The 113508-nt window shown below is 59.2% G+C and carries 105 protein-coding genes (1 of these 105 only partly in view); 74 read left to right on the top strand and 31 right to left on the bottom strand.

Annotated features, from left to right (window positions below):
- Window positions 1-35: 35 nt before the first annotated feature.
- The 5 genes from ACTJKT_RS05895 to ACTJKT_RS05915 form a co-directional block, all read right to left on the bottom strand.
- The gene (locus ACTJKT_RS05895) at window positions 36-407 is read right to left on the bottom strand and encodes a glutathione S-transferase N-terminal domain-containing protein (protein WP_009045049.1); all 372 of its coding nucleotides are present in this window, start codon (window positions 405-407) and stop codon (window positions 36-38) included.
- 101 nt (window positions 408-508) lie between these two features.
- Complete coding sequence (folE, locus tag ACTJKT_RS05900; RefSeq protein WP_003204506.1) at window positions 509-1054, bottom strand: GTP cyclohydrolase I FolE; 546 nt, start codon at window positions 1052-1054, stop codon at window positions 509-511.
- 77 nt (window positions 1055-1131) lie between these two features.
- Window positions 1132-1689 carry a Smr/MutS family protein gene (locus tag ACTJKT_RS05905; protein ID WP_440786475.1) on the bottom strand — a complete coding sequence of 186 codons (558 nt, stop codon included), beginning with the start codon at window positions 1687-1689 and terminating at the stop codon, window positions 1132-1134.
- 75 nt (window positions 1690-1764) lie between these two features.
- Complete coding sequence (locus tag ACTJKT_RS05910; protein WP_007932271.1) at window positions 1765-2085, bottom strand: hypothetical protein; 321 nt, start codon at window positions 2083-2085, stop codon at window positions 1765-1767.
- A gap of 130 nt (window positions 2086-2215) precedes the next feature.
- A complete protein-coding gene (locus tag ACTJKT_RS05915) occupies window positions 2216-2806 on the bottom strand; it encodes a cysteine hydrolase family protein (protein WP_101283137.1) in 591 nt (196 codons plus the stop codon).
- Window positions 2807-3043: 237 nt separating this feature from the next.
- On the opposite strand from ACTJKT_RS05915, the gene prmB reads away from it, so the two are divergent.
- Entirely contained in the window at window positions 3044-3952 is a 909-nt protein-coding gene (prmB, locus tag ACTJKT_RS05920; protein WP_009050201.1) for a 50S ribosomal protein L3 N(5)-glutamine methyltransferase, read from the top strand.
- A 126-nt stretch (window positions 3953-4078) separates the two neighbouring features.
- Here the strand turns inward: prmB and ACTJKT_RS05925 are convergent, their stop codons facing one another.
- Both ACTJKT_RS05925 and ACTJKT_RS05930 read right to left on the bottom strand, forming a co-directional pair.
- The gene (locus tag ACTJKT_RS05925) at window positions 4079-4867 is read right to left on the bottom strand and encodes a hypothetical protein (RefSeq protein ID WP_440786476.1); all 789 of its coding nucleotides are present in this window, start codon (window positions 4865-4867) and stop codon (window positions 4079-4081) included.
- 98 nt (window positions 4868-4965) lie between these two features.
- Window positions 4966-5964 carry an alpha/beta hydrolase gene (locus tag ACTJKT_RS05930; RefSeq protein ID WP_169914954.1) on the bottom strand — a complete coding sequence of 333 codons (999 nt, stop codon included), beginning with the start codon at window positions 5962-5964 and terminating at the stop codon, window positions 4966-4968.
- 96 nt (window positions 5965-6060) lie between these two features.
- On the opposite strand from ACTJKT_RS05930, the gene aroC reads away from it, so the two are divergent.
- The 5 genes from aroC to mtnC all read left to right on the top strand — a co-directional run bounded on the left by aroC (window position 6061) and on the right by mtnC (window position 10283).
- Window positions 6061-7152 (top strand): chorismate synthase, encoded by a 1092-nt coding sequence (aroC, locus tag ACTJKT_RS05935; protein ID WP_440786477.1) that lies wholly within the window; start codon window positions 6061-6063, stop codon window positions 7150-7152.
- A gap of 34 nt (window positions 7153-7186) precedes the next feature.
- The gene (locus ACTJKT_RS05940; protein ID WP_440786478.1) at window positions 7187-8335 is read left to right on the top strand and encodes an MFS transporter; all 1149 of its coding nucleotides are present in this window, start codon (window positions 7187-7189) and stop codon (window positions 8333-8335) included.
- Complete coding sequence (locus ACTJKT_RS05945; protein WP_440786479.1) at window positions 8332-8952, top strand: methylthioribulose 1-phosphate dehydratase; 621 nt, start codon at window positions 8332-8334, stop codon at window positions 8950-8952. Before ACTJKT_RS05940 ends, ACTJKT_RS05945 begins: the two co-directional genes overlap by 4 nt.
- Window positions 8953-9049: 97 nt before the next feature.
- Window positions 9050-9595, top strand: a complete 546-nt coding sequence (locus tag ACTJKT_RS05950; protein ID WP_440786480.1) for a 1,2-dihydroxy-3-keto-5-methylthiopentene dioxygenase — start codon at window positions 9050-9052, stop codon at window positions 9593-9595.
- 4 nt (window positions 9596-9599) lie between these two features.
- Window positions 9600-10283 (top strand): acireductone synthase, encoded by a 684-nt coding sequence (mtnC, locus tag ACTJKT_RS05955; RefSeq protein WP_440786481.1) that lies wholly within the window; start codon window positions 9600-9602, stop codon window positions 10281-10283.
- Between the two features lie 113 nt (window positions 10284-10396).
- Here mtnC and ACTJKT_RS05960 read toward each other — a convergent pair whose 3' ends face one another.
- Complete coding sequence (locus ACTJKT_RS05960) at window positions 10397-10675, bottom strand: DUF3509 domain-containing protein (protein WP_025805576.1); 279 nt, start codon at window positions 10673-10675, stop codon at window positions 10397-10399.
- A 658-nt stretch (window positions 10676-11333) separates the two neighbouring features.
- Between ACTJKT_RS05960 and ACTJKT_RS05965 the strand changes: the two genes are divergently transcribed.
- The 5 genes from ACTJKT_RS05965 to ACTJKT_RS05985 all read left to right on the top strand — a co-directional run bounded on the left by ACTJKT_RS05965 (window position 11334) and on the right by ACTJKT_RS05985 (window position 17129).
- Entirely contained in the window at window positions 11334-13166 is a 1833-nt protein-coding gene (locus ACTJKT_RS05965) for a long-chain-acyl-CoA synthetase (protein ID WP_440786482.1), read from the top strand.
- Between the two features lie 97 nt (window positions 13167-13263).
- Entirely contained in the window at window positions 13264-13782 is a 519-nt protein-coding gene (locus ACTJKT_RS05970; RefSeq protein WP_440786483.1) for an ankyrin repeat domain-containing protein, read from the top strand.
- A 110-nt stretch (window positions 13783-13892) separates the two neighbouring features.
- Window positions 13893-14423: a hypothetical protein gene (locus ACTJKT_RS05975; protein ID WP_440786484.1), complete on the top strand. Its 531-nt coding sequence runs from the start codon at window positions 13893-13895 to the stop codon at window positions 14421-14423.
- A 98-nt stretch (window positions 14424-14521) separates the two neighbouring features.
- Window positions 14522-14713: a PLDc N-terminal domain-containing protein gene (locus ACTJKT_RS05980; RefSeq protein WP_009050190.1), complete on the top strand. Its 192-nt coding sequence runs from the start codon at window positions 14522-14524 to the stop codon at window positions 14711-14713.
- A 322-nt stretch (window positions 14714-15035) separates the two neighbouring features.
- Window positions 15036-17129, top strand: a complete 2094-nt coding sequence (locus ACTJKT_RS05985; protein ID WP_440786485.1) for an LTA synthase family protein — start codon at window positions 15036-15038, stop codon at window positions 17127-17129.
- 81 nt (window positions 17130-17210) lie between these two features.
- Here ACTJKT_RS05985 and ACTJKT_RS05990 read toward each other — a convergent pair whose 3' ends face one another.
- Entirely contained in the window at window positions 17211-17363 is a 153-nt protein-coding gene (locus tag ACTJKT_RS05990; RefSeq protein ID WP_440786486.1) for a DUF3309 family protein, read from the bottom strand.
- A gap of 303 nt (window positions 17364-17666) precedes the next feature.
- Between ACTJKT_RS05990 and ACTJKT_RS05995 the strand changes: the two genes are divergently transcribed.
- Window positions 17667-18482 (top strand): SDR family oxidoreductase, encoded by an 816-nt coding sequence (locus ACTJKT_RS05995; protein WP_440786487.1) that lies wholly within the window; start codon window positions 17667-17669, stop codon window positions 18480-18482.
- 137 nt (window positions 18483-18619) lie between these two features.
- Here ACTJKT_RS05995 and ACTJKT_RS06000 read toward each other — a convergent pair whose 3' ends face one another.
- From ACTJKT_RS06000 to mnmC, 5 genes are all read right to left on the bottom strand, one after another.
- Window positions 18620-18847 carry a YheU family protein gene (locus ACTJKT_RS06000; protein WP_007932245.1) on the bottom strand — a complete coding sequence of 76 codons (228 nt, stop codon included), beginning with the start codon at window positions 18845-18847 and terminating at the stop codon, window positions 18620-18622.
- A 101-nt stretch (window positions 18848-18948) separates the two neighbouring features.
- Complete coding sequence (locus ACTJKT_RS06005; RefSeq protein ID WP_440786488.1) at window positions 18949-20133, bottom strand: osmoprotectant NAGGN system M42 family peptidase; 1185 nt, start codon at window positions 20131-20133, stop codon at window positions 18949-18951.
- A 108-nt stretch (window positions 20134-20241) separates the two neighbouring features.
- Complete coding sequence (gene ngg / locus ACTJKT_RS06010; protein WP_440786489.1) at window positions 20242-21987, bottom strand: N-acetylglutaminylglutamine synthetase; 1746 nt, start codon at window positions 21985-21987, stop codon at window positions 20242-20244.
- 3 nt (window positions 21988-21990) lie between these two features.
- Entirely contained in the window at window positions 21991-23763 is a 1773-nt protein-coding gene (locus tag ACTJKT_RS06015; protein WP_440786490.1) for an N-acetylglutaminylglutamine amidotransferase, read from the bottom strand.
- A 251-nt stretch (window positions 23764-24014) separates the two neighbouring features.
- Entirely contained in the window at window positions 24015-26009 is a 1995-nt protein-coding gene (mnmC, locus tag ACTJKT_RS06020) for a bifunctional tRNA (5-methylaminomethyl-2-thiouridine)(34)-methyltransferase MnmD/FAD-dependent 5-carboxymethylaminomethyl-2-thiouridine(34) oxidoreductase MnmC (RefSeq protein ID WP_440786491.1), read from the bottom strand.
- Between the two features lie 141 nt (window positions 26010-26150).
- Here mnmC and pap point away from each other — a divergent pair, with 141 nt between their 5' ends.
- The 3 genes from pap (at window position 26151) to ACTJKT_RS06035 (ending at window position 30143) form a co-directional block, all read left to right on the top strand.
- Entirely contained in the window at window positions 26151-27662 is a 1512-nt protein-coding gene (gene pap / locus ACTJKT_RS06025) for a polyphosphate:AMP phosphotransferase (RefSeq protein ID WP_440786492.1), read from the top strand.
- 143 nt (window positions 27663-27805) lie between these two features.
- Entirely contained in the window at window positions 27806-28990 is a 1185-nt protein-coding gene (locus ACTJKT_RS06030) for a thiolase family protein (RefSeq protein ID WP_097304610.1), read from the top strand.
- 187 nt (window positions 28991-29177) lie between these two features.
- Window positions 29178-30143 (top strand): DMT family transporter, encoded by a 966-nt coding sequence (locus ACTJKT_RS06035; RefSeq protein ID WP_053280369.1) that lies wholly within the window; start codon window positions 29178-29180, stop codon window positions 30141-30143.
- An 87-nt stretch (window positions 30144-30230) separates the two neighbouring features.
- Here ACTJKT_RS06035 and ACTJKT_RS06040 read toward each other — a convergent pair whose 3' ends face one another.
- The gene (locus ACTJKT_RS06040; RefSeq protein ID WP_440786493.1) at window positions 30231-31625 is read right to left on the bottom strand and encodes a class II fumarate hydratase; all 1395 of its coding nucleotides are present in this window, start codon (window positions 31623-31625) and stop codon (window positions 30231-30233) included.
- A 192-nt stretch (window positions 31626-31817) separates the two neighbouring features.
- Here ACTJKT_RS06040 and ACTJKT_RS06045 point away from each other — a divergent pair, with 192 nt between their 5' ends.
- The 7 genes from ACTJKT_RS06045 to ACTJKT_RS06075 all read left to right on the top strand — a co-directional run bounded on the left by ACTJKT_RS06045 (window position 31818) and on the right by ACTJKT_RS06075 (window position 39641).
- A complete protein-coding gene (locus ACTJKT_RS06045; protein WP_009045024.1) occupies window positions 31818-32333 on the top strand; it encodes a DUF2059 domain-containing protein in 516 nt (171 codons plus the stop codon).
- Between the two features lie 12 nt (window positions 32334-32345).
- Window positions 32346-32645 (top strand): BolA family protein, encoded by a 300-nt coding sequence (locus ACTJKT_RS06050; protein WP_007932228.1) that lies wholly within the window; start codon window positions 32346-32348, stop codon window positions 32643-32645.
- Window positions 32646-32746: 101 nt separating this feature from the next.
- Window positions 32747-33688 (top strand): oxygen-dependent tRNA uridine(34) hydroxylase TrhO, encoded by a 942-nt coding sequence (gene trhO / locus ACTJKT_RS06055; RefSeq protein ID WP_440786494.1) that lies wholly within the window; start codon window positions 32747-32749, stop codon window positions 33686-33688.
- A 36-nt stretch (window positions 33689-33724) separates the two neighbouring features.
- The gene (locus ACTJKT_RS06060; protein ID WP_440786590.1) at window positions 33725-34327 is read left to right on the top strand and encodes a DsbA family protein; all 603 of its coding nucleotides are present in this window, start codon (window positions 33725-33727) and stop codon (window positions 34325-34327) included.
- A complete protein-coding gene (locus ACTJKT_RS06065) occupies window positions 34320-36146 on the top strand; it encodes an ABC transporter ATP-binding protein (protein WP_097304608.1) in 1827 nt (608 codons plus the stop codon). Before ACTJKT_RS06060 ends, ACTJKT_RS06065 begins: the two co-directional genes overlap by 8 nt.
- 204 nt (window positions 36147-36350) lie before the next feature.
- On the top strand, window positions 36351-38810 hold the full coding sequence (locus ACTJKT_RS06070; RefSeq protein WP_440786495.1) for an EAL domain-containing protein: 2460 nt from the start codon (window positions 36351-36353) through the stop codon (window positions 38808-38810).
- A gap of 78 nt (window positions 38811-38888) precedes the next feature.
- Window positions 38889-39641 (top strand): TenA family transcriptional regulator, encoded by a 753-nt coding sequence (locus ACTJKT_RS06075; protein WP_219736159.1) that lies wholly within the window; start codon window positions 38889-38891, stop codon window positions 39639-39641.
- Window positions 39642-39678: 37 nt separating this feature from the next.
- On the opposite strand, the gene ACTJKT_RS06080 is transcribed toward ACTJKT_RS06075, so the two are convergent.
- The 5 genes from ACTJKT_RS06080 to ACTJKT_RS06100 form a co-directional block, all read right to left on the bottom strand.
- Window positions 39679-40605, bottom strand: a complete 927-nt coding sequence (locus tag ACTJKT_RS06080) for a GGDEF domain-containing protein (protein WP_274319695.1) — start codon at window positions 40603-40605, stop codon at window positions 39679-39681.
- 368 nt (window positions 40606-40973) lie between these two features.
- On the bottom strand, window positions 40974-41714 hold the full coding sequence (locus ACTJKT_RS06085; RefSeq protein ID WP_169914542.1) for a YciK family oxidoreductase: 741 nt from the start codon (window positions 41712-41714) through the stop codon (window positions 40974-40976).
- A 38-nt stretch (window positions 41715-41752) separates the two neighbouring features.
- A complete protein-coding gene (gene mupP / locus ACTJKT_RS06090; protein ID WP_025805554.1) occupies window positions 41753-42424 on the bottom strand; it encodes an N-acetylmuramic acid 6-phosphate phosphatase MupP in 672 nt (223 codons plus the stop codon).
- 4 nt (window positions 42425-42428) lie between these two features.
- Window positions 42429-43127 carry a bifunctional 2-polyprenyl-6-hydroxyphenol methylase/3-demethylubiquinol 3-O-methyltransferase UbiG gene (gene ubiG / locus ACTJKT_RS06095; RefSeq protein WP_007932212.1) on the bottom strand — a complete coding sequence of 233 codons (699 nt, stop codon included), beginning with the start codon at window positions 43125-43127 and terminating at the stop codon, window positions 42429-42431.
- A gap of 64 nt (window positions 43128-43191) precedes the next feature.
- A complete protein-coding gene (locus tag ACTJKT_RS06100) occupies window positions 43192-44523 on the bottom strand; it encodes a TRZ/ATZ family hydrolase (RefSeq protein WP_440786496.1) in 1332 nt (443 codons plus the stop codon).
- Between the two features lie 108 nt (window positions 44524-44631).
- Here ACTJKT_RS06100 and mtnA point away from each other — a divergent pair, with 108 nt between their 5' ends.
- From mtnA to ACTJKT_RS06180, 16 genes are all read left to right on the top strand, one after another.
- Window positions 44632-45708 carry an S-methyl-5-thioribose-1-phosphate isomerase gene (gene mtnA / locus ACTJKT_RS06105; RefSeq protein ID WP_097304601.1) on the top strand — a complete coding sequence of 359 codons (1077 nt, stop codon included), beginning with the start codon at window positions 44632-44634 and terminating at the stop codon, window positions 45706-45708.
- A 355-nt stretch (window positions 45709-46063) separates the two neighbouring features.
- Window positions 46064-48733, top strand: a complete 2670-nt coding sequence (gene gyrA / locus ACTJKT_RS06110; protein ID WP_009050168.1) for a DNA gyrase subunit A — start codon at window positions 46064-46066, stop codon at window positions 48731-48733.
- Window positions 48734-48797: 64 nt separating this feature from the next.
- Window positions 48798-49883 carry a 3-phosphoserine/phosphohydroxythreonine transaminase gene (gene serC, locus ACTJKT_RS06115; protein WP_440786497.1) on the top strand — a complete coding sequence of 362 codons (1086 nt, stop codon included), beginning with the start codon at window positions 48798-48800 and terminating at the stop codon, window positions 49881-49883.
- Window positions 49883-50977: a prephenate dehydratase gene (gene pheA, locus ACTJKT_RS06120; RefSeq protein ID WP_009045010.1), complete on the top strand. Its 1095-nt coding sequence runs from the start codon at window positions 49883-49885 to the stop codon at window positions 50975-50977. Before serC ends, pheA begins: the two co-directional genes overlap by 1 nt.
- A 10-nt stretch (window positions 50978-50987) precedes the next feature.
- Window positions 50988-52100, top strand: coding sequence for a histidinol-phosphate transaminase (hisC, locus tag ACTJKT_RS06125; RefSeq protein ID WP_440786498.1), 1113 nt, complete (start codon window positions 50988-50990; stop codon window positions 52098-52100).
- 28 nt (window positions 52101-52128) lie between these two features.
- A complete protein-coding gene (locus ACTJKT_RS06130; protein WP_440786591.1) occupies window positions 52129-54336 on the top strand; it encodes a bifunctional prephenate dehydrogenase/3-phosphoshikimate 1-carboxyvinyltransferase in 2208 nt (735 codons plus the stop codon).
- On the top strand, window positions 54333-55022 hold the full coding sequence (gene cmk / locus ACTJKT_RS06135) for a (d)CMP kinase (protein WP_007931317.1): 690 nt from the start codon (window positions 54333-54335) through the stop codon (window positions 55020-55022). The genes ACTJKT_RS06130 and cmk overlap by 4 nt, the downstream gene beginning before the upstream one ends.
- Window positions 55023-55143: 121 nt before the next feature.
- Complete coding sequence (rpsA, locus tag ACTJKT_RS06140) at window positions 55144-56838, top strand: 30S ribosomal protein S1 (protein ID WP_007931318.1); 1695 nt, start codon at window positions 55144-55146, stop codon at window positions 56836-56838.
- Between the two features lie 202 nt (window positions 56839-57040).
- Window positions 57041-57322: a hypothetical protein gene (locus ACTJKT_RS06145; protein ID WP_124300154.1), complete on the top strand. Its 282-nt coding sequence runs from the start codon at window positions 57041-57043 to the stop codon at window positions 57320-57322.
- A gap of 183 nt (window positions 57323-57505) precedes the next feature.
- Window positions 57506-57808, top strand: a complete 303-nt coding sequence (gene ihfB / locus ACTJKT_RS06150; protein ID WP_226303701.1) for an integration host factor subunit beta — start codon at window positions 57506-57508, stop codon at window positions 57806-57808.
- Complete coding sequence (locus ACTJKT_RS06155; protein WP_440786499.1) at window positions 57805-58053, top strand: hypothetical protein; 249 nt, start codon at window positions 57805-57807, stop codon at window positions 58051-58053. The genes ihfB and ACTJKT_RS06155 overlap by 4 nt, the downstream gene beginning before the upstream one ends.
- 227 nt (window positions 58054-58280) lie before the next feature.
- Window positions 58281-59294: an LPS O-antigen chain length determinant protein WzzB gene (locus tag ACTJKT_RS06160; protein ID WP_440786500.1), complete on the top strand. Its 1014-nt coding sequence runs from the start codon at window positions 58281-58283 to the stop codon at window positions 59292-59294.
- A 674-nt stretch (window positions 59295-59968) separates the two neighbouring features.
- Window positions 59969-61282, top strand: a complete 1314-nt coding sequence (wbpA, locus tag ACTJKT_RS06165) for a UDP-N-acetyl-D-glucosamine 6-dehydrogenase (protein ID WP_440786501.1) — start codon at window positions 59969-59971, stop codon at window positions 61280-61282.
- Between the two features lie 79 nt (window positions 61283-61361).
- The gene (gene wbpB, locus ACTJKT_RS06170; RefSeq protein ID WP_440786502.1) at window positions 61362-62312 is read left to right on the top strand and encodes a UDP-N-acetyl-2-amino-2-deoxy-D-glucuronate oxidase; all 951 of its coding nucleotides are present in this window, start codon (window positions 61362-61364) and stop codon (window positions 62310-62312) included.
- A 403-nt stretch (window positions 62313-62715) separates the two neighbouring features.
- The gene (wbpD, locus tag ACTJKT_RS06175) at window positions 62716-63306 is read left to right on the top strand and encodes a UDP-2-acetamido-3-amino-2,3-dideoxy-D-glucuronate N-acetyltransferase (protein ID WP_440786503.1); all 591 of its coding nucleotides are present in this window, start codon (window positions 62716-62718) and stop codon (window positions 63304-63306) included.
- Window positions 63299-64390, top strand: coding sequence for a DegT/DnrJ/EryC1/StrS family aminotransferase (locus ACTJKT_RS06180; protein WP_440786504.1), 1092 nt, complete (start codon window positions 63299-63301; stop codon window positions 64388-64390). Before wbpD ends, ACTJKT_RS06180 begins: the two co-directional genes overlap by 8 nt.
- On the opposite strand, the gene ACTJKT_RS06185 is transcribed toward ACTJKT_RS06180, so the two are convergent.
- The gene (locus ACTJKT_RS06185; protein WP_440786505.1) at window positions 64371-64781 is read right to left on the bottom strand and encodes a hypothetical protein; all 411 of its coding nucleotides are present in this window, start codon (window positions 64779-64781) and stop codon (window positions 64371-64373) included. The genes ACTJKT_RS06180 and ACTJKT_RS06185 overlap by 20 nt on opposite strands.
- A gap of 273 nt (window positions 64782-65054) precedes the next feature.
- Between ACTJKT_RS06185 and ACTJKT_RS06190 the strand changes: the two genes are divergently transcribed.
- From ACTJKT_RS06190 to ACTJKT_RS06275, 18 genes are all read left to right on the top strand, one after another.
- Entirely contained in the window at window positions 65055-66416 is a 1362-nt protein-coding gene (locus ACTJKT_RS06190) for a polysaccharide deacetylase family protein (protein ID WP_440786506.1), read from the top strand.
- Window positions 66417-66423: 7 nt separating this feature from the next.
- Window positions 66424-67800: a hypothetical protein gene (locus tag ACTJKT_RS06195; protein ID WP_440786507.1), complete on the top strand. Its 1377-nt coding sequence runs from the start codon at window positions 66424-66426 to the stop codon at window positions 67798-67800.
- Window positions 67797-68405, top strand: a complete 609-nt coding sequence (locus tag ACTJKT_RS06200; protein WP_440786508.1) for a CatB-related O-acetyltransferase — start codon at window positions 67797-67799, stop codon at window positions 68403-68405. The genes ACTJKT_RS06195 and ACTJKT_RS06200 overlap by 4 nt, the downstream gene beginning before the upstream one ends.
- The gene (locus tag ACTJKT_RS06205; RefSeq protein ID WP_440786509.1) at window positions 68402-69544 is read left to right on the top strand and encodes a glycosyltransferase family 4 protein; all 1143 of its coding nucleotides are present in this window, start codon (window positions 68402-68404) and stop codon (window positions 69542-69544) included. The genes ACTJKT_RS06200 and ACTJKT_RS06205 overlap by 4 nt, the downstream gene beginning before the upstream one ends.
- A 12-nt stretch (window positions 69545-69556) precedes the next feature.
- On the top strand, window positions 69557-70693 hold the full coding sequence (locus ACTJKT_RS06210) for an N-acetyl sugar amidotransferase (protein WP_440786510.1): 1137 nt from the start codon (window positions 69557-69559) through the stop codon (window positions 70691-70693).
- The gene (gene hisH, locus ACTJKT_RS06215; RefSeq protein WP_092300203.1) at window positions 70690-71304 is read left to right on the top strand and encodes an imidazole glycerol phosphate synthase subunit HisH; all 615 of its coding nucleotides are present in this window, start codon (window positions 70690-70692) and stop codon (window positions 71302-71304) included. Before ACTJKT_RS06210 ends, hisH begins: the two co-directional genes overlap by 4 nt.
- 1 nt (window position 71305) lies before the next feature.
- Window positions 71306-72088: an AglZ/HisF2 family acetamidino modification protein gene (locus tag ACTJKT_RS06220; RefSeq protein ID WP_440786511.1), complete on the top strand. Its 783-nt coding sequence runs from the start codon at window positions 71306-71308 to the stop codon at window positions 72086-72088.
- A 30-nt stretch (window positions 72089-72118) separates the two neighbouring features.
- The gene (locus tag ACTJKT_RS06225) at window positions 72119-73153 is read left to right on the top strand and encodes a polysaccharide biosynthesis protein (RefSeq protein WP_226303709.1); all 1035 of its coding nucleotides are present in this window, start codon (window positions 72119-72121) and stop codon (window positions 73151-73153) included.
- 2 nt (window positions 73154-73155) lie between these two features.
- Window positions 73156-74268, top strand: coding sequence for a UDP-2-acetamido-2,6-beta-L-arabino-hexul-4-ose reductase (gene wbjC, locus ACTJKT_RS06230; RefSeq protein ID WP_440786512.1), 1113 nt, complete (start codon window positions 73156-73158; stop codon window positions 74266-74268).
- Window positions 74269-74295: 27 nt separating this feature from the next.
- A complete protein-coding gene (gene wecB / locus ACTJKT_RS06235) occupies window positions 74296-75426 on the top strand; it encodes a non-hydrolyzing UDP-N-acetylglucosamine 2-epimerase (protein WP_440786513.1) in 1131 nt (376 codons plus the stop codon).
- 5 nt (window positions 75427-75431) lie between these two features.
- Window positions 75432-76655, top strand: a complete 1224-nt coding sequence (locus ACTJKT_RS06240) for a glycosyltransferase family 4 protein (RefSeq protein WP_440786514.1) — start codon at window positions 75432-75434, stop codon at window positions 76653-76655.
- Between the two features lie 54 nt (window positions 76656-76709).
- Window positions 76710-77306 carry a sugar transferase gene (locus ACTJKT_RS06245; protein ID WP_440786515.1) on the top strand — a complete coding sequence of 199 codons (597 nt, stop codon included), beginning with the start codon at window positions 76710-76712 and terminating at the stop codon, window positions 77304-77306.
- Entirely contained in the window at window positions 77303-77929 is a 627-nt protein-coding gene (locus tag ACTJKT_RS06250) for an acetyltransferase (protein WP_440786516.1), read from the top strand. Before ACTJKT_RS06245 ends, ACTJKT_RS06250 begins: the two co-directional genes overlap by 4 nt.
- 95 nt (window positions 77930-78024) lie before the next feature.
- Entirely contained in the window at window positions 78025-79203 is a 1179-nt protein-coding gene (locus tag ACTJKT_RS06255; protein WP_440786517.1) for a DegT/DnrJ/EryC1/StrS family aminotransferase, read from the top strand.
- Window positions 79204-79288: 85 nt separating this feature from the next.
- Window positions 79289-81286 carry a polysaccharide biosynthesis protein gene (locus tag ACTJKT_RS06260; protein WP_175540163.1) on the top strand — a complete coding sequence of 666 codons (1998 nt, stop codon included), beginning with the start codon at window positions 79289-79291 and terminating at the stop codon, window positions 81284-81286.
- Window positions 81287-81582: 296 nt separating this feature from the next.
- Window positions 81583-82605 (top strand): MraY family glycosyltransferase, encoded by a 1023-nt coding sequence (locus tag ACTJKT_RS06265; RefSeq protein ID WP_440786592.1) that lies wholly within the window; start codon window positions 81583-81585, stop codon window positions 82603-82605.
- Window positions 82606-82730: 125 nt separating this feature from the next.
- Window positions 82731-83066 (top strand): ComEA family DNA-binding protein, encoded by a 336-nt coding sequence (locus ACTJKT_RS06270; RefSeq protein ID WP_440786518.1) that lies wholly within the window; start codon window positions 82731-82733, stop codon window positions 83064-83066.
- A gap of 225 nt (window positions 83067-83291) precedes the next feature.
- Window positions 83292-84086, top strand: a complete 795-nt coding sequence (locus ACTJKT_RS06275; protein WP_440786593.1) for an SDR family NAD(P)-dependent oxidoreductase — start codon at window positions 83292-83294, stop codon at window positions 84084-84086.
- A 28-nt stretch (window positions 84087-84114) separates the two neighbouring features.
- Here the strand turns inward: ACTJKT_RS06275 and ACTJKT_RS06280 are convergent, their stop codons facing one another.
- Entirely contained in the window at window positions 84115-84681 is a 567-nt protein-coding gene (locus ACTJKT_RS06280; protein WP_440786519.1) for a TetR/AcrR family transcriptional regulator, read from the bottom strand.
- A gap of 196 nt (window positions 84682-84877) precedes the next feature.
- Here ACTJKT_RS06280 and ACTJKT_RS06285 point away from each other — a divergent pair, with 196 nt between their 5' ends.
- Together ACTJKT_RS06285 and ACTJKT_RS06290 are read left to right on the top strand one after the other, a co-directional pair.
- Window positions 84878-85531, top strand: a complete 654-nt coding sequence (locus tag ACTJKT_RS06285; RefSeq protein ID WP_097305423.1) for a GntR family transcriptional regulator — start codon at window positions 84878-84880, stop codon at window positions 85529-85531.
- 15 nt (window positions 85532-85546) lie between these two features.
- A complete protein-coding gene (locus ACTJKT_RS06290; RefSeq protein ID WP_038577125.1) occupies window positions 85547-86398 on the top strand; it encodes an urea carboxylase-associated family protein in 852 nt (283 codons plus the stop codon).
- A 67-nt stretch (window positions 86399-86465) separates the two neighbouring features.
- Here ACTJKT_RS06290 and ACTJKT_RS06295 read toward each other — a convergent pair whose 3' ends face one another.
- Both ACTJKT_RS06295 and eat read right to left on the bottom strand, forming a co-directional pair.
- Entirely contained in the window at window positions 86466-86633 is a 168-nt protein-coding gene (locus ACTJKT_RS06295) for a DUF2897 family protein (protein WP_092300174.1), read from the bottom strand.
- 193 nt (window positions 86634-86826) lie between these two features.
- Window positions 86827-88191 carry an ethanolamine permease gene (eat, locus tag ACTJKT_RS06300; protein WP_440786520.1) on the bottom strand — a complete coding sequence of 455 codons (1365 nt, stop codon included), beginning with the start codon at window positions 88189-88191 and terminating at the stop codon, window positions 86827-86829.
- Between the two features lie 419 nt (window positions 88192-88610).
- Between eat and kdpF the strand changes: the two genes are divergently transcribed.
- The 6 genes from kdpF (at window position 88611) to ACTJKT_RS06330 (ending at window position 96707) form a co-directional block, all read left to right on the top strand.
- A complete protein-coding gene (gene kdpF / locus ACTJKT_RS06305; protein WP_007899818.1) occupies window positions 88611-88700 on the top strand; it encodes a K(+)-transporting ATPase subunit F in 90 nt (29 codons plus the stop codon).
- An 8-nt stretch (window positions 88701-88708) separates the two neighbouring features.
- Window positions 88709-90403: a potassium-transporting ATPase subunit KdpA gene (gene kdpA / locus ACTJKT_RS06310; RefSeq protein WP_440786521.1), complete on the top strand. Its 1695-nt coding sequence runs from the start codon at window positions 88709-88711 to the stop codon at window positions 90401-90403.
- A 10-nt stretch (window positions 90404-90413) separates the two neighbouring features.
- A complete protein-coding gene (kdpB, locus tag ACTJKT_RS06315; RefSeq protein WP_440786522.1) occupies window positions 90414-92513 on the top strand; it encodes a potassium-transporting ATPase subunit KdpB in 2100 nt (699 codons plus the stop codon).
- A gap of 114 nt (window positions 92514-92627) precedes the next feature.
- Complete coding sequence (kdpC, locus tag ACTJKT_RS06320; protein WP_440786523.1) at window positions 92628-93179, top strand: potassium-transporting ATPase subunit KdpC; 552 nt, start codon at window positions 92628-92630, stop codon at window positions 93177-93179.
- 52 nt (window positions 93180-93231) lie between these two features.
- Complete coding sequence (locus ACTJKT_RS06325; RefSeq protein ID WP_440786524.1) at window positions 93232-95883, top strand: DUF4118 domain-containing protein; 2652 nt, start codon at window positions 93232-93234, stop codon at window positions 95881-95883.
- A gap of 113 nt (window positions 95884-95996) precedes the next feature.
- The gene (locus tag ACTJKT_RS06330; protein WP_440786525.1) at window positions 95997-96707 is read left to right on the top strand and encodes a response regulator; all 711 of its coding nucleotides are present in this window, start codon (window positions 95997-95999) and stop codon (window positions 96705-96707) included.
- Between the two features lie 18 nt (window positions 96708-96725).
- Here ACTJKT_RS06330 and ACTJKT_RS06335 read toward each other — a convergent pair whose 3' ends face one another.
- Window positions 96726-97766, bottom strand: coding sequence for a patatin-like phospholipase family protein (locus tag ACTJKT_RS06335; protein WP_097304577.1), 1041 nt, complete (start codon window positions 97764-97766; stop codon window positions 96726-96728).
- A 242-nt stretch (window positions 97767-98008) separates the two neighbouring features.
- Between ACTJKT_RS06335 and ACTJKT_RS06340 the strand changes: the two genes are divergently transcribed.
- The 3 genes from ACTJKT_RS06340 to ACTJKT_RS06350 all read left to right on the top strand — a co-directional run bounded on the left by ACTJKT_RS06340 (window position 98009) and on the right by ACTJKT_RS06350 (window position 100104).
- Window positions 98009-98287 (top strand): hypothetical protein, encoded by a 279-nt coding sequence (locus ACTJKT_RS06340; protein WP_009050148.1) that lies wholly within the window; start codon window positions 98009-98011, stop codon window positions 98285-98287.
- A gap of 144 nt (window positions 98288-98431) precedes the next feature.
- The gene (locus tag ACTJKT_RS06345) at window positions 98432-99199 is read left to right on the top strand and encodes a CHAD domain-containing protein (protein WP_440786526.1); all 768 of its coding nucleotides are present in this window, start codon (window positions 98432-98434) and stop codon (window positions 99197-99199) included.
- Window positions 99200-99306: 107 nt separating this feature from the next.
- Entirely contained in the window at window positions 99307-100104 is a 798-nt protein-coding gene (locus ACTJKT_RS06350; protein ID WP_440786527.1) for an acyl-CoA thioesterase, read from the top strand.
- A gap of 7 nt (window positions 100105-100111) precedes the next feature.
- Here the strand turns inward: ACTJKT_RS06350 and ACTJKT_RS06355 are convergent, their stop codons facing one another.
- The 3 genes from ACTJKT_RS06355 to ACTJKT_RS06365 form a co-directional block, all read right to left on the bottom strand.
- On the bottom strand, window positions 100112-100474 hold the full coding sequence (locus tag ACTJKT_RS06355) for a terminase (RefSeq protein ID WP_440786528.1): 363 nt from the start codon (window positions 100472-100474) through the stop codon (window positions 100112-100114).
- A gap of 149 nt (window positions 100475-100623) precedes the next feature.
- Window positions 100624-102105: a methyl-accepting chemotaxis protein gene (locus ACTJKT_RS06360; RefSeq protein WP_440786529.1), complete on the bottom strand. Its 1482-nt coding sequence runs from the start codon at window positions 102103-102105 to the stop codon at window positions 100624-100626.
- An 85-nt stretch (window positions 102106-102190) separates the two neighbouring features.
- Window positions 102191-102997 carry a TatD family hydrolase gene (locus tag ACTJKT_RS06365; protein ID WP_440786530.1) on the bottom strand — a complete coding sequence of 269 codons (807 nt, stop codon included), beginning with the start codon at window positions 102995-102997 and terminating at the stop codon, window positions 102191-102193.
- A gap of 236 nt (window positions 102998-103233) precedes the next feature.
- On the opposite strand from ACTJKT_RS06365, the gene ACTJKT_RS06370 reads away from it, so the two are divergent.
- From ACTJKT_RS06370 to ACTJKT_RS06380, 3 genes are all read left to right on the top strand, one after another.
- Window positions 103234-104655 (top strand): transglycosylase SLT domain-containing protein, encoded by a 1422-nt coding sequence (locus ACTJKT_RS06370; RefSeq protein WP_440786531.1) that lies wholly within the window; start codon window positions 103234-103236, stop codon window positions 104653-104655.
- A 102-nt stretch (window positions 104656-104757) separates the two neighbouring features.
- A complete protein-coding gene (locus ACTJKT_RS06375) occupies window positions 104758-105192 on the top strand; it encodes a DoxX family protein (RefSeq protein WP_440786532.1) in 435 nt (144 codons plus the stop codon).
- Between the two features lie 258 nt (window positions 105193-105450).
- Window positions 105451-105759 carry a class I SAM-dependent methyltransferase gene (locus tag ACTJKT_RS06380; protein WP_440786594.1) on the top strand — a complete coding sequence of 103 codons (309 nt, stop codon included), beginning with the start codon at window positions 105451-105453 and terminating at the stop codon, window positions 105757-105759.
- A gap of 83 nt (window positions 105760-105842) precedes the next feature.
- On the opposite strand, the gene ACTJKT_RS06385 is transcribed toward ACTJKT_RS06380, so the two are convergent.
- Window positions 105843-106472: a response regulator transcription factor gene (locus ACTJKT_RS06385; RefSeq protein ID WP_025805506.1), complete on the bottom strand. Its 630-nt coding sequence runs from the start codon at window positions 106470-106472 to the stop codon at window positions 105843-105845.
- 147 nt (window positions 106473-106619) lie between these two features.
- On the opposite strand from ACTJKT_RS06385, the gene ACTJKT_RS06390 reads away from it, so the two are divergent.
- The 3 genes from ACTJKT_RS06390 to greB all read left to right on the top strand — a co-directional run bounded on the left by ACTJKT_RS06390 (window position 106620) and on the right by greB (window position 109717).
- Window positions 106620-106910 (top strand): hypothetical protein, encoded by a 291-nt coding sequence (locus tag ACTJKT_RS06390; RefSeq protein ID WP_440786533.1) that lies wholly within the window; start codon window positions 106620-106622, stop codon window positions 106908-106910.
- 215 nt (window positions 106911-107125) lie between these two features.
- Window positions 107126-108868, top strand: coding sequence for a hypothetical protein (locus ACTJKT_RS06395; protein WP_440786534.1), 1743 nt, complete (start codon window positions 107126-107128; stop codon window positions 108866-108868).
- 375 nt (window positions 108869-109243) lie between these two features.
- Window positions 109244-109717, top strand: a complete 474-nt coding sequence (greB, locus tag ACTJKT_RS06400; protein ID WP_440786595.1) for a transcription elongation factor GreB — start codon at window positions 109244-109246, stop codon at window positions 109715-109717.
- 13 nt (window positions 109718-109730) lie between these two features.
- On the opposite strand, the gene ACTJKT_RS06405 is transcribed toward greB, so the two are convergent.
- On the bottom strand, window positions 109731-112235 hold the full coding sequence (locus tag ACTJKT_RS06405) for an ABC transporter permease (protein ID WP_440786535.1): 2505 nt from the start codon (window positions 112233-112235) through the stop codon (window positions 109731-109733).
- The gene (locus ACTJKT_RS06410) at window positions 112235-112918 is read right to left on the bottom strand and encodes an ABC transporter ATP-binding protein (RefSeq protein ID WP_053280317.1); all 684 of its coding nucleotides are present in this window, start codon (window positions 112916-112918) and stop codon (window positions 112235-112237) included. The genes ACTJKT_RS06405 and ACTJKT_RS06410 overlap by 1 nt, the downstream gene beginning before the upstream one ends.
- 10 nt (window positions 112919-112928) lie before the next feature.
- On the opposite strand from ACTJKT_RS06410, the gene ACTJKT_RS06415 reads away from it, so the two are divergent.
- Window positions 112929-113508: the 5' portion of an arylesterase gene (locus ACTJKT_RS06415; RefSeq protein ID WP_025805500.1), read on the top strand. It continues 26 nt past the right edge of the window; the window shows 580 of its 606 coding nt (coding positions 1-580); the start codon lies at window positions 112929-112931; its stop codon lies beyond the right edge, outside the window.

Consider the following 113508-nt stretch of genomic DNA (forward strand, 5'->3'; position numbering starts at 1 on the left):
CCCGCGATGACGCCCTTCAGAACGCCACCCACCATTCAGGCTGCTGCAAAGCGCTTGTCCAGATAATCGATGATCACCTTGGACTCGTACATCCAGGTGGTCTGGCCGTTTTCTTCGATACGCAGGCACGGCACCTTGATCTTGCCGCCTTGCTCCAGCAGGGTCTGGCGGTCCTGCTCGTTGTTTTTCGCGTCGCGCAGGGCCACCGGCACGTTCAGGCGGTGCAGGGTACGGCGGGTTTTCACGCAGAAGGGGCAGGCGTGGAACTGGTACAGGGTCAGGCCCTTGGCGGCCTGTTCGACCTGGGCTTGAGCCGCGGCGGGGCGCTGCTGCTTGCGTGGGCGGGTGATGAAGTCGATGAAGATGATGAGCTGGCCCAGGCCGACTCGAAGCGCTTTGACGATCACGATATTGCCTCTTGCCCATGAAAGAAGGGGCGGCAGCTTACCTGATTTTTGCCAGGCGAAAAAAAACCGGCGATGAACGCCGGTTCTTTCGGGCAGCCCTGTTACTTGATCAGGCTGAGAAACTCGCTGCGGGTCGCTGCGTTTTCGCGGAATTCGCCCAGCATCACCGAGGTGATCATCGACGAGTTCTGCTTCTCCACACCGCGCATCATCATGCACATGTGCTTGGCCTCGATCACCACCGCGACGCCCAGGGCGCCGGTCACTTGCTGGACCGCGTCGGCGATCTGGCGGCTGAGGTTTTCCTGGATCTGCAGACGACGCGCGTACATGTCGACGATGCGCGCGACTTTCGACAGGCCCAGCACCTTGCCGCTCGGAATGTAAGCGACGTGAGCCTTGCCGATGAAAGGCAGCAGGTGGTGCTCGCACAGCGAGTAGAGCTCGATGTCCTTGACCAGCACCATTTCGCTGTTATCGGAGCTGAACAAGGCACCGTTGGTGACTTCTTCCAGCGTTTGTTCATAACCGCGGCAGAGGTACTGCATGGCTTTGGCGGCACGCTTTGGCGTGTCGAGCAGGCCCTCGCGGGAGACGTCTTCGCCCAATTGGCCGAGGATCGCCGTGTAATTCTGTTCCAGGGACATGAAACTACCTGTGGGATTTTACGCAAAGGGCAAGGGTACGGTGGCGGACTCGACGCTGCAAGCGCGACGAAGCGGCTTTACTCGTCGCGGCCTTCCATCATGGTGCGTTTGAGCATCACGTAGACCGCGCCGGCGCCGCCGTGCCTGGCCTGGCACGAGGTGAAGCCGAGCACCTGGGGATGCTGGCGCAGCCAGGTGTTGACGTGGCTCTTGATCATCGGCCGCTTGCCGTCCAGGCGCACGGCCTTGCCGTGGGTGACGCGCACGCAGCGGATCTCGAACTTGGTGGCTTCGGCGAGGAACGCCCAGAGGGTTTCCCGGGCCTTTTCCACGTTCATGCCGTGCAGGTCGAGGCTGCCCTCGAAAGGGATCTGGCCAACCTTGAGCTTGCGCATCTGGCTTTCCTGAACCCCGTCGCGGGCCCACATCAACTCGTCTTCCGGGCCGACGTCGATCACGAACTGATCGGACAGCCCGTCGACGGTGGTGGTCTCGGTACGCACAGTAGCGGACTGGCGCAGCTTGGCGATCTGCGCCCGGTCAGCCTTGGGTTTGCCGGTTTCGGCGCGATCGTGCTTGATCGGCTTGACGCCTTGGATCGCGCTTTTGAATAGGGAAAAATCGTCGTCTTGCATGTCAGCCTCCGCGAAGACCGAGCAGTTTACCCAACTCGACGGGAGAGGGGCGGGACAAAACGTGTGGCCGTCGATTCAGTCATGTTTCTTCATCAGGTGCGGAGCCATGTTCAGGGTTTGCGGCTGGCGCATGCGGCGCCGGCAGCGACGCCACAGCCAGACGCCGACATACAGCAGTAACAGACCGACCGCTAGAATCACCGCAGAACCTGCCGGACTTGCATTCAATTCGCCCAGCGCCGGAGGGCGCCCCAACAGGCTGGCGGCCCCGGCCATCGCCAGCAGCACACCGAAGGTCGCCAGCAACGCGGAAAATCCCGCGCCCAGGCGCAAACGCCAGTTCCGCGGGCCTTTGGGCCGCAGACGACGTGCGTCAAAACCATCGGATATCTTCATTCCGACCTTCCTCAATGGGTATCGGCCCTTCGACCGAAAGATGACCGGGTGGTTCCTGAGGCTAAGGCAATTACGGCAAATGAGAGGCTTTTACGGATGAGCGGCCCGTGGACCGCTCATTGCGGGTCGATCAGATCAGATCTTTGGTCAGGGCGAGGGTGGCGAAGTTGTCCGCCATGATGGCCATTTCGGTCTGTTGCACGTGCTCGGCGCTGAGGATGCCGCCCTTGCAGGGCAGGTCACGGGTGGCGCAGGCGTCTTCCACCAGGGTGCAGCGAAAGCCCAGGTTTTTCGCGGCGCGCACGGTGGTGCTGACACTGGAATGGCTCATGAAGCCGCAGACGATCAGGTCCAGGGAGCCCAGGTCCTGCAGGCGCTTTTCCAGTTCGGTGCCATGGAAGGCGCTCGGCAGCAGCTTGCCGATGATGGTCTCGTCGCCCTGGGGTTCGAGGCCGGGGATGAATTCGCCGCGCTCGCCCTGGGGGTCGAACAGACCGCCGACGGTGCCGAGGTGGCGCACGTGCACGACCGGGCGGCCGGCGGAGCGGGCGGCAGCAACCAGTTGCTTGATGTTGGCGACCGCGGCGTCCATGCCGGACAGGGCCAGCGGACCGCTGAGGTACTCTTTCTGGGCGTCGATGATCACAAGGGTCGCGTGGCTCAAATTAGCCGCTGCATAACCACGACCGCTGAGTTGAAACATCGTCTTTGGAACGGACATTCTGGGGCTCCTGTGAGTGGGGCTTTTGTGACATTGTCCTCTGGCGGAGCGCTTCTGTGAATCGCTACTAACGTAAGGTGCGTGGTTGCTGGCCTACAGCCGTGTCAAGGGGTATGGGGAATCGGGCCGAATGTGGGGAAAAGCGCCTGGACGCCCCGTAGACTCAGATTTTTCATGCGTCGTCCTCAGACGTTTTGGCTGTTAGAATCGCCAGTCGTTTTTTCAGGAGTCTGTCCCGTGATCACTTCCCGCCTGCGCACCCTGCGCGACCACATCCGTTGGGCTGTCAGCCGCTTTCATGGGGAGGATCTGTTTTTCGGCCATGGGACCGACAACGCCTGGGACGAAGCCCGCCAATTGGTACTGGGCGCCTTGCACCTGCCGTGGGAAATCGCCGACAGCTATCTGGACTGCGCGCTGGAAGACGACGAACTGGTCAACCTGCAGCGTCTGCTCAAGCGCCGCATCGAAGAGCGCGTGCCGACCGCCTACCTGTTGGGCGAGGCCTGGTTCTGCGGCCTGTCGTTCATTGTCGACGAGCGCGTATTGATCCCGCGTTCGCCGATCGGCGAGCTGATCGAAAAACGTTTCGAACCCTGGCTGGGTGCCGAGCCTGCGCGGATTCTCGACCTGTGCACCGGTTCCGGCTGCATCGGCATTGCCTGCGCTTATGAGTTCCGCCATGCGGAAGTGGTGCTGGCCGACCTGTCGTTCGAAGCCCTCGAGGTGGCGAACCAGAATATCGAGCGCCATGGCGTCGATGAGCGGGTGTTCACGGTGCAGGGCGACGGTTTCGAGGGTTTGCCGGGCCAGCGTTTCGACCTGATCGTGTCGAACCCGCCCTATGTGGATGCCGAGGACTTCGCCGACATGCCCGAGGAATACCAGCATGAACCGGAGCTGGGCCTGGCCTGTGGCGACGATGGCCTGAACCTGGTGCGGCGCATGCTGGCCGAGGCGGCGGATCATCTGACCGAGAAGGGCCTGTTGATCGTCGAGGTCGGCAACAGCCAGGTTCACGTCGAAGCCCTGTACCCGGAAGTCGACTTCGCCTGGCTGGACTTCGAGCGCGGCGGCCATGGCGTGTTCATGCTCACCGCCGAGCAGTGCCGGCAGCACCAGGCGCTGTTCAGCTCCCGGGTCTGAGCGGCGTTTCTGTAGGAGCGAGCGGGCGGCGATCCGACTTGCCTGCGATCCAGGCACGGGGGTGTGTCTGGACGGACGCTATCGCGAGCAAGCTTCGCTCCTACAGGTATCCGCGCAAGTCTGGAGTCAGCGGTGGGTCGCGATCCAGATCAGCAACCCGGCCTGGAACACCGCAAATGCCACCAGGCAGGTGATGGTAAAGCGCAGTCCGGTGTCTTCGCGCTTGTACTTGGCGACCTTCTCTTCGTGCTTGCGCAGTTTGACTTCCTGTTCTTCGAGGTTCTGCTCGGCCTGCTGCAGCATCTGCGCGGCTTCGAGGATCTCGACGAATTGCAGCTTTTCGGTGTTCCAGTTGACCAGCAGTTCGCCGACCTGCACGTCCTTGACGCTGCCCTTGAGATGCTGGGCATCGGCGTAAACCACATCGAAACCCTGGACCCGCAGGAAATGGTCGCGCCGCAGGCGCGTGGCCTCGTTCAGCGCATCCTTGTTCGCCAGTTCGAAACCGTCCACGCGGTAGTGCGGCCATTTCTTCTGCGCCCAGCTCGCGCCCTGCGCCAGCAGAAAGCGGCCGATGCCACGGTTCGCCGGCTCGATCTGCAGGTTGTCCGGCTCGAAGCGCACCCGACGAGTCGTGTGATCGACCCAGACATCCAGATGATTCTGCTCCTTGCGCACCCGCTGGCCTGGTAGCTGGAGGGTCATGCGCAGCAGGCTGCGTTCCTTGTTGCTGCGCTCGGCGTAACCGAACTCGATAAAGCGCAGGGGCCGTCCGCCGGTGGCGCGATCGGTTTGCAGCGGGGCCAGGCGCAGCATCCGCTGATGCTCGGCATGGACGTCCGCCCACGGCAACGCCACGGCTTCGGGAGCGGGGTTTTCAACCTCGGTTTCGGGAGGGTTCTGGGTATCGGTCATAACGGCGAGATCCTGTCCAAGCGCTGCTTGCCGACGGCAAGTGAACGGCCGGCAAAGGCTTATCGGCCGTTTTTTTCAGGACTGGAGGGGAAAACGCGTCAACGGGCGTGAAGTCCGTCAATAAAACCGATGATGCGGCTGCCGAGTTCCGAGGCCAGGGGCAGCTGCGGATCCTTGTAGGAGGCCAGTTGCCGCTTGACGTCGTTGGGCACGATACGCAGGACATGGTTCATGCCCTCGATCAGCGCCAGTTGGGCGTCCGGCTTGGCGGCCTTGAGCATCTGCGCATCGCCGACACCGACCTGGATATCGTTGCTGCCCTGGACGATCAGCGCCGGCATTTTCAGGCGGGCGAACGCGGCGGCCGGGTCTTGCTTGAACAGAGTGATCAGGTACGGCTGCACGCTGGGGCGGAAGATCACTTCCAGCGGCGGCGGCACGTCGGTGTCGACCCGGCCGGCCTTGAGGCTGTCGAGCAGTTCGTTGCTGCGCAGCATCAGCGGCGCCGGCAGGCGATAGCTCAGTTGCTGGCGCAGTACCTGGTCCACCGGGCGGGCGGTGCCGGAGATGGAAATCACCGCCGCCGCATCGACCTGGGGCGCCGCCAGGGTGGCGATCAGCGCACCTTCGCTGTGGCCGAGCATGATCAACGGGCCCAGGCGCGGGTCGCTCTTGAGTTTTTTGCCCCAGGCCACGGCGTCGGCGACATAGGCGTCGAGGGTCAGGTTGCGTTCGTCCGGGGTGGCGGCAAGGCTGGCGGCCACGCCGCGCTTGTCGTAGCGCACGCTGGCGATGTTGTGTTTGGCCAGCACCCAGGCCAGGCGCTTGAGGCTGTCATTGCGCCCGCCGTCGGGGTTGTTGCCATCGCGGTCGGTGGGGCCGGAGCCGGAGACGATCAGCACCACCGGCACCGGGGCGTCGGACTTGGGCAACAGCAGCGAGCCGTATAACTCGCCGTTGCCAGTGTCCAGGCTGATGGGACGTTGCAACACGGCCGCCTGGACCAGGCCGGTGAACAGGGTAAGGCTCAAGAGAAGAACTCGCAGCATTATCACGCCATCATGAAGAAGGTGCCGGTTGGACTTCCGGGCACGGATAAGGTTCGAGGATGAACTAGTTGGGTAGCCTGCGTATACTGGCGCGCTCAGTAATCCAGATTGAGTTATTTCGGCTGATTTCATGGAGCGTCCTGCATGTCCGGCAATACCTACGGCAAGCTGTTCACTGTCACCACCGCGGGCGAAAGCCATGGACCGGCGTTGGTCGCCATTGTCGACGGCTGCCCACCGGGTCTTGAGCTGTCGCTGGACGATCTGCAGCGCGACCTGGACCGGCGCAAGCCCGGCACCAGCCGCCATACCACCCAGCGCCAGGAAGCCGATGAAGTCGAAATCCTCTCCGGCGTGTTCGAAGGCAAGACCACTGGCTGCTCCATCGGCCTGCTGATCCGCAACACCGACCAGAAGTCCAAGGACTACTCGGCGATCAAGGATCTGTTCCGCCCGGCCCACGCCGATTACACCTACCACCACAAATACGGCATCCGCGATTACCGCGGCGGCGGTCGCAGCTCGGCGCGGGAAACCGCCATGCGCGTGGCGGCCGGGGCCATCGCCAAGAAGTACCTGGCCAGCCAGGGCATCCTGGTGCGTGGCTACATGAGCCAGCTGGGCCCGATCGAAATCCCGTTCAAGACCTGGGATTCGGTGGAAGACAACGCCTTCTTCAGCCCCGACCCGGACAAGGTGCCGGAGCTGGAAGCCTACATGGACCAACTGCGTCGCGATCAGGACTCGGTGGGGGCAAAGATCACCGTGGTCGCCGAGGGCGTGATGCCGGGCCTGGGCGAGCCGATCTTCGACCGCCTGGACGCCGAACTGGCCCACGCGCTGATGAGCATCAACGCGGTCAAGGGCGTGGAGATCGGCGCCGGTTTCGCCAGCGTCGCCCAGCGTGGCACCGAGCATCGCGACGAGCTGACCCCGCAAGGTTTCCTCAGCAACAACGCCGGCGGCATTCTTGGCGGGATTTCCTCCGGCCAGCCGATCGTCGCGCACCTGGCGCTCAAGCCGACCTCCAGCATCACCACTCCGGGCCGCTCGATCGACATCGATGGCAACCCGGTGGACGTCATCACCAAGGGCCGTCACGACCCGTGCGTCGGCATCCGCGCCACGCCGATCGCCGAAGCCATGATGGCCATCGTGCTGATGGATCACCTGCTGCGTCATCGTGGCCAGAACGCCGACGTGCGCGTCAGCACGCCGGTGCTGGGCCAGTTGTAATGGCGTCTCTGCCAGTCGCCACGGTCTGACGGCCGTGGCGGCGCTCCCGTACTGGCGGCTCTCCAGTTTCTATCTGTTCTATTTCGCCTTGCTGGGTTCGACCGCGCCGTTTCTGGCGCTGTACTTCGATCACCTGGGGTTTTCCAGCGCGCGTATCGGCGAGCTGGTGGCGATTCCCATGCTCATGCGCTGCGTGGCGCCGAACATCTGGGGCTGGCTCGGCGACTACACCGGCCGGCGCCTGGCCATTGTGCGTTTTGGCGCGATCTGCACGCTGCTGAGCTTTTCGCTGATTTTCGTCAGCAAGAGCTACGCCTGGCTGGCGATGGTCATGGCCCTGCATGCATTCTTCTGGCATGCGGTACTGCCGCAATTCGAAGTGATCACCCTGGCGCACCTGCAAGGTCAGACCGCTCGCTACAGCCAGATCCGCCTGTGGGGTTCGATCGGCTTCATCCTGACGGTGGTGGCGCTGGGGCGGCTGTTCGAGTGGCTGAGCCTGGACATCTACCCGGCGGCGCTGGTGCTGATCATGGCCGGCATCGTGCTCAGCAGCGCCTGGGTGCCCAATGCCCAGCCTGCGGCCCAGGGCAGTCGCTTGGCCGCCGGGGGCTTTCTTGGCCAGCTGCGCAGCCCCGGTGTCCTGGCCTTCTATGCCTGCGTGGCCTTGATGCAAATGAGCCACGGCCCTTACTACACCTTCCTGACCCTGCACCTGGAACACCTCGGTTACAGCCGCGGCCTGATCGGCCTGCTGTGGGCGCTGGGGGTGGTCGCCGAAGTGCTGATGTTCCTGGCGATGAGCCGGATTCTCTCGCGGTTTTCGGTGCGCCGGGTGCTGCTGGCGAGTTTCCTGCTGGCGGCCCTGCGCTGGCTGCTGCTGGGGGCCTTTGCCGAGCATCTGTGGCTGCTGTTGTTTGCCCAGGTGCTGCATGCCGCGACCTTCGGCAGCTTTCATGCCGCGGCCATTCATTTTGTGCAACGCAGCTTCGGCGACCGCCAGCAGGGCCAGGGCCAGGCCCTGTACGCGGCCCTGGCCGGCACCGGCGGTGCGTTGGGCGCGCTGTATTCCGGCTACAGCTGGAACGCCCTGGGCGCGACATTGACCTTTAGTATTGCAAGCCTCGCAGCGCTGGCGGCAGCGTTTATCATTGCCACACGCATGCAAGAGGAGAGGCCATGAGCCTTAGCCGCGAACAGCTGGCGCAGGAAATCATCGAGGTCGGGCGCTTTCTGTATGCCCGCGGCTGGTCGCCGGCCACCAGCAGCAACTATTCCGCGCGCCTGTCGCCGAGTGAGGTATTGCTCACGGTTTCCGGCAAGCACAAAGGCCAGTTGGGCCTGGATGACGTGCTGGCCGCCGACCTGGCGGGCAACAGCCTGGAACCGGGCAAAAAACCGTCGGCCGAAACCTTGCTGCACACCCAGTTGTACAGCTGGAACCCGCAGATCGGCGCGGTGCTGCATACCCACTCGGTGAATGCCACGGTGCTGTCGCGCCTGACCGCCGAGGACTTTATCGAGTTCGAGGGCTACGAGCTGCAAAAGGCCTTTGCCGGCATTGCCAGCCACGAGTCGCGGCTGCGGGTGCCGATTTTCGACAACGATCAGGACATCGCCCGGCTGGCGGCCAAGGTCCAGCCCTGGCTCGACGCCCATGCCGATTGCGTCGGCTACCTGATTCGCGGTCATGGCCTCTACACCTGGGGCGCGCGCATGAGTGACGCGCAGCGCCAGATCGAGGCCTTCGAGTTCCTGTTCGAGTGCGAGTTGAAGACTCGCGCCCTGTTAAACCGTTAAGGCTGTCTTCGACTGAAGTAGCCACCGCCTGATGACATGCACTGCCTGACCGGCCTGGAAAGCCTGCGGGCACTGCCGATAACGAGGAATTGCCAAGATGAGCAGCCTGTCCGTTTACCACGTATCCAGCCCGGACCTGCCGAACAAGGTGCTGACCCATTTCGACGATATCGCCGCGACCCTGGCCGAGCAGGGCGTGCGTTTCGATCGCTGGCAAGCCGCCACCAGGATCCAGCCGGGCGCCAGCCAGGAAGAAGTGATAAGCGCCTACCAGGAACAGATCGACCGCCTGATGACCGAACGCGGCTACATCACCGTCGATGTGATCAGCCTGAACAGCGATCACCCGCAAAAGGCCGAGCTGCGCGCCAAGTTCCTCGATGAACACCAGCATGCCGAGGACGAGGTGCGCTTTTTCGTCGCCGGTCGCGGCCTGTTCAATCTGCACATCGGCGACTACGTGTACGCCGTGCTCTGCGAGAAGAACGACCTGCTTTCGGTGCCGGCCGGTACCGCGCACTGGTTCGACATGGGCGAGAACCCGTATCTGGTGGCGATCCGCATGTTCAATAACCCAGAAGGTTGGGTCGCCAACTTTACCGGTTCCGATATCGCCAGCCAGTTCCCGCTGCTGGAGGATTGAGCGGATGTCGATCAAGGCCATTCTCACCGACATCGAAGGCACCACCAGCGCGGTGAGTTTTGTCTTCGAGGTGCTGTTTCCCTACGCGGTGCAGCAGCTGCCGGGCTTCGTGCGCAAGCACGCCACCCGGGCCGATGTCGCCGAACAGTTGCAGGCGGTGCGCGAGGCAAGCGGCGAGCCGGCGGCGGATGTCGAGCGGGTGATCGAGATCCTCCTGGGCTGGATCGCGGAAGATCGCAAGTCCACGCCACTCAAGGCGCTGCAAGGCATGGTCTGGGAGCAGGGGTACCGGGCTGGGCAGCTCAAGGGCCATGTCTACCCGGATGCGGTAGAGGCGTTGCAGCACTGGCACCAGGCTGGGTATCGGTTGTACGTCTATTCGTCGGGTTCGATCCAGGCGCAGAAGCTGATTTTCGGTCGCTCCATTGCCGGGGACCTGACGCCGCTGTTCAGCGGTTTTTTCGACACTACTTCGGGGCCGAAGCGGGAGATGCAGTCTTACCGGCGTATTACCCAGGCCATCGGTTGTGCGCCTGAACAGATTCTCTTTCTGTCCGATATCGTCCAGGAGCTGGATGCGGCCCAGTCCGCCGGCCTGGCTACCTGCGGCCTGGTGCGCGAAGGCGGGGAACTGGCGGGGCATGCGAATGTGGCGAGCTTCGCCGAGATCGATCCGCAGCGCTTCTGAAACCAATCAGGCCGTGTCAGCGCAAGGCTGGCACGGCCTGAATGGGGCTATCCATATTGGTGGGGCTATCCGTCATATATCCGTTGTCACCGCGAATCCACAGCGGTGCGGATTTAAACCGAGTGATACGTCGGCAGGGCAAAACGGTTCTGGCTTTGCAGCAGGGAAATCTGCGGCAATTCGCTGGCCTGCTCGGCCAGGTCGCGACGCAACGCACTGATCACCCACGACAGCTGATCGCCCGCATGCAACTGTGCATAAGAGATCGAGCGCTTGAGCTGTTTACCTTCACTGTTACGCAGCGTCAGCAGGATGCCGCCATCGGGACGTGGCTGAGTGGTCACTTCGTAGTTGGAGAACAGAGAAGCGAATTTTTCTTGGATCAGGCTCATGTCTATCAGCTCCATGGTTCTTGAATGGCAAACCTGGAGTGATAGGTGCAGTGATTGTGCCAGCACTGTATTTTTTAAAAATCGTTATAAATCAATTATTTATGATTTTTCGTGATTTGCGGGTCCGTGCAATTTGCATGAATGGCCATCGTGCATCCTGCATTTTGCGAGATCGGCGCCGCGGGCAAGGGCAGGGGCCTAACCCTGTGACTGGCGGTTCACGCAAAAGATTCAGCCGGCAAGCCCGGCCCTCGAGTGCGAGGAAGCCGGCATCACGGGGGAGATACAAAACTTTGCAAAAACTCCGTGTACAGGCCAAGAAGCGCTGACGTATTTTTTCGCCAGCAACAGGCTTTGCCGCGATCCTTTTGCAAAGCCCCAAGCCTCGATGTTCCGGGCTGTACAGGTCAATCAGACGCTTCACCGACATGGACAGTCATGCGTCGTGATCCTCTGGGTCGCAGGCGCCTGATAATAAGAAAATAGGACGTCATCCATGAACGCCATGCTCTGTATTACTGCCAATAACGCACCCCCTGTTCCTCCCCAGTTTGCCGTGGCGGCCCGCCCTCGGCCCCCAGCCGAATAGCCCTATCGACCCTTGTCTGCCTGCCGGCCCGGCCCGTGCAGGATCCTTTTGCGTCGAACAGGAGCCGTCATGAGCACTCATCAGCACGACATGATCACTTGGGGCATGATGCTGCGAAAGCTGCCCTCCATCGCCCGGGCGTTGCCGCGGGTCATCAAGGGCATGCGGATAGCCAACGTCAAGCGTGCCGACCAGCCCTGCGGACTGGGTTGGACCTTCGAGCAGGCCACGCAACGCAACCCCGACGGCCCGGCGCTGCTGTACGGCGACCGGGTGTTGAGTTATGCACAGGCCAACCAGTGGGCCAACCGGATCGCCCATTACCTGGCGAGCCAGGGCATCGGCAAGGGCGACGTGGTGGCGATCTTCGTCGAGAACCGTCCCGAGTTGCTGGTGACTGTGCTGGCGGTGGCCAAGCTCGGCGGCATCTGCGCCATGCTCAATACGGCGCAGACTGGCAGCGTGCTGGTGCACAGCGTGAACCTGGTGAAGCCGGTGGCCATGATCGTCGGCGGCGAATTGCTGGACGCTTATTCGGCGATTCGTGACCAGGTCGCCATCGACGAGGCGCGTACCTGGTTCATCGCCGATCCAGATGCAGCGCCCGGGCCAACGCCCGCCGGTTGCATCGACCTGATGGCCGCCAGCGCCAACAGCGCCTCGACCAATCCCCCGAGTACCGCGCGGATCTACCTCGACGATCCGTGCTTCTATATCTACACCTCGGGCACCACCGGGCTGCCCAAGGCCGGCATTTTCAAGCACGGGCGCTGGATGCGCACCTCGGCCAGCTTCGGCATGATTGCCCTCGATATGCAGCCGGCCGACATCCTCTACTGCACCTTGCCGCTGTATCACGCCACCGGGCTGTGCGTGTGCTGGGGCTCGGCCATCAGCGGAGCCTCGGGCTTCGCCATTCGCCGCAAGTTCAGCGCCAGCCGGTTCTGGGAAGACACCCGCCGGTTCAAGGCCACCACCATCGGCTATGTGGGCGAGCTGTGCCGTTACCTGATCGACCAGCCCGCCAGCGAGCACGACCGTGACAACGGCGTGGTGAAGATGGTCGGCAACGGCCTGCGCCCCGGCGTGTGGGGGCCGTTCAAACAGCGTTTCGGTGTAGAGCATATCTGTGAGCTGTATGCCGCCAGCGACGGCAATATCGGCTTTACCAACGTGCTCAACTTCGACAATACCGTGGGCTTTTCCCTGGCGCCCTGGGCGCTGGTGGAATACGCCCACGACACCTGTGCGCCGATCCGCAACGGCTCGGGCTTCATGCAGAAGGTCGCCCGGGGCGGGCAGGGCCTGCTGCTGGCGAAGATCGACGACAAGGCGCCGCTGGACGGCTATACCGAGCCGGAAAAGAACCTGAAGGTGATCCTCACCGACGTGTTCGAGAAGGGTGACCGTTACTTCAATACCGGTGACCTGCTGCGCGATATCGGTTTCGGCCATGCGCAGTTCATCGATCGCCTGGGCGATACCTATCGCTGGAAGGGCGAAAACGTCTCCACCACCGAAGTGGAGAACATCCTCCTGCAACATCCGCAGGTCGCCGAGGCGGTGGCCTATGGCGTCGAGGTGCACAACACCAACGGTCGCGCCGGGATGGCGGCGATCACCCCGGCCGAGTCCCTGGCGACCCTGGATTTCACCGAACTGTTGCAGTTCGCCCGCGAGCATCTGCCGGGCTACGCGGTACCGCTGTTCCTGCGGGTCAAGGTGAAGATGGAGACCACCGGCACCTTCAAGTACCAGAAGACCCGGCTCAAGGAAGAAGCCTTCGACCCGGCGAAAACCGGCGGCGATCCGGTGTACGCCTGGCTGCCGGGGTCAGCGACCTACGTCCAGGTGACGGAGGCGGTCCTGGCGGACATTTGCGCCGGCCGGCACCGTTATTGATTCTGGCTATGGCCGCTCTTGAGAAAAAAGGGATGACAGGGCTGGAGCGGCTTGGGGACACTAGCAACTTTCCGATTGACCGAAAGTGGAGTTCCCGATGTCAGACAACAGCCGCCAGATGACCGCAGAAGAAGCCGCCGCGTTTACCGAGCAGGTCTTCAACGTCGCACGTCAAGGCGACGCCCAGATGCTCGACAAGCTGGCGAGCAACGGTCTGCCGGTCAACCTGCGCAATCACAAGGGCGACACCCTGCTGATGCTGGCCAGCTACTACGGGCATGTGGACGCGGTGCAGGTGCTGCTCAAGCACAAGGCCGACCCCGAGATCCGTAACGACAACGGCCAGAGCCCGATCGCCGGCGCGGCCTTCAAGGGCGACCTGGCGGTGGTCAAGGCGCTGGTGGAAGGCGGTGCCGAGGTGGAAGGTTCGTCCTTCGACGGGCGCACCGCGCTGATGATGGCGGCGATGTTCAACCGTACGGAAATCGTCGACTACCTGATCGGCAAGGGCGCCAACCCGCGGGCCACCGACGCCAACGGCGTGAGCGCGCTGGACGCGGCGAAGACCATGGGCGCCCTCGACACCACCGCGCAGTTGCAGAAGTTGCTGGGTTGAACGGCGCATACCCTCGGGCCAAGGCCAGGCCTTGGTCGCGGTGGTAGGTTCGGGGGGCGGGTTTAGGCTATCCTGCGCGCCCGTAATTGACCCGTAACAGGATTCGCCCCATGAAAACCGTCCTCGCCGAACTCATCAGCAAAATCAGCTCCGGCTGCATGGGCGAAGAAGAAATCCTGCGGATCGCCGACGAAGCCGCCCAGGCCTACGCCGATCCCCAGGCCTTCCTGGCCGCCAATCCGGACATCAACTACGACGACAGCTTCCCGATCCCGCTGGGCGAATGGGTGGTGGTCGGCAGCCTGCCGGACACCGTGCTGTTCCAGGCCGACAGCTACATGGACCTGTTCGCGCAGATCGTCGCGTCTTTCGGCCCGGGCGTGGCGTTCAACATCAAGCCCAAGCAACTGGCCAAGACCGAGGCCCTGACCGCGCTCAACCGCATCCAGATCCAGATGGGCAGCATGAACCCGGAGAACGGCGGCTACGTGCTGATGAACTTCAGCCAGTTGCTGGACGACGAGCTGCAAGTGGTGCTGGTCTACGGCAACGACGTGCCGCGCGTGCTGGAGCTGTGCGCCGAAGCCAGCATCGCCGCCGCACCGTCCCTGGAAGCGCTCAAGGTTGCGGTTCACGTCTGAGCGGCCGAGCCACAGGCCCGACCGCGCAGGCAATAAAAAGGAACCCCGGCGCTGGCCGACTATCCTAAGTGGGCAAGCCCTCACTTAGGAGCGACACCATGGGTTCCACCTTCAATACGCTGGTCGGCCTGATCATCCTCGCGCTGGACATCTGGGCGATCATCAATGTGCTTAAAAGCAGTGCCGAAACCGGGATGAAAATCCTCTGGGTGTTGCTGATCATCCTGTTGCCGGTGCTGGGCCTGATCATCTGGGCGATTGCCGGGCCGCGCGGTAACGTAAGGTTCTGAAGGCTGGCGCCGGTTCGAAAAAGGGCCGCCAGGCCCTTTTTTATGTGACCAAATATGCGCTGCACGAAATTTTCACAAAGTCTCCATGACAATCCGCCAGCGCTGTTTTTCCGCCGCACCCCGTGCGATCTCCGCTGCGATCCCTGACTCCGGGCCATTGCCGGCTGGGTGAGGGCGCCTGCCAGTAATCAATGGCAATGCCGCTGCTGATCGTGCAACATTTGCGCACCGCGCCATCCCCCCAGCCCTGAAGGGCTACAAGAGGGCAAAGCGCAGCTGCATTTTTTTCGCAACTTCAACTTCCATTGGGTCCTAAAACGATATGGCAAACCCGGACGCCCTGAGTCAGCAGCGAGCCTCGAGTCGCCTGCTGCAACCGACCGTCAAATCGCATCTGGCTTATACGCTGCTCTGCGCGCTGGCCATGATGGTCATGCTGTCTTTGCTGCGCGTGGCGCTGCTGGTCTACAACCGCGAGATGATCCTCGACACACCGGCTTCGACCTTCCTTGAAGCCTTCGCCAACGGCCTGCGCTTCGACGTGCGCCTGGTGGTCTACCTCAGCATCCCGCTGCTGCTGGCGCTGTTCAGTGCCCGGGCCATGGCGGCTCGCGGTTTCTTCCGCTTCTGGCTGACCATCGTTTCGAGCATCGCGCTGTTCCTCGGCCTGATGGAGATGGACTTCTACCGCGAGTTCCACCAGCGCCTCAACGGCCTGGTCTTCCAGTATGTGAAGGAAGACCCGAAAACCGTGATGAGCATGCTCTGGTACGGCTTCCCGGTGGTGCGCTACCTGCTGGCCTGGGCGATCGGCACCTGGCTGCTGAGCCTGGCGTTCAAGGGCGCCGACCGCGCGACCCGGCCACGCGGCCCGTTCAGCGGCGGCAGCATCGGCACCCGGCAGGTCGCCCCGTGGTACGCCCGTATCGGCGTCTTCGTGGTCTGCCTGCTGGTCTGCGTGGTCGCTGCTCGTGGCACCCTGCGCCAGGGCCCGCCACTGCGCTGGGGTGACGTCTACACCACCGAATCGAACTTCGCCAACCAGCTGGGCCTCAACGGCACGCTGTCGCTGGTCGAAGCGGCCAAGAGCCGGATGGGCGAAGACCGCAGCAATATCTGGAAAGCCACCCTGCCGCAGCCTGAAGCGCAGCAAGTGGTGCGCGACCTGCTGGTGATGCCGGACGACAAGCTGGTGGACGCCGATATCGCCGCCGTGCGCCGCGACTACACGCCACCGGCCGACAAGACCCTGCCGATCAAGAACGTGGTCGTGATCCTGATGGAAAGCATGGCCGGTCACTCGGTGGGTGCCCTGGGCGCTCCGGGCAACATCACCCCCTACCTGGACAAGCTGTCCAAGGAAGGCCTGCTGTTCGACCGCTTCTTCTCCAACGGCACCCATACCCACCAGGGCATGTTCGCCACCATGGCCTGCTTCCCCAACCTGCCGGGTTTCGAATACCTGATGCAGACCCCGGAAGGCAGCCACAAGCTGTCCGGCCTGCCGCAGGTGCTGAGCGCCCGCAAGTATGACGACGTATACGTCTACAACGGCGATTTCGCCTGGGACAACCAGTCGGGCTTCTTCAGCAACCAGGGCATGACCAACTTCGTCGGTCGCAACGACTTCGTCGATCCGGTGTTCTCCGATCCGACCTGGGGCGTGTCCGACCAGGACATGTTCAACCGTGGCCTGGAAGAGTTGAAGGCGCGGGAAAACGGCAAGCCGTTCTATGCCCTGCTGCAGACCCTGTCCAACCACACCCCGTACGCCTTGCCGACGCCGTTGCCGGTGGAGAAGGTGACCGACCGTGGCAGCCTCAACGAACACCTGACCGCCATGCGCTACGCCGACTGGGCCCTGGGCCAGTTCTTCGAGAAGGCGCGCAAGGAGCCGTACTTCAAGGAAACGCTGTTCGTGATCGTGGGTGACCATGGTTTCGGCAACGAGCGCCAGATCACCGAAATGGACCTGGGCCGCTTCAACGTGCCGATGCTGCTGATCGCCCCGGGCATCCAGGAAAAATTCGGCCAGCGCAACCACACCGTGGGTACCCAGGTCGATATCGTGCCGACCATCATGGGCCGCCTGGGGGGCGAAGTGCGTCACCAGTGCTGGGGCCGCGACCTGCTCAACCTGCCGGAAGGCGACACCGGCTTTGGCGTGATCAAGCCGTCGGGCAGCGAGCAGACCACCGCCATCGTCACCGCCGACCAGATCCTGGTGCTGCCGCGCGAGAAGGAAATGGCGCCGAAGATCTACCAGTACGAACTGGGCGCCAATCCCCATGCCGAAGTGGTGCCGGACGCACCGCGTACCGCCGAGCTGAAGCACAAGCTGGAAGCCTTCCTGCAAACCGCTACCAAGAGCCTGCTGGATAACACCGCAGGCGTGGTGCACGGCACGCCGGACTGATTGATCGCGCTACTGAAAAAGAGGCCCTCGGGCCTCTTTTTTTTCGACGGTTGAACAGCATCGAACATGAACGACCGAAGCCTATATCCGGCCCAGCAACACCAGAATCAGCAACACCACCAGGATCACGCCGATGATGCCGGACGGGCCATAACCCCAGCTTCTGGAGTGCGGGAACACTGGAAGACCACCGATCAGCAGAAGAATCAGAATAATGATCAGGATTGTTTCCATGTCATTGTCCTTATTGGAGGATCGAAGGCGCGGCTGGATTAGCAGGCAACTGATCCGCACCGCTTAATCATTCGGACTCCGGGCTTTGCAGGATGATTCCAAGTTTTTTTAATGCTTTTTGCACGCCGGACTATTTCTTTTCGTACCTGCCGCCAGTGGCCATCGAATTGAACGTGCAATGCCCTGGAAGTCGCACCGAGGCCCCGGTTTGCCTGGGGCATTCAGCAATCTGATGGTGCGTGGGCGGCACAAAATCCTTCGCTACACTCGCCTCATCTTTCCCGGAACAACAAGGCAACTCCTATGCAAAATCGCATGATGATCACTGGCGCCGGATCCGGCCTGGGTCGCGAAATCGCTCTGCGCTGGGCGCGCGAAGGCTGGCAGTTGGCCTTGTCGGATGTCAGCGAACCCGGCCTGCAGGAAACCCTCAGGCTGGTGCGCGAAGCCGGTGGCGACGGTTTCGTGCAACGCTGCGATGTACGCGACTACAGCCAGTTGACCGCCTTCGCCCAGGCCTGCGAGGTCAAGCTCGGCGGCATCGATGTGATCGTCAATAACGCCGGCGTGGCGTCCGGCGGTTTCTTCAGCGAGTTGTCCCTGGAGGACTGGGACTGGCAGATCGCGATCAACCTGATGGGCGTGGTCAAGGGCTGCAAGGCGTTCCTGCCGCTGCTGGAAAAGAGCAAGGGCCGGATCATCAACATCGCCTCGATGGCAGCGCTGATGCAGGGCCCGGCCATGAGCAACTACAACGTGGCCAAGGCCGGCGTGGTGGCCCTGTCCGAAAGCCTGCTGATCGAGCTGGCCCAGCAGGAAATCGGCGTGCACGTGGTATGCCCGTCGTTCTTCCAGACCAACCTGCTGGATTCGTTCCGCGGCCCGACCCCGGCGATGAAGGCCCAGGTCGGCAAGCTGCTGGAGAGCTCGCCGATCAGCGCGGCGGACATCGCCGACTACATCTACACCCGGGTCGCCGCGGGTGAATTCATGATCCTGCCCCACGAACAGGGGCGCATGGCCTGGGCGCTGAAGCAGAAGAACCCGCAGCTGCTGTACGACGAAATGACCCTCATGGCCGACAAGATGCGCGCCAAGGCCAGGCAAAACGCCAGCTGAACTTGCTCCTGCCCCGACGCATCGTCAGGGTTGCCAGCATCTGGCATTCCTGACGAGACGGATCTACATCATCGCGTCGATCGGCTGGCTGGGCGTGGCGGAGCGGGTGCGGCCGCCGAGTTCGGACTGGCCGGGAATCAGTCGAACAATTCCTTGGGCACGTCGTGCTTGAGCATCAGTTGGCACTGCTCGCTGTCCGGGTCGAACACTATCACCGCCTGGCCCTTGGTCAGCGCCTGGCGCACGCGCAGGACCCGGGTTTCCAGCGGGGTGTCGTCGCCATTGTCGGTGCCGTCGCGGGTGACGAAGTCTTCGATCAGGCGGGTCAGGGTGTCGACTTCCAGTTGGTCATGGGGAATCAGCATAGGGGCCTCCGGCAAACAATCCCGGATCCTACTGCGCCGGGCCCCGCGCGGCTAGGCAAACCTCGCGCGGGGCCCGGCTTTTCACTTCAGGGCTTATCGCCTCAGGACTTTTGCCCCACCAGGCTGTCCACCGACGGCACCCGGGTGTCGCTTTCCATTTGCGCGTCGTGCTCCAGCTGATGGCTGAAGCGGTCCAGGGAACCCTGGGCCGGCTGCGCGTCGCTGGCGAATACCGGCGAGCTGAGGATGTAGGCGCCCAGCAGGCGACTGAGGGCTGCCAGGCTGTCGATATGGGTACGCTCGTAGCCGTGGGTGGCGTCGCAACCGAAGGCCAGCAGGGCGGTGCGGATATCGTGGCCGGCGGTGACCGCCGAATGGGCATCGCTGAAGTAGTAGCGGAACAGGTCGCGGCGCACCGGCAGCTCGTGTTCCGTGGCCAGGCGCAGCAGGTGGCGCGACAGGTGATAGTCGTAAGGCCCGCCGGAGTCCTGCATAGCCACGCTCACCGCGTGCTCGCTGGAGTGCTGGCCGGGGGCGACCGGGGCGATGTCGATGCCGACGAATTCGCTGACATCCCAGGGCAGGGCCGCCGCCGCGCCACTGCCGGTTTCTTCGGTGATGGTGAACAGCGGATGGCAGTCGATCATCAGCGGCTCGCCGCTGTCGACTATGGCCTTGAGCGCGGCCAGCAGCGCGGCGACCCCGGCCTTGTCATCGAGGTGGCGGGCGCTGATATGGCCGCTTTCGGTGAACTCCGGCAAGGGGTCGAACGCGACGAAATCGCCGACGCCGATGCCCAGCGACTCACAGTCGGCGCGGGTGGTGCAGTAGGCGTCCAGGCGCAATTCGATGTGGTCCCAGCTGATGGGCATCTCGTCCACCGCGGTGTTGAAGGCGTGCCCGGAGGCCATCAGCGGCAACACGCTGCCGCGCACTACGCCGTTGTCGGTGAACAGGCTGACCCGGCTGCCTTCGGCGAACCGGCTGGACCAGCAGCCCACCGGGGCCAGGCTCAGGCGGCCGTTGTCTTTCACCGCGCGCACGCTGGCGCCGATGGTGTCCAGGTGCGCCGAGACGGCGCGGTCGGGGCTGTTCTTCTGGCCCTTGAGGGTGGCGCGAATGGTCCCGCGGCGGGTCAGCTCGAAGGGTATGCCCAGTTCTTCCAGGCGCTCGGCCACATACCGCACTATGGTGTCGGTGAAGCCGGTGGGGCTGGGAATGGCGAGCATTTCCAGGAGGACTTTCTGCAGGTAGTTGAGGTCCGGTTCGGGAATCGATCGGGTCATGGAAACTCCTGGTGAAGTGGAGCCAGTGAGTGCGTCATCGCGGGCACAGATATTCATGTAGGAGCGAGGCTTGCCCGCGATGAGGCCGGTACCGTCAGCACATGGCTTTCAGACCGCCGGCTGACTATGAGGAAACAACAGGTCGACGAACCGCTCCGCCGTCGGCTGCGGTTCATGGTTGGCCAGGCCGGCGCGCTCGTTGGCCTCGATGAACACGTACTGCGGCTGGTCGGCCGCCGGCACCATCAGGTCGAGGCCGACCATGGGAATATCCAGCGCCCGCGCCGCGCGGATCGCCGCGTCCACCAGCTGCGGATGCAGAATCGCGGTGACATCCTCCAGGGTGCCGCCGGTATGCAGGTTGGCGGTGCGCCGCACGAACAGCCGTTCGCCGGCCGGCAGGATGCTGTCGTAGCCATGCCCGGCGGCTCGCAGGGTGCGCTGGGTTTCGTGGTCCAGGGGGATCTTGCTTTCGCCGCCGGTGGCGGCCTGGCGGCGCCGGCTTTGCGCTTCGATCAGCTCGCCTATGGAATGCTGGCCGTCGCCGATCACCTCGGCCGGCCGGCGAATGGCCGCGGCGACCACCTCGAAGCCGATCACCAGAATGCGCAGGTCCAGGCCCTCGTGGAAGCTCTCGAGCAACACCCGGCTGTCGAACCGCCGGGCGTTGTCGATCGCTTGTTGCAGCTCTTCGATGGTTTGCAGATCCACGGCCACACCTTGGCCTTGTTCCCCGTCGAGTGGCTTGGCCACCACCCGTTCATGCTCGTCGAGAAACGCCAGGTTGTCGTCGGCGTTGCCCGCGAGTTGTTGCGCCGGCAGGTTCAGCCCGGCCTGTTTCAGCACCTTGTGGGTCAGGCTCTTGTCCTGGCACAGGCTCATGCTGATGGCGCTGGTCAGATCGCTGAGGGACTCACGGCAGCGCACCCGGCGACCTCCATGGCTGAGGGTGAACATCCCGGCTTCGGCGTCGTCGACCTGCACGTCGATGCCGCGGCGATGGGCTTCCTCGACGATGATCCGCGCATAAGGGTTGAACGCCGCCTCGGGCCCGGGGCCGAGGAACAGCGGCTGGTTGATGCCGTTCTTGCGCTTGATGGCGAAGGTGGACAGGGTGCGAAAGCCCAGCTTGGCGTAGAGGCACTTGGCCTGGCGATTGTCGTGCAGCACCGACAGGTCGAGGTAGCTCAGGCCGCGGCTCATGAAGTGTTCGATCAGGTGCCGGACCAGCACTTCGCCGACCCCCGGGCGGGTGCAGTGCGGGTCCACCGCCAGGCACCAGAGGCTGCTGCCGTGTTCCGGATCGTGAAAGGCCTTCTGGTGATCCAGGCCCATGACGCTGCCGATCACTGCGCCGCTGTCTTCGTCTTCGGCCAGCCAGTACACCGGCCCGCCGGCATGGCGCGGGGTCAGCAGGCTCGGGTCGACCGGCAGCATGTTACGGGCCAGGTACAGCTGGTTGATGGCCTGCCAGTCCGTCGCGCTCTGCGCCCGGCGGATGCGGAAGCCGCGAAACACCCGGGTGGCCTGGCGGTAGTCGCTGAACCACAGGCGCAGGGTGTCCGAGGGGTCGAGGAACAACTGGGTCGGTTCCAGGCCGAGAATCTGCTGCGGCGCGGCGACATACAGGGCGATGTCGCGTTCGCCGGGGTGCTCGTTGAGCAGCTCCTCGGCCAGGCTCGTCGGGTCGGGAAAGGTATGGCCGATCAGCAGCCGGCCCCAGCCGCAGTGCACGGCGATGGGGGCGGTGCCGAGGGCGCTGCGGTCTTCGGCAAAACGCGCCTGCAGACGTTCGTAGGAGGGCGCCTGACCGCGCAGCAAGCGTTGGCTGTAAGCCGTGGCGTGGGGTTTCATGGGTCAGACTCCTTGTTCGCTGAGCCACAGGTTCAGCGCGGCCAGTTGCCACAGCTTGGAGCCGCGCAACGGCGTCAGCTGGCCTTGTGGATCGGTCAGCAGGCGGTCGAGCATCGCCGGGTTGAACAGGCCACGGTCCTGGCTCGGGTCGAGCAGCAGCTCGCGCACCCAGTCCAGGGTGTCGCCCTGCAGGTGCTTGAGGCCGGGCACCGGGAAGTAGCCTTTCTGGCGGTCGATCACTGCGCTGGGGATCACCAGGCGCGCGGCTTCCTTGAGCACCTGCTTGCCGCCATCGGGCAGTTTGAATTTGGCGGGCACTCGCGCCGACAGCTCCACCAGCCGGTAGTCGAGGAACGGCGTGCGCGCCTCCAGGCCCCAGGCCATGGTCATGTTATCCACACGCTTGACCGGGTCGTCGACCAGCATCACGGTGCTGTCCAGGCGCAGGGCCTTATCCACAGGCTCGGCGGCACCGGGCTGGGCGAAATGCTCGCGGACGAAATCGCCGGCGGCGTCGTTGGCGGTCAGCCACCGCGGCTGCACGGTGGCCGCGTAGTCGTCGTAGCTGCGGTCGAAGAAGGCCTCGCGGTAGGCCGCATAGGGATCGCTGGCGCCATCCACCTGCGGGTACCAGTGGTAACCGGCGAACAGCTCATCGGCGCCCTGGCCGCTCTGCACCACCTTGCAGTGCTTGGCGACTTCCCGGGACAGCAGGTAGAAGGCGATGCAGTCGTGGCTGACCATAGGTTCGCTCATGGCGCGGAACGCCGCCGGCAGTTGCTCGATGATCTCCCGTTCGTCGATGCGCAACTGATGGTGATCGGTGCCGTAGTGGCGGGCGATCAGGTCCGAATACTGGAACTCGTCACCGCGTTCGCCGCCGGCATCCTGGAAGCCGATGGAGAAGGTCGAAAGGTTATCCACACCCACTTCCCGCAGCAGGCCGACCAGCAGGCTCGAATCGACGCCGCCGGACAGCAGCACGCCGACATCCACCGCCGCCCGTTGACGGATTGCCACCGCTTCGCGGGTGCTGTCGAGCACCCGGTCGCGCCAGTCTTCCAGGCTCAGCCCGGTTTCATCGGCACGCGGGCCGTAGGGCAGGGTCCACCAGGTTTGCTGTTCGGTGCGGCCGTCGGCCTCGATGCGCATCCAGGTGGCCGGCGGCAGTTTCTCGATGCCCGCCAACAGGGTGCGCGGCGCTGGCACCGCGGCATGGAAGTTCAGGTAATGGTTGAGCGCCACCGGGTCGAGCAGCGGGTTGATGTCGCCGCCCTTGAGCAACGCCGGCAAGGTCGAGGCGAAACGCAGGCGTTGGTCGGTGCGCGACAGGTACAGCGGCTTGACGCCCAGGCGGTCGCGGGCGATGAACAGGCGCTTGGCATCGCGCTCCCAGATGGCGAAGGCGAACATGCCATTGAGCCGCGGCAACAGCTCGGCGCCCCATGCGTGATAACCCTTGAGCAGCACCTCGGTGTCGCCGCCGGAATAAAAGGCGTAGCCCAGGCTTTCCAGCTCGGCGCGCAGTTCGGGGAAGTTGTAGATCGCGCCGTTGAAGGCCAGGGACAGGCCCAGTTGGTTGTCGATCATCGGCTGGGCCGAGCCGTCCGACAGGTCCATGATTTTCAGGCGCCGATGGCCCAGGGTTATCGGGCCCTGGCTATGGAAGCCCCAGGCGTCGGGGCCACGAGGGGCGAGGTGGTGGGTGATTCGTTCAACCGCTGCCAGGTCGGCGGGTTGATGATCAAAACGTAGTTCTCCAGCTAATCCGCACATAAGTCCTTACCGGTTTTTCCGTTGGGGAGGGATGAATCGCGACCGGCCAGAAACGGCAGGTACTCGGAAACTGACCCAGGTGAAACCCTGGAGTTTTAGACCGATGGGTTATAAGCGGCGGGACGCTAGTGCGTTGCCGGCCGAGGGAAAGGCCTTGATCTGCCTGGAGTTTTGTCGCGAGGGCAGGCCCCGTGGGCGTTTGCGGGGCGATGGCGAAGCGATGCCAGGGCGCCTGGCATCGCGGTTTGGTTTCATGGCTTGCCGCGAATCAACCGACGCAAGGCAAAGCGGTTGGGATGACAGGCTTCGGCCACGCTGCGCGGCAGGGGCAGGGGTTCGTTGTCCAGCCAGGCGGCCAGCAACTCACCGGACAGCGGCGCGGTGATCAGCCCGCGCGAGCCATGGCCGCTGTTGATGTACAGGCCGTCCAGCCAGGGGCAGGGCAGGTCCGGAACCTGGCGCGCGTCCTTGCCCAGCACCGCGTAGACTTCGGCGAATGCCGCCTGGTCCGCCAGGGGGCCGACGATCGGCAGATAGTCCGGGCTGGTGCAACGGAAGGCGGCGCGTCCTTCGAGGGTTTCCGCTTGCAGCCGGTCAGCCTCCAGGCGCTCCACCAGATCCTGGGAGATCTCTTCGAGCATCTGCAGGTTGCCCGCATGCTCGGCGGCGGTGGGCGTCAGGTCGTCGCTCTTGAAGTCGAAACTGGCGCCCAGGGTGTGTTCGCCCAGGCGCGCGGGGGCGACGTAACCCTCGGCGCAGACCACGGTGGCCAGGCTCTGGCTGCGCGGAGTCTGCGGCAGACGGGTGATCTGTCCGCGAATGCGCTTGAGCGGCAGCTCGGCGCTGGCCGGGAAGCGCTTGATCTCGGCGGCGCCGGCGAGGATCACCACCTCGGCACTGGCCAGCAGCCGCTCACCGTCCCAGGCTTGCCACTGGCCATCGACCCGGCGCAATTCCACTACATCCTGATGGGGCAGCAGGCGAATCCGCGGGTGCGCGGCCTGCCACTGGCACAGGGCCGGCGGATGCACCCAGCCGCCTTCCGGGTAGAACAGCCCGCCGTGGGCCAGGCCGACGCCAGCCAGGGCCTGGGCCTGGTGTTGCTCCAGCTGATGCAACAGGTCCGCCGGGAAGGCCGCCGCCAACTGCGCTTGGCGCTCGGCCTCCTTGGCGTTGAAGGCCAGTTGCAGCACGCCGCAGCTGTCCCAGTCGACACCCCGTTGCAGCTGTTCGAGCAGGCGTCGGGTGTAGCCGAAACCGCTGAGGATCATCTGCGACAGGGCGGTGCCGTGGGCCGAGAGTTTCAGGTACAGCACGCCCTGCGGGTTGCCCGAGGCTTCCTGGGCCAGTTGCCCGTGGCGCTCCAGCAGGCTGATCCGCCAGCCCCGTGCGGCGAGGCTGGCGGCGCTGGCGCAACCGGCCAGGCCGGCGCCGATCACCAGGGCGTGTTTGTCCTGGATCTGTTGCGTCGGGCGGGCGAACCAGGGCTTGCTGGCGGCAGGCAGTGGCGTGTCTTCGGGCCAGCCGAGAAACTCGCCGCGCAGCACTTCCCACTTGTGGCCGATGCCCGGGGTGCGCTTCATCTTGAAGCCCGCGGCATTCAGCAGGCGGCGCACCCAGCCGGTGCTGGTGAAGGTGCTGATGCTCGAGCCCGGAGCGGCCAGGCGCGCCAGTTCGGCGAACAGCTCGGCGGTCCACATCTCGGGGTTTTTCGCCGGGGCGAAACCGTCGAGGAACCAGGCATCGACCTGTCCGTCGAGTTGCGGCAACTGCTCCAGGGCATCGCCGATCAGCAAGGTCAGGGTGACGCGGCCCTCGTCCAGCACCAGGCGTTGAAAACCCTGATGCACGGCGACATAGGCACGCAACAGGCGCTCGGCCAGCGGCCCCAGTTCCGGCCACAGGGCCAGGGCGCGTTGCAGGTCCGCTGGCGTCAGCGGGAATTTTTCCACGCTGACGAAATGCAGGCGCGCGCTGGGGTCGGCCTGTTGTTCGAACAACTGCCAGGCGCAGAGAAAATTCAGGCCGGTGCCGAAGCCGGTCTCGCCGATGACGAAGCACCCGCCGGGCGGCAACGCGGCAAAACGCTCGCGCAGGCGGTTCTGTTCAAGAAACACATGGCGGGTTTCATCCAGGCCCGAGTCGGTGGAGAAATACACATCGTCGAAAACCCGCGAACGCGGGCGGCCCTGGTCGTCCCAGTCGAGCTGGGCGTGGGGCTGGGTGTGGGGCAATTCAGCGGTCATGTTCGGCTCGGTAACGGCAAGGCGACCATTCTAGCCGATAGACACAGGGGGTAATGATCCAGGGCAATGGCCGGCATGTTTGATGCCGACAAAGCATGGGTCGATCCGCTAGTCTTGCTCAATCTTGCCAGGGAGTCGCTCATGTTCGAATCTGCCGAAATCGGTCACGCCATCGACAAAAAAACCTTTGACGCTGAAGTCCCGGCCTTGCGTGAAGCGCTGCTGGAAGCCCAGTTCGAGCTGAAGCAGAAAGCCCGTTTTCCGGTGATCGTATTGATCAACGGCATCGAAGGCGCCGGCAAGGGCGAGACGGTGAAACTGCTCAACGAGTGGATGGACCCACGCCTGATCGAGGTCCGTACCTTCGATCAGCAGACCGACGAGGAGCTGGCGCACCCACCGGCCTGGCGCTATTGGCGGATGCTCCCGGCCAAGGGCCGCATGGGGGTGTTTTTCGGCAACTGGTACAGCCAGATGCTCCAGGGGCGGGTACACGAGCTGTTCAAGGACGGCCGTTTCGACCAGGCCATCGCCGGCGCCGAGCGCCTGGAGAAGATGCTGTGCGACGAAGGCGCGCTGATCTTCAAGTTCTGGTTCCACCTCTCCAAGAAACAGATGAAGGCCCGCCTCAAGTCGTTGCAGGACGACCCGCTGCACAGCTGGCGAATCAGCCCGCTGGACTGGCAGCAGTCGGAGACCTACGACAAGTTCGTCAAATATGGCGAGCGCGTGTTGCGCCGCACCAGTCGCGACTACGCGCCCTGGCATGTGATCGAAGGCGTGGACCCGCATTACCGCAGCCTGGCGGTGGGCAAGATTCTCCTCGAGGGCCTGCAGAGCGCGCTCAACCGGCCGACGCTCGAAGTCGAGTCCCATGTGGCGCCGCTGGGCGAGGCGGTCGACAAGCTGACCCTGCTCGACAGCCTGGACATGAGCCAGAGCCTGGACAAGGACGACTACGAGGAACAACTGATTACCGAACAGGCGCGCCTGGCCGGCCTGCTGCGCGACAAGCGCATGCGCAAGCACGCGCTGGTGGCGGTTTTCGAGGGCAACGATGCCGCCGGCAAGGGCGGGGCGATCCGCCGGGTGGCGGCGGCGCTGGACCCGCGCCAGTACAGCATCGTGCCGATTGCCGCGCCGTCCGAGGACGAGCGCGCCCAGCCTTATCTGTGGCGCTTCTGGCGGCATATTCCGGCACGGGGCAAGTTCACCGTGTTCGACCGCTCCTGGTACGGCCGGGTGCTGGTGGAGCGGGTCGAGGGCTTTTGCAGCCCGGCGGACTGGTTGCGCGCCTATGGCGAGATCAACGACTTCGAGGAGCAGCTCGAGGACGCCGGGGTGATAGTGGTCAAGTTCTGGCTGGCGATCGACAAAGAGACCCAGCTGGAGCGTTTCCAGGCCCGCGAAGAGATTCCGTTCAAGCGTTTCAAGATCACCGAGGACGACTGGCGCAACCGCGACAAATGGGACGCCTACCGCGCCGCCGTCGGCGACATGGTCGACCGCACCAGCACCGAGGTCGCGGCCTGGACCCTGGTGGAGGCCAACGACAAGCGCTGGGCCCGGGTCAAGGTGCTGCGCACCCTCAACCGCGCGCTGGAAGAGGCATTCGACAAGTCCGAGAAGAAGGACAAGAAAGGCAAGAAATAACTGCCGCGGGTTGCGAGCGGGTCAAGGCACGAGCCCGGTGCCGCGATGGTTTTGCATACGCCGGATGAATGATCGTCGCGGTCGGGCAAGGGCTGGATCTATGCTCGACCCACTCACAACCGACAACAACAATGAGGTATGCCATGCGTGAAGTGGTGATCGTCGATAGCGTGCGGACCGGCCTGGCCAAGTCCTTTCGCGGCAAGTTCAACCAGACCCGTCCGGATGACATGGCCGCCCATTGCGTCAATGCGCTGCTGACCCGCAACGGTATCGACCCGGCCAGCGTCGAGGACTGCATCGTCGGCGCCGGTTCCAACGAAGGCGCCCAGGGCTACAACATCGGGCGCAACGTCGCGGTGCTGTCCCGCCTGGGCACCGGTACCGCGGGCATGACCCTCAACCGTTTCTGCTCTTCCGGCCTGCAGGCGATCGCCATCGCGGCCAACCAGATCGCTTCCGGTTGCAGCGACATCATTGTCGCCGGCGGCGTCGAGTCCATCAGCCTGACGATGAAAAGCGTCAACACCGACAACCTGATCAACCCGCTGCTCAAGGAGCAGGTGCCGGGCATCTATTTCCCCATGGGCCAGACCGCCGAGGTGGTGGCCCGGCGTTACAACGTGAGTCGCGAGGAGCAGGACCTGTACGCCCTGCAAAGCCAGCAGCGCACCGCGGCGGCCCAGGCGGCCGGGCTGTTCGACGACGAGATCGTGGCGATGGCGGTGAAGTACCGGGTCGAGGACAAGAACAGCGGTCAGGTGCAGATCCTCGACGGCGTGGTCGATCGCGACGACTGCAACCGTCCGGACACCACCCTGGAAAGCCTGGCCGGCTTGAAGCCGGTGTTCGCCGAAGACGGTTCGGTGACCGCGGGCAACTCCTCGCAATTGTCCGATGGCGCGTCCATGACCCTGGTCATGAGTCTGGAGCGGGCCCTGGCGCTGGGGCTCAAGCCCAAGGCGTTCTTCCGCGGTTTTACCGTGGCCGGTTGCGAGCCGGACGAAATGGGCATCGGCCCGGTGTTCTCGGTGCCCAAGCTGCTCAAGGCCAAGGGCCTGCAAGTGGACGACATCGACCTCTGGGAGTTGAACGAGGCCTTCGCGTCGCAATGCCTGTACAGCCGCAACCGGCTGCAGATCGACAACGCCAGGTACAACGTCAACGGTGGCTCGATCTCCATCGGCCACCCGTTCGGCATGACCGGTTCGCGCCAGGTCGGCCACCTGGTGCGCGAACTGCAACGGCGCAACCTGCGCTACGGCATCGTCACCATGTGCGTGGGCGGCGGCATGGGCGCGACCGGGTTGTTCGAAGCGGTGCGCTAAACCGTCAGACGGGGGCGGAACCTATCGCGGGNAGCACGCCATCTTCTTCTGTAGGAGCGAGGCTTGCCCGCGATGCTTTTTACGACCAGCACAATCCCAATCGCGCTCAACGGGCAACTGTCCCTGTGTTCGTCACAGCCCTCGGGCCTAGAATGCGGGCTCTCTCCATCAGGCTTTTGGGGGTCGCATGCACATCTCGTCCGGTCGCTGGGTTTACGGCTTGTTCCTCGCACTGCTTACGGCGCTGCTGTGGGGCATCCTGCCGATCAAGCTCAAGCAGGTGTTGCTGGTGATGGACCCGGTGACCGTGACCTGGTTTCGCCTGTTGGTGTCCGGTGGTTTCCTGCTGATCTACCTGGCGGCGGTCAAGCGCTTGCCCAGCTGGCGCGTGCTCGGGCCGCGTGGCGGCTGGCTGGTGCTGATGGCTGTCTGCGGGCTGGTGGGCAACTACGTGCTGTACCTGATGGGGCTGAACCTGCTGAGCCCCGGCACCGCGCAACTGGTGGTACAGATGGGGCCGATCCTGCTGCTGATCGCCAGCCTGTTTGTGTTCAAGGAGCGTTTCAGCCTGGGGCAGGGCATTGGCCTGGCGGTGCTGCTGATCGGTTTCGGGCTGTTTTTCAACCAGCGCCTGACCGAGCTGCTGACGTCCTTGAGCAACTACACCGCCGGTGTGCTGACGGTGCTCGCCGCCTCGGCGGTCTGGACCTTCTACGCCCTGGGCCAGAAGCAGTTGCTGACGGTGTGGAACTCCTTGCAGGTGATGATGGTGATCTACCTGTTCTGCGCGCTGTTGCTTACCCCTTGGGCCCATCCCCTCGAAGCGCTGGAGTTGAGCCCGCTACAAGGCTGGCTGTTGCTGGCCTGCTGTCTGAATACCCTGATTGCCTACGGTGCCTTCGCCGAAGCGCTGGCCCATTGGGAGGCGTCGCGAGTCAGTGCCACCCTGGCGATCACGCCCTTGGTGACCTTCGCCGCGGTGGCTGTGGCAGCCTGGTTGTGGCCGGAATACGTGCATGCCGAACAGATCAACGGCCTGGGTTATGGCGGGGCGGTGCTGGTGGTGCTGGGGTCGGCGTTGACGGCCCTGGGGCCTTCGCTGATGGCTGGGCTCAAGGCGCGGCGGGTGCGTATGCAAGTGCCGGAGAGATAGGGTGCGTCATCCTTGATCGCGGGCAAGCCCCTATCCTGTAGGAGCGAGGCTTGCCCGCGATAGCGTCTGTTCAATCACCGCCTTCCATCAACCCTGCTTGCCAGCCTCCAGCATGTTTTCCGGCCGCACCCAGGCATCGAACTCTTCATCCGTCAGATAACCCAGCTCCAGGGCCGCCTCACGCAAGGTGCGGTTCTCGGCATAGGCCTTCTTGGCGATCTCGGCGGACTTGTCGTAGCCGATATGGGTATTGAGGGCGGTGACCAGCATCAGCCCGCGTTCCAGGTGATCGGCCATCTGCACCGGGTCGGGCTCCAGCCCGGCGATGCAGTGCTGCTGGAAGTTGCTGCAGCCGTCGGCGAGCAGGCGCACCGATTGCAGCAGGTTGTGGATGATCACCGGCTTGAACACGTTCAGTTGCAGATGGCCCTGGCTGGCGGCGAAGCCGATGGCGACGTCGTTGCCCAGCACCTGGCAGGCCAGCATCGACAGGGCTTCGCACTGGGTCGGGTTGACCTTGCCCGGCATGATCGAACTGCCCGGTTCGTTGGCCGGCAGCCTGATCTCGGCCAGCCCGGCCCGTGGTCCGGAGCCGAGCAGGCGCAGGTCGTTGGCGATTTTCATCAGGCACACCGCGAGGGTCTTCAGGGCGCCGGAGAGGGTGGTCAGGGGTTCGTGGCCGGCGAGGGCGGCGAACTTGTTCGGCGCGGTGACAAACGGCAGCCCGGACAGGGCCGCCAGTTCGGCGGCGATCGCCTCGCCGAAACCATGGGGCGAGTTCAGCCCGGTGCCGACGGCGGTACCGCCCTGGGCCAGTTCGCACACCGCCGGCAGGGCCGCGCGAATGGCGCGCTCGGCGTAGTCCAGCTGCGCGATGAAGGCCGACAGTTCCTGGCCGAAGGTGATGGGCGTGGCGTCCATCATGTGGGTGCGCCCGGTCTTCACCAGCTTCATGTGGCGTGCCGCGAGTTCGGCCAGGCCGCCGGACAGTTCGGCGATCGACGGCAACAGATGCTGCTGCACCGCCTGGGCCGCGGCGATGTGCATCGCCGTGGGGAAGCAGTCGTTGGAGCTTTGCGAGCGGTTCACGTGGTCGTTGGGGTGCACCGGCGACTTGCCGCCGCGCGGGTTGCCGGCCAGTTCGTTGGCGCGACCGGCGATCACCTCGTTGACGTTCATGTTGCTCTGGGTGCCGCTGCCGGTCTGCCAGACCACCAGCGGGAACTGGTCGTCATGCTGGCCGTCCAGCACTTCGTCGGCGGCCTGTTCGATCAGCCGGGCGATGTCGGCGGGCAGGTCGCCGTTGCGGTCGTTGACCCGGGCCGCGGCCTTTTTGATCAACGCCAGGGCATGCAGGACCGACAGCGGCATGCGCTCGTTGCCAATGGCAAAGTTGATCAGCGAACGCTGGGTCTGGGCGCCCCAATAGGCGTCGTCCGGGACTTCAACCTGGCCAAGGCTGTCGGTTTCGATTCGACTCATCGTGCTCACTCCTGTAGGTCTGATTGCGCAGTTTAGGCCGTGATCCTTCGCCTGGGTTCCATAAAGCGCCTTTTGTGTCGTTTGGTCGAGCAAATGCAGGTACCACAAGGCTTGGGGTTGAGCGGCAGAGTTTTTTAGGCGCAGAATGGTCGCCCTTGGGGTTATACCTCGCCTGCTAGAAAAGGAAACTCGATGACTCGTCTTCGTGCCATCTGTACCGCGGTTGCTCTGGTTTGCGCCAGCGGCCAGGTGCTTGCCGATACCGCCAGCCACAACGCCAGTGCCGAAGCTTTCCTGACCCTGGCGCACGCTGACAAGCTGGGCACTCCGGTGTACATGCAAGTGCAGCAAATGTTCGCTCAGCGTTTTGAACAGACCAAAGCCCCAGAGTCGAAAAAAGCCGTACTGGAAACCTACCAGGCCAAGGCCAATGCCGCCCTGGACCAGGCCATCGGCTGGAACAAGCTGAAGCCGGACATGGTCAAGCTCTACACCAGCAACTTCAGCGAATCCGAGCTCAAGGACCTGGTGGCGTTCTACCAGTCGCCGCTGGGCAAGAAAGTCCTGGAAAAAATGCCGCAACTGACCCAGCAATCGGCCCAGATGACCCAGGCCAAACTGGAAAGCGCGGTACCGGTAGTCAACAAGCTGCTGGCCGACATGACCGCCGAGCTCGAGCCTAAGGCCGCTCCGGCGAAGAAGAAGTAAGCGGAGCCAGGAATGACCATGCAACAACGTATCGAATCGGCGCTGGGCGCATTGCAGCCTGAGCATTTGCAGGTGCTGGATGAAAGCCACATGCACAGCCGCGGTCTGGAAACCCATTTCAAGGCCGTGCTGGTCAGTGAGCAGTTTGCCGGGCTCAACAGCGTTAAGCGTCACCAGAAGGTCTACGCGACCCTGGGCGAGCTGATGGGCCAGTTCCATGCGTTGGCGTTGCATACCTACACGCCGGAAGAATGGGCGAAGATCGGCGTGGCCCCGGCCTCGCCGACCTGCGCTGGCGGCAGCAAGCATTAACCACAGGTTTTTTGCTAGAATCCGCAACGCGCCGCTCAGTCGGCGCGTTTTTTTTGCATCCGGTTCACCCTTTGCGAGGGTAGCCACCTGGAGAATTACCCATGACACAACCGATTGTCGTGGCGGCACTGTATAAGTTCGTCACCCTCGAAGATTACGTTTCCCTGCGCGAACCGCTGCTCAACGCGATGCTCGACAACGGCATCAAGGGCACCCTGCTGATCGCCGAAGAAGGCATCAACGGCACCGTGTCCGGCAGCCGCGAAGGCATCGACGGGCTGCTGGCCTGGCTCAGGAACGACCCGCGCATGGTCGACATCGATCACAAAGAGTCCTACTGCGACGAACAGCCGTTCTACCGCACCAAGGTCAAGCTCAAGAAAGAGATCGTGACCCTGGGCGTGCCCGGCGTCGACCCGAACAAGAAGGTCGGCACCTACGTCGAGCCGCAGGACTGGAACGCGCTGATCAGCGACCCGGAAGTGCTGCTGATCGACACCCGCAACGACTACGAAGTGTCGATCGGCACCTTCGAAGGCGCCATCGACCCGAAGACCACCAGTTTTCGCGAGTTCCCCGACTACATCAAAGCCAACTTCGACCCGAGCAAGCACAAGAAGGTCGCGATGTTCTGCACCGGCGGCATTCGTTGCGAGAAAGCTTCGAGCTACATGCTCAGCGAAGGTTTCGGCGAGGTCTTCCACCTCAAGGGTGGCATCCTCAAGTACCTCGAAGAGGTGCCGCAGCAGGAGAGCAAGTGGCAGGGCGACTGCTTCGTCTTCGATAATCGGGTGACCGTGCGCCACGACCTCAGCGAAGGCGACTACGATCAATGTCATGCCTGCCGCACGCCGGTAAGCGTCGAAGATCGCGCCAGCGAGCACTATGTACCGGGTATCAGCTGCCCGCATTGCTGGGACTCGCTGAGCGAGAAAACCCGCCGCAGCGCCATCGACCGGCAGAAGCAGATTGAACTGGCCAAGGCTCGCAACATGCCGCACCCGATCGGTTACAACTACAAGCAATCTTCTTCCGAGGCCTGAGCCATGTCTGCCCGCCTGCTCTATGTGATGGACCCTATGTGTTCGTGGTGCTGGGGCTTCGCTCCGGTGGCCGAGGCCCTGGTCGAGCAGGCGCGCGCAGCGGGCGTCGAGTTGCATCTGGTGGTGGGCGGCCTGCGCACCGGCAGTGGCGCGGCACTGGAGCCGACCACCCGCCGCTACATCATCGAACACTGGCAGGCGGTCACCGAGGCCACCGGCCAGCCGTTCAAATTCGAGGGCGCCTTGCCCGACGGTTTTGTCTATGACACCGAGCCTGCGTGCCGCGCCATCGTGACGGCGCGCAGCCTGGCGCCGGATTGCGCCTGGAAGCTTTTGCGACTGATCCAGCAGGCCTTTTACGTCGAAGGCCGTGACGTCACTCGCGCCAGCGTCCTGGTGGAGCTGGCGGAAGAGGCGGGCGTGCCGCGTATCGAGTTCGCCGAGGCGTTCGATCGCGCTGAACAGCATGCTGCCACCGCCGCCGACTTCACCTGGGTCCAGGACCTGGGGATCGCCGGCTTCCCGACCATGCTGGCCGAACGCAATGGCCAGCTGGCGTTGTTGACCAATGGCTACCAGCCCTTGAGTGAGCTTGCTCCATTGCTCGGCCGCTGGCTGGAGCGTGCCGCCTGTGCGTGATCTGGTTCGTGATCCACAAGCGCCGGAACCCGCCGATCGCCTGAGCTGGGCGGAAGTCCGCCGGCTGGCACTGCAGCATAAAAAAGCCCTGTGGATCGCCAACGGCGTGGCCGTTCTGGCGACGCTGTGCAGCGTGCCTATCCCATTGCTGCTGCCGCTGTTGGTGGATGAAGTGCTGCTGGGGCATGGCGATGCCGCGCTGAAGGTGATGAACCACGCCTTGCCCGCGGGTTGGCAGAGCGCCGCCGGCTACATCGGCCTGATGTTGCTGATCACCCTGATGCTGCGGTGCTCGGCGCTGCTGTTCAACGTGCTGCAGGCCCGGTTGTTCGCCGGGTTGGCCAAGGACATCGTCTATCGCATCCGCCTGCGGCTGATCGAGCGCCTCAAGCGCATTTCCCTGGGCGAGTACGAAAGCCTGGGCAGCGGCACGGTGACGACTCACCTGGTCACCGACCTCGACACCCTCGACAAGTTTGTCGGCGAGACCCTCAGCCGTTTTCTGGTGGCCATGCTCACGCTGGTGGGTACCTCGGGCATCCTGATGTGGATGCACTGGCAACTGGCGCTGCTGATTTTGCTGTTCAACCCCCTGGTGATCTACGCCACGGTGCAGTTGGGCAAGCGGGTCAAGCACCTGAAGAAGCTCGAGAACGACAGCACCTCGCGCTTCACCCAGGCGTTGACCGAAACCCTGGATGCGATCCAGGAAGTGCGTGCCGGCAACCGCCAGGGCTTTTTCCTCGGCCGCCTCGGCCGGCGTGCCCAGGATGTGCGGGATTACGCGATGGCTTCGCAATGGAAGAGCGACGCCTCCAATCGCGCCAGCGGGCTGCTGTTCCAGTTCGGGATCGATATCTTCCGCGCGGCGGCCATGCTTACCGTGCTGTTTTCCGACCTGTCCATCGGCCAGATGCTGGCCGTGTTCAGCTACCTGTGGTTCATGATCGGCCCGGTGGAGCAACTGCTGAACCTGCAATACGCCTACTACGCTGCCGGTGGCGCGCTGTCGCGCATCAACGAGCTGCTGTCGCGGGCCGACGAGCCGCAATATGCCGGCGGTGTCGACCCGTTCCAGGGGCGCGAGACCGTGGGGATCGAAGTCAGCGGCCTGAGCTTCGGTTACGGCGACGAACCGGTGCTGGACCAGATGAACCTGTCGATCGAGCCGGGGGAGAAGGTGGCGATAGTCGGCGCCAGTGGCGGCGGTAAAAGTACCCTGGTGCAGCTGTTGCTGGGGCTCTATACACCGCAGGCGGGTGTGATTCGTTTTGGCGGCAAGACCCAGCAGGAAATCGGTCTGGAAACCCTGCGCGAAAACGTGGCGGTGGTGTTGCAGCATCCGGCGCTGTTCAACGACAGCATTCGCGCCAACCTGACCATGGGCCGCGAGCGCAGCGACGAAGCCTGCTGGCGGGCGCTGGAGATTGCCCAGCTGGACTCGACGGTCCGCGCCCTGGCCAACGGCCTGGACAGTGTGGTCGGTCGCTCCGGCGTGCGTCTGTCCGGTGGCCAGCGCCAGCGCCTGGCGATCGCGCGGATGGTCCTGGCCGAACCCAAGGTGGTGATTCTCGACGAAGCCACCTCCGCCCTGGACGCCGCCACCGAGTACAACCTGCACCAGGCACTGACCCGTTTCCTCCACGGCCGGACCACCCTGATCATTGCCCACCGCCTGTCCGCGGTAAAACAGGCGGATCGGGTTCTGGTGTTCGATGGCGGGCAGATTGCCGAAGATGGCGACCATCAGCAGCTAATTGCCGACGGCGGCCTTTACGCCAAGCTTTACGGGCATTTGCAGCAAGTCCAACGACCTTGAGTTTTATCTGGTTTTCTGTGCTTAGTGCTTGAATTCCCTGGTGGAAATGACCCTCCTGGGGCACGGCCCTGTCGTGTCTCGACCGGCATCGTGCTTGAACGTCGCGGTCTGTGCGTTCGAAGCCGCGGAAATTAGCCTAGTCTGTGCTGTCAGGAGCGGTATTTTCTCGGGTGTTCATCTGGCAGTGCTTATGCAAGGGACCTCATGAAGCAAAAGCGGACTCTCGGAACGCCACGGCTATTGGGCATCGTCTGGCCATTTATTGCGGTGGTGTTGTTTCAAGCGCTGCTGGGGGGCCTCAGCTTATATGTCCTTTCGGCGGTACGTGGCTACGTTGCCGGAGAGAGCCTTTGGTCCAAGGGCCAGAAGGACGCCATCTACTACCTCAATCTCTACGCCGACAGCCGCGACGAGTCGATCTTCCTGAAGTACCAGAACGCCATTGCCGTGCCCCAGGGCGGGCATGAGCTGCGTGTTGCCCTGGATCAGCAGCCGCCTGACCTGAAGGCCGCGCGGGCGGGGATCCTCAAGGGCGGCAACCACCCCGACGACAGCGACAGTGTGATCTGGCTGTACCTGAACTTCCGCCATTTCAGCTACCTGGAAAAAGCCATTGACCTGTGGACCGTGGGCGACAGCTATCTGGTGCAGCTCGATAACGTAGCCCATGAAATGCACCGCGGCATTACCAGCGACCAGGCCTCCGAAGCCGATATCCAGCACTGGAAAAACCAGATTTTCGCCATCAACGATGGCGTGACGCCCGCGGCCAAGGCCTTCAGCGATGCGTTGGGCGAGGGGTCGCGGGTGATTCTGCGGCTGTTGCTGATCACCAACCTGGCCACCGCCCTGGGGCTGATTGTCCTGGCGCTGCTGCGCACCCATAAGCTGCTGACCCAGCGTCATGAGTTCGCCAGTGCCCTGCAGCTGGAAAAGGAGCGGGCGCAGATCACCCTGCAATCCATTGGCGACGGCGTCATCACCACCGACGTGGACGGCGCCATCGCCTACATGAACCCGGCCGCCGAGGAAATGACCCACTGGAAGGCCGAGCAGGCCGTGGGGCTGCCGCTGGCGGCTTTGTTCAACCTGCTGGACGAAAATGCCCAGGCCGACGGTTTCACCCTGATCGAGCACATCCTCAGCGGCCAGCTCAGTGGCGGCAGCGAGCACTCGAAGCTGATCCAGCGCCTGGACGGCAGCACGGTGTCGGTGACCCTGGTCGGCGCGCCTATCCAGAACGCCGGCAAGGTCAGCGGCACGGTGCTGGTGCTGCACGACATGACCCAGGAGCGCCAGTACATCGCCAATCTGTCCTGGCAGGCGACCCACGATGCCTTGACCGGCCTGGCGAACCGTCGCGAGTTCGAATACCGCCTGGAACAGGCGCTGCACAACCTGAGCCGGCAACCGGGGCGGCATGCGCTGATGTTCCTCGACCTGGACCAGTTCAAGCTGGTCAACGACACCTGCGGCCATGCGGCAGGGGACGAGCTGCTCCGGCATATCTGCGCCTTGCTCCAGTCGGGCCTGCGCGAGGGCGATACCCTGGCGCGCCTGGGTGGCGACGAGTTCGGCATCCTATTGGAGAACTGCTCGCCGGAAGCGGCGGAAAAGATCGCCGAGGGCCTGCGCCAGACGGTGCAGAACCTGCATTTTGTCTGGAAGGGCCGGCCCTTCGTCACCACGGTCAGCATCGGCCTGGTGCACGTGGCGCAAACCCCGACCACCCTCGAAGCCTCGCTGCGGGCCGCGGACATGGCGTGCTACATGGCCAAGGAGAAAGGGCGCAACCGGGTCCAGGTCTATCACGCGGACGATTCGGAGCTGTCCCTGCGGTTCGGTGAAATGGCCTGGGTCCAGCGCCTGCACATGGCCCTGGAGGAAAACCGCTTCTGTCTCTATGCCCAGGAAATAGCCGCCCTGGGTCATGTGGACCGGCTCGGCGGGCATATCGAGATTCTCCTGCGCCTGCACGACGAGGCCGGGCGGATGATCCTGCCCGACAGCTTCATCCCGGCCGCCGAGCGTTACGGCCTGATGACCTCTCTGGACCGTTGGGTGGTGGAAAATGTGTTCAAGATCATCGCCGAATGCATCCGCGAGGAGCGCGAAGGGCCCCTGGCGATGTGTGCGATCAATCTGTCGGGCGCGACCATCGGTGACGAGGCCTTCCTGGATTTCCTGCGCGAGCAGTTCATCGTCCATGGCGTGCCACCGGACCTGATTTGTTTTGAAATCACCGAGACCAGCGCTATCTCCAATCTCGGTAGTGCGATTCGATTTATCAACGAGCTCAAGGGCTTGGGCTGCCATTTCTCGTTGGACGACTTTTGCGCGGGAATGTCGTCATTCGCTTATCTCAAACATTTGCCTGTAGACTTCCTCAAGATCGATGGAAGTTTCGTAAAGGATATGCTGGACGACCCGATCAATCGCGCGATGGTCGAGGTGATCAACCATATCGGTCATGTGATGGGCAAACGCACGATTGCCGAGTTTGTCGAAACACCGCAGATTGAGCAGGCATTGTTGGAGATTGGCGTGGATTACGCTCAGGGCTACCTGATCGAGCGCCCGCAACTCTTTACCTGCGACAGCCTGCAGTGTCGGCCTTCACGACCACAGCCTCTGTTATTCAAGGCTCCTGGCACGTTCCGTTGAATCTCTCGCTGATCCGTACCATCACCATCAAAAGGAGCCCCGACAGTGATCGACGCATTCAACAGAACCGGTCCGCTCATGGACGCTGCAAGCTATCCGGCCTGGGCCCAGCAGCTGATCCAGGATTGCAGCGAGAGCAAGCGCCGCGTGGTCGACCACGAACTCTACCAGCGCATGCGCGACAACAAGCTCAGCAACAAGACCATGCGCCAGTACCTGATCGGCGGCTGGCCGGTTGTCGAGCAATTCGCCCTGTACATGGCGCAGAACCTGACCAAGACCCGTTTTGCCCGTCACCCCGGTGAGGACATGGCGCGGCGCTGGCTGATGCGCAATATTCGGGTCGAGCTCAATCATGCCGATTATTGGGTGAACTGGAGCCGCGCCCATGGCGTGAGCCTGGAAGACCTGCAGGCGCAGCAGGTCCCTCCGGAGCTGCATGCCTTGAGTCATTGGTGCTGGCACACCAGCTCCGCCGACTCGCTGATCGTGGCGATTGCCGCCACTAACTATGCAATCGAGGGGGCGACGGGTGAATGGTCGGCGCTGGTCTGCTCCAACGGCGTGTATGCGGCGGCCTTTCCCGAGGAAGAGCGCAAGCGGGCGATGAAGTGGCTGAAGATGCATGCCCAGTACGACGATGCGCATCCTTGGGAGGCGCTGGAAATCATCTGCACCCTGGCCGGCACGAAGCCGAGCAAAGCCTTGCAGGGCGAACTACGCCAGGCGATCTGCAAGAGTTATGACTACATGTACCTGTTCCTGGAGCGTTGCATGCAACAGGAAAAGACCCCGGCAGCCCGTGAGCGGATGGCGCTGGTCGAAGGTTGAGTGGCGGCCTCCGATGGAGGCGGCCCCAGCCATGCTCTCAGCCAGCCATCGCCAGGCGGTTGCGACCTTCGCGCTTGGCCACGTACAGCGCACTGTCCGCACGGCGCAGCAGGCTCTCGGCTGACTCCCCCGGCAGCAGGGTCGAGCAACCCAGGCTGACCGTCAGCTCGATCAATGTGCCATCCGCCCAGTAATCCTTGGCCTGAGCTGCCTGGCGCAGCCGTTCCCCCACCATGGCGGCGGCATCGCGGCCGGTGTTGGACAGCAGGATCAGGAACTCCTCGCCACCAAAACGAAACACCATGTCGACGTTGCGCAACTGCGCCTTGATGGCCGCGGCAACAGCCTTGAGCACTTCATCGCCGGCGCTGTGGCCGTGGCTGTCGTTGATTCTCTTGAAGTGATCGATATCCAGCATCAGCAGCGACAGCGGGTGCAGGTGGCGGCGGGCCATTTCAATTTCCCGTTGCAGCGTCTGGTCCATGGCGATCCGGTTGCCGGTATCGGTCAAGGGATCGCGCAGGGCGCTACGGGTCGCGGCCCGATAGAGCAGGGCATTGCGCATCGGGTAAAGCAGGGCGGACAGCAGGGATTCCAGATGCCCCTGTTCCTGGTCGCTGAAACGCTGATTGCGCCGAAACACCAACTCGCCCATGGACTCGCCTTCATGGCTCAGGCTGTAGCTGATGGAGTGGTGGCCGCGCTGGCCGAACTCCAGGCGCAGGTCGCTGGGCTTGTGCTGGTAAACCAGGGCATCCAGGGGCACAAGGCGTTGGGTTTCGCGAAAGAACAGGCCGAGAATGCGTTGCGGTTCCAGGCTGGTCTGTAATTGCAGGCTCAGTTGCTGGCGCAACTGGGCCAGGCTGACCGGGCGTTGCAGGAGTGGTGACTGCTGGCCAAAGCCCAGGCGTTGCAATTTGGCGCTATCGAAGTCAATTGCGTTGGTCTGGGTCGGTGTTTTCATATGGCGTGAGCCCCCCTGAGCACGTAATGCAGTCTTACTGGCTGGGTGAGAGCGGCACAGGGCTGCACGTCATACTGTTCCATCAGTCCCGCAGGACAAAGTGCCCACAGTCTAATCCGCTTTACGGTCCGTTATAAGCCCCGACCCGATCGCCGCCGAGTTTCGCCAGTACGCCGCGTATCCGAGGCAGATCAGAGCGAAAGTCGTGCCATTCGCGTCATCTGAATAAAACACGTTTGAATTCAGCGGGTTGGCTGGCAGTGCCGAATCTTGGCGTGGCCAAGGGTGGCATTTGTCTGGCGATGACAGAGTTGAGGCTGGCGGGAAAGGAGTGCCGCGACGGTATTCCGCCGCGGCCAAAGAAAGGATTACTGAGCGTCGAATGCCTGGCCGTTGATCCCGGCACTGTCCGGCCCCATGAGGTACAGGTAGACCGGCATGATCTCGTCGGGGGCCGGGTTGTTGCTCGGGTTCTCCCCCGGGTAGGCCTGGGCGCGCATGCTGGTGCGGGTAGCGCCCGGATTGACGCTGTTGGCGCGTACCGGTGCGACGCCGTCGACTTCGTCGGCCAGGGTTTGCATCAGGCCTTCGGTGGCGAACTTCGAAACGCCATAGGCGCCCCAGTAGGCACGGCCCTTGCGGCCAACGCTGCTGGAGGTGAACACCACCGAGGCGTCCTGGGACAGTTTGAGCAGCGGCAGCAGAGTGCTGGTCAGCATGAACATGGCGTTGACGTTGACTTGCATCACGCGCATGAAGTTCTCGCCCGACAGTTGTTCCAGCGGCGTGCGCGGACCAATGATCGAGGCGTTGTGCAGCAGGCCATCGAGGTGGCCGAATTCGGCCTCGACCATGGCGGCCAGTTCGTCGTACTGGTGCGGCAGGGCGGTTTCCAGGTTGAACGGAATCACCACCGGCTGAGGATGGCCAGCGGCTTCGATCTCGTCGTAGACCTGGGTCAGGTTGGCTTCGGTCTTGCCTAGCAGCAGTACGGTGGCGCCGTGGGCGGCGTAGGTCTTGGCGGCAGCGGCACCAATGCCACGACCGGCGCCGGTGACCAGGATGACCCGGTCCTTGAGCAGTTCGGGGCGGGCGGAATAATCAAACATAAAAACCTCGGGAAATCAGAAGCGAAAGCCTGGGCCGATCAGCAGCTGCACAGCGCCTGATCCAGGACCTGGCGCAGTTCCAGTGGATGGTCGACCACCACGTCGGCGCCCCAGTGCTTGGGATTGTCGTCCGGATGGATGTAACCGTAGGTCACGGCGGCGGTCTTGGTGCCGGCATCGCGGCCCGACTCGATGTCGCGCAGGTCGTCGCCGACGAACAGTACGCTGGCCGGGTCGAGGTCGAGCATCTTGCACGCCAGGATCAACGGCTCCGGATCGGGTTTGCTGTTCTTCACGTGATCCGGGCAGATCAGCAGGGCGGAACGTTCCGCCAGGCCCAGCTGCTGCATGATCGGCTCGGCAAAGCGCACCGGCTTGTTGGTGACCACGCCCCAGATCAGGTTGGCCTTCTCGATATCGGCCAGCAGCTCGGCCATGCCGTCGAACAGCTTGCTGTGCACCGCGCAATGCTTGAGGTAGCGCTCCAGGAACTCCAGGCGCAGCTCCTCGAAGCCCGGGGACTCCGGGTCCATCGAGAAGGTGACGGCCACCATCGCCCGGGCGCCGCCGGAGATTTCGTCACGGATGTGCTTGTCCGCGATCGGCGCCAGGCCGCGGTCGGCGCGCATGGCCTGGCAGATGGCGATGAAGTCCGGCGCGGTGTCGAGCAGGGTGCCGTCCATGTCGAAAAGAACTGCTCTGATACGCATGGGCTTATTCCTCTCGCAGGGTCTGGATCATGTAGTTGACGTCGACGTCGGCGGCCAGCTTGTAGTGCTTGGTCAGCGGGTTGTAGGTCAGGCCGATGATGTCCTTGACGGTCAGGCCGGCGTCGCGGCTCCAGGCGCCCAGTTCGGAAGGACGGATGAATTTCTTGAAGTCATGGGTGCCGCGCGGCAGCAGCTTCATGATGTATTCGGCGCCGATGATGGCGAACAGGTAGGCCTTCGGATTGCGGTTGATGGTGGAGAAGAACACCTGGCCGCCGGGCTTGACCATGCGGAAGCAGGCGCGGATCACCGAGGACGGATCCGGTACGTGCTCGAGCATTTCCAGGCAGGTGACGACGTCGAACTGCTCGGGCATTTCCTCGGCCAGGGCTTCGGCGGTGATCTGCCGGTATTCGACGTTCACCCCGGATTCCAGTTGATGCAGCTGTGCCACCGCCAGCGGGGCCTCGCCCATGTCGATACCGGTTACCGTGGCGCCGCGCTGGGCCATGGCTTCGCTGAGGATGCCGCCGCCGCAACCGACGTCGAGGACTTTCTTGCCGGCCAGGTTGACGCGCTCGTCAATCCAGTTGACCCGCAGCGGGTTGATATCGTGCAGCGGCTTGAATTCGCTCTCGCGGTCCCACCAGCGATGGGCGAGGGCTTCGAATTTGGCGATTTCGGCGTGGTCGACGTTACTCATGGGTAATCCTCTGAATCTGGAAAATGCTTGCTGTCGGTCTCGAGCCGGGGCTCGAGGGTTCCTGCTATTCGGTATGGCCGCTGATACGCCGGCCCCAGGCTGTCGCCGTGGCATGCAGCTGTTGTTCGTCCAGGCGCGTCAGGCGCCGGTCGTCGAGCAATTGCTTGCCGGCGACCCAAAGGTGTTTCACGCAATCGCGGCCGGTGGCATATATAAGCTGCGAAACCGGGTCGTAGATCGGTTGCTGCGCCAGGCCGGACAGGTCGAAGGCCACCAGGTCCGCGGCCTTGCCGAGTTCCAGCGAGCCGATCTCGCTCTCCAGGCCCAGGGCTCGCGCGCCGTTTAGGGTGGCCATGCGCAGCGCCTGGTGAGCATTCAGGGCAGTGGCAGAGCCTGCCACGGCCTTGGCTAGCAGTGCGGCAGTACGGGTTTCGCCGAGCAGGTCCAGGTCGTTGTTGCTGGCGGCCCCATCGGTGCCTACTGCAACATTGACGCCAGCCTGCCACAGCCGTTCCACCGGGCAGAAGCCGCTGGCCAGTTTCAGGTTCGACTCCGGGCAATGAATGACATTGCTGTTGGTTTCTACCAGCAAAGCCAGGTCGTCATCGCTGATTTGGGTCATGTGTACGGCCTGGAAGCGCGGCCCGAGCAGGCCCAGGCGCGCCAGGCGGGCCAAGGGCCGCTCGCCGTGCCGGGCGACGGCCTGCTCCACCTCGAAGGCGGTTTCATGGACATGCATATGGATCGAGGCATCGAGTTCTTCGGCAATGATCCGGATCTTCTCCAGGTTTTCGTCGCCGACCGTATAGGGCGCGTGGGGGCCGAAGGTGATCTTGATGTGCGGATGATGCTTGAGGTCGCTGAACAGCTCGACGCCCTGGCGGATGGCCTCGTCGGCGCTATGGGCGCCCGGGATCGGAAAGTCGAGGATCGGAATGGCGATCTGCGCCCGAATGCCGCTGTTGTGCACGCGCTCGCTGGCCACCTTCGGGAAGAAGTACATGTCGGAAAAGCAGGTGATCCCGCCTTTGAGCTGTTCGGCGATGGCCAGGTCGGTACCGTCGCGGACGAAGGCTTCATCTACCCATTTGGCTTCGGCGGGCCAGATGTGGTTTTCCAGCCAGGTCATCAGCGGCAGATCGTCGGCCAGGCCGCGGAACAGGGTCATCGCCGCGTGACCATGGGCATTGATCAGGCCGGGGCTGAGCAACATGCCGGGCAGCTCGCGGACCTCGGCAGCCTGCAGCTTCAAGGCGTCGGCACGCGGGCCGATGAACACGATGCGCCCGTCGCGGATACCCAGGCCGTGCTCCTTGAGCACCACGCCGGCCGGTTCAACAGGCACCAGCCAGGTCGGCAACAGGAGTAGGTCGAGCGCAACGACAGGGTTCGGCATCGAAGATCGGTTCCAGGGCGTTTGTGGAGGATGGCGAAGTATACCCGAGCGTCTTCGCCGGGGGATCGCTATAATCGGCGGCTTTTGTTCATGAGTGCGGGGTGAGGGATGCGCGATCGACTGTTGGCTGCGGAGAAGGTGAAGGCCATCGATTGGCGGGATGACGCCCTGTATCTGCTCGATCAGCGTATTTTGCCCTTCGAAGAAAGCTGGATCGCCTACACCAGCGCGGCCGGCGTCGCACAGGCCATTCGCGAAATGGTAGTGCGGGGTGCGCCGGCGATCGGCATTAGCGCCGCCTATGGAGTGGTCCTGGCGGCGCGCGCGCGTTTTGCCGCCGGTGGCGACTGGCAGGCGGCGATGGAAGAAGACTTCGCGCTGCTCGCCGATTCGCGCCCGACCGCGGTCAACCTGTTCTGGGCGCTGAACCGCATGCGTGAACGCCTGGAACGCCTCAAGGACCACGCCGACCCGTTGGCGCTGCTGGAAGCGGAAGCCCTGGCCATCCATGAGAGCGACCGCGAAGCCAACCTGACCATGGCCCAGCTGGGTGTCGACTTGATCCGCAGGCATCAGGGCAATGCCCAGGCCATCCTGACCCACTGCAACACCGGTGCCCTGGCGACCGGCGGTTTCGGCACGGCCCTGGGGGTGATTCGCGGGGCCTTTATCGAGGGCATGGTCGAGCGGGTGTATGCCAATGAAACCCGTCCCTGGCTGCAAGGCTCGCGGCTGACCGCCTGGGAACTGGCCAACGAAGGCATCCCGGTGACCTTGAATGCTGACTCCGCTGCCGCGCATATCATGAAAACCAAGGGCGTGACCTGGGTGATCGTCGGTGCCGACCGCATTACCGCCAATGGCGACGTGGCGAACAAGATCGGCACCTACCAGCTGGCGGTCAATGCGATGCACCACGGCGTGCGTTTCATGGTGGTCGCGCCGAGCTCGACCATCGACATGGCTCTGGCCAGCGGCGACGACATTCCGATCGAGGAGCGTGATGGCAAGGAGCTGCTCGAGCTCGGCGGCAAGCGGGTAGGGGCGGATGTGGAGGCCTACAACCCGGTATTCGACGTCACCCCGGCGGACCTGATCGACGCCATCGTCACCGAGAAAGGCATAGTCGAGCGTCCCGACACCGCGAAAATGACCCAATTGATGTGCCGCAAGCGCCTGCATTGAGGGCATTTTGCAAAAGTTTTCGCTGATGGCTGCCGTAGGGTGGCCGTTAGTCCAGGAAAAAATCCGCATTTAAGTGCGAAATCTGTCTCTGAGCTTCTCTCGTCTCTTATCAGCCTGTCACCGGTCAACTAACTATGCTCCATGCGCATCAGGGGGATAGGTGCGTGGCAGCGATTGTGATAACATCCGGCGGTTTCCAAGGTGGTCCGAAGTGACCGCCTTCACTGCGCAAATCCATGGCATAACTTGTTGATTTGTCGTAAGTCGGTGCATGGCACTAGGCCTGCAGCGGCGAGCTTCGTTCGTCCCATATGGATGTGACGAAGTTTCACCAGAAAAAGGAATCAGGCTTCTCATGGGCGAACTGGCCAAAGAAATCCTCCCGGTCAATATCGAAGACGAGCTGAAACAGTCCTATCTCGACTACGCGATGAGCGTAATCGTCGGGCGGGCACTGCCTGATGCGCGCGATGGCTTGAAGCCCGTGCACCGGCGTGTGCTGTACGCGATGAGCGAGCTCGGTAACGACTGGAACAAGCCGTACAAGAAATCTGCCCGTGTTGTCGGTGACGTGATCGGTAAGTATCACCCGCACGGTGATACCGCGGTGTACGACACCATCGTTCGTATGGCCCAGCCATTCTCCCTGCGCTACCTGCTGGTAGACGGCCAGGGTAACTTCGGTTCGGTCGACGGCGACAACGCGGCGGCCATGCGATACACCGAAGTGCGCATGACCAAGCTGGCGCACGAGCTGCTGGCCGACCTGCACAAGGAAACCGTGGACTGGGTGCCGAACTACGACGGCACCGAGCTGATCCCCGCGGTCATGCCGACCAAGATCCCCAACCTGCTGGTCAACGGCTCCAGCGGTATCGCCGTGGGCATGGCGACCAACATTCCGCCGCACAACCTCGGCGAAGTCATCGACGGTTGCCTGGCGCTGATCGACAACCCGGAGCTGACCGTCGATGAGCTGATGCAGCACATCCCGGGCCCGGACTTCCCGACCGCGGCGATCATCAACGGTCGCGAAGGCATCATCGAAGCCTACCGTACCGGTCGCGGGCGCATTTACATGCGTGCCCGCTCGATCATCGAGGACATCGACAAGGTCGGTGGCCGTCAGCAGATCGTCATCACCGAGCTGCCTTACCAGCTGAACAAGGCGCGCCTGATCGAGAAGATCGCCGAGCTGGTCAAGGAGAAGAAACTCGAAGGCATCACCGAACTGCGCGACGAGTCCGACAAGGACGGTATGCGCGTGGTGATCGAGCTGCGCCGTGGCGAAGTGCCGGAGGTGATCCTCAACAACCTCTACGCCCAGACCCAGCTGCAGAGCGTGTTCGGTATCAACATCGTTGCGCTGATCGACGGTCGTCCGCGGATCCTCAACCTGAAGGACCTGCTGGAAGCCTTCGTGCGTCACCGCCGTGAAGTGGTGACCCGCCGCACCGTGTTCGAACTGCGCAAGGCCCGTGAACGTGGCCACATTCTCGAAGGCCAGGCCGTTGCCCTGTCGAACATCGACCCGGTCATCGCCCTGATCAAGGCCTCGCCGACCCCGTCGGAAGCCAAGGAAGCGCTGGTCAGCACGCCTTGGGAATCCAGCGCGGTGATGACCATGGTCGAGCGCGCCGGCGCGGATTCCTGCCGTCCGGAGAACCTCGATCCGCAATACGGTCTGCGCGACGGCAAGTACTTCCTGTCGCCAGAGCAGGCACAGGCCATCCTGGAACTGCGTCTGCACCGCCTGACCGGCCTCGAGCATGAAAAACTGCTGGCCGAGTACCAGGAGATCCTCAACCAGATCGGCGAGCTGATCCGCATCCTCAACAGCGCCACGCGCCTGATGGAAGTGATCCGCGAAGAGCTGGAAGTGATTCGCGCCGAATACGGCGATGTGCGCCGTACCGAGATCCTCGATGCCCGTCTCGACCTGACCCTGGGCGACATGATTCCGGAAGAAGAACGCGTCGTGACCATTTCCCACGGCGGTTATGCCAAGACCCAGCCGCTGGCTGCGTACCAGGCCCAGCGTCGTGGCGGTAAAGGCAAGTCGGCGACCGGCGTCAAGGATGAGGACTACATCGCTCACCTGCTGGTGGCCAACAGTCACACCACGCTGTTGCTGTTCTCCAGCAAGGGCAAGGTCTACTGGCTGAAAACCTACGAAATTCCAGAAGCTTCCCGTGCCGCCCGCGGCCGTCCGCTGGTCAACCTGCTGCCGCTGGATGACGGTGAGTACATCACCACCATGCTGCCGGTCGAGGAATACACCGAAGGTCACTACATCTTCATGGCGACCGCCAACGGCACCGTGAAGAAGACCCCGCTGGAATCCTTCAGCCGTCAGCGCAGCGTCGGTCTGATCGCGCTGGAACTGGACGAGGGCGATGTGCTGATTTCCGCCGCGATCACCGATGGCGAGCGCGAAGTCATGCTGTTCTCCGATGGTGGCAAGGTGACTCGCTTCAAGGAATCCGACGTTCGTGCCATGGGCCGTACCGCCCGCGGTGTGCGCGGCATGCGTCTGCCGGAAGGGCAGAAGCTGATCTCCATGCTGATCCCGGAAGAAGGCAGCCAGATTCTCACCGCTTCGGCGCGTGGTTATGGCAAGCGTACGGCGATCACCGAGTTCCCTGAGTACAAGCGTGGCGGTCAGGGCGTTATCGCCATGGTCAGCAACGAGCGTAACGGCCGTCTGGTCGGCGCGGTTCAGGTGCTCGACGGCGAGGAAATCATGCTGATTTCCGACCAGGGCACCCTGGTGCGCACCCGGGTCGACGAAGTGTCCAGCCTGGGCCGTAACACCCAGGGCGTGACCTTGATCAAGCTGGCCAACGACGAAACGCTGGTAGGCCTGGAGCGGGTTCAGGAGCCGTCCGAAGTCGAAGGCGACGAATTGGAAGACGAAGATGGCGAGGTGCTCGAGGGCGCCGTGCTGGATGCGGCGACTGACTCGGATGATGCCGTCGAAGGTCAGCAGGCTGACGCCGCAGGCGAAGAAGAGTCGCAAGACTAAATAAATCGTAGCAGGGCAGAGTGTTTGCTCTGTCCGCTACCGTGAATGCATAGCGAGAGTGGATGTGAGCAAACGAGCCTATAACTTCTGCGCAGGTCCCGCTGCGCTACCTGAAGCTGTCCTGTTGCGTGCCCAGGCCGAATTGCTGGATTGGCATGGCAAGGGCCTGTCGGTCATGGAGATGAGCCATCGCAGCGATGAGTTCGTCTCCATCGCCACCAAGGCCGAGCAGGATCTGCGTGATCTGCTGAATATCCCCTCGAACTATAAAGTGCTGTTTCTGCAAGGCGGCGCCAGCCAGCAATTTGCTCAGATTCCACTGAACCTGTTGCCGGAAGATGGCACTGCCGACTATATCGACACCGGTATCTGGTCGCAGAAGGCCATTGAAGAAGCCTCGCGCTACGGCCATGTCAATGTGGCCGCCACCGCCAAGCCCTACGATTACTTCGCCATCCCTGGCCAGAACGAATGGCAGCTGTCGAAAGACGCGGCCTATGTGCACTACGCGCCGAACGAAACCATTGGCGGCCTGGAATTCCAGTGGATCCCGGAAACCGGCGACGTTCCGCTGGTGGCCGACATGTCTTCCGACATCCTCTCGCGCCCTGTGGATATCTCCCGCTTCGGCATGATCTATGCCGGTGCGCAGAAAAACATCGGCCCGAGCGGCATCCTGGTCAATATCGTGCGCGAGGACCTGCTGGGTCGCGCGCGTTCGCTGTGCCCGACCATGCTCGACTACAAGGTCGCGGCGGATAACGGCTCGATGTACAACACTCCGCCGACCCTGGCCTGGTACCTGTCCGGTCTGGTGTTCGAGTGGCTCAAGGAGCAGGGCGGGGTGGAAGCCATCGCCAAGCTCAATGACGTCAAGCAGCGCACCCTGTACGACTTCATCGATGCCAGCGGCCTGTACAGCAACCCGATCAACAAGTCGGACCGCTCGTGGATGAACGTACCGTTCCGCCTGGCCGATGACCGTCTGGACAAGCCATTCCTGGCCGGCGCCGACGCGCGTGGCCTGTTGAACCTCAAGGGTCACCGTTCGGTAGGCGGCATGCGGGCCTCCATCTACAACGCCGTCGACATCAATGCGGTCAATGCGCTGGTGGCGTACATGGCAGAGTTCGAGAAGGAACACGGCTAATGTCTGAGCAAGAACTCAAGGCACTGCGCCTGCGCATTGACGCTCTGGACGAGAAAGTCCTGGAGTTGATCAGTGAGCGCGCGCGCTGCGCCCAGGAAGTCGCGCGAGTAAAGATGGCCTCGCTGGCCGAAGGCGAAGTGCCGGTGTTCTATCGTCCTGAGCGTGAAGCTCAGGTGCTCAAGCGGGTGATGGAGCGCAACCAGGGGCCGTTGGGCAACGAAGAGATGGCGCGGCTGTTCCGTGAAATCATGTCGTCCTGCCTGGCGCTCGAACAGCCGCTGAAAGTGGCTTACCTCGGTCCGGAGGGCACCTTCACCCAGGCTGCGGCCATGAAGCACTTCGGTCACGCGGTGATCAGCAAGCCGATGGCGGCGATCGACGAAGTGTTCCGTGAGGTGGCGGCGGGTGCGGTGAACTTTGGTGTGGTGCCTGTGGAAAACTCCACCGAGGGTGCGGTCAACCACACCCTCGACAGTTTCCTGGAGCACGACATGGTGATCTGCGGCGAGGTCGAGCTGCGTATCCACCATCATCTGCTGGTCGGTGAAAACACCAAGACCGACAGCATCAGCCGCATCTACTCCCATGCCCAGTCCCTGGCGCAGTGCCGCAAGTGGCTGGATGCCCATTATCCGAATGTCGAGCGGGTTGCGGTTTCCAGCAACGCCGAGGCGGCCAAGCGGGTCAAGGGCGAGTGGAACTCGGCGGCCATCGCCGGCGACATGGCGGCGAGCCTGTATGGCCTGACCCGCCTGGCCGAGAAAATCGAGGATCGCCCGGACAACTCCACGCGCTTCCTGATGATCGGCAACCAGGAAGTGCCGCCGACCGGCGACGACAAGACCTCGATCATCGTTTCCATGAGCAACAAGCCCGGCGCTCTGCATGAGCTGCTGGTGCCTTTCCATGACAACGGTATCGATCTGACGCGTATCGAAACCCGGCCTTCGCGCAGCGGCAAGTGGACCTATGTGTTCTTCATCGACTTCGTCGGCCACCACCGCGATCCATTGATCAAGGGTGTGCTGGAAAAGATCAGTCAGGAAGCAGTGGCACTCAAGGTGCTGGGTTCCTACCCGAAAGCGGTTCTCTGAGGCGTTAACAATGAGTGGCGACTTCCTCGCTCTGGCGCAGCCAGGCGTGCAACAACTTTCGCCTTACGTTCCGGGCAAGCCCGTGGACGAACTGGCACGCGAGCTGGATATCGATCCGGCGAAAATCGTCAAGCTGGCGAGCAATGAAAACCCGCTGGGCGCCAGCCCCAAGGCGCTGGCGGCGATTCGCGAAGAGCTGGCCGAGCTGACCCGCTATCCGGATGGCAATGGTTTTGCGCTCAAGACCCTGCTGGCCGAGCGCTGCGGCGTCGAGCTGGCGCAGGTCACCCTGGGCAATGGTTCCAACGACATTCTGGAGCTGGTCGCCCGTGCCTATCTGGCGCCTGGCCTGAATGCGGTGTTCAGCGAGCACGCCTTTGCGGTCTATCCGATCGTTACCCAGGCCGTGGGTGCCGAAGCCCGTGTGGTTCCGGCCAAGGACTGGGGGCATGACCTGCCGGCCATGCTGCTGGCCATCGATGCCGATACCCGGGTGGTCTTTATCGCCAACCCGAACAACCCGACCGGCACCTGGTTCAGTGCCGAGGCGCTGGACGAGTTCCTCCAGGACGTACCGGCGCACGTGCTGGTGGTGCTGGACGAGGCTTACATCGAATATGCCGAAGGCAGCGACCTGCCGGATGGCCTGGATTTCCTGGCGGCTTATCCGAACCTGCTGGTTTCGCGAACCTTCTCCAAGGCCTACGGCCTGGCCGCGTTGCGCGTAGGTTATGGCTTGTCGACTCCGACCGTTGCCGACGTGCTCAATCGCGTTCGCCAGCCATTCAACGTCAACAGTCTGGCCCTGGCGGCGGCCTGTGCAGCGCTGCAGGATGCCGATTACCTGGCCGAGAGCCGTCGTCTGAACGAGGCCGGCATGCAGCAGCTGGAAGCCGGCTTCCGGGAGCTGGGCCTGAGCTGGATCCTTTCCAGGGGCAACTTCATCGCCGTGGACGTCGGGCGGGTTGCCGCGCCGGTGTTCCAGGGGTTGTTGCGTGAAGGGGTGATCGTGCGTCCGGTGGCCAACTACGGCATGCCGAATCACCTGCGCGTGACCATTGGCCTGCCGGCTGAGAACACCCGTTTCCTCGAGGCTTTGGCCAAGGTCCTGGCCCGTGGTTGATGTCATTCCAGTGCAACCTGCGGTGCCTATGATCGGTCGCCTGGTGGTGGTCGGTCTGGGGCTGATTGGCGGTTCCTTTGCCAAGGGCCTGCGTGAAAGTGGCGTATGCCGCGAGGTGGTCGGTGTCGATCTCGATCCGCAATCGCGCAAGCTGGCCGTTGAGCTGGGTGTGGTGGATCGCTGCGAAGAAGACCTGGCGCTGGCGTGCCAGGGCGCTGACGTGATCCAGCTGGCGGTACCGATTCTGGCCATGGAAAAGCTGCTGGCGATTCTGGCCGGCATGGATCTGGGGCAGGCGATCCTGACCGATGTCGGCAGCGCCAAGGGCAATGTGGTGCGAGCGGCGACCGAGGCTTTTGGCGGCATGCCACCACGCTTCGTCCCGGGGCATCCGATTGCCGGCTCCGAGCAGAGCGGGGTGGAAGCTTCCAATGACCAGCTGTTCCGTCGCCACAAGGTGATCCTGACACCGCTGGAACAGACCGACCCGGCAGCGCTGGCGGTGGTCGACAAACTCTGGCGAGAGCTGGGGGCCGATGTCGAGCACATGCAGGTCGAGCGCCACGATGAAGTGCTGGCGGCAACCAGTCACCTGCCGCATTTGCTGGCCTTCGGTCTGGTCGATTCGTTGGCCAAGCGCAGTGAAAATCTGGACATCTTCCGCTACGCTGCGGGCGGTTTCCGTGATTTCACGAGAATCGCCGGTAGCGATCCGGTCATGTGGCACGACATCTTTCTCGCCAATCGCGAAGCTGTCCTGCGCACACTCGATACATTTCGCAACGACCTCGACGCCCTGCGCGACGCGGTCGATGCAGGGGATGGGCACCAGTTGTTGGGCGTATTCACTCGCGCCCGGGTTGCTCGCGAGCATTTCAGTAAAATCCTGGCCCGTCGGGCCTATGTGGACGCTATGAACTCCAATAACCTGATTTTCCTGGCAAATCCTGGTGGCCGCCTGACTGGGCGGATTCGTGTACCGGGCGACAAGTCGATTTCTCACCGTTCGATCATGCTCGGCTCCCTGGCCGAAGGTACTACCGAAGTCGAAGGCTTCCTCGAGGGCGAAGACGCCTTGGCGACGCTGCAGGCTTTCCGTGACATGGGCGTGGTGATCGAAGGCCCGCACCATGGTCGCGTGACCATCCATGGCGTTGGCCTGCATGGCCTGAAGCCGGCTCCGGGGCCGATCTATCTGGGCAACTCCGGCACTTCGATGCGTCTGCTGTCCGGCCTGCTGGCTGCGCAGAGTTTCGATAGCGTGCTGACGGGCGATGCCTCGCTGTCCAAGCGTCCGATGAACCGCGTAGCCAATCCGCTGCGCGAGATGGGGGCAGTGATTGAAACTGCCGCGGAAGGGCGTCCGCCGATGACCATCCGTGGTGGTCACAAGCTCAAGGGTCTGACTTACACCATGCCGATGGCCAGTGCCCAGGTTAAGTCCTGCCTGCTGTTGGCTGGCCTGTACGCCGAGGGCAAGACCACGGTGACCGAGCCTGCGCCAACCCGCGATCACACCGAGCGCATGCTGCGTGGTTTCGGTTACTCGGTAGCGGTCGAAGGCGCCACGGCCTCGGTCGAGTCTGGTGGCAAGCTGCAGGCGACCCATATCGAGGTGCCTGCGGATATTTCCTCGGCGGCCTTCTTCCTGGTGGCTGCGTCCATCGCCGAAGGTTCCGAGCTGGTGCTCGAGCACGTTGGCATCAACCCGACTCGTACCGGGGTAATCGATATCCTGCGTCTGATGGGGGCTGATATCAGCCTGGAAAACCAGCGCGAAGTCGGCGGCGAGCCTGTGGCGGACCTGCGTGTTCGCGCGGCGAAGCTCAAAGGTATCGAGATTCCGGAAGAGCTGGTCCCGCTGGCAATCGACGAGTTCCCGGTGCTGTTCGTCGCCGCGGCCTGTGCCGAAGGGCGTACCGTGCTGCGCGGCGCCGAAGAGCTGCGGGTCAAGGAGTCCGATCGCATTCAAGTGATGGCCGACGGTTTGCTGGCCCTGGGCGTCAAGTGCGAGCCGACTCCGGACGGTATCATCATCGATGGCAGCCAGATTGGCGGCGGCGAAGTGCACGGGCATGGCGACCACCGTATCGCCATGGCCTTCAGCGTGGCCTCGTTGCGCGCCAATGCGCCAATCCGCATCCATGACTGCGCCAACGTTGCCACCTCCTTCCCGAACTTCCTCGCGTTGTGCGCGCAGGTCGGTATTCGCGTTGCGCAAGAGGCTCAGTCGTGAACATCAAGGCGCCAGTCATCACCATCGATGGGCCAAGCGGCTCGGGCAAGGGCACTATCGCCGGGATTCTGGCCAAGCGCCTGGGGTGGTGTCTGCTGGATTCCGGTGCCTTGTATCGCCTGCTGGCTTTTGCCGCGCGCAATCATGGCGTCGACCTGACTAACGAGGAGTCGCTGAAGCTGTTGGCGGCTCATCTGGATGTGCAGTTCGTCGGAGCGACCGAAGGTCATCCGCAACGCATCATTCTGGAAGGTGACGATGTCACCGATGATTTGCGCAACGAGCAGGTTGGCGCCTGGGCCTCCCAGGTCGCGGCGCTGCCGGCCGTGCGAGACGCGCTGTTGCAGCGTCAGCGGGCTTTTCAGGAGCCGCCGGGGCTGGTGGCCGATGGGCGCGACATGGGGACAGTGGTATTTCCCGATGCGCCCCTGAAAATATTCCTCACTGCCAGTGCCGAGGAGCGTGCGCGCCGCCGTTACTTGCAGTTGAAGGGAAAAGTCGATGGTGTTAGTCTGTCGAGTCTGCTAGATGAGATTCGTGCGCGCGATGAGCGTGACACCCAGCGAGCAGTCGCCCCGCTCAAACCGGCGGTTGACGCTATACAGCTGGATTCCACGGAGTTGTCCATCGAGCAGGTGCTGGAACGCATCCTGAGTGAAATCGCCATTCGCGATATCGCCGGGTGACCAAGGAGGAGCGCAGGGGACCAGTCATAGTCCTGCGGTCCTTCTTTTATATGAACGTAACCCACATTGTCTGGGATGTGGCAGATGGGCGTATTCTTCGCCCTTATCAACAGGAATTAAAATGAGCGAAAGCTTTGCGGAACTCTTTGAAGAAAGCCTAAAAACCCTGAACCTTCAGGCAGGCTCCATCATCACCGGTGTTATCGTCGACATCGACTACCAAGCGCGTTGGGTAACCGTTCACGCTGGTCTGAAGTCTGAAGCGCTGATCCCGCTTGAGCAGTTCTACAACGATGCTGGCGAACTGTCCATCAATGTTGGTGATGAAGTTCACGTTGCTCTGGATTCGGTTGAAGACGGCTTTGGCGAAACCAAGCTGTCCCGTGAAAAAGCCAAGCGCGCTGAATGCTGGATCGTTCTGGAAGCAGCCTTCGCAGCCGAAGAAGTGGTCAAGGGCGTTATCAACGGTAAGGTTAAAGGCGGCTTCACTGTCGACGTTAACGGCATCCGTGCGTTCCTGCCAGGTTCTCTGGTTGACGTCCGTCCAGTGCGCGACACCACGCACCTGGAAGGCAAAGAGCTCGAGTTTAAAGTCATCAAACTCGACCAGAAGCGCAACAACGTTGTCGTTTCCCGCCGTAGCGTCCTCGAAGCCGAGAACTCCGCTGAGCGTGAAGCTCTGCTGGAATCCCTGCAGGAAGGTCAGCAAGTCAAAGGTATCGTCAAGAACCTCACCGATTACGGCGCATTCGTCGATCTGGGTGGCGTCGATGGCCTGCTGCACATCACCGACATGGCTTGGAAGCGCATCAAGCATCCTTCCGAAATCGTCAACGTTGGCGACGAGATCGATGTCAAGGTTCTGAAGTACGATCGTGAGCGCAATCGTGTTTCCCTGGGCCTGAAGCAACTGGGCGAAGATCCATGGGTTGCTATCAAAGCCCGTTACCCAGAAAGCACTCGCGTTACCGCTCGTGTAACCAACCTGACCGACTACGGCTGCTTCGCTGAGCTGGAAGAAGGCGTTGAAGGTCTGGTGCACGTTTCGGAAATGGACTGGACCAACAAGAACATCCATCCTTCGAAAGTCGTACAAGTCGGCGACGAAGTGGAAGTTATGGTTCTGGACATCGACGAAGAGCGTCGTCGTATCTCCCTGGGCATCAAGCAGTGCAAATCTAACCCATGGGAAGATTTCTCTGGCCAGTTCAACAAGGGCGATAAAATCTCCGGCACCATCAAGTCGATCACCGATTTCGGTATCTTCATTGGTCTGGACGGCGGCATCGACGGTCTGGTTCACCTGTCCGACATCTCCTGGAACGAAGTGGGCGAAGAAGCCGTACGCCGCTTCAAGAAGGGCGACGAGCTGGACACCGTTATCCTGTCGGTTGACCCAGAGCGCGAGCGCATCTCCCTGGGTATCAAGCAGCTGGAAAGCGATCCGTTCTCCGAGTACGTTCAAGAGAACGACAAGGGTGCAATCGTTAAGGGTGTTGTAAAAGAAGTTGACGCCAAAGGCGCCATCATCACCCTGGCCAACGATATCGAAGCTACTCTGAAAGCCTCCGAAATCAGCCGTGACCGCATCGAAGATGCTCGTAACGTCCTGAAAGAAGGCGAAGAAGTTGAAGCCAAGATCATCAGCGTTGACCGTAAGAGCCGTGTAATCCAGCTCTCGATCAAGTCGAAAGACGTAGAAGACGAGAAAGAAGCTATCCAGAGCCTGCGCGACAAGCCAGCTGCTTCGGATATCGCTGCTGGTCCTACCACTCTGGGCGACCTGCTGCGTGCACAGATGGAAAAGCAGAACTAAGTTCTGTCAGGCCATAGAAAAAGGGCGACTTCGGTCGCCCTTTTTTGTGCCTGCGATTTGGGTGCTGGCTTGCATCTGCCAGGGGGGGAAACCAATAGAGCTATTCGGGTGTCTATTTTCTTAAGCGGATCAATAACCTATTCAGGGCTAGGCTTGCTTGGGCTGAATGATGGTGGGGCGATTGCCCGGTATAAGGAAGTAGATGAAAAATCTCATTGTGGTTTTCGCAGTTCTGGTCTTGGTGGGTTGTGCGACCAATGCCAAGGTCCATGCAGTTCGTGGTGTCAGCGGTATCGAGATCGATTGCTCCGGTCTTGGGGCTGGATGGGACAAGTGCTACAAGCGCGCTGAGCGTGAATGCAAGGGGGATGGCTATAAGGTCATCACCAGGTCCAGTGATGCCAAGGACGAGGAGGGTGACTATCCCTTTGGCTGGAATCCTGCGGGTTACCTCACACGGACCATGCTTGTCATATGCCGTTAGTAGGATGGCGTGGTGGGAGGTCAGATTGCTGCGGAGTTTTCGTTTTAGGTGCTGTTGGATGCCTTCGTTTGTGGCGTTTTCGCAAGGTGGGAGATAAGTCAATGCTTGGGCTGTTCAAAATCCCCCGGTCGTGCTAAAACCTTTGAAGCGCTTATCTAGCTGCTTGAAAAAGAAGGGAAAAATATGACGAAGTCGGAGTTGATCGAACGAATTGTCACCCATCAAGGGCTGCTCTCATCCAAGGATGTGGAGCTGGCCATCAAGACCATGCTTGAGCAAATGTCCCAGTGCCTGGCAACCGGAGATCGCATCGAGATCCGGGGCTTCGGTAGTTTCTCTCTGCACTATCGCGCGCCGCGCGTAGGTCGCAATCCAAAGACCGGTCAATCTGTCAGTCTCGATGGTAAATTTGTACCTCACTTCAAGCCTGGCAAAGAGCTAAGAGATCGGGTTAATGAGGATGAGGAGGATGGAGAAAGGGTATGAAACTCTTAATCAAGAGGGGAGGGGGTGGCTTTAAGCGTGTGACCTTGGTTGTAGTGGCGCTATTGGTTGCATTGACTTGTTTACTTTTTATTCTTGAAAACCAGCAAGAAGTTACTCTGTCATTCGCTGTATGGTCGACACCGCCGCTGCCCGTTTCTGTGTTCGTTACCGTCTCCTTGCTTGTCGGAATGATTGTCGGGCCGCTATGCGGTGTTCTGCTCGGGCGAAAGTCTGTCGCTGGATGAGTTGTGTTGAGTTTTTAATGTGAGTTCCGTGTGTCGGATTCTTGTTTTATATGGATCTTAAGTGGTGAATTGCATTTGTATGATATTAAGTTGAGATTGTTTTATCGGAATAGGCTGTAATTGATATTCTTTACGTTTTTGCTGTGGTTGTTGTAACTAATGAAAAAAGTGGAAAGCCTATAATTTGAACGGAACCAATCGTTATGTTGAGTAATTCGAGTTCGCCTGTGAGTAATGATGAGGTGGATCTGCGGGCACTGCTTGATGGTTTGTGGCTGCAGAGGTGGTTGATTTTTAGTATTGCGGTTGCCGCAACTTTGATCGCTTTATGTTATGCCCTGCTGGTGGCGCCGGTATATGAGTCAAAGGTCTATGTGATTCCGCCAACTCAAAATGAAATTGCGAACTTTAATTATGGCCGAATTAGTGAGACAGGATTATCTGCTTTTACGGTGAAAGATATTTACTCTGTGTTTCTTGTTGAGTTGCAGTCTGAGTCTCGGCTGCGAGCTTTTTTTAATGAGGTATATTTGCCGGGGTTGGGCGGTGGGGAGCAGAAGCGCTCAGAGGAGGCGTTGTATGCCGACCTTGTAAAAGCATTGACAGTGACAGTGTCTTCTCGGGGGGGCGATCGTTATCAGGTCGCCATTCAAGGTGCTGATCCGGATAAGATCGCGCTTTGGTTGAGAGAGTATGTGGTCGGAGCGGCCAAATCCGCCAAAATGGAAATATTAAAAAATATTAATCGAGAGGCCGAAGTGCGTGCTCGAGGTGTTGGGCAGCAAATTTCAGTACTGCGCGAAAGTTCTGAAAAAAAACGAGAGGACTCCATTACTCAATTGCGTGAAGCCCTTGCTGTTGCAGAGAAGATCGGGTTGGAGGTCTCGCCTGCTGTAACGGGCGGAATCCTGATTGAAATGCAAAAAGAAGGAGTGGGGCAGGAGCTCTATATGCGAGGGGCTAGGGCGCTAAGGGCTGAGATTGCTAATCTTGAGAAGCGAACATCTCAAGATCCATTTACAGAGTCCTTGAGAGAGCACGAAGCCCGTTACCATTTCTACATGTCGCTAACAGAGTTCCGCCCTCGCGATGTTGAGGTGTATCGTATGGATGGTGTCATAAAGCCATCTGATAGGCCCATTAAGCCTCAAAAAGAGATGATCGTATTGATAGGCCTTCTTTTGGGCGTCATTGCTGGTTTTGGTATTGCGCTGCTGCGGATTTCATTTCGCAGGGCATGACCTGAACGGGAAAGGGGGGTAAGGAGCGGTGGCGGTTTTGAAAATTCAAGGTGGTTTGCTGATGTCTGAGGAGCCACTAAGTCGCGTCTGATGACATAGCATAAATCGTTATGATTCAAGCTAAGGATGCAATAGCATAGAGAGTACAAATGATTTGGTCGATTCACATTCCCTTGCGGGCGGCATTGGAAAATGCAGCGCGCAGCGTAATTTGGGGCGTCTCAACTCATTTTTTGCGAATTAGATCGGCCTCGAGTCTGTATAGGCTTACGTTTAGCCGTTATATTTGCGTATTTGCAGCACGAGACTGGTGGGAATCCTCGATTAATTCTCGTTTGGCATTCAGGAATAACCTGATTTCTGGTTATAATTTTCGCATACGCGTTCTGCTGTAGCGGGGTGGTAGAGGTCTGTGGGCGCATCAGGTAAGTCATTCGATAGCCTTTGTTGGTCTGCTTGCCGGAAATGAGGTGGTCGGTGACGATGAGTGAGTCTACCGCTGGTCGTAAAGGTGCCTTGGTGCGAGCGAGACTCTCAGGTTTTTGGGTGGCGCTGGCTTGACTTGTGTTCGTGTAGCTAGGAGCGGGTGGGAATCAGTTACCTGGGTTACTCGGAGCGGTCCGGAATTTATCATTTAAACAAGTTTTTACCTTTCTTGAGTCGGAGTATTACTGATGCACCTGCAGAAACAGGCCAGTGTCGCCAAGTTCAAAAGTAAAGAGGCATTGATTGGGATTGTAGGTCTCGGTTATGTGGGGCTGCCCTTGATGCTTCGTTACAATGCTATTGGCTTTCGTGTGCTCGGTATTGATATCGATAGTCACAAGGTAAGTAAGCTCAATTCAGGCGAGAGCTACATTGAGCATATTCCATCAAGTAAAATTGCACACGCCTGCAAGAGCGGTTTCGAAGCAACTGTTGATTTTAGTCGTGTATCGGAATGTGATGCGCTGATTCTTTGTGTGCCGACGCCGTTGAACAAGTATCGTGAGCCGGACATGAGCTTCGTTATCAATACAACGGATGCGATTAAGCCTTATTTGCGTGCCGGTCAGGTGATTTCGCTGGAAAGTACGACGTATCCGGGAACTACTGAGGAAGAGCTTCTTCCGCGTGTTCAGGAAGGTGGGCTGATTGTCGGTAAGGATATATTCTTGGTATATTCGCCTGAGCGTGAAGATCCTGGAAATCCTGATTTTGAAACACGAACAATCCCTAAAGTTATTGGCGGTGATACCCCAGAGTGTCTAGAAGTTGGTGTCGCTCTGTACGAGCAGGCAATTGATAAGGTCATATCAGTAAGCTCAACGAAAGCTGCCGAGATGACCAAGCTCCTCGAAAATATTCATCGGGCGGTTAATATTGGTTTGGTTAACGAGATGAAAATTGTCGCTGACCGCATGGGTATTGACATTTTTGAGGTTGTGGATGCAGCTGCGACCAAGCCGTTTGGTTTTACGGCCTATTATCCGGGGCCTGGGCTGGGCGGGCACTGTATTCCGATTGACCCATTTTATCTGACCTGGAAAGCACGTGAGTATGGACTGCATACACGGTTTATTGAGCTTTCTGGTGAGGTCAACCAAGCTATGCCCGAGTATGTTGTTAGTAAACTCGTGGATGGGCTGAATGAGCATGGCAAGGCATTGAAAGGTAGCAAGATTTTGGTGCTGGGCATTGCCTATAAGAAGAATGTTGACGATATGCGCGAGTCACCTTCTGTAGAAATCATGGAGTTGCTAGAAGCAAAAGGCAGTTGTATTGCTTATAGTGATCCGCATGTTCCAGTGTTTCCGACCATGCGTGAACATCACTTCACTCTTAGCAGTGAGGCGCTGACTGCGGAGAATATTGCTTCTTACGATGCAGTAGTCTTAGCCACGGATCACGATAAGTTTGACTATGACTTGATCAAAGCTTCTGCGCGTCTGATTGTCGATAGCAGAGGTAAATATCGCACTGCTGCTGCTCATATTATCAAGGCTTGATATATATTTATCGAGATTTCAGCCCCGGCCATTTTTCAAGAGCTTGGTTGGGGCTGTCCTTCAAAAGGAATCTTGCTTTATGAAAAAATTCGCACTGATCGGTGCCGCTGGATACATCGCTCCACGCCATATGCGTGCGATCAAGGACACTGGCAATGTATTGGTTTCAGCTTATGATATCAATGACTCTGTAGGTATTATTGATAGTATATCCCCAGATAGTGAATTTTTTACTGAGTTTGAGCGTTTTCAGGAACATGCATTTCGTCTAAAGCGCGATCAACAAACTGCACTCGATTATATTGCCGTCTGCTCCCCGAACTATTTGCATCATGCTCATATTTCTGCAGGGTTACGCCTTGGCTGCGATGTCATTTGTGAAAAGCCACTGGTGCCGAGCGTGTCGGCTCTTGATGAGCTCACAGTTGTTGAGAGAGAAACTGGTTCGCGTGTTTTCAATATCCTGCAATTGAGACATCACCAGGCAATCCTTGATCTTAAAGCCAAGGTGGCGCGAGAGAATAGAGCGCAAAAATATGATGTTGAGCTTACCTATATCACTTCGCGAGGAAAGTGGTATATGGAAAGCTGGAAAGGGGATCCCCGTAAGTCGTTTGGCGTCGCAACTAATATTGGTGTTCATTTTTACGATATGCTTCACTTTATATTTGGAAAGTTGCAACGCAATGTTGTGCATTTTTCCAGTGACTATAAAGCGGCTGGTTACTTGGAATATGAAAAGGCCCGGGTGCGTTGGTTTTTGTCTATTGATGCCAACGATCTTCCTGCATCGGTGAAAGGTAAGAAGCCAACTTATCGCTCAATCACCGTAGGCGGTGAAGAAATGGAGTTTTCTGAAGGTTTTACTGACTTGCATACCACCAGTTACAAGGAGATTTTGGCTGGTAGAGGATATGGGTTAGAAGATGCGCGGCACTGTGTTGAAACAGTTGATGTTATTCGCTCTTCACGAATAACCACTCCTTCGAATGATGAGGGGCATCCCGCGCTTTCAGGTCTAATTAGTTAAACGATTTAATCAAGCGGGGTAGCTTTTTAGTGCCCCGCTGTGTTTTCGATAATGGTTTTCTGGAGCTGTTATTTTTGTTTTGAGAAAAATTTATAAAAATCTTTTTTCTGATTTTACTAGCGTTGGTTGATGTTTTTAGGGATGTTTTTCTAGGTTTATCTTTCGATTTTTTTGATGGTTATAGGGGCTGTAGTTGTGGAGGTATTTGGCAGTAGCAGGCTTTCTCAGTAGTCGTGAGTTTTTAGAAGCGATATTTCTGCGCTCATGCTGTCTTTGTGATGATGGAGCTGAACTGTAAAGATGTCCAGCATTTTAGACAGTTGAGCTTGCATCCTCCGCAATAGCCTTGCTGCTTCCATGCTCATCAACTCACGGTCAACCCATTGAGTGTTCAGGGGCTAACATGTCGTACTATCAACATCCTTCTGCAATTGTCGATCCCGGAGCGCAGATTGGGGAGGCAACCAGGATTTGGCACTTTGTCCATGTATGTGCTGGCGCCAAGATTGGTAAAAGTGTGTCATTAGGGCAAAATGCCTTTGTGGGTAATAAGGTTGTTATCGGTGATAACTGCAAAATTCAGAATAATGTTTCTGTGTACGACAATGTAACGTTGGAAGATGGCGTTTTTTGTGGTCCTAGCATGGTTTTCACCAACGTTTATAATCCCCGCTCTTTAGTCGAGCGTAAGAACGAATATCGCGATACTCTAGTAAAAACAGGAGCAACCTTGGGGGCTAACTGCACTATAGTCTGCGGTGTGACTATAGGTGCCTTTTCTTTTATAGGTGCAGGTGCAGTGGTTAACAAGTCTGTCCCGGACTACGCCTTGATGGTGGGAGTGCCTGCTCGTCAGATTGGCTGGATGAGCGAGTTCGGTGAGCAGCTTGAGCTCCCTCTGCAGGGGGAGGCTCAGGCAGTATGTATCCATACAGGTGCGCGTTATGTGCTCACCGGTAACCGTATAACAAAAATGGACATCGATTGTGATTGAGTTTATTGACCTCAAAACCCAGCAAATTCGGATCAAAGAAAAAATCGACGCGGCTATCCAGCGGGTGCTAGCTCATGGCCAGTATATTCTTGGCCCAGAAGTAACCGAACTGGAAGAGCGACTGGCAGCCTTCGTCGGTGCAAAATATTGTATTACCTGCGCGAACGGAACTGACGCATTGCAGATTGCTCAGATGGCACTGGGCATTGGGCCGGGTGATGAGGTCATCACGCCGGGATTTACCTATATTGCAACGGCAGAGACAGTTGCATTGTTAGGCGCAAAACCGGTCTATGTAGATATTGATCCTCGTACATACAATTTGGATCCTTGTTTACTTGAGGCGGCAATTACGCCGAAGACCAAAGCAATCATCCCAGTGTCGCTGTATGGGCAGTGTGCGGACTACGACGCAATTAATAGCATAGCTGCTCGTCATGGTATTCCTGTTATTGAAGACGCTGCGCAGAGTTTTGGTGCGACCTACAAAGGGCGTCGCTCATGTAACGTGACAACTATTTCCTGCACAAGTTTTTTCCCGAGTAAGCCGCTGGGGTGCTATGGCGATGGCGGTGCGCTGTTCACCAATGATGAAGAGTTGGCCAAGGTTATGCGGCAAATAGCGCGACATGGTCAGGATCGTCGTTATCATCACGTCAGAGTTGGTGTGAATAGCCGTTTGGATACATTGCAAGCGGCAATTTTGTTGCCAAAGCTTGATGTTTTTGAGGACGAAATCCTACGACGCCAAACGGTAGCGGAAACGTACAGCCGCTTATTGCAGGGCTCTAGTGTTGGCGTCATACCCTTTGTTGAGTCTTACAACATGAGCGTGTTTGCTCAGTACACTCTTTGTGTTGAAGATCGTGATCAATTTCAGCAAAAGCTAAAAGGGAAGGGTATTCCAACGGCTGTTCACTACCCTATTCCACTCAACCGCCAGCCTGCCGTCGCCGATGGTTCTGTTAGTTTGCCGATTGGTGACAATGTTGCTGAGCGAGTGGTCAGTCTTCCGATGCACCCCTACTTAACGGTTGAGCATCAAGAGCAAATAGTTGCGTCATTTATGGAAGATCACGGGTGATTTCCAGATACATGTCGAAAGGTTCTTTTTTACGGAATGTCATTACATTGATGACGGGAACGACCCTTGTCCAGGCGATTCCCGTTGCTATCGGTCCGATATTGATAAGTCTATACAGACTAGATGAATTTGGTGTATTTGCATTGTATTTGGCAATTGCTTCAGTTTTGGCTCTGTTAGCTACTGGTCGATATGAGTTCGCCGTCATGATGCCTAAATCAGAGACGACTCCTCCTTGGAAGATTTCCTCTCGCTGAATAATTTTGTGTCTAAGCGCCAAGGCATGCAGGTACCTTGCCCGGAGGAGCTTGTCAAGCGTATTGGCAAGGCTTGTACCGCTCGTAACTCTCGAAAAGTTTTCATCGCGAAAGACCCGGAAGACCGTCATCATTCAGGTCTCTACATCGTTTGGGATGAAAACAGCACCTACTATCTTAGGGGGGGGTGATCCTGAGTTACGCAGCAGCGGAGCAACAAGCCTATGTATGTGGGAGGCTTCGGGAGTTACCAAGCGCTTTGATTTCGGAGGAGCGATGTTGGAATCAGTAGAGTGCTTTATTCGAGGGTTTGGAGCGGTTCAGATTCCTTACTTTTCCATTACGCGAACACCCTCGAAACTCCTCAAGCTTCACTTTTTTCTTCAGGATCTCAGAGGTAAGGATTGATGGAGTGCTCAGGTTGGCCTAATGAGGCGACGCTCAATTGGATGCAAGGGATTCTCAGTGAGCGTTTTGGTCAAACAGCTCGGCTTTCCTTGGTTGGTCCCCAATGCATTCGTCTCGAATTTAATGAGCTGCAGGGGGGCATCGACTTTAGCCTGGATTCAGTAACGTTCAATCGCAGTGACTCTGACTTACCTTGTGCTACCTGGGATCCGAGGAGTGAAGGGTGGGCTCCTGTCTATTTGGACACGTTAGCTGTTCCTGGGGTTGAGGTGTTGCCTGTTCCACTATTGGAGCAGGTGAGTTCAGGTTATCGTATTCATTATGATGTGCTGGGTTTTACATATTGGATGCTGGCCCGTTGTGAAGAAGTAGGGCGCCAGGATCTCGATGAGCATAATCGGTTTCCCGCTCGATGCTCGCATGCGCATAAGTGGGGTTATCTTGATCGTCCGCTGGTGGACGAATGGTTGGCTGTCTTGGGGCAGGTTATCGGGCGCCAATGGCCGCAACTCACTCTTGAGAAGCATCTCTTTTCGATCAAGGTTTCACACGATGTGGACGAACCCAGTCGCTATGCATTTCGTTCTGCAAAACGGTTGATACGGGCGGTTGGTGGTGATCTCCTCAAGCGTGCCGATATTGTGAGTGCGATTCGGGCGCCTATCGTTAAGTTAACGAGTGGACGGCGTTTGAGTCGTTTCGATCCGTCTAACACATTTAATTGGATCATGGATCAGTCCGAGCGTCATGGTATCGTGAGCGCATTTTATTTTATTTGTGGTCGCACGGATCCTTTGAAGGATGCCGATTATGAGCTTGAACATCCGGCAATACGCGATCTGCTTCGTACTATTCATGCGCGTGGCCATGAAATAGGTTTACACCCCAGTTACAATACCTACCTTTGTGGTGATGCCTTAAAAAATGAAGCTGAACGCTTACGTAAGGTTTGTGCTGAAGAGGGTATTGTGCAAGGTGGCTGGGGAGGGCGTATGCATTACTTACGCTGGAGTCAGCCAGTAACATTAGCGGCGTGGGAGGGGGCGGGCATGACCTACGACAGCACACTTGGTTACGCTGAGCTTCCAGGCTTTCGGTGTGGTACCTGTCATGAGTATCAAGGATTTGATCCGGTGGCCCAGCGTGCATTAGATTTGCGCATCCGTCCTTTGATTGTCATGGATGTAACGCTGATCAGCTCCTCTTACCTTGATCTTGGTACTGGCCAAGAGGCAAAAGAGATGGTTGAGCGATTTAAAGACGCCTGTCGTTCAGTTGGAGGGGTGTTCACGTTGCTATGGCATAATTCAAACTTTATGAAGTCGCAGGAACGTTCTTTTTATTCGGATATTTTGGGGTGAATGGGCTTTGAAATATGATGCGGGTTCTTCTGGTTTGCATGAATCATGGCCGCGTATAAGGAAGTCGCGTTTTTATTTGATTTTATGTGTGTTGTTTTACTCTGTTTCTATTGCTATTGGGCAAGAGTTTTATTTGTCGGTTGACCAGGCTTTTTGGGGGTTTAATAAAACTAGCTGTGATGCTCTGGCTGTTGTATTTATTTTTTTTCTAGTGGTTATTCCTTCGATGGTGTTGCCACTAACACTATGTCGCCCATCATCGATTTTTTTGTATAGCCTTATGTTTTTTGTGTATGTGCCGGCGGTAGTTATAGCTGTATTGAATCATGATGATTCTCTGGTCAGATATTTTTGGTTGCTGAGTGGCTTTTGCTTTGGGATGGTCTTTTGTTGTGTTGTGAGTCGTAGTGTAAGGCAGGGGGCGGATGCGCTAATAGGAAAGGCTCCTTCTGGGGGGGTGATTCTTATTAATATTATCGGGGCGCTTGCCTGCTTTATTGCTTTGTACTCTACGTATGGTGACGTTTTAGCGTTTTCAGGTCTAAGTGATATATATAGTCAAAGAGAAAAAGGCGCGGCGACCTCTCTTCTTATTGGGTACTGTCAGGTTTATTTGGCTTATGTTTTTGCGCCGATATTGTTTGTTTGTGGAGTCTTGTATAAGAGGTTTTTTTCTTTAGTGCTTGCCGTGGTGGCATTTGTTTTTGTTTATATGGTTACGGCGGAGCGTACTGTAATTTTACTGCCTTTTGTGTTGTTGGTTATGTGTCTGGTTTTTAGGGTGAGGGGGGGTGGTATATCCAGTGTGTACTATTTGTTTTTGGGTGGTTCATTTTTAATACTGTTGGTTTCCTTTCTTTTTAAGTATTCATCGGTTGTGAATCAGCTCGGGGTTTATATTTTTATGAGAACTATTGCCATTCCGGGGCTTTTTGTTAGTCAGTACTATGATCTCTTTTCGCAGCAGGGTTATACATATTGGTCGCATGTTTCAGTGTTGGGGCGTCTTATTGATATTCCTGCTGCTTATGTAGCTGACGAGAAGTGGCCTGCGTTGGGGAAAATACTTGCTGAAAGGGTCTTAGGTATACAGAGTCAGTCAAACGCAAATTTTGTAGCAACCGACGGAGTTGCGGCTGCGGGGGCGGTTGGTGTTGTAGTTATCTGTATGGCATATGCAGTATGGTTACTGGTTTTGGATTGGGCCGCAAGGGGGTGGAGTAAGGTATTCCTCTTTTCTGCGCTTTTTCCATTGGCTTTTGTTTCCACGAATGGTTCCTTGTTTACCATGCTGACTTCGTTTGGTGGGTTCTATTGGATCCTGATGTTATTGATTGATAAGTACAGATTTCACTTCGGTCTGCGTAAGGAGTTGGCTGCGTGATTGAATATTTTTTTTCGAGGGTCTTGAAAAAAGCCAGGGGTAAAGCCGTCATCGACTCCTCTATCCCCTCAACGTCAAAAGTGGAATCTGGGAGTACAGTGTTGGGTACCACCTTCGGTGCGTATTCGTTCTGTGGTTATGACTGTACATTTATCAAGTGTGAGATTGGTCGTTTTTGCTCCATTGCCAGTAAGGTAGTTGTCGGTGGGGCGCGACATCCTATGGAGTATGTTTCGACCAGCCCTGTATTTCTTTCTCATAAAGAGAGTATCAAGACAAAGTTTTCAAGGCACGAGTATCATTGGCAACCTCGTACGGTGATCGGTCATGATGTATGGATCGGTGAGGGTGTGTATGTAAAAGGTGGTGTTACTATTGGCGTCGGTGCTGTTGTCGGTATGGGTAGTGTCGTTACCAAAGATATCCCCCCTTACGCGATTTATGCTGGGAACCCGGCTCGGTTGATTCGCTACAGGTTCTCGGAAGCGGTGGTCGCGGCACTTCTAAAGAGCCAATGGTGGGAATATTCGGATGAGGAGTTACGTGCTGCGGCTCCTGATTTTAACGATCCCGAAACCTTTCTGAAAGGCCGGGGCCTGTTATGAAAATTGTACATTTGTGCCTTTCTTGTTTTTATATTGATAATTACCGTTATCAAGAGAATGAACTTGTGCGGGAGCACGTGACAGCAGGGCACGAAGTGCTGGTGGTTGCTTCGACTGAAACGTATGTTGATAATTTATCTTTAGGTTATACCTCGCCAGGTCAATACATTGGCAGTGACGGTGCTGAGGTCATCAGGCTTCCCTACTCGGGAATGCTTCCATTTTTTCTAAAGAAAAAATTGAGGATGCACCCAGGGGTGGATGCGATACTTACTAGGTTCGCACCTGACGTTATGGTGTTTCATGGATTGTGTGGTTGGGAGTTGTTATCGGCTGTGCGCTATAAGCGTGCCAATCCGCATGTCCGCCTTTATGTAGACAGTCATGAGGATGCTAACAATAGTGCTACAGGTTTTTTATCAAGTCTTTTGCATCGTTTTTACTATCGTCCGATTATTCGTCGTTCGCTGCCATGGATGGACAAGGTTCTTTGCATCTCGCTTGAAACCATGGAATTCTGTAAGGCTATCTACGGCCTACCCCCAAGCGCGTTAGAATTTTTCCCTTTGGGGGGGGGCATCGCAGACGAAGAAACCTACCAGAGCTACCGAACCAAGCTTAGGGGGGAGCATGGGTTCGATGATCGCCATACGGTATTTTTGCAGTCCGGGAAATTTGATACGAAGAAAAAGCTTACGGAAAGCCTGAAGGCTTTCTCAAGAGTCAAATCCGAACATTTCTCGTTTCTGATCGTCGGTCAGGTGCACGAGTCGATTCAGGATGAGGTGAAACGGTTATCGTCAGCTGACCCTCGTGTTCGTTACCTGGGCTGGAAGTCCGCCGATGAGCTGTATCAATTGCTATGTGCTGCTGATGTTTACGTACAGCCGGGTAGTCAATCTGCGACCATGCAGATGAGCTTGTGTGCTCGTTGTCCGGTCGTGCTTGCAGATGTTCCAAGTCATCAGCCCTTTGTCCAGGGGAATGGCTGGAAGGTTAAGTCTTTCGAGGAACAGCTCTCGGCGTTTGAGCAGATAGAACGCAACCCCGCTTTGCTTCAAGGGATGTCGACTCGGTCTTGGGAGATCGCATCCGAGCTTTTAGACTATCGACGTATGGCGAAACGCCTGCTGATTTAATACGGAATTTTTATGGCGAACTATCAGATCTGTACGCAGTGCATCATGGATACGAGCGATCCTAGGATTACCTTCGATGCTCAGGGTGTCTGTGATTACTGCAACAACTTCAAGACTACCATCGAGCCAAACTGGCACACGGATCAGCAAGGAGAAGCTGAACTGATGGCTTTGGCCGAGAAGATCAAAGCCCATGGCCGTGGCAAGGATTTCGATTGCATTATTGGTCTGAGCGGAGGGTTGGATAGCTCCTATGCAGCCTATGTCGCCAAGGTAAAGATGGGCTTGCGGCCTTTACTGTTTCACGTTGATGCCGGTTGGAACACTGATCAGGCAGTGGGCAATATCGAGAAGCTGGTCGATGGGCTGGGTCTTGATTTGTACACGGATGTGATCAACTGGGAGGAGATGAAGGACCTGCAAGTGTCTTTTTTCCGCTCGCAGATCGCTGATCAGGACTTGCCACAAGATGCGGCTTTTTTCTCCGGTCTTTATAAGTTCGCGCGTGAGCATCGAATCAAGTACGTACTGACCGGGGCGAATTTCTCTACGGAATGTTGTCGTGAGCCCGAAGAGTGGGGCGGTTATCCTGGAATCGATAAGACCCTTTTCAAAGACATTCACGGACGTTTCGGCAAGCGCAAGCTCAATAGCTTCCCGTTGACCGATATTTTGATTTACAAGATTTTGTATCAACGGATCTTGGGCATGGAGGTTGTCAAGCCGCTAAATCTCGTTCCCTACATCAAAAAGGATGCCGAGGCAACCTTGGAGCGGCTGTACGGTTGGAAGAAATTCCAGCACAAACACCATGAGTCTCGTTTTACCCGCTTTTACGAAGACTATTGGATGCCTCGTAAATTTGGTTACGAGAAGCGACGAGCCCACTTCTCCAGCTTGATCATGACAGGTCAGCTGACTCGCGAAGATGCCTTAGAGAGAATCTCCAGGCCTGAACTGGATGAACAGTTCCTCAGGGGCGAGTTTGAGTATGTGGCGAACAAGCTTGATCTTTCTGTGGAGCAGCTCCAGGAAATTTTCGACGGCGAAAATAAAACCTACCGTGATTACCGCAACAAGCGCTTCCTCATTGGTGTCGGTTCGCGTGTAATGAGCGCCTTGGGATTGGAGAGAAGACTGTTCAGATGATCACTATCATCGATTACGGATTGGGTAATATTCAGGCGTTCGTCAATGTCTACAAACGGCTGAGTATCCCAGTGACGATTGCAAGGCAGCCGGCGGACCTTGAGGGTGCGACGCGATTGATCCTCCCGGGCGTTGGCGCTTTCGATCATGCGATGGAGCGTCTCGACGCTTCGGGCATGCGTCCGACCCTTGAAAGGTTGGTGCGAGAGCAAGGTGTTCCGGTTCTTGGGATTTGTGTTGGCATGCAGATACTTGCGTCTGCCAGTGATGAAGGTCTGTTACCGGGACTTGGCTGGGTCAAGGGTCGAGTGAAGGCATTTGCGGATGTACCCGAGCTCAAGGGAATTCCATTGCCACATATGGGCTGGAACGATGTACGACCTTGGCCGGATGTACCGCTTTTTAAAGGCCTGGAAGAGGACGCACGATTCTATTTTCTGCACTCTTTCTTTTTCGATTGTGAAGGGGGGGCAGGCGGTATTGCCTCTGCTTCCTATGGTCAGGACTTTGTCTGTGCTGTCGCCGAAGGTAATGTGTTTGGCGTGCAGTTCCATCCCGAAAAGAGCCATCACTTTGGGGCGGCCCTTTTGAAAAACTTCGCGGAACTTTGAGATGCTCAGGCCCAGAATCATTCCATGCTTGTTGATTCAGGATGGCGGTCTGGTGAAAACCGTCCGCTTCAAGGACCCCAAGTACGTAGGGGATCCGATCAATGCAGTGAAAATCTTTAATGAGAAAGAGGCCGATGAGCTGATCGTATTGGACATTGACGCCTCGGTAAAAGGCGTTGAGCCCAATTACAAGCAAATCGCCAATCTGGCTGCTGAATGCCGCATGCCTCTTTGCTACGGTGGTGGTATCCGCACAGCTGAGCAGGCTAAAAAAATCATCAGCCTGGGGGTAGAAAAAGTCGCGATCAGCTCTGCAGCGCTAGATGATCCGATGCTGATTGCCAGGATTGCCGAAGAGATCGGCCGCCAGAGTGTCGTTGTGGTCCTTGATCACAAGCCGCGCATGCTCAGCAAAAGTCAGGATATCTGGACCCATAATGGCACGCGTAATACCAAGCGCAGCGTTCTGGAAGTCGCGTTAGAACTGCAGCAGTTGGGTGCCGGTGAGATTGTTATCAACGCCATCGAAAATGACGGGCGGATGAAGGGGTATGACCTCACCCTGGCTGCAAAGCTTCGGGAAACGGTCAATATACCGATCACTGTTCTAGGCGGTGGCGGTTCTCTTGAAGACATGCACAGCGTCGTCGCCAAATGCGGCGTGGTCGGTGTGGCTGCTGGTAGCTTCTTCGTTTTCAAAGGCCCTTATAGAGCCGTTCTCATCAGTTATCCGAGCGATCAGCAAAAGGCTGATGTCGTCTACTCAGCCTTGCAATCGAGCTGATACTAGCTTGCATCAGATTCAGGACTCATTATGTTCAGTGGAAAAAAACTTCTCATTTCTGGCGGCACGGGTTCCTTTGGCAACGCGGTACTCAAGCGCTTTCTTGATACGGATATTGCTGAAATTAGGATATTCAGCCGTGACGAGAAAAAGCAAGATGACATGCGCAAGCGCTATGCCAACAGCAAGCTGAAATTCTATATCGGTGACGTACGAGATTATCAGAGCATTCTCAACGCGACTCGAGGGGTGGACTACATCTTTCACGCGGCCGCATTGAAGCAGGTTCCGTCTTGCGAGTTCCATCCGATGGAAGCAGTGAAGACGAATGTCATTGGCACCGATAATGTTCTCGAAGCAGCCATTCAAAATGGCGTTCGGCGGGTTGTTTGCCTGAGCACCGACAAGGCGGTTTATCCCATTAATGCAATGGGGATTTCAAAAGCCATGATGGAAAAAGTCATGGTCGCGAAGTCTCGCAATGTCGATGATACGAAAACAGTTATCTGCGGCACCCGTTATGGAAACGTCATGGCTTCCCGTGGTTCGGTGATTCCATTGTTCATTGAGCAGATCCGGGCGGGAATTCCGCTGTCGATCACCGATCCGAACATGACACGTTTCATGATGACTCTGGCCGATGCAGTGGATCTGGTTTTGTATGCGTTCGAGCATGGCAACAACGGCGATTTGTTTGTTCAGAAGGCCCCAGCGGCCACTGTCGAGACACTGGCGCGAGCCTTAACCCAGATGGTTGGGAAGCCTGAGCATCCTATTCAGATTATTGGCACTAGGCACGGCGAGAAACTGTATGAAGCGCTGTTGAGTCGCGAAGAAATGGCTTGTGCTGAGGACATGGGGGAGTACTTCCGCGTTCCGCCCGATCTTCGAGACCTGAACTACAGCAAATTTGTCGAGCAAGGTGAGGAAAAAATCTCCCGGATGGAAGATTATAATTCCCATAACACCGAACGTCTTGATGTTGCGGGCATGCAAAAATTGTTACTTAAGCTGGATTTTATCCGAGCTATCCAGCGTGGCGAACATGCTACGCCAGAGGAGTGAAGATGAAGGTCCTGATTACCGGTATAAACGGCTTTATCGGCAAGAATCTTGAAGCCCATTTGCGTGAGCGCAGTGATATCGAGATTTTGCGTTTCGGCCGAAACGACGACAGTGCATTGCTTAAGACGCTGGTTGCTGACGCTGATTGTGTCGTCCATCTGGCTGGGGTAAATCGTCCTCAGGATCCAGCAGAGTTCAAGAGTGGCAATAGTGATCTCACGCAGTTGCTCTGTGACGCTGTAGCTGCTAGCGGGCGCAAGCTATCGGTTATATATACATCGTCTACGCAGGCCGACTGTGACAATCCTTACGGCGTCAGCAAGCTAGCGGCAGAGCAGGCACTCAATGATCTGGCAGACAAGCATGCGATTGATCTGCATGTTTTTCGCCTTCCCAATGTTTTTGGGAAGTGGGCCAGGCCGAACTATAATTCGGCGGTAGCGACGTTCTGCCATAATATTGCACGTGGTTTACCCATCAATGTTCATGATGAACGGGCAGCGATCAAACTGGTCTATGTCGATGATGTGATACGGCATTTCATCGACATTCTGGACGGTCGCGCCGCTCCAGACCGTCAAGCACAGGTTCAACCGGTGTACTCCACGACCGTCGGTGCTGTGGCGGAGAAAATACAAGCGTTCCGTGACAGTCGCTCGACACTGATCAGTGAGGCTGTTGGAACAGGCTTGACCAGAGCGCTGTACTCAACTTACCTCAGTTACCTGCCCCCAGAGTCTTTTACCTACGAGGTTCCCAAGTATGGCGACCCTCGTGGTGTATTCGTGGAAATGCTGAAGACACCCAGTGCAGGTCAGTTTTCCTATTTTACCGCTCATCCTGGAATTACTCGTGGTGGTCATTATCATCACACCAAGACCGAAAAGTTTCTTGTTATCAAGGGCCACGCTCGCTTTCGCTTTCGCCAGATCATTTCGGGCGAATTCTACGAACTGCAAACTACAGGTGAGCAGCCGGTGATTGTGGAAACTGTCCCGGGCTGGACACATGACATCACCAATGTCGGCAGCGACGAAATGATTGTGATGTTGTGGGCCAATGAGATTTTTGATCGCGAACATCCGGATACCTTCGCGTTGCCACTGAGCCCTTGAGGCTGATCGATTAGGTAGAGGATTGTGATGAAGAAGTTGAAAGTAGTGACTGTTGTTGGGACACGTCCCGAAATTATTCGCCTATCACGTGTCATTTCGGCACTGGACGAACACTGTGATCATGTCCTGGTGCACACAGGTCAGAATTATGATTACGAACTGAATGAGATTTTCTTTCAGGATCTTGGTATTCGTAAGCCGGATCATTTTCTAAGTGCTGCCGGCACGACGGGCGCAGAAACGATAGGGAATGTCATCATTTCGGTCGATCGTGTGCTAGCAGAAATTATGCCGGATGCGCTACTGGTCCTGGGGGATACCAACAGCTGCATGGCTGTCATTCCAGCTAAGCGTCGCAAGATCCCAACCTTCCACATGGAGGCCGGCAACCGTTGTTTTGATATGCGCGTGCCTGAAGAGATCAACCGTCGTATTGTTGATCATACTGCGGATATCAATCTGACCTATAGCACGATTGCCCGCGACTACCTTTTGCGTGAGGGGCTTTCGCCGGACATGGTCATCAAGACCGGTAGTCCGATGTTTGAGGTACTCACCCATTATCACAGCGGGATTGACGAATCGGATGTGCTGGAGCGCCTTGGTCTGAAGGCGGGTCAGTTTTTTGTTGTCAGCGCACACCGGGAGGAGAATATCGAATCGGACAAGAACTTCCTCAAGCTGGTGGATGTCCTCAATACAGTCGCTTGCAACTACGACCTTCCTGTCATTGTGTCTACTCACCCCCGTACGCAAAAACGAGTGGATACACTGGGTGTCACTTTTCATCCCAACGTTCGGTTACTCAAGCCGCTTGGCTTCAAGGACTACAATAAGCTGCAGCTCACATCCAAGGCGGCTTTGTCGGACAGTGGAACGATCAATGAAGAGTCTTCGATACTCAACTTTCCTGCGCTGAATCTGCGTGAGGCCCATGAGCGGCCGGAAGGGATGGAAGAAGCCGCCGTTATGATGGTTGGACTGGAGGTTGAGCGTGTTCTACAGGGGCTTCACCTGATCGAGAGCCAGGGGCGTGGTGAGACCCGTAATCTTCGTTTGGTAGAGGACTACAGTATGCCGAATGTTTCGGAAAAAGTAGTTCGTATCATCCACAGTTATCGTGATTACGTGATGCGTACTGTCTGGAGAAGGTACTAATCAGGATGGCGACCCGCGTTCTATTGCTGACTCAGTGGTTTGATCCTGAACCTACTTTCAAAGGGCTCGTATTTGCGCGTGAATTGGTAGCGCAGGGTTTCGAGGTCGAGGTCGTTACCGGTTTTCCAAATTATCCTGGGGGCAAGCTTTATCCCGGTTACAAAGTAAGATTTTTGCAGCGCGAGATTATCGATGGGGTGAAGGTGACGCGCCTGCCCCTCTATCCGAGTCACGGGCAGAGTGGCATAGGTCGGGTACTGAACTATGCAAGCTTCGCGGCCAGTGCGTTGTTCTATGGGCTTTTCGGTGCCCGTAAGCCAGATGTGATTTATGCCTATCATCCACCATTGACAGTGGGTATTGCTGCAGTACTCATCCGGATTTTTCGGCGTGTTCCAGTTGTCTACGATATTCAGGACATGTGGCCGGATACACTCAAAGCGACTGGAATGTTTTCCAACGGGAAAGCCTTGAGAGTTGTTTCCAGTGTTTGTGACTGGGTATATCGTCGTGTCGATCAACTTGTAGTTCTTTCACCGGGGTTCAAACGTTTGTTGGTGGAGCGAGGCGTTCCTGAGCAAAAGATTGATCTTATATACAACTGGTGTGCCGAAGCTACGGTTGCTGCACCTTGTGCAACACTACCGGTGAACTTTCCTGATGCTTCAACGTTTCGCATTTTGTTTGCCGGCAATATGGGTAAGGCGCAATCGCTGGAATCAGTCATTACGGCAGCGCAGTTGGTCCGTGAGCAGACGGATAAGATTTCCTTCATTTTTCTTGGTGGCGGAGTCGAGGTAGCGCGGCTACAGGAGCTGGCAGTAAAAAGAAACTTGGATAACGTGCTTTTTCTTCCGGCTGTTCCCATGAGTGAGGTGGGGGCGTACCTGTCCAATGCAGATGCGCTGCTTGTGCACTTGAAGAAGGATCCGTTGTTCACCATCACTATTCCGTCTAAAACCCAGGCTTATATGGCCGCGGGCAAGCCTGTGTTGATGGCGGTCGACGGGGATGCTGCTGACCTTGTGCGTGATGCGGATTGTGGTGTTGTCAGTGAGTCGGATAATCCGCAATCCATTGCTGACGCGGCCTTGGCGTTGATGAATACCCCCTCATCGGAGCGTGATTGGATGGCGCAAAGCGGTCAGGCGTATTACAAGAGGGTGCTGTCCTTGCATGTGGGGGTTGCACGTTTTGGTGAACACTTCAAACGCTTGTCGAAACGCTAACTGTTATTGCGATTCAGTCATGTAACGCTGCTCAAAATTTTTCAGGGATCTTTGATGTTAAAGCGCTTCTTCGATGTTTTAGCGGCTGGAATTGGGTTAATTCTCTTATTTCCCTTGATACTGGTGGTCGCTTATCTTATTCGCAAACGCTTGGGGTCGCCGATATTGTTCCGTCAGGTACGTCCTGGTTTCGGTGGTAAGCCATTTGAAATGATCAAGTTTCGTACGATGCGAGACGCAGTGGACTCCAGCGGTAAACCACTTCCGGATTCGGAGCGGATGACACCATTCGGCACGTTTCTTCGCTCCAGCAGCCTGGATGAGTTGCCGGAGCTGTGGAATGTGATCAAGGGGGACATGAGTTTGGTGGGGCCACGGCCTTTGTTGATGGAGTATTTGCCTCTGTATGACGAAGAGCAGTTGCGTAGGCATGAAGCTAGACCGGGGGTTACTGGGTGGGCACAGATCAATGGTCGAAATGCACTGTCTTGGGAAGAGAAGTTTAAGCTTGATGTTTGGTATGTGGATAACCAATCCGTGTGGCTCGATTTGAAGATTATTTTTCTCACGATCAAAAAAGTTGTGATCAAGGATGGAATCAGCGCCGAGGGCGAAGTGACGATGTCGCGATTTACCGGGACGAAGAAATGAAAAGACTGGCTATTCTCGGGGCCAGCGGTCATGGGAAAGTTGTTGCAGATACGGCCGAATGTTGCGGTTGGCAGGTGATCGAGTTCTTCGATGACGCCTGGCCAGGGGTTACGTCCAATGAAGTATGGCCAGTGGTCGGAACGAGTAAGGATCTGCTCAGTCGAGTGCAGGAATTCGATGGTATTTTGGTTGCTATTGGCAATAACGGTATTCGTCGAAGCAAGCTTTATGAGTTGAAGGCCGCTGGGGCACGGTTGCCCGTACTTGTTCACCCGCTTTCGGTGGTCAGTCGGTATGCGTCTATCGGTTCGGGTTCCGTCGTTTTTGCATCTGCGGTGGTAAATGCATTCGCGTCGGTGGGCGAAGGGGCGATACTCAATACGAGCTGCTGTATTGAACATGACTGTGTTGTCGGGGCGTGTACCCATATCAGTCCAGGGGCGAGCCTGGCGGGTGGGGTTCAGATAGGTGACGCCAGTTGGATCGGCATCGGTGCCAGCGTCAGGCAACAGATCCGTATAGGTGACAATGTGGTCGTGGGTGCCGGTGCCGCGGTGGTATCCGATATCTCTGATAATATGACCGTAGCCGGGGTGCCTGCACGAGTGCTGGACAGACCCTGAGTTTCGTAAATCAACAGCCGGTCAGGCGCCGTTAGCCAAATGGCGAGTTTGATTACCAATAGTTCCTTTTCAATTTTGGATAGCAGGTAAAAACTGTGTTGAATACCCCATTTTCTCCTTGGCCGTCGTTCACGGATGAAGAAGCCAACGCCGTTCGCGATGTGGTGCTTTCCAATAAAGTAAATTATTGGACGGGGCAGGAGTGTCGTGAGTTTGAGAAAGAGTTTGCCGTGTGGGCCGGTACGGAATATGCGATCGCTTTGGCAAACGGTACTGTTGCACTTGATTTAGCGTTGCATGCATTGGGGATCGGTGCTGGAGATGAGGTCATCGTTACCCCGCGCACCTTTCTGGCCTCCGTTTCCAGTATCGTTAATGCTGGTGCGGTTCCTGTGTTTGCTGAAGTTGATCGAGATACCCAGAATATAACCGCAGAGACTATTCAGGCGGTGTTGACGCCTCGTACTCGAGGCATCATCTGTGTCCATCTGGCAGGTTGGCCTTGTGACATGGACCCTATCATGGCGCTGGCGGCCCGTTATGATATCAAGGTGATTGAAGACTGTGCCCAAGCGCACGGTGCCCGATACAAGGGACGTCCTGTTGGCTCCATAGGTCATGTGGGAGCATGGTCGTTCTGCCAGGACAAGATTATGTCTACGGGCGGAGAGGGCGGCATGGTAACTACCAATGATCGCGACCTCTGGGCACAGATGTGGGCATTCAAGGATCATGGCAAAAGCTGGGAGGCTGTCTATGAACGCCAGCACGCTCCGGGCTTCCGTTGGGTACATGAGAGTTTTGGTACCAACTGGCGTATGCTTGAAGTACAAGGGGTGATCGGCCGGATTCAGTTGGCTCGTATGCCTGATTGGCATACCGCCCGACTAGCAAATGCGCAACGCATATGGCGTTGCGCTGAAGTGTTGCCAGGTTTAAGAGTTCCCGAAGCAGAGTCCGATATCATCCACGCAGCTTACAAATGCTATGTATTTGTGGAACCACTGAGATTGGCAAAGGGGTGGTCTCGTGATCGCATCATCGCCGAGATAGTCAGTCGGGGTGTTCCATGTTATGCAGGCTCTTGTTCGGAAGTCTATCTGGAGAAGGCGTTTGAGGACACTGAGTGGCGTCCGGTAACACGATTACCTATTGCACTAGAGTTAGGAGAGACAAGTTTAATGTTTCTTGTTCATCCTACATTAACTGAAGCTGAAATAGAAAAAACCTGCCTCATTTTGGAGGAAGTAATGAGGCTTGCGGTTTCTAATTGAAAAAAAATGAACGGCATTTACTTTGGCTTGTGCTTGAGTTTAATCAGGATGTTCAGCAGATTGCAGGCGGTGGGGTTAACAAAGGATGATTGACAACTTACGTAACTGGCTACTGAGTTTGCCGCGCCGGCAAAAGCGATTAATTCAAGTTGCAACGGATATCGTTTTAGTCTGGATTGCTCTGTGGCTGGCTTTCGTTGTTCGCCTGGGGGTTGATGAGATGATCAACCCGTTGTTAGCCCACTCATGGCTATTCATTTGTGCACCGGTTGTCGCTATTCCGCTATTTATTCGCTTCGGTATGTATCGTGCTGTGATGCGCTATTTTGGTAATGACGCGCTTATTGCAATTATCAAAGCAGTAAGCCTGTCTGCTTTAATACTGGGGATGGTAGTCTACTGGTATAGCAATCATCAGAATGTGGTTCCACGATCTATCATTTTCAACTACTGGTGGCTGAGCCTCGTAATGATTGGGGGGCTGCGTTTGGGGATGAGGCAGTATTTTCTGGGCGATTGGTTTACCGCTGCTCAACATGTTCCATTCGCTGCTCGAGATGACGGTTTGCCTAAAGTGGCCATTTACGGCGCCGGTGCGGCGGGTAACCAATTGGTCGCTGCTTTGCGGATGGGTCGCTTGATGCGCCCGGTAGCATTCATCGACGACGACAGTAATATTGCCGAGCGAGTGATTTCCGGGCTGCATGTCTATAAGCCCAAACATATTCAGCAAATGATCGATGTGACTGGAGCTCAGCAGATCCTGTTGGCAATCCCTTCTGCCAACCGTACGCGACGCCGAGAGATCCTGAGTTTCCTCGAGGGGTTCGGTCTGCATGTGCAAAGTGTGCCGGGCTTTATGGATCTGGCGAGCGGACGAGTCAAGGTCGATGATATTCAGGAAGTCGACATTGCCGACCTGTTGGGGCGCGACTCGGTCCCCCCTCAGGAAGAGTTGCTCGAGCATTGCATCAAGGAGCAGTCGGTACTGATCACGGGTGCCGGTGGTTCGATCGGTTCGGAACTGTGCCGTCAGATTCTTGCGTTGCGCCCGACCACGATGCTGCTCTACGAGCACAGTGAGTTCAATCTCTACAGCATCTTGCAGGAACTCGAACAGCGCATCGTTCGCGAGTCGCTGTCTGTGAAGTTGTTGCCGATCCTGGGGTCCGTGCGTAATCAGGAAAAACTGCTCGATATCATGCAAACCTGGCATGTGGATACGGTGTATCACGCCGCAGCCTATAAGCATGTCCCCATGGTCGAGCACAATATCGCTGAAGGCCTGTTGAACAATGTGATGGGCACATTGAGTACGGCGCAGGCCGCTCTTCGTGCGAATGTCGCGAACTTCGTGCTGATTTCAACGGATAAGGCGGTACGCCCGACGAATGTCATGGGCAGTACCAAGCGTCTGGCCGAAATGACGCTGCAGGCTCTGAGCCGAGAGGTGGCCCCGGTATTGTTCGGGGAACACGCCAATGTTTCCCGGGTGAATAAAACCCGCTTTACCATGGTGCGTTTCGGCAATGTGCTGGGTTCTTCCGGTTCGGTCATTCCGTTGTTTCACAAGCAGATCAAGTCCGGTGGACCTTTGACGGTCACCCATCCCCGTATCACGCGTTATTTCATGACTATCCCGGAAGCGGCCCAACTGGTAATCCAGGCGGGTTCCATGGGACAGGGTGGTGATGTATTTGTGCTGGATATGGGCGAGCCGGTCAGGATTGTCGAACTGGCCGAGAAGATGGTTCATCTGTCCGGATTGAGCTTGCGTTCCGAAAAGAACCCTCATGGCGACATAGCCGTCGAGTTCACGGGACTGCGGCCAGGCGAAAAGCTCTATGAAGAACTGTTGATCGGCGATAACGTCGTAGCGACGCAGCATCCAATGATCATGAGCGCCAATGAAGACTATCTGCCTTGGGATGTATTGAAGGCCAGGCTGGGCGAGTTGCTGTTGGCGGTCGACCAGGATGATTACTCGAGAGTCCGGCAACTGTTGCGCGACACGGTCAGTGGCTACACTCCGGATAGCGAGATTGTTGACTGGATTTATCAGCAGCGCCGGCTCGAGCCTTAGTTGCATCATTAGCCCCTCGGTCGTCAGGAGCTTGCTGTTTGGTGCTGAGGGGCTATTACACTTGTTAAGCTAAGCATTATCTGCGTTCTTGTTGTACTTACACAGAGTGGACACTATGGGGGCGGCACTGTCTTGACCCGTCGGTAAAAACGTTCTGCTCTGCAACTACAAAAATAAAAAACATATTGAAGTGGTCAGCCGGGACTGCAGTCTGGTTCCAGACTTCGCTGCCACGACATGCCGTTGGAGTCGACACCTTGAGCTTTCAAGCATCGTCTGACTTATGGTTTCCCTGGATAGGGCTTTTGTGGTCGCTACCGATCATGGCGACCCTCTCGCTGGGAGTGACTGGAGCTTTTCTTCGTTATGCGCTGGCTCACAGGCTGATGGAGATTCCGAACGCACGCAGCTCCCATTCCATTCCCACACCGCGTAGTGGCGGGGTAGGTATCGTCCTGACCTTCCTTATTGCCTTGCCCTTGGCCGGCATGCTTGGAGTTATCAGCCCGAATCTGCTCTGGAGCCTCTCAGGCGCCGGTGCTGGTATCGCCTTGCTTGGGTTTATTGACGATCATCGGCCCATTGCGGCCCGCTGGCGTTTGCTCGGACATTTTGCAGGTAGTCTCTGGGCCTTGTTCTGGCTGGGAGGGTTGCCGGCGATTGAGGTGTTCGGCATGACGCTGGAGCTTGGCTGGATCGGGCATGCACTGGCTGTGGTGTATCTGGTCTGGATGTTGAACCTCTACAACTTCATGGATGGCATCGATGGAATTGCCAGTGTCGAAGCCGTGACATCCTGTCTGAGTATTTGCCTGATCTATTGGCTGTCGGGATATGACGATCTGATCTGGCCGCCCTTGCTGCTCGCCACCTCGACACTGGGTTTCCTGTACTGGAATTTTCCGCCGGCGAAAATCTTCATGGGTGATATCGGCAGCGGTTTCCTGGGTATTGTGCTGGGTATTCTTTCGCTGCAGGCCGCCTGGAGAAACGCCGATTTCCTGTGGGTATGGTGCATTTTGCTCGGGGTGTTCATCGTTGATGCGACCTTTACCTTGATCCGGCGTTTTTTACGCGGAGAGCGCATCTATGAGGCTCATCGCAGCCATGGTTATCAGTTCGCTTCACGCCAACTGGGAAGTCATATCCCGGTTACCTTGGGCGTCGCATTGATCAACCTTCTCTGGCTGTTACCCATAGGTCTGTTTGTTGCCATGCAGAAGCTGGACGGAGGATTGGGGGTGATCGTGGCCTATGTACCGCTGCTCATTCTAGCTGTGAAGTATCGGGCCGGTGAGTCGGAGCGCCGAGCAGAGTGATGAGGGTGGCACTATTACATAAACTGCAATCAATCCATTTTTGACAGTGCATCACCATGGCCTACGTTTGAGAGGCAGCTTCGGAAAAGCTGCATCTTTATCAACGGTGTCATGGAGTGTCACTTATGCGTACAAACTATTTCTATTCCCTGCTTTTTGCCCTGCTGACAAGCGCCTCTATCAGCGTAATTGCTGCTCCCGCGTCGAAACAAGAGACGCCAAGCACGGCGCCAGCCGCGACCGCGGTAGCTGCCCCACAAACTGCCATGGTCGATATCAACAGGGCTGACGCTGCTACGTTGCAGCGTGAACTGTTGGGAGTAGGTGAAGTAAAAGCCAAGGCAATTGTTGCATATCGTGAAGCTAATGGAGCTTTCTCGTCAGTGGACGAGCTGCTGGAGGTCAAGGGAATCGGCAAGGCGATTCTGGAAAGCAACCGGGAAAAATTGAAGGTCAACTGACACTTCAATTCATGCACAAGGCCGATCACTGATCGGCCTTGTGTTTTTCGGGCCCATAGTGCGCAGATCACCATAAGCAAGGTTGCGCCATTCAATGTTATCTATCGCCTCGATAGAATTATGATCGTAATATTTTATTAAATTATGACTATAATCAAATCGCTTCCCAAGCAGCGTATCAATTCCTTGTCTTTCCCTTCTCAAGCACTTTTCTGGAGAGCCGTTATGAACTCGATTTCACCCAAGGGGCTGGCACTTGTCACCGGTGCTTCATCTGGTATCGGTGCGGTTTACGCCGAGCGGCTGGCCGCTCGTGGTTACGATCTGTTGTTGGTTGCGCGAGATGAGCCGCGCCTGCAAACCGCGGCGATCCGGCTGCGGGCCGAGCACAAGGTGCAGGTTGAAGTGTTGAAGGCCGACCTGACACTCAAGGCTGATGTGCTGAGGGTCGAGCAGCGTTTGCGTTCCGACTCGAGCATCAGTCTGTTGCTGAACAATGCCGGTATCGCCGCAGATGGAAGCCTAGCGGTTGCTGACGCGGACCAACTGGAGGCGATGATCCAGCTCAATGTGATTGCGGTCACTCGTCTGGCTGCTGCCGCTGCCGCCAGCTTTTCGGCGGCTGGAAGAGGGGCGATCATCAATATCGCTTCGGTGGTGGCGCTGATTCCCGAGCGTTTTAATGCGACCTACAGTGCGACCAAGGCCTATGTCCTGAGCCTGACTCAGTCGCTCGCTGCGGAATTGGACGGTAAAGGCGTGCAGGTCCAGGCGGTACTGCCAGGGGTGACCCGCACCGAGATCTGGGAGCGCTCGGGCATCGATGCCCAGGGAATTCCAGCCGAGATGATCATGGATGCCCCCGAGATGGTGGATGCGGCTCTGGTCGGTTTTGACCAGGGTGAGTTGATCACCATCCCTTCGCTACCCGACTCGGCTGATTGGGATGCCTTCGTAGCTGCGCGTTTTGCCCTGGCGCCGAACCTGTCGAAAAGCAGCGCGGCTGTTCGCTACAAATAAGCGTGTCGAGGCCGGAGGGTGGTGCGGATCACTCCGCCTGCCCATCCTGCTTTTTCAGATGCTCGCGTGTTACCTCCAGTATCCGTTTGGCCAGGTCTGGGTTCTCGACACTGCGTGACAACACCAGTGCCCCGACCAGGGTCGACATGATCACCAGGCTTTGGTCGGCGGCATTTTCTCCCTCGAGATTTGCCTCTACCTGCGCAAGTCGGGCATTGAGCACCACATCGGTGGTAGGGCTGGCTTGCCCGCGCAGGCCCAGTTCCGAAGACATGGTGGGCAGCGGGCAGCCTTGACCGGGGGAGGTCTGATGCCACTCGGACAGGTAGCTGTCGATAAAGGCCTGCAGTGGCTGTTCCTGGGCAAATAGCGTGGTGCAGTGTGCATCGAGTTCTGCTGCCGCAGCCTGCAGGGCTTTTTCGACCAGATCGTCCTTGGATTTGAAGTGCGAGTAGAAACCGCCATGGGTCAGGCCCAGGGCTTTCATCAGCGGTTGCAGGCCTGTCGCGCCAATACCGTCGCGCCGAAAGCGCTCGGCGGCTTCCTTGATGATGCGTTGATGGGTTTGGGCTTTATGGTCTTGCGAGTAACGCATCGGGGAAGTCTCCACAGCTAGGGAGTCATCTTACCCAAGGTTGATGGGAGGGGAATTGCACTTTTAACCCCAGAAACCTCATTTTCCCCACTGAATGACTAGAAAGTCATGATTTTCCAGTGGGTCAAGCATCAATTGGCATGAATAGTGACTATTGGATATCCATGGATTGTTCAACAATCGCAAGGCGATATTCATGAGTAACCTATTGTCCCTGGCCGATCAAATAACCCTCGAATTACGTGCCGATATCATCGGCGGTCGCCTGTTGCCGGGCATGGCCCTGGTGGAAAACGATCTGGTGTCCGCTTACAACGCCTCGCGCAACACCATTCGCGAGGCCTTGCATCGCCTGGGGCAGGAAGGCCTGACCCGCTACGCACGCAACAAAGGTGTCACGGTGCGCAGGCTGGGGATCGATGAGGTGCGTGACCTGTTTCAGGTGCGCCGCACCCTGGAGTTGCAGGCCATCGCCTCCAGCAAACCGCTGCGCGAATACCAGTCCGACCGGATGCTCGAGGCTATCGAGGCCAGCGAACTCGCCCGCGAGCGCGAGGACTGGCGCTCGGTGGGCACTCATAGCCTGGCCTTTCATCAACACATCGTCGGGCTGATGCGCAGCCCCTTGTTCGACGAGTTCTTCACCAACGTCGTGGCGCAGCTGCGCCTGGTGTTCTGTGCCGCCCCTGACGAGCAGCGTTTCCAGTCACCCTGGCTGGCCCGGGACCGGCAGATCCATGACTTGCTCGCCGATGGCGACAAGCAGGCCGCCGGCGAAAGCCTGGCGGTTTACCTGGACGACTCCGAACGGCTGCTGCTCGACATCCTCAGCCACTCTTCCCGCCACTGATCGAGGGTTTCAACCATGTACAAGGACTATCCCGCGGCTTATCAGGTCAGCAAAGGCTCGGCCCTGCAGGTGGACACGGCCTTTTATGAACGGGTCCGCGACAGCAAGGACCAACGCACCTTGATCGAGCAATTCGAGGTGCCGATCCGTACCGGGCGTGCCTGGCATGTGCCGGCCGGGCATGTATTCCGGGTGACCACACCGGCCGGTCCGCAGGTCGGGGACTTCAACGTCTGGAATGCCAACGACCCGCGGGAGCGTTTGTGGGCGGCGCGTACCCGGCAGTTGCAGGGCGCGCATGTCAGTACCCATGACCGGCTGTGGTCGAACCTGCCGTTCCTGCGGCCACTGGTGACCATTACCGATGACAGCCTGGCCGGTTACGGCATCGACGAGCATGGCGGGCGCTTGCACGACCTGCTCGGCACGCGCTGCGATCCCTACGTGAACCGCATGCTCACTGGGGAGGACTTCCATCACCATTGCCATTCCAACCTGACGCGCGCGGTCCTGCCCCACGGCCTGACCGAGTTCGATGTGCACGATGTGCTGAATATCTTCCAGTGCACCGGGCTCAATCATGACGACATGTATTTCATGAAGGCCTGCCCCGCGCAGAAGGGCGATTACCTGGAGTTCTTTGCCGAAATCGATCTGTTGTGCGCGCTGTCGACCTGCCCGGGCGGCGATTTATCGCTGCCCATGTGGGGGCCGGAGGCCCAGGACCCGCTCAGTGTCTGCCGGCCATTGGGCGTGGAAATCTATCGGCTCGACGAGGCGTTGCTCGAAGGCTGGAGCCAGCCAGAACGGGCGGCCTACAAAGGCCTGCACGGTCTGCAGATCGCCAAGGCTGCCTGGGAGAAATAATGCCGCTGAGGTAATAAAAAGCCCCGCCATTGTGTGAATGGCGGGGCTGTTCGATTGGGCGATCCGGTCAGCGGTCCTGCGCGTCCTTGGCGTCCGCTTCCGCGTTGCGTTCAGCAACGCGCTTGCGTTGCTCGTCAGTTAGTTCCACCTTGTTGGCGGTGTCGCGCAGCAGCATCAATCCGCCGACGATCGAGCCGATTGCAACGACCAGAATCAACCAGGCATACCAGGGCATAGGACTCTCCTTGAGGGCATACCGGCGGGCGAGGAGTTTCGCCCGTCAAGCTGCCATACCACTTCGAGTTACAGCGTTTCGCAGTGGTTCCATTGTAGGCCTGATCTGCCCCGGTGACCTCTCTTGCATCAAGCTTGCGTAGCCGAAGGTTGCATTCGGCTACGCAAGCCAGCTACCGATGAATGCCATTCCCTCAGAGCCCGGTCAGCATCGCATCCGCCGGCGCATTGGCGCGCAGCTGCGCGGTCAGTTGGAAGTAGATGAAACCGGCCGCCATGAAACCGAGGAAGATCAGGCCGATCAGGCTGTTGAACCAGGCCATGGCTACCAGGCAGACCACGGCCAGCACCAGGGCAATGGCCGGGACCAACGGGTAACCCGGGGCGCGGAAGGTGCGTTCCAGGTGCGGCTCGGCCTTACGCAGCTTGAACAGGCTGAGCATGCTCATGATGTACATCACGATGGCGCCGAATACGGCCATGGTGATCATCGCCGCGGTCAGGGTCATGCCGCCCAGGTTGATCAGGCCATCGCTGTAGATGGCGGCGATGCCGATCAGGCCGCCGGCGATGATGGCGCGGTGCGGCGTCTGGAAGCGCGACAGCTTGGCCAGGGACGCCGGCAGATAGCCGGCGCGGGCAAGGGCGAAGAACTGCCGCGAGTAGCCAAGAATGATGCCGTGGAAGCTCGCCACCAGGCCGAACAGGCCGATCCACACCAGCATGTGCAGCCAGCCGGAGTTGTCCCCGACCACGGCTTTCATGGCCTGGGGCAGCGGGTCGTTGATGTTCGACAGGCTGCGCCAGTCGCCCACGCCGCCGGCGAAGAACATCACGCCCATGGCCAGCAGCACCAGGGTCAGAATGCCGCTGATGTAGGCCTTGGGGATGGTGCGTTTCGGATCCTTGGCTTCCTCGGCGGCCATGGCCGCGCCTTCGATGGCGAGGAAGAACCAGATGGCGAACGGAATCGCCGCGAACATCCCGGCGATCGCCGGTGCGCCGAAGGTATCCGAACCGGCCCAGCCGTTGAGGGCGAAGTGGCTGAAGCTGAAGGCCGGCGCGACCACGCCCATGAACACCAGCAGTTCCGCCACCGCCAGCACGCAGACCACCAGCTCGAAGGTGGCGGCGAGTTTGACCCCGAGGATGTTCAGCCCCATGAACACAATGTAGGCGCCGACGGCCGCGTGCTTCGGGTCCAGGGCCGGGAACTGCACATTCAGGTAGGCGCCGATCGCCAGGGCGATGGCCGGTGGCGCGAAGACGAACTCGATCAGGGTCGCCAGCCCGGCGATCAGCCCGCCTTTTTCACCGAAGGCCCGGCGGCTGTAGGCAAAGGGCCCGCCGGCATGGGGAATGGCGGTGGTCAGCTCGGTGAAGCTGAAGATGAAACAGCTGTACATGGCCGCGACCATCAGTGAAGTCAGCAGAAAGCCCAGGGTGCCGGCGACACCCCAGCCGTAACTCCAGCCGAAGTATTCCCCGGAGATCACCAGCCCGACCGCGATCCCCCATAGATGCAGCGTGCCCAGCGTTGGTTTGAGTTGTGTGTTCATGCGTGGCTCCCGGAACGGAATGAAGTGCTCGGGCTGCTCACTGCACCGCGCATGCCAGAGCGGAAACGGGCGTCGCAAAGCGCAAAAAGCTGTCGTATCGAGGATGTTGCCAGTTGTTTCAGGGCTGAAGGCGCCTGGATTGGTGCACGGCTGTGCAACAGAGGAGGGCGGTGGTGCCTGCGGGAGTGCTATCGCGAGCAGGCTGGTTCGAGTCGTGTTTTCCCCGTGTAGGAACAAGCGGGCTCGCGATGGCGGTCTGACAGGCCCGCGAGCCTTGCTGATCCCCGGTGTAAATCCCGGGTAAAGCCATTCTTTACGCTTTCTTTATGCGCCTCCCACCCCCTCGCTCTCGTTCCTTTACAGCCTCCCTGCGGACAATGCCCCTACACGCGGCGATTGCCGTACGACGGAGAGATTCCATGAGTGTTCTGGACGGGGTGTCCCTGCTGCTGGCAGTGGGGCTGTTCATCTATCTACTGGTTGCGCTGTTGCGCGCGGATCGGAACTAGGAGCGGCTATGCACAGTTATGACTATTGGCTGATCCTCGGCTTCTTTGCCCTGGTGCTGCTGCCCGCGCCTTTCCTGGGGCGGTTCTACTACAAGGTGATGGAAGGCCAGCGTACCTGGCTGACGCCGCTGTTGGGGCCGGTCGAGCGCGGCTGTTACCGACTCTCGGGCGTCGATGCGCAAAGCGAACAGAGCTGGCAGAAATACACCCTGGCCCTGCTCGCGTTCAACCTGGCAGGCTTTCTGCTGCTGTTCGCGATTCTGTTGTTCCAGGACCATTTGCCGCTCAACCCGCAGAACCTGCCGGGGCAGGAGTGGACGCTGGCGTTCAACACCGCGGTCAGCTTCATGACCAATACCAACTGGCAGGCCTACAGTGGTGAAGCCTCGCTGAGCTACCTGAGCCAGATGGCCGGCCTCACCGTGCAGAACTTTGTCAGTGCCGCCACCGGCCTGGCCGTGCTGGTCGCCCTGTGCCGCGGCATCGGTCGGCGCTCGGCGCAGACCCTGGGCAACTTCTGGGTCGACATGACCCGCGCCACCCTCTATGGCCTGCTGCCGCTGTGCCTGCTGCTGGCGTTGTTCCTGGTCTGGCAGGGTGTACCGCAAACCTTCGCCCAGTATGTGAACGCCGTGACCCTGCAGGGCGTGGATCAGGTGATTCCACTGGGTCCGGCTGCCAGCCAGATCGCCATCAAGCAATTGGGCACCAACGGCGGGGGCTTCTTCGGTGTCAACTCGGCACATCCGTTCGAGAACCCGACAGCCTGGAGCAACCTGTTCGAGGTGGCCTCGATCATTCTGATCCCGGTGGCCCTGGTGTTCACCTTCGGCCACTACGTCAAGGACCTGCGGCAGAGCCGGGCGATCATCGCCTGCATGCTGGCGCTGTTCCTGATCGGCGGCGCGACTTCGCTGTGGGCCGAGTACCAGCCCAACCCGACCCTGAACAATGTCGCGGTCGAGCAGACTGCACCGCTCGAAGGCAAGGAAGCGCGGTTCGGTACCACTGCCACTGTGCTCTGGTCGGTGACCACCACCGCGGCTTCCAACGGTTCGGTCAACGGCATGCATGACAGCCTCAACCCGCTGAGCGGCATGGTCGCGCTGATCAACATGATGGTCGGCGAAGTGATCTTCGGCGGCGTCGGCGCGGGCCTCTACGGCATGTTGCTGAACGTGCTGATCGCGGTGTTCCTCGCCGGCCTGATGATCGGGCGAACTCCGGAATACCTGGGCAAGAAGCTGCAGGCCAAGGAAGTGCAATTGCTGGTGGTGACCCTGATGGTGATGCCAATCGGTGTGCTGGTGCTGGGCGCTGTTGCCGCCAGCCTGCCAGGGCCGGTGGCGTCGGTGAGCAACCCCGGGTCCCATGGTTTCAGCCAGTTGCTGTACGCCTACACCTCGGCCAGCGCCAACAACGGTTCGGCTTTCGGTGGCTTTGGCGCCAACACCCCGTTCCACAACCTGATGCTGGGCCTGGGCATGTTGATCGGTCGTTTCGGTTACATCCTGCCGGTGCTGGCCCTGGCCGGCAGCCTGGCGCTGAAAAAGACCGCGCCGATTGGCCAGAACAGCTTCCCGACCCATGGTCCGCTGTTCGTCACGCTGCTGACCGTGACCATTTTGCTGGTGGGCGGGCTGACCTTTTTGCCGACCCTGGCGTTGGGCCCGATCGCCGAACATTTGAGCCTGGGCTTCTGAGGACTTGATGATGAATATGCCTGTTCCTTCCTCCAAGAAGGCCGTAACCGAAATGCCCGGTGCTAAAACCCTGGCTTCGAAACACACGATTGGCGAACAACAGAAAACTTCGATCGCGGCCCTGTGGCGTCCGGCCCTGGTACAAGTCTTCGTCAAGCTGGACCCGCGCCAGCTGCAACGCTCGCCGGTGATGCTGGTGGTCGAGCTGACGGCGATCCTGACCACGGTGCTGTGCTTTGTGCCGGACACCGCAGTGCCGACTTTCGTCGCTGCGCAGATCGCCCTCTGGCTGTGGTTCACCGTGCTGTTCGCCAACTTCGCCGAGGCCTTGGCCGAGGGTCGTGGCAAGGCCCGTGCCGACAGCCTCAAGGCCGGCAGCGAAGGTTTGAGCGCACGCTTGAAAAAAGCCAACGGCAGTTTCCAGGTGATCCCAGCCGCCAATCTGCGCAAAGGCGATGTGGTGCGCGTCGAGGCCGGGGAAATGATCCCGGGTGACGGCGAGGTCATCGAAGGTATCGCCGCGGTCAACGAAGCGGCGATCACTGGCGAGTCGGCACCGGTCATTCGCGAGTCCGGCGGCGACCGCTCGGCCGTGACCGGCAATACCCGCCTGGTGTCCGACTGGTTGCTGGTGCGTATTACCAGCAATCCGGGCGAATCGACCCTCGATCGCATGATCGCCCTGGTGGAGGGCGCCAAGCGCCAGAAGACCCCGAACGAAGTGGCCCTGGACATCCTGCTGATCGGCCTGACCCTGATCTTCCTGATGGTGGTCGTGACCCTGCAGCCGTTCGCCCACTTCGCCAATGGCAGCCTGCCGCTGGTGTTCCTGGTGGCGTTGCTGGTGACCCTGATTCCGACCACCATCGGTGGCCTGCTGTCAGCCATCGGTATCGCCGGGATGGACCGCCTGGTACGCCTGAACGTGATCGCCAAATCCGGTCGCGCCGTGGAAGCGGCGGGGGACGTGCACGTCCTGTTGCTGGACAAGACCGGCACCATCACCTTCGGTAACCGTCGTTGCGCGGCTATCCACTCGGCGCCTGGGGTCAACAACCAGGAAATGGCCGAGGCCACCTTGCTGGCCTCGCTGGCGGATGACACGGCGGAAGGCAAATCCATCGTCGAATACCTGCGCGGGCTTTATCCACAGCCTGAGCCGGGCGCCGATGCGCTGACTGCCGTGCCGTTCAGCGCCGAAACCCGGCTGTCCGGTGTCGACTATCAGGGGCGGGTCTATCGCAAGGGCGCGGTGGATTCGGTACTGGCCTTCGTCGGCCTGCAACGTGGCGATCTGGCGCCGACGCTGTCCCGGGAGGTCGACAAGATCGCCCAGAGTGGCGGCACGCCGTTGCTGGTGTGCGCCGACGGCAAGCTGCTGGGCGTCATTCACCTCAAGGACGTGGTCAAGCCAGGTATCCGCGAGCGTTTCGCCGAGCTGCGCAAGCTGGGGATCCGCACCGTGATGGTGACCGGCGACAACCCGTTGACCGCCGCCGCCATTGCCGCGGAGGCCGGGGTGGATGACGTGCTGGCCGAAGCCACGCCGGAGAAAAAGCTGGCGCGCATTCGCCACGAACAGAACGACGGCCGCCTGGTCGCCATGTGTGGCGACGGCGCCAACGACGCCCCGGCGCTGGCCCAGGCCGACGTCGGCATGGCAATGAACGATGGCACCCAGGCGGCGCGTGAGGCGGCGAACATGGTCGACCTCGACAGCGACCCGACCAAGCTGCTGGACGTGGTGCAGATCGGCAAGGAGCTGCTGGTGACCCGTGGCGCCCTGACCACCTTCTCCATTGCCAACGACGTGGCCAAGTACTTCGCGATCCTGCCGGCGCTGTTCGCGGCGATTTATCCACAGCTCGGCGTGCTCAATATCATGCAACTGAGCAGCCCGCAGAGCGCGATCCTCTCGGCGATCGTGTTCAACGCCCTGATCATCGTCGTGCTGATTCCGCTGGCCCTGCGCGGGGTACGGGTACAGGCGGCCAGCGCGGCCCATCTGCTGCGTCGCAACCTGCTGATTTATGGCGTGGGCGGGATTGTGGTGCCGTTCCTGGGCATCAAGCTGATCGACATGCTGCTGACTGCTTTGCACCTGGTGTAACCGCATCCCTGGAGGAGCGGGCCTGCTGGCGAGGCGCTGTCGTTGAAGCACCGCTGGCAGGCTGGCTCCTACGAAGTGTGTGGTGAGCTTGTTAACCGAATCGAGGATTTGATGATGTCCACTGTATTGCGTCCGGCCTTGAGCCTGATTGTGTTGATGACCCTGATCACTGGCGTGGCCTACCCGCTGGTGGTCACCGGCGTGGCCCAGGTAGCGTTTCCGAAACAGGCCAATGGCAGCCTGGTGCTCGATGGCGTGGGCAAGGTCCGTGGCTCGGCCCTGATCGCCCAGGATTTCACCGGCGATAGCTGGTTCCACCCGCGTCCATCGGCCGGTGCCTTTGCCACCGTCTCCAGCGGCGCGAGCAACCTCGGGGCGAGCAACCCGGCGCTGGCCACCCGGGTGATCGACGACGCCAACAAGCTGGCAGTACCAGGGCAGGGGCCGGTGCCGTTGGCGATGCTGACGACTTCGGGCAGCGGCCTGGATCCGCACTTGCCACCGGAGGCGATTAACTATCAACTGGCGCGCGTAGCCGCGGCACGCAACCTGCCGGTCGCCACGCTGCAGCAACTGGTGGATGCTCATGTCGAGCAGCCTCTGGTCGGTCCGCCAGTGGTCAATGTGCTGGCCCTGAACATGGCGCTGGAAAAGCTCGCCCTGTAGCCAGCTGCTACAAGTGTGTATGTCGATGATTTGAGTTCAGAGAGAAAAATGCATGAGTGATTCCGGCCGCGCCGATGCACTGTTAGCCGATCTGTCCCATGACGGCCGCGGCCGGCTCAAGGTCTTTCTAGGGGCCGCCCCGGGCGTAGGCAAGACCTACGCCATGCTGTTGGCGGCGCACACACAATTGCGCCAAGGGGTGAAGCTCCTGGCCGGGGTGGTGGAAACCCATGGTCGGGCGGAAACCGAAGCCTTGCTTGGCGGCTTGCCGCAACAGCCGCTGGTGCGTTCCGAATACCGTGGGGTGATGCTCGAAGAGATGGACCTCGACGGTCTGCTCAAGGCCAAACCCAAGTTGGTACTGGTGGACGAGCTGGCCCACACCAACGCCCCGGGCAGCCGGCATGCCAAGCGCTGGCAGGATGTTCAGGAATTACTGGCGGCTGGCATCGACGTCTTCACTACGGTCAACGTGCAGCATCTGGAAAGCCTCAACGATCAGGTCCGCGGCATCACCGGCGTGCAGGTCCGCGAAACCCTGCCCGACTGGGTGCTGCAGGAAGCCTACGAGTTGCTGCTGGTGGACCTGCCACCGCGTGAGCTGCTGGAGCGCCTGCGCGACGGCAAGGTGTATGTGCCGGAGCAGGCCCGGGCGGCGATCGATGCGTTCTTCACCCAAACCAACCTCACCGCTCTGCGCGAGCTGGCGATGCAGACCGCGGCGGCGCAGGTCGATGACGATCTGGCCCAGGGTTATCGCAAGCTCGGACAGGCAGCACCGGCGGTGCGCGGACGCTTGCTGGTGGGGGTCGACGGCGACGCCCAGGCCGAGCGCCTGGTGCGCCATGCCAGTCATGTCGCCCAGCGGCGGCACCTGCCCTGGAGCCTGGTGCATGTGGATAACGGCCGGGCGCCCGACGAGCAATCCCGTCAGCGTCTGCAAAGTGCCCAGCAACTGGCCGAGCGTCTGGGCGGCGAGGTGGTCCTGCTGCGAGCCGGCGAGGTGGCAAAAACCCTGATTCAGCATGCCGCGGAGCGTCGTGCCAGCCTGCTCCTGGTGGGGCAGTCACGGCCACGCCTGCGCCGCCGCTGGTTCGGTGGCGGCCTGGCGGCGCGCCTGCTGCGCAATGCCCGGGGGCTGGAAGTCAACGTCCTCGACAGCGAAGAGGAGGTCGGGCAGCAGCGTCTGCGGGTGGTACATGCGCCGGTCTGGTTCGACTACGCGCTGGCGGTTTTGGCGACGACCTTGGCGTCCGGCCTGTCTTGGGCGGTGGCGAGTGTGTTGCCGCTACCGAACATTTCCCTGGTGTTCCTGGCCGCGGTGCTGCTGGTGGCGGTACGCAGCAGTCTCGGGCCGGCGCTGGTGTGCGCGGCCCTGTCGTTCCTGACATACGACTTCCTGTTCATTCCACCGACTTTCTCTTTCGCCATCCAGCGCGAGGAGGACGTGCTGACGCTGCTGTTCTTCCTGTTGATGGCGGCCCTGACTGGCAACCTGGCGGCACGCCAGCGTCGGCAGTTGCAGGCGCTGCGCGATACCCAGGAAGAAACCAGCGAACTGCTGGACCTGTCGCGCAAACTCACGGCCGCCACCGACCGGCAGGCGGTGATCAGTGCCGCGGCGCAGCACCTCAATGGCTGGAAGGAGCTGCAGCTGTGCCTGCTCAATCGCGACGGGCAGGGCGGCTGGAAGGTCGAGACGGGTGGGCCCTTGCAGTTTTCCGAGTCGGAGCGGGCTGCGGCCGACTGGGCCTGGCAACATGATCAGCCTGCGGGAATGGGCACCGGAACCCTGCCTTTCGGGCGCTGGTGGTGGTGGCCGTTATCCGTCGATGAGGGCCCGTTGGGCTTGCTTGGGGTGTGTCCGAAAGAAGGCGAGGAACTCAACGCTCAGCGTCGGCGCCTGTTGAGTGCCTTGAGCCAGCCCCTGGCTCAGGCCCTGGCCCGGGCACAGTTGGCCGAGGACCTGGAAGCGGCGCGCCTGCATGGCGAAACCGAGCAATTGCGCAGCGCGCTGCTGGCTTCGGTGTCCCATGACCTGCGCACGCCGCTGACCTCGATGCGCGGCAGCATCGACAGCCTGCTGGCACTGGGGGAGGCGATTCCGCTGGAAGACCGTCGCGAACTGCTCGAAGGCACGCGCGATGAGGCTGAGCGCCTGGATCGCTACATTCAGAATCTGCTGGACATGACTCGCCTCGGGCATGGGGCGTTGAAGCTGGCGCGGGACTGGGTAGCGCCGGCCGACATCGTTGGCAGCGCACTGAATCGCCTGCGGGTGGTGCTGGCGCCGCTGAAGGTCAGCACCGTGCTGCCGGCCGAACTGCCATTGCTTTACGTGCATGCGGCGCTGATCGAACAGGCTCTGATCAATGTCCTGGAAAACGCCGCGCGCTTTTCGCCGGCCCATGGCCGTTTGCAACTCAGCGTCGGGACCAGCGATACCGAGTTGCTGTTTGCCGTGAGCGACGAGGGGCCGGGGATTCCGGAGGAGGACCGGCCGCGGATTTTCGACATGTTCTACACTGCTGCGCGCGGCGATCGCGGCGGGCAGGGCACCGGCCTGGGACTGGCGATCTGTCAGGGCATGGTCGGTGCCCATGGTGGGCGTATCACGGTGGGCGAAGGGATCGAGGGGCGTGGCACTTGCATCACCTTGTGCCTGCCGTTGCAGGCGCAACCCGAGCTTGAAGGAGAGGCCTGAGTGCCGGTAAAAAGCGTCAATCCAACGAGGCCAGGAGGGCCGAGCATGTTCTTTAAGATCCCGAGTAGCGCCTGCGCTACTCTTGCGCCACTTACTTGTCTTGAACCAAAACCATGAGCCAGACCGCGACCATCCTGGTCATCGATGACGAACCGCAGATTCGTAAATTCCTGCGTATCAGCCTGGTGTCCCAGGGCTACAAGGTGCTTGAAGCCGGTACCGGCAATGAAGGCCTGGCCCAGGCGGCGCTGAACAAACCGGACTTGCTGGTGCTCGACCTCGGCCTGCCGGACATGGACGGCCAGCAGGTGCTGCGCGAGTTTCGCGAGTGGTCGGGCGTGCCGGTGCTGGTGTTGTCGGTGCGGGCCAGCGAAGGGCAGAAGGTCGAGGCGCTGGACGGTGGCGCCAACGACTACGTGACCAAGCCCTTTGGCATCCAGGAATTCCTGGCGCGTATTCGTGCCTTGTTGCGCCAGGCGCCTGCCGGTGAAGCGCAGGAAGCCGCGCTGAATTTCGGCCCGCTGACCGTGGACCTGGCGTATCGCCGGGTATTGCTCGACGGCACCGAAGTGGCGCTGACGCGCAAGGAATATGCCGTGTTGGCGCAACTGGCGCGGTACCCGGGACGGGTGATCACCCAGCAGCAACTGCTCAAGGACATCTGGGGGCCGACGCACACTGAGGACAGTCATTACCTGCGTATCGTGGTCGGGCACCTGCGGCAGAAGCTGGCGGACGATCCTACCCGGCCACGCTTTATCGTGACCGAGGCCGGGGTAGGGTACCGGTTGCTGGGGGCGGAGGAGGAAGTCGGCTCGCGCTAGCGGTATCGCGGCCTTCTTTCAATTCAGCTCGTTCTCGTAACGGTCCAGGGTATCGCTGGCAATCTCCCGTCCCAGGGCGATCAGCTCCGGAGCCTTGTAGAACTCGAAGAAACGGCACACCCGCTTGGGCACGTTGATCAGGATGTCCGGCGGGTAGCCGGCGATCTTGTACTGGGCCAGCGAGGTCTGCATCACCTCGAAGCTCTGGTTGATCAGGTCCAACAGGGAAGCGGGGCCAACGTTATCGATAATGAACGAGCCGGTGGCCGATTTCGGGGCGCCATCGGTTTCCGGAGCCGCGGCCGGTTGCTGGGCCTCGGGCTCGGCGGATTCGATCCAGGGGTTGCCAATATCGGCCGCCTCGCTGCGCAGGGCTTCCTGTTCGAGCAGCAGCAGTTGTTCGGCTTGCTTGCGGCGAAAGGGCAGGTGCGAGCCCAGGGAGTTGATCAGGCTGTCGAAGCGGCTCTTGAAGGCGGCGGGGCGCTGGATCACTGGTAGCTGATAACGACGCTGGTTGGTCGAGTTGAGGTTGACGGCGATGATCAGGTCGCAGTGGCTGGAAACCACCGGCACGATCGGCAGCGGATTGAGCAAGCCGCCGTCCACCAGCATGCGATTGCCTTGCATGACCGGGGTGAACAGGCTGGGGATCGCCGCCGAAGCCCGCATGGCCTGGTGCAGGCAGCCTTCCTGGAACCAGATTTCCTGCTGGTTGGTCAGGTCGGTGGCCACGGCGGTGTAAGGGATGCGCAGGTCTTCGATGTTGATTTCGCCGACGATCTTGCGGATCTGGCCGAACACCTTCTCTCCGCGTATCGCCCCCAGGCGAAAGCTGACGTCCACCAGCCGCAGCACATCCAGATAGTCCAGGCTTTCGATCCAGCTGCGGTAGTCGTCCAGTTTGCCGGCGGCGTAGATGCCACCGACCACCGCCCCCATGGAACAACCTGCGACACAGCCAATGTCATAACCACGTCTTTCGATTTCTTCAATCACCCCGATGTGGGCGTAACCCCGGGCACCACCAGAGCCCAGGACCAGTGCGACACGCTTCTTCATGACTCGATCCTTCGCCAGACAGGTTTCCACAATGCACCCATCGAGGGTTTCGGTTCAATCACTGACTGCCGCTTCGGGCCTTGGCCAAAGGGATTTTTCCAATGGCTCGCCGCATGGGGTTATGCTCGTGCGGCTATATTTTCCCTTGGCGGGCCAAGGCACTTTTTGCGGCGGCGATCGTCTTATCGTTCACCATTGTTTTTATTGTTCCCGACTGTTTTCCCTATCTTGAGGTGTCATTGATGAAAGCCTGGATCTGTCTGCCGTTGATTGCATTGGTACTCGGTGGTTGTGCTGGCAAGACCGCCTATCGCGACAGCTGCGGTACGCAACTGGATGCGGCCTGGCATGAACTGGACCTGGCCAAGGCCGAAGGTTTTGCTGGCACCGTCAGCTATTCCAAAGCCCTGTCGCTGCTGACCGGAGCCAAGACCCAGCAGCAATTCGAAGCCTTCGAGGGCTGCACCAGAAAAGCCGAGAAGGCCCGTTTCTATATTCGTGAGTCGCGCGCCGGCCGCTGATCGCAAGGCTGCCGTTTGCCGCTAGACTGAAGAGCGCTCTTCAGTTTCCGTCTCGCGGGCGTCGTGATCGCGCCTGCCAGTCATTCCAGGGCCCGGCCGCAGTCTTTGTACTGCGGGCCGGGTCATTCGTTTCGGGAGTCAATGATGTCTGCCTTGGTTGATCAGTTGGTAGCACAGGTGTTGGGGCTGGAGGTGCGCCTGCTGGCGTGCCAGGCGCGTTTGCAGGCGGTGACCGACCCCGAGGCGCTGCACGATCTGCGTACCACGGTGCGCCGCTTGCGCAGCCTGTTGCGAGCGCTGCGCGGCTTGCCGGGTGTCGAGCAACTGGAAGCGGCCGCTTCGGCGGTCGGGCAACTGACGACGCCGTTGCGCGATCGTGAGGTCCTGGCCGCGCACCTGCATCAACATGGCTACCATCAGGCTGCGGAACGCCGCACCACGGGCCTGGCGGACGAGTATCGAACGGTGGCGGCGGGGGCCGAACTCAAGCAACTGTTGCTGGTGCTGGATGCCTTCCCGCGTTTCCTGCGGGCGGCGCAGCGTCAGGAACTGTTGCACGGCTTGCGCAAACGCATCGAAAAGCGCCTGGCCAAGCAATGGAAGGCCCTGGACCAGGCCCTGCATGATCCGGCTCATGACCGGCACCGTTTACGCCTGCTGATCAAGCGTGTGCGCTACGCCGCCGAGGCTTATCCCGAACTTGCCGCGCTGTCGCCCAAGGCGGTCTCTCACTTGAAGGCCGCGCAGGGGGCGCTGGGTGACTGGCATGATTGCTGGCAATGGCTGGCCCAGGCCGAACGGCAGGCGGACCTGTTGCCTTGTGTTCCGGCCTGGCACGCCACCATGCACAAGGCCGAGGCCAATGCCGATCGGGTACTCGACAAGCTGAGCGCTGCCTGCTTTCGTACCTGAAAGTATCCGGGCGGCTTATCTGTCAGTCTTTTTGGCGGGAATAAGTGCTTTACGGCTGTACCCTGCTGGTTAAGATCCTCGAATCTTTCTTTTGACCAGAGGTGCTCATGCGCTTTTCCGATTTGCTCGATGCCGTCCGCCAACATCCGTTGGAGCTGTCGATTCCAACCGAGTGGGCGCAGGGGCGGGCCAGTTTCGGCGGATTGGTAGCGGCTTTGCAGTATGAAGCCATGCGCGCAAAAGTCCCTGCCGAGCGCCCAGTGCGTTCACTGGCGATCACCTTTGTCGGTCCGGTCACCCCCGATGCGCCGGTCAGTTTTGAAGTCGAGGTGCTGCGCGAGGGCAAGGCCGTCAGCCAGGTGCTGGGGCGTGCGGTGCAGAACGGTCAGGTAGTGACCCTGGTGCAGGGTAGTTTTGGTGCCTCTCGGCCTTCCGAAGTGACGGTCGTCGCCGAGGAAGCGCCCGCCATGAAACATTGGGACGAGTGCCCGGAGTTGCCTTACATCAAGGACGTGACGCCGGAGTTCATGCGCCATCTGGCGATGCGCTGGAGCATCGGTGGCATGCCGTTTACCGGCAACAAGTCGCGGGACATGGGCGGCTGGGTGCGCCTGCGTGGCGATGTGAAGGAAGAGCCCATGAGCGAGGCGCATATCCTCGCGCTGGTGGACGCCTGGCCGCCGGCCTTGTTGCCGCATCTGACCAGCGTCGTCCCCGGCAGCACCCTGACTTGGACCATTGAATTCGTGCAGCCGCTGCTGGCGCTGAGCACCCTGGACTGGTGCAAGTACCGGGTGAATATCGAGCATGCCCGTGATGGTTATGGCCATGCGGCCGCGGCACTCTGGAGCGCAGAAGGTCAGTTGATCGCGCTCAGCCGGCAGACGGTCACCATCTTCGGCTGAACCCCTCTCAATGCCGGTGGCGCTCGCGCCAGGCACGCCACCAGGCGCCGCTGAGGACGAAGCGTGGAAAGGTCACGAATTGTTCCACCAGCAGGCGCTGGACTGCATCTTTACGGTCACTGAACGGCTCGGCGGTTTGCGCCTCCAGGCTGTGGCCGTGACGCTGCAGGCCCAGGGCTGCAATCAGGCCGACCACGCCGATAGCGACGTTGGTGAAGCTCAAGCCGAATACCCCTGAAACCAGCAACAGAAAGCCGACGATGAACAGCGGCACCGCAATCAGGTGCAACACCAGGTTGGTCGGGTTGCGGTGGTTGTGCGGGTAGGAGCGCCATTGCCAGGCGGGGAGGTTGGGGTGACGTTTACCCATGACTGTGATCCTTGATTCGTAGAAACCTATGTATCAAGGATAGGTCTCGCGCGGGGCTTCGGCGAATCAAGGCTGGCTATGGGGGCGATAGGTTGGCAAGGGTTTCGCTCCGGCAGGCAGGCCGATTCTGCAGGAGCGAAACTCGCGGTTTACAGCTTCAGCTGACCGATGGCCTTGCTCAACTCTCCGGCCAGGGTCGCCAGTTCGTTGCTGGTGGTCGCCGAGTCGACGGTCTGTTGCACGGTGTTTTCGGTGACGTCGCGAATACTCACCACAGCGCGATTCATTTCTTCCGCCACCTGGCTTTGCTGTTCGGCCGCCACCGCAATCTGGGTATTGCTTTCACGCATCTGTGCCACGGCCGCGGTGATCTCCGCCAGCGCTGCGCCGGCTTCCTGTGCCTGCTGCACGCAATCGTCCGCCTTGAACGAGCTTTCCTGCATGAAGTCCACTGCGTCGCGGGTACCGGCCTGCAGGGCGGAGACCATCCGGGTGATTTCGTCGGTGGAGGTCTGCACCCGTTTGGCGAGGTTGCGTACTTCATCGGCGACCACCGCGAACCCCCGGCCCATTTCACCGGCGCGCGCGGCTTCGATCGCGGCATTGAGCGCCAACAGGTTGGTCTGTTCGGCAATGCTATGGATCACGTTGACCACGCCGTTGATCTTCTGGCTGTCCTCGGCCAGGCGCTGGATCATCTCGGCAGTCTGTTGCACGCCGGTGGAGAGCCCGGAGATGGATTTCTGTACGCGACCCACCACTTCCTGGCCGCTGCCGGCGAGGGCGTCGGCGGTCTGGGAGCGATCCCGGGTGGCGCCGGCGTGCTGGGCGATGTGGTAGACGGTGGCGGACATTTCGTTGATCGCTGTCGCGGCCTGATCGGTTTCGCTTTGCTGGCCCAGCATGCCGTGACGCACGTCGTTCATGCTCGACGCCAGGCGCGCGGCGCCGATATCCAGTTGCCGGGCGGTGTTGGCGACGGTGTTGACCACCCGCTGGTAACCGGCCTGCATCGCGTTGAAGGCGCTGGCCATCTGGCCGACCTCGTCGGTGCACGACAGTGGCACGCGAGCCGACAGATCGCCGGTCTTCTCCACATGCAGCATCACATCCTTGAGGGTGTTCAGTTGGCTGAGCAGGAAGCGGATCAACAGTTGCGAAGCACCGAGCATCGCCAGCATCAGAATGAACACGGCCGCCGCATACTGGCTGAAGCGCTCGCTGAATACCTGATTCAGGCTCGGCCCATGGGCAAGCACCGCAACCCGTTGGCCATCGGCCCGAGACAGCACATGCGCGCCGATCAGCGGGTCTTCGCCGAACAATGGCATTTCGTCGAAGGCCACCCATCCATTGGCGTTGCTCAATTCTGGCAAGGGGCGTTGGTCGAGGCTGGGGATCTGGCCGGCAGCGAAGCTCAGCAGATTTTCGGCGCTGGGCAGGGTTTGCCCGGGAGGCCACGCGCCGAGCAGGCTCGCTTGGGCCCTGGCGGTGTTTTGTGAGGCCTGGCTACGCGCTTGTTGCTCCAGCTGGACGGCGTACAGGACCAGTAGCAGGGTGGTCACGAAGGCGACTGCATTGACCGCCCAGAACTTGTATTTCAGTGAGATATTGCTGAGCCAGGCACCCATGGAAGGTCTTCTCTGATTAAGCGGAACAGTATTGGCAAGGTGCCATTATTGTGCCGCTATGCAGAGGGTTAAATCTTGATATGCGTCAAGCAATCTCGGGCAAGTCGAAAAAGGCACGGGCGCTGGCGGTACTGTGGGCCGCCAGCTCTTCCTGGCTTTCGCCGCGATGCAGGGCTACCTCGCGCAACACTTCGGTCAGGTAGGCCGGCTCGTTGCGACCGTTCTTCGGCTTGGGGCGCAGGCTGCGGGGCAACAGATAGGGGGCGTCGCTTTCCAGCATCAGGCGACCGCGGGGAATCTCTCGCACCAGCGGGTGCAAGTGAGTACCGCGGCGTTCGTCGCAGATCCAGCCGGTGATGCCAATGTGCAAGTCGAGGTCCAGGTAGTTGAACAGCGCGCGCTGTTCGCCGGTGAAGCAATGCACCACGGCGGCCGGCAAGCGATCACGAAAGTCGCGGACTATTTCCAGCAGGCGCTGGCTGGCATCGCGTTCGTGGAGGAAGACCGGAAGTTGCAGTTCAACAGCCAGGGCCAGATGCTCCTCCAGCACTTTTTCCTGTTGCGGGCGGGGGGAGAAGTCCCGGTTGAAGTCCAGGCCGCATTCGCCCACGGCCTTGACGCTGCCTTCCTTGAGCAGGCTGCGCAGGCGCTGTGCGCTGTCGGCATTCCAGTCGCTGGCGCAATGCGGGTGAATACCGGCGGTAGAGAACAGTTGGCGGCCACTTTCGTCCAGTTGCCGAGACAGCTCGAGCGCCTGTTCGCTGCCTTCGACGCTGGTGCCGGTGAGCACCAGTTGGCAGACGCCGGCGGCATAGGCTCGGTCCAGTACTGCGCGATGTTTTTCGGCGAAACTCGGGTTGGTCAGGTTGACGCCGATATCGATGAGTTGCATGGTGCTATCTCCGCCTGCGGCCGGAAAGCATATCAGAGCTGTAGATTTATAAGAAAAGCCAAGAACTACAACGAGTTGAAGCTGTCTCTTGATGCCGGAAGAAAGGCAGCGGTTGGTTTGCCTGCCGTGGTTGTGCCAGTCTTGCGCATCTTGTCAGCGCTCTAGGCGCTCTGTTTTTGTTGCCCGATTTTTTGCCAGTGCTCGAAAAACGGACAGTATTCTTTCCCGGAGAGCGGATGACGCGACCCTCGGTTTTGCTAGCGTTGTGCTTGTCGTTGCTGCTGCCCCTGCCGGCGGTAGCACGCTTGGCTGGCCCTCCGGAAGCTGCTGTAGCGGGCAAGGTTCGCGACCTGGCGGAAATCCGCAGCAGCCGGGTCTTGCGGGTGCTGGTCAACCAGAGTCGCAACAGCTCCGGTGAAGTCCAGGGGCAGGCCATCGGCGTCGAATACCACCGTCTGCGCGCCTTTGAGCAGTACCTCAATGGTCACGCTCGCGACGGTCAGGAAATCAGCCTCAAGATCATCCCCAAAGCCAAGGATCAACTGCTCGGTGCGCTGCAGCGCGGTGAGGGGGATCTGGTCGCCCCGGGAGAACTGCTGGAGGCGCTACCGGGGCAAGCGGTGAGCCCCAGTGAGCCGGTCGCCAGCAACGTGCCGTTGCTGCTGGTGGGAATCAAGGGCGAGCGGCGTTACGCCCGACTCGAACAGCTCTCCGGCAAGACCCTGGCGTTGACCACGGGCAGCGCCGCCGGGGATGCAGTGAGTCAGATCAATCAGAAGCTGGCGTTGCATAAGCTGGCGCCGGTCAAGGTCGAATGGGTCGATCCGAGCCTGGCAGTCGAAGATGTCCTGGAAATGGTTCAGGGCGGCATCTTTCACCTGACCATCGTCGAGAAGCCCATTGCCGAGCGCTGGGGCAAGGTCTTGCCGAAGCTGCGTTTCGATCGGCAACTGGTCATCAGCGAGCCTGGCCAGGAGCACTGGTTCGTGCGGCGCGACGCCTCGATGCTGCGGGCGAGCATCGATCGTTTCCTGAAGGTCTACAAGGCCCCGGCGGATCAGGACGTGGCCTTCTTGCGTATCTACCGGCGCCTGTATCAGGTGCATAACCCTTTGACCCGGGCCGATCGCCAGCGCCTGGAAAAGCTGCGCCCGGTACTACAGAAGCATGCCGATGCACAGAGCATGGACTGGTTGAACCTGGCGGCCCTGGCCTTCAAGGAATCGTCGTTGCAGCCCAATGCCAGAAGCGGCAGCGGCCCGACCGGCCTGATGCAGATCACCCCGTCAGCCGCCCAGCGGGTCGGGGTCAATAACATTCAGACCCTGGATAACAATGTGCTGGCCGGAGCCAAGTACCTGGCGTTGATCCGGCGCAAGTTCTTTTCCAGCCCCAAGCTCAACGAACGCGAGCGTATGGCATTCGTCCTGGCGGCCTACAACATGGGGCCGGAGCGTGTGCAGGGGATGCGCACCGAAGCCCGGCGGCGCGGGTTGAACCCCAATCAGTGGTTTTTCCAGGTCGAGCGCATTGCCATGGAGCAGGTCGGAATGGGCGCTGTCAGCTATGTTAATAGCGTCAACAAATACTATTTGGCGTTTGACCGGGAACGCGAATCGTTGGAGCCGCAAGCGCGTAAGGTCGTCTTACGGAAGTAATCGAAAAAATTGATTGTTATCTTGCTGTTTTTGCACTTTTAACATGAATTTTTGTGATTAATATAGCGGCCCAATACCCAACACCACAAAGGACTACACAGCATGAGCACACTGATCAAAACCGTACTGAGCACCCGTGCAGGTTATGGCCTGACCGTCCTGCGCGTTTTTGTCGGCATCATTTTCGCCGCTCACGGCGCGCAAAAGCTTTTTGGCCTGTTTGGCGGTTACGGATTGGCTGGGACGGCACAGTGGATGGAGAGCATTGGCCTGGCACCAGGACATTTGATGGCACTGTTGTCGGGCGGTACCGAGTTCTTTGGCGGCCTGGCGCTGATTATCGGTCTATTGGCACGTCCTGCCGCGTTGGGGTTGAGCTTCACCTTGCTGGTGGCGATTTTCTCCGTACACATCGGCAATGGCCTGTTCATGGCAAACAATGGTTATGAGTTCGCCCTGGCTTTGCTCGGCGGCACCATTGCAGTTCTGATCGAAGGCGCGGGCAAATTGTCACTCGATGCGGCGATTGCCAAGTAACTTCCGGCAAACACTCAAAGGCCCGCTCGTAGCGGGCCTTTTTCGTTGCTGATTTCGTTATTGGGGATTCTTGACACTACCCCGTCGGCTTCTCTAGGATTGTTGCCCATGCGCCGATTTAAACAGCTACTTGCGGGGCGCCAGGTGATCCGGAATATCACCGACAGAAGCTCTACAGGCTTCGAAATACCGCTAAAGCGCTGGTTCGGTGTTGCCTCTCACCTGCCCGGCAGAAAATTGAGGCAGAGACACGACACGATGAATGCACTTCACCCTCCTGTACGTCTTGCGCCAATCACGGCGAACCTTGTCCAGCGCAATCCAAAAATTCTTCTTGGCGGCACACACCAGCCGACATTGCTGCGTTATCTCGATGGCTGGCCACGTCGCAGCGCAGGCCCTTCAGCCTTTCTGATCCAGTTCATCGAAGACGGCGAGTCCCTGGCACGTTTTGCCAATGACAGTTTTGACCTGGCGGTGATACAGGCGCCCAGCTCGGAAAATGCCGCCGAAGTCATCCGGCATCTGACCCGTGTGGCTCGACAGGGGCTGATCACCCGTAGGTAAGTAGCTGATCAACCCGGCTGTCGAGGTGGGTGTTTTCCTGATGTTTCTGAGTCCCGCCTGAAGGCTCCATCGATATCAGGGCTTTAAACGACGGAGTTGCGTTTGGCCAGCTCCGCCAGTGCGACCAGGTTGGAAACGTTGAACCGTTTTAGCAGCCTGACTTTATAGGTGCTCACCGTCTTGTGGCTGATCAGCAGCGCATCCGCGATTTTCTGATTATTCATACCGCTTGCCAGCAGTTTCAGGACGGTGATTTCCCGGTCAGTCAGTTGGGCAATCAAGACGCTTTCCTGGCAGGCGGCGTTTGTATTCTGTTGCAAGGTGCTGATTGTATCTTCGGGGAAGTAGCTATACCCCGACAGTATGGCTTTTACCGCGTTGGCCAGTTCGTTCAGATTATCGTTCTTGCACAGGAAGCCGGCTGCACCGGCCTGTAAACAGCGCAGGGCGAAGTTCTTGGAGTTGCTGGAGGTCAGCACCAGTGTCTTGATCGGCAACCCTGCGGACTTTATATGGGAGATAACGGAAAACCCATCGAGATTGGGTATGTTCAAGTCCAGGATGAGCAGGTCTGGAAGATGCTTGCGTACCAGCTGGACGGCGTCGGCCCCGTTGTCCGCCTCCGCGACGATGTTGTGTTCGTGAGGTTCCAGAACGGTTCTTATGGCGAGTCGAATCAACGGATGGTCGTCGACGATGATGATACTTCCCATGCAAGGCATCTCGATGTTTAGGGTTGGGTGTGTTTTCTACATATTATCCGAGCACTCTGAAAACTAAATCAGACGAATCTGATAGTTGTCATTGAGTGGCTAAGTTATGGTTGGGCACAGTTTTAATCTGGAAAAGACTAACTCTCCATGCACGTTATTATCTTTAAACCGGCCCAGCTTAAAGGCTCCTGGCTATTCAATCTGCTCTTGCGTCTTGATCGTTTCATCTATTGGTTTGCCCCTTCTCTGGCTATGTTGATGGGAGCAGCAGGCATCGCGCTGTGTTTTTTAGCTTGGCAGCAGCAACTGATATTGACAGGGATAGGTGGAGCAGCCCTGATGCTAATGGCAGCAGGAATAACGATGCTCTGGTCGAATTATGAATGGTGGCTGTTCAAGCTAAGTCCACAGAAGGGGTTGAATATCCCTCTTAAGTAAAATCTGAGCTGGAAAATATTGACGAAATAATTCTATTGTCAGTGTTTTTATGTTTTTAAGGGGTTCCAATTCGGATTTCGTCGCTGCGTGATTTGGTCGCTTGTCGACGGTTTCGGATAAATCTACTTGAGGATCGGAATTATCTAGTTTTCGGGCAGGTGTTGTAAGGTGTATTTTTTGCTCCTTACGATATATGGACGGAGCCTGAATCAGCGATGCTGCTACGAACTATTTCCATCAAAAATGCAGAGCAGGAAGTGCTGAACGGTGCGGTGCTCTGTAGCTTTGCAATTCCTGTGCTGAGCCATAATTTTCTTGCTTATAGCTTGAATGAGGGCGCTGAAGTTGGAGAGTCGAGAGTTTATTTGGCGATGCTAAATAAGGCGGGGCAGAGTTATTCGCTGAGTTCGATTGAGTCCGAGGAAGATTGGCGTCAGGTTATTCAAGTCTTCAAGGAAATAGTCACCCATGCGAGCCTGCCTGAGGGGCGACAGCCAGGTTCTGGTGGTAGTACCGATATTCCTTACCATCTGATTGACCTTAAGGATTGTGTGATACCGACAGGGAACCTATCGGATCATCGTTCACTCACCATCAAGAAAAATTTGGTGATGAAGCTTATCTCGTCAGAAACCTCGATTGCTTGCCTGCCTGCAATTGACAGCGCTGAACTCGGCGTTCCTGTGCTCGATGTCTCTATTGCGATGACTTCTCAAAATACTCCTGCTGAACAAGCTGTTGCAGAGTGTATCGATGAGGTTTCTGACTCGAATGAGCATCGCTCGCCAGGAGTCGTTGAGGATCCTGAGGGCGATGTATTCGATGATGTTCCATCCGGATTCGCTCCGATTGGAGAGCCGGAGGAGTTCTCTCAAAAACCAGGAGAAGCTGAGGCTGATGTGGAGGATGTTCCTACTGATGCCTCATTATTTACCAAGAGCTTTCAACACGATATGACTGAAATGCCGATTGCGAATGCCGAAAAATATGTCGACTCATCTGAAAGTGATGCTCCCTTGTCTGGCCATTTGACGCCTGAGGTTACCGCTGGCCAGTCTGCCAACTCGGAGGTCGATGTTGGACGCCTGTCCCAAGGTCTACAGAACACACTGGCTGGCTTGGCGGAGGTGGTTCGCGATTTGGCTTCGGAGGAAGAGGTGGAATTAATCCAGAGTGATGAGTACGACCTGTCGATAGCTGACAGTGTTCCAACTTTGATGGATAGGCCGGTTCAGGCCACCGCAGATATCGATCAATCTGCTCAAGTTGCTGGGGATGTAGCACAGGATGAGTTGGCTGATTACCCAATTCCCTTGGAGAACTCGTTGGATGAAGCGCAGTTTCTGATGGCAACGCTTCCTGAGACTGAAGCTGCACTTCAGGGAGCGGATACAGATCATCTACTTCTTGATGTGGAGAGCACTTTGTCGAATCTTGCACTTATGGCGCAGGAGTTGACACAGCAAAAAATGGTTGCGGTGAAACAACAGGAAGCTTTGGAACTTTTGAAGGAGCAGTTGCAAGAGCGAGAGCGTAAGCTTCATGAAAAAGATGAGCACCTGCGCCAGCTACAAAGTCAGCTTCAGCAAGAGAAGATCGCGATCGATAAGTCCGCTGAGCATAATTCCCGAGTGATTGCAGAACGCAGTGCTGCGCTTCAGCAGCTGGCTGAAAGTGTCGAGTCCAGAGAGCGAAGCGTTGCCCGGCGTTCTGAACTGATGCAGCTCGAGCAGCAACGTCTTGATGAAATTTCCGCTAAGCAAAGTATCCGCGCAGCCGAACTGGAAAAGAGGGACGTCGGGATCCAGCAAAAAAATGCGGAGCTGGTGGAAAGGTTAACGCAGTTGTCCAGTACCCGTAAGAAACTCAGCAATATTGTAAAAGGCTTCAATGAGACGGTGACCTTCAATAATAGCCTGCATAGCATATCCAGCACTTTGCTCAGCGATGATGAGTAAAGCGCTTCTTCTGACATTACAGTTCTCTCTTTTGGTGTGTTGGGTATTTTAACAAAGCAGTATTTGACCTGTATGAAAAGGCGGAGAGTGCAGTCAGGCGGGGCAAATTGGAGAGAGCTGATGAGGCGTATCCGGTTTAAATAGATGCATTCTGATGTGGATTCGCGCATGGGTTTGACGCCCCCAATGACCAAGCACGACCGCTTTTCGTACAACGCCCAAGCGGCGGTGTTATCGGCCTGCTCATTCGGGATAGGGCGTCCTTGTGTGGAGGCGTGCTGCAGGTGGATTTATCTCGCCTGGCATTGGTTCTCAAGGTCTCGGTTCAACCATAATGCTGAACTGCTCATAAGGCGATGCATGGGGGTTAACCAATTGAGTACCAAGCTCATTACGCAGGAAGGTTTCGAGGCTCTGAAAAATGAGCTGGATTACCTGTGGCGGGAGAAGCGTCCGGATGTGACGCAGAAAGTCACTTGGGCGGCCTCCCTGGGGGACAGGAGTGAAAATGCGGATTATCAATACAACAAGAAGCTCCTGAGGGAAATTGACCGCCGGGTGCGCTACTTGCGCAAGCGCCTCGAAGACATGAAGGTCGTGTCTTATTCGCCGGAACAGGAGGGCCGGGTGTTCTTCGGCGCCTGGGTCGACATCGAGAATGAAGAGGGCGACACCAAGCGCTTCCGTATCGTCGGTTATGACGAGATATACGGGCAGAAGGATTACATCTCCATCGATTCGCCCATGGCCCGAGCGCTCTTGAAGAAGGAAGTCGGCGACGAGGCGATAGTGCAGACGCCCGGTGGAGACATGTGCTGGTGGATCAATCAGATCGAATACGTGAAATGAACTGGCGAGGGGCTTACCCCTCGCGCAGTACTGTCAGCGGGCTGGCATTCAATGCCCGGCGCGTTCCGTAGACACCGGCACCGCCGATCAGCAGGGCGCCGATAACGGGCAGGAGCAGCAGCCAGGGATGTGGATGCCAAGGCAGGTCGAAGGCAAACCGATACATCACCAGGCTCACCAGTTCCGATCCCAATGCGGCCAGCAGCCCGCTGACGGCTCCCAGCAGCCCGAACTCGATACGCCGGGCCTTGACCAGTAATTGTCGTTCCGCCCCCAGTGCTCGTAGCAGGGCGCCCTGACGAATACGCTCGTCCAGGGTGGCCTGCAGGCCGGAAAACAGCACGGCCATGCCGGCAGCGAGTACAAACAGCAGCACGTATTCCACGGCCAGGGTGACCTGGGCCAGGATGCTGCGCAGTTGTTCGAGCAAGGCCTCCACTTGCAGGATGGTCACTGCCGGGAAGGCCCTGGACAGCTCGACCACCTGCTGGTCGTGACCCGCAGCCAGATAGAAGCTGGTCAGGTAAGTGGCGGGCAGATCCCGCAGCGTGCCCGGCTGAAAGATCATGAAGAAGTTGGGCTGGAAATTGTCCCAGTTGATTTCCCGCAGGCTGGTCACCCTGGCCTCGCGATTGACCCCGCCGACGCTGAACGTCATCTGGTCGCCGAGTTTGAGTTTCAGACTTTCGGCCACCTGGGCCTCGACCGAGACGCCAGGCAAATCCCCTTCGGGTTGTTGCGTCCACCACGAGCCGCTGGTGATCTTGTTGCCCGCTGGCAGATCCGCGGCCCAGGTCAGGCTCAAATCCCGCTGCACGGCGCGGTCGCCACTGGAGTCCTTGCTGACGATTTCCCGGACCGCTTCGCCGTTGATGCTGATCAGTCGCCCTGGCACTACCGGATACAGGGGCGCAGAAGGGGCGGAAAGCGCCACCAGCTTGTCGGTGAAGGCCTGTTTGTCCGCGGGCAGGATATTCAGGGCGAAATAGTTCGGCGCGTTTTTGGGCAACTGGTTTTGCCAGGTGTCGAGCAGCTCTCCACGCAACAGCGCAATCAAGGCCATCGACAGCAGGATCAAGCCGAAGGCTAGGGATTGCCCGGCAGCGGCCAGGGGATGTCGCAGCAACTGGCCCAACCCCAGGCGCCATGGCAGCGACGCCTTGGCCAGCAAACGACGCAGACTCTGCAGAGCCAGCAGCAGTAAGCCACCCAGAACCAGGGCGGCAATGACGCCGCCGCCGAGCAAGGCGAAGGTCAACAGCAGATCCAGGCTCAGGCGCCACATGATCAGGCCCAGGGCCAGCAAGGCGGCGCCATAGACCATCCAGGTGCTTGGGGGGATCGGCAGCAGGTCACGACGCAGCACCCGCAACGGCGGGACACGCCCCAGCGCCGCCAGGGGCGGCAAGGCGAAACCTCCAAGCGCCACCAGGCCGGTACCAATACCGGCGACAGCGGGGAGCCATCCGCCGGGAGGCACATCGGTGGGCAGCAGGTCATGCAGCAGGTAAAACAGCCCAAGCTGGGCGAGCCAGCCGAGCAACGCGCCGACGATGCTGGCCAGGATGCCGAGCAGGGCCAGTTGCAGGGTAAACAGCAGCATGGTTTCCCGGCGGGACAGGCCCAGGCAGCGCAGCAGGGCGCTGGCGTCGAAGCGGCGGGAGGCGAAACGCGCAGCGGACAGGGCAACCGCCACGCCTGCCAGCAGTACTGCCACCAGACTGGCCATGTTCAAGTAGCGTTCGGCCTTGCCCAGGGCTCCGCCGATCTGGCGGTTGCCATCTCGGGCATCCTGCAAGCGCTGGTTGGCCGCAAGGCCTGGCTTGATCAGTTGGCGATAGGTTTCCAGGGCGCTTCCCGGACCGCGCCAGAGCTCCTTGTAACTGACCCGGCTGCCCGGTTGCACCACGCCGGTGGCGTTCAGGTCGCTCAGGTTAATCAACACCCTGGGAGTCAGGCTATAGAAGTTGCCGGCGCGATCCGGTTCGTAAGTCAGTACCCGGCTCAGGCGCAGGGTTTTCATGCCGACGTCGATGCTGTCGCCGATTTTCAGGTCCAGCGCGGTCAACAATCGGGCTTCGACCCAGGCTTCGCCTGGTTGCGGACCGCCGCCGATTTCTTCCGCTGCATATGGGGCCGGGGCGCTTTTCAGCTGGCCGCGCAGCGGGTAGGCGTCGTCCGCGGCCTTGATACTGGAAAGCTGGATGCCATTGTCGGTGGCGATCACACTGGAGAACTCCACCACCTGCGCATGTTGCAGGCCCAGTTCCCGGCCGCTTTGTATCTGTTCGGGCCTTGCCGGAGAGCTGCTTTCAAGCAGCAGGTCCGCGCCGAGAAACTCCGTGGCGCGCAACAGCATCGCGCCATTGAGGCGCGCACCGAAATAGCCGATGGCGGTGCTGGCGGCTACCGCCACCACCAGGGCGAAGAACAATACCCGCAGCTCTCCGGCGCGGGCGTCGCGCAGAAGTTGGCGAACGGCAAGGCTGAACAGGCGCAACAGCGGCAGACGTGCCATCAAGGCTCCAGGGGGGTGACCAGCAGGCCAGCTTCAAGGCGGATCAGGCGCCGACAACGATGGGCCAGGCGTTCATCGTGAGTAACCAGCACCAGCGTCGTACCGCTTTCCTTGTTCAGGTCGAACAGCAGGTCGCTGATGCGCTCGCCGGTATGGCTATCGAGGTTGCCGGTCGGCTCGTCGGCGAACAGCACGTCAGGTTCGGCGGCGAAGGCGCGGGCGATGGCCACCCGCTGTTGTTCGCCACCGGAGAGTTGGCGAGGCGAGTGACTCAGGCGTTGCCCGAGTCCGACGCGCTGGAGCAGTTCGGTCGCGCGTTCGCGGGCATCCCGGCGGCCGTCCAGCTCCATGGGCAGCATGACGTTCTCCAGGGCATTGAGGCTGTCGAGCAGTTGGAACGACTGGAAGACGAAACCCACATGCTCGGCGCGGATTCGGGCGCGCTGGTCTTCGTCCAATGTGCCGAGGCTGCGACCGGCCAGGGTGACCTCACCGCTGCTGGGCAGGTCGAGCCCGGCCAGTAGGCCGAGCAGGGTGGATTTTCCGGAGCCGGAACTGCCGACGATGGCCAGGCTGTCGCCTTTGTTCAGTTCCAGGCTGAGTTCGTGCAGGATGGTCAGTTCACCTTCCGCGCTGGGAACCACTTTGCTAAGGTTCCGCGCAGTGAGAATGCTTGCGCCCATGGAGAATCCGATGCGTGTGTGGTTTTTGAGTGCTGGCCTGGCCTTGATGTGCATGGCCCAGAACGCAGCGGCGGGTACAGTCCTGATCGTTGGCGATAGTATCAGCGCGGCTTTCGGCCTGGATACCCGGCAGGGGTGGGTGGCATTGCTCGAGCAACGGCTCAAGAGTGAAGGTTTCAACGATAAGGTGGTCAATGCTTCCATCAGCGGCGACACCAGCGCAGGTGGCCAGGCGCGGCTGCCGGCGCTGCTTGCAGAGCACAAGCCGGAGCTGGTGATTCTCGAGTTGGGCGGCAACGATGGCCTGCGCGGGCAGTTGCCCACGCAATTGCAACAAAATCTTGCTTCGATGATCGACAGCTCCAAGGCCAGCGGTGCCAAGGTGCTGTTGCTTGGCATGCAGCTGCCCCCCAATTACGGCGTGCGTTACACCCAGGCGTTTGCCGAGGTGTACAGCAAGCTCGCGAATGAAAAGAACATAGCGCTGGTGCCGTTTTTTCTGGAAGGGGTCGGCGGTAATCCCGAGCTGATGCAGGCCGATGGCATCCACCCCGCGGTCGCTGCTCAGGGCAAGTTGCTGGAAAATGTCT

The sequence above is a fragment of the Pseudomonas sp. 22526 genome, assembly GCF_052044735.1.
Lineage (GTDB): Bacteria > Pseudomonadota > Gammaproteobacteria > Pseudomonadales > Pseudomonadaceae > Aquipseudomonas > Aquipseudomonas piscium.

Excerpts from the sequence above, each read along its gene's own strand:
- ACTJKT_RS05925 (WP_440786476.1), bottom strand. The coding sequence starts at position 4,867 with ATGACCGATACCCAGAACCCTCCCGAAACCGAGGTTGAAAACCCCGCT.
- ACTJKT_RS06060 (WP_440786590.1), top strand. The coding sequence starts at position 33,725 with ATGTGTTCGTGGTGCTGGGGCTTCGCTCCGGTGGCCGAGGCCCTGGTC.
- ACTJKT_RS05915 (WP_101283137.1), bottom strand. The coding sequence starts at position 2,806 with ATGTCCGTTCCAAAGACGATGTTTCAACTCAGCGGTCGTGGTTATGCA.
- ACTJKT_RS06410 (WP_053280317.1), bottom strand. The coding sequence starts at position 112,918 with ATGGGCGCAAGCATTCTCACTGCGCGGAACCTTAGCAAAGTGGTTCCC.
- ACTJKT_RS06190 (WP_440786506.1), top strand. The coding sequence starts at position 65,055 with ATGGAGTGCTCAGGTTGGCCTAATGAGGCGACGCTCAATTGGATGCAA.
- ACTJKT_RS05950 (WP_440786480.1), top strand. The coding sequence starts at position 9,050 with ATGAGCAGCCTGTCCGTTTACCACGTATCCAGCCCGGACCTGCCGAAC.
- wbjC (WP_440786512.1), top strand. The coding sequence starts at position 73,156 with ATGAAGGTCCTGATTACCGGTATAAACGGCTTTATCGGCAAGAATCTT.
- ACTJKT_RS06035 (WP_053280369.1), top strand. The coding sequence starts at position 29,178 with ATGCACATCTCGTCCGGTCGCTGGGTTTACGGCTTGTTCCTCGCACTG.
- ACTJKT_RS06365 (WP_440786530.1), bottom strand. The coding sequence starts at position 102,997 with ATGCAACTCATCGATATCGGCGTCAACCTGACCAACCCGAGTTTCGCC.
- ACTJKT_RS06285 (WP_097305423.1), top strand. The coding sequence starts at position 84,878 with ATGAGTAACCTATTGTCCCTGGCCGATCAAATAACCCTCGAATTACGT.
- ACTJKT_RS06085 (WP_169914542.1), bottom strand. The coding sequence starts at position 41,714 with ATGTTTGATTATTCCGCCCGCCCCGAACTGCTCAAGGACCGGGTCATC.
- ACTJKT_RS06100 (WP_440786496.1), bottom strand. The coding sequence starts at position 44,523 with ATGCCGAACCCTGTCGTTGCGCTCGACCTACTCCTGTTGCCGACCTGG.
- folE (WP_003204506.1), bottom strand. The coding sequence starts at position 1,054 with ATGTCCCTGGAACAGAATTACACGGCGATCCTCGGCCAATTGGGCGAA.
- ACTJKT_RS05965 (WP_440786482.1), top strand. The coding sequence starts at position 11,334 with ATGAGCACTCATCAGCACGACATGATCACTTGGGGCATGATGCTGCGA.
- ACTJKT_RS06145 (WP_124300154.1), top strand. The coding sequence starts at position 57,041 with ATGAAAAATCTCATTGTGGTTTTCGCAGTTCTGGTCTTGGTGGGTTGT.
- ACTJKT_RS06070 (WP_440786495.1), top strand. The coding sequence starts at position 36,351 with ATGAAGCAAAAGCGGACTCTCGGAACGCCACGGCTATTGGGCATCGTC.
- ACTJKT_RS06250 (WP_440786516.1), top strand. The coding sequence starts at position 77,303 with ATGAAAAGACTGGCTATTCTCGGGGCCAGCGGTCATGGGAAAGTTGTT.
- ACTJKT_RS06030 (WP_097304610.1), top strand. The coding sequence starts at position 27,806 with ATGCGTGAAGTGGTGATCGTCGATAGCGTGCGGACCGGCCTGGCCAAG.
- ACTJKT_RS05905 (WP_440786475.1), bottom strand. The coding sequence starts at position 1,689 with ATGCAAGACGACGATTTTTCCCTATTCAAAAGCGCGATCCAAGGCGTC.
- ACTJKT_RS06210 (WP_440786510.1), top strand. The coding sequence starts at position 69,557 with ATGGCGAACTATCAGATCTGTACGCAGTGCATCATGGATACGAGCGAT.
- rpsA (WP_007931318.1), top strand. The coding sequence starts at position 55,144 with ATGAGCGAAAGCTTTGCGGAACTCTTTGAAGAAAGCCTAAAAACCCTG.
- ACTJKT_RS06240 (WP_440786514.1), top strand. The coding sequence starts at position 75,432 with ATGGCGACCCGCGTTCTATTGCTGACTCAGTGGTTTGATCCTGAACCT.
- hisC (WP_440786498.1), top strand. The coding sequence starts at position 50,988 with ATGAGTGGCGACTTCCTCGCTCTGGCGCAGCCAGGCGTGCAACAACTT.
- ubiG (WP_007932212.1), bottom strand. The coding sequence starts at position 43,127 with ATGAGTAACGTCGACCACGCCGAAATCGCCAAATTCGAAGCCCTCGCC.
- ACTJKT_RS05995 (WP_440786487.1), top strand. The coding sequence starts at position 17,667 with ATGCAAAATCGCATGATGATCACTGGCGCCGGATCCGGCCTGGGTCGC.
- ACTJKT_RS06360 (WP_440786529.1), bottom strand. The coding sequence starts at position 102,105 with ATGGGTGCCTGGCTCAGCAATATCTCACTGAAATACAAGTTCTGGGCG.
- ACTJKT_RS06335 (WP_097304577.1), bottom strand. The coding sequence starts at position 97,766 with ATGAAGAAGCGTGTCGCACTGGTCCTGGGCTCTGGTGGTGCCCGGGGT.
- ACTJKT_RS06340 (WP_009050148.1), top strand. The coding sequence starts at position 98,009 with ATGAAAGCCTGGATCTGTCTGCCGTTGATTGCATTGGTACTCGGTGGT.
- ACTJKT_RS06050 (WP_007932228.1), top strand. The coding sequence starts at position 32,346 with ATGACCATGCAACAACGTATCGAATCGGCGCTGGGCGCATTGCAGCCT.
- ACTJKT_RS06290 (WP_038577125.1), top strand. The coding sequence starts at position 85,547 with ATGTACAAGGACTATCCCGCGGCTTATCAGGTCAGCAAAGGCTCGGCC.
- eat (WP_440786520.1), bottom strand. The coding sequence starts at position 88,191 with ATGAACACACAACTCAAACCAACGCTGGGCACGCTGCATCTATGGGGG.
- pheA (WP_009045010.1), top strand. The coding sequence starts at position 49,883 with ATGTCTGAGCAAGAACTCAAGGCACTGCGCCTGCGCATTGACGCTCTG.
- gyrA (WP_009050168.1), top strand. The coding sequence starts at position 46,064 with ATGGGCGAACTGGCCAAAGAAATCCTCCCGGTCAATATCGAAGACGAG.
- mtnA (WP_097304601.1), top strand. The coding sequence starts at position 44,632 with ATGCGCGATCGACTGTTGGCTGCGGAGAAGGTGAAGGCCATCGATTGG.
- ACTJKT_RS06005 (WP_440786488.1), bottom strand. The coding sequence starts at position 20,133 with ATGACCCGATCGATTCCCGAACCGGACCTCAACTACCTGCAGAAAGTC.
- aroC (WP_440786477.1), top strand. The coding sequence starts at position 6,061 with ATGTCCGGCAATACCTACGGCAAGCTGTTCACTGTCACCACCGCGGGC.
- ACTJKT_RS06185 (WP_440786505.1), bottom strand. The coding sequence starts at position 64,781 with ATGATGACGGTCTTCCGGGTCTTTCGCGATGAAAACTTTTCGAGAGTT.
- ACTJKT_RS06295 (WP_092300174.1), bottom strand. The coding sequence starts at position 86,633 with ATGCCCTGGTATGCCTGGTTGATTCTGGTCGTTGCAATCGGCTCGATC.
- kdpA (WP_440786521.1), top strand. The coding sequence starts at position 88,709 with ATGCACAGTTATGACTATTGGCTGATCCTCGGCTTCTTTGCCCTGGTG.
- ACTJKT_RS06205 (WP_440786509.1), top strand. The coding sequence starts at position 68,402 with ATGAAAATTGTACATTTGTGCCTTTCTTGTTTTTATATTGATAATTAC.
- mupP (WP_025805554.1), bottom strand. The coding sequence starts at position 42,424 with ATGCGTATCAGAGCAGTTCTTTTCGACATGGACGGCACCCTGCTCGAC.
- ngg (WP_440786489.1), bottom strand. The coding sequence starts at position 21,987 with ATGAAACCCCACGCCACGGCTTACAGCCAACGCTTGCTGCGCGGTCAG.
- mnmC (WP_440786491.1), bottom strand. The coding sequence starts at position 26,009 with ATGACCGCTGAATTGCCCCACACCCAGCCCCACGCCCAGCTCGACTGG.
- ACTJKT_RS06345 (WP_440786526.1), top strand. The coding sequence starts at position 98,432 with ATGTCTGCCTTGGTTGATCAGTTGGTAGCACAGGTGTTGGGGCTGGAG.
- ACTJKT_RS06390 (WP_440786533.1), top strand. The coding sequence starts at position 106,620 with ATGCACGTTATTATCTTTAAACCGGCCCAGCTTAAAGGCTCCTGGCTA.
- kdpC (WP_440786523.1), top strand. The coding sequence starts at position 92,628 with ATGTCCACTGTATTGCGTCCGGCCTTGAGCCTGATTGTGTTGATGACC.
- ACTJKT_RS06015 (WP_440786490.1), bottom strand. The coding sequence starts at position 23,763 with ATGTGCGGATTAGCTGGAGAACTACGTTTTGATCATCAACCCGCCGAC.
- wbpB (WP_440786502.1), top strand. The coding sequence starts at position 61,362 with ATGAAAAAATTCGCACTGATCGGTGCCGCTGGATACATCGCTCCACGC.
- ihfB (WP_226303701.1), top strand. The coding sequence starts at position 57,506 with ATGACGAAGTCGGAGTTGATCGAACGAATTGTCACCCATCAAGGGCTG.
- ACTJKT_RS06260 (WP_175540163.1), top strand. The coding sequence starts at position 79,289 with ATGATTGACAACTTACGTAACTGGCTACTGAGTTTGCCGCGCCGGCAA.
- ACTJKT_RS06275 (WP_440786593.1), top strand. The coding sequence starts at position 83,292 with ATGAACTCGATTTCACCCAAGGGGCTGGCACTTGTCACCGGTGCTTCA.
- ACTJKT_RS06130 (WP_440786591.1), top strand. The coding sequence starts at position 52,129 with ATGATCGGTCGCCTGGTGGTGGTCGGTCTGGGGCTGATTGGCGGTTCC.
- ACTJKT_RS05945 (WP_440786479.1), top strand. The coding sequence starts at position 8,332 with ATGAGCCTTAGCCGCGAACAGCTGGCGCAGGAAATCATCGAGGTCGGG.
- trhO (WP_440786494.1), top strand. The coding sequence starts at position 32,747 with ATGACACAACCGATTGTCGTGGCGGCACTGTATAAGTTCGTCACCCTC.
- ACTJKT_RS05975 (WP_440786484.1), top strand. The coding sequence starts at position 13,893 with ATGAAAACCGTCCTCGCCGAACTCATCAGCAAAATCAGCTCCGGCTGC.
- ACTJKT_RS06220 (WP_440786511.1), top strand. The coding sequence starts at position 71,306 with ATGCTCAGGCCCAGAATCATTCCATGCTTGTTGATTCAGGATGGCGGT.
- wecB (WP_440786513.1), top strand. The coding sequence starts at position 74,296 with ATGAAGAAGTTGAAAGTAGTGACTGTTGTTGGGACACGTCCCGAAATT.
- ACTJKT_RS06075 (WP_219736159.1), top strand. The coding sequence starts at position 38,889 with ATGGACGCTGCAAGCTATCCGGCCTGGGCCCAGCAGCTGATCCAGGAT.
- mtnC (WP_440786481.1), top strand. The coding sequence starts at position 9,600 with ATGTCGATCAAGGCCATTCTCACCGACATCGAAGGCACCACCAGCGCG.
- kdpF (WP_007899818.1), top strand. The coding sequence starts at position 88,611 with ATGAGTGTTCTGGACGGGGTGTCCCTGCTGCTGGCAGTGGGGCTGTTC.
- ACTJKT_RS05960 (WP_025805576.1), bottom strand. The coding sequence starts at position 10,675 with ATGAGCCTGATCCAAGAAAAATTCGCTTCTCTGTTCTCCAACTACGAA.
- ACTJKT_RS06325 (WP_440786524.1), top strand. The coding sequence starts at position 93,232 with ATGAGTGATTCCGGCCGCGCCGATGCACTGTTAGCCGATCTGTCCCAT.
- ACTJKT_RS06380 (WP_440786594.1), top strand. The coding sequence starts at position 105,451 with ATGAATGCACTTCACCCTCCTGTACGTCTTGCGCCAATCACGGCGAAC.
- hisH (WP_092300203.1), top strand. The coding sequence starts at position 70,690 with ATGATCACTATCATCGATTACGGATTGGGTAATATTCAGGCGTTCGTC.
- ACTJKT_RS06405 (WP_440786535.1), bottom strand. The coding sequence starts at position 112,235 with ATGGCACGTCTGCCGCTGTTGCGCCTGTTCAGCCTTGCCGTTCGCCAA.
- wbpA (WP_440786501.1), top strand. The coding sequence starts at position 59,969 with ATGCACCTGCAGAAACAGGCCAGTGTCGCCAAGTTCAAAAGTAAAGAG.
- ACTJKT_RS06395 (WP_440786534.1), top strand. The coding sequence starts at position 107,126 with ATGCTGCTACGAACTATTTCCATCAAAAATGCAGAGCAGGAAGTGCTG.
- pap (WP_440786492.1), top strand. The coding sequence starts at position 26,151 with ATGTTCGAATCTGCCGAAATCGGTCACGCCATCGACAAAAAAACCTTT.
- ACTJKT_RS06000 (WP_007932245.1), bottom strand. The coding sequence starts at position 18,847 with ATGCTGATTCCCCATGACCAACTGGAAGTCGACACCCTGACCCGCCTG.
- ACTJKT_RS05910 (WP_007932271.1), bottom strand. The coding sequence starts at position 2,085 with ATGAAGATATCCGATGGTTTTGACGCACGTCGTCTGCGGCCCAAAGGC.
- ACTJKT_RS05980 (WP_009050190.1), top strand. The coding sequence starts at position 14,522 with ATGGGTTCCACCTTCAATACGCTGGTCGGCCTGATCATCCTCGCGCTG.
- kdpB (WP_440786522.1), top strand. The coding sequence starts at position 90,414 with ATGAATATGCCTGTTCCTTCCTCCAAGAAGGCCGTAACCGAAATGCCC.
- ACTJKT_RS06350 (WP_440786527.1), top strand. The coding sequence starts at position 99,307 with ATGCGCTTTTCCGATTTGCTCGATGCCGTCCGCCAACATCCGTTGGAG.
- ACTJKT_RS06330 (WP_440786525.1), top strand. The coding sequence starts at position 95,997 with ATGAGCCAGACCGCGACCATCCTGGTCATCGATGACGAACCGCAGATT.
- ACTJKT_RS06245 (WP_440786515.1), top strand. The coding sequence starts at position 76,710 with ATGTTAAAGCGCTTCTTCGATGTTTTAGCGGCTGGAATTGGGTTAATT.
- ACTJKT_RS06225 (WP_226303709.1), top strand. The coding sequence starts at position 72,119 with ATGTTCAGTGGAAAAAAACTTCTCATTTCTGGCGGCACGGGTTCCTTT.
- ACTJKT_RS06280 (WP_440786519.1), bottom strand. The coding sequence starts at position 84,681 with ATGCGTTACTCGCAAGACCATAAAGCCCAAACCCATCAACGCATCATC.
- ACTJKT_RS06355 (WP_440786528.1), bottom strand. The coding sequence starts at position 100,474 with ATGGGTAAACGTCACCCCAACCTCCCCGCCTGGCAATGGCGCTCCTAC.
- ACTJKT_RS06385 (WP_025805506.1), bottom strand. The coding sequence starts at position 106,472 with ATGGGAAGTATCATCATCGTCGACGACCATCCGTTGATTCGACTCGCC.
- ACTJKT_RS06040 (WP_440786493.1), bottom strand. The coding sequence starts at position 31,625 with ATGAGTCGAATCGAAACCGACAGCCTTGGCCAGGTTGAAGTCCCGGAC.
- ACTJKT_RS05970 (WP_440786483.1), top strand. The coding sequence starts at position 13,264 with ATGTCAGACAACAGCCGCCAGATGACCGCAGAAGAAGCCGCCGCGTTT.
- ACTJKT_RS06080 (WP_274319695.1), bottom strand. The coding sequence starts at position 40,605 with ATGAAAACACCGACCCAGACCAACGCAATTGACTTCGATAGCGCCAAA.
- ACTJKT_RS05990 (WP_440786486.1), bottom strand. The coding sequence starts at position 17,363 with ATGGAAACAATCCTGATCATTATTCTGATTCTTCTGCTGATCGGTGGT.
- ACTJKT_RS06045 (WP_009045024.1), top strand. The coding sequence starts at position 31,818 with ATGACTCGTCTTCGTGCCATCTGTACCGCGGTTGCTCTGGTTTGCGCC.
- ACTJKT_RS06155 (WP_440786499.1), top strand. The coding sequence starts at position 57,805 with ATGAAACTCTTAATCAAGAGGGGAGGGGGTGGCTTTAAGCGTGTGACC.
- wbpD (WP_440786503.1), top strand. The coding sequence starts at position 62,716 with ATGTCGTACTATCAACATCCTTCTGCAATTGTCGATCCCGGAGCGCAG.
- ACTJKT_RS05985 (WP_440786485.1), top strand. The coding sequence starts at position 15,036 with ATGGCAAACCCGGACGCCCTGAGTCAGCAGCGAGCCTCGAGTCGCCTG.
- ACTJKT_RS06270 (WP_440786518.1), top strand. The coding sequence starts at position 82,731 with ATGCGTACAAACTATTTCTATTCCCTGCTTTTTGCCCTGCTGACAAGC.
- ACTJKT_RS06375 (WP_440786532.1), top strand. The coding sequence starts at position 104,758 with ATGAGCACACTGATCAAAACCGTACTGAGCACCCGTGCAGGTTATGGC.
- ACTJKT_RS06370 (WP_440786531.1), top strand. The coding sequence starts at position 103,234 with ATGACGCGACCCTCGGTTTTGCTAGCGTTGTGCTTGTCGTTGCTGCTG.